Source organism: Streptomyces echinatus (genome assembly GCF_014203595.1).
GTDB lineage: Bacteria > Actinomycetota > Actinomycetes > Streptomycetales > Streptomycetaceae > Streptomyces > Streptomyces echinatus.
Window position 1 is genome coordinate 1 of sequence record NZ_JACHJK010000004.1, and the last position, 112,543, is coordinate 112,543.

Below are 112,543 nucleotides of genomic sequence, written 5' to 3' on the forward strand. Positions count from 1 at the left end.
CATAGTGTTTCGGTGGTCATAGCGTGAGGGAAACGCCCGGTTACATTCCGAACCCGGAAGCTAAGCCTCACAGCGCCGATGGTACTGCAGGGGGGGCCCTGTGGGAGAGTAGGACGCCGCCGAACAATCTTTGAGAAAACCCCCGCACCTCAGGTGCGGGGGTTTTCTGCGTTTAGGGTGTGTCCATGCGCTATGACCTCGTCATCTTCGACAACGACGGCGTCCTCGTGGACAGTGAGCCCATATCGAACCGGCTCCTGGCCGCCTATCTGACCGAGCTGGGACACCCGACGTCGTACGAGGACTCCATCCGCGACTACATGGGCTCCGCCATGCACCGGATCCACGACCTGATCCTGGAGCGGACCGGACAACGGCTGCCCGAGGACTTCGACGACGTCTTCCACGCGCGCGTCTTCGCCGCGTTCGAGCGGGAGTTGCGGCCCGTGACCGGCGTGACCGGCGTACTGGAGAAGCTGGCCGCCGACGGGCTGCCGTACTGCGTGGCCTCCTCCGGAAGCCACGCCCGGATCCGGGTGGGGCACCGGACGACCGGGCTCGACCGCTGGTTCGCCGAGGAGCGCATCTTCAGCTCGGAGGACGTCGGCCGGGGGAAGCCGGCCCCGGATCTGTTCCTGCACGCCGCCGAACGGATGGGGGTGGCCCCCGAGCGGTGCGTGGTAGTGGAGGACTCCCCGCTGGGCGTACAGGCGGCCGTGGCGGCCGGCATGGACGTGTACGGATTCACCGCGATGACACCGGCGGCCAGGCTCGCGGGTGCCGGCGAACTCTTCTCCGACATGGGCGAGTTGGCCGACCTGCTGATATGACCCGAGGCCCCGGACCGGCCTGACATTTGTCATGCGGAGCTCCGGACGATCGCTTCTACTGCCGGACCCCCTGCGACCGCGAAGCTGGGGGCATGACGACGAACACGGGGTCCCAGGTCCGCAAGCCGAACATGCTGGACACCTTCAAGCCGCTGCTCATCGATGGGGCGGTGCCGCTCGGCTCGTACTACGTCTTCAAGGACGCCCTCGGCATGAGCACCTTCGCGGCGCTCGCCTGGAGCAGCGTGGTGCCCGCGGTGCGCACCGTGTGGAGTCTGGTCACGGAGCGGAAGACCAACGGGCTGGCCGGGCTCATCCTCGTCGTGAACGTCATCTCGCTGCTGCTGAGCCTGGTCTCGGGCGACCCGCGGCTGATGCTGGCCAAGGACAGCGGGGTCAGCAGCACGGTGGCCATCGGCATCCTGGTGTCCGTCTGGCTCGGCAAGCCGATGATGACCGCCGGCATGAAGCCCTTCCTCATCAAGGGCGACGCGGCCAAGGAAGCCGCCTGGCAGCGGCTGGCGTCCGGAGCGGCGGCCGGCTCCGCGGCCTTCCGGCGCAAGGAGAACGCGTTCTCGCTCGTCTGGGGCGTGGTGCTGTTCGCCGAGTGCGTCGCCCGGTTCGTGGGCGCCTACACCATCCCGGTGGACACCATGGTGTGGCTCGGCAGTGTCTTCATGGTCGGCGCCATGGTGATCGGCTTCGTGGTCAGCGGTGGGCTGGCGGTCGAGCCGATGGAGCGGATGCTGAAGGCCGAGGTGGAGGCCGGCCGGGTCGACCAGCAGGCCGTGGCCGTCGCCGCCTGACCGAGGATCCCGCCGGGTGAAGCGGATCCCGCCGGATACCGCCAGGCAAAGCTGAGGGAAATTCATCTTTGGCTGGATCTACCCACAGGTAGCCCGGGGCCCTACTCTCGCCGCCATGACTGATGTGCTGCGGCGCGGTAGGGCCTCGCTGGCGTTCGGCTTCTTCGCCCAGGGCGTCGCCTTCGCTCTGCTGGTGACCCGTATCCCGGCCATCCAGGACCGGTACGGCGTCTCCGACGCGTTGCTGCCGGCCTTCCTGGCCGCGGTGCCGATCCTCGCCGGCGTCGGCAGCGTGACCACCGAGCAGTTGGTGAAGCGGGTGCGGCCCAGCCGGCTGCTGCGCTGGTCCCAGCCGGTGGTGCTGCTGGGGCTGCTCGGGGTCGGGGCGGGCGGACACGGGCAGGTGGCCGCGCTGGCGGTGGCGCTGGGCGTCTTCGGCCTGGCGGTGGGGGCGCTGGACGCGTCCATGAACATGCTCGGCGTCAGCCTTCAGCGCTCGTACGGGCGGAGCATCATGCTCAGCTTCCACGCCGTCTACAGCCTGGGCGGGATCCTGGGGGCCTCGCTGGCCTGGGCCGGGGCGCACTGGCACCTCGCGCTGTGGGTGTCGTACCTGCCGGTGGTGGCCGTGCTGCTGCCGGCGACGCTGGTGGGGAGCCGGTGGTACGTCGACGGGGAGCCGGGGCCCGTGGCGGAGGGCCAGGCGCACGGCGGGGGCGTGGTCTTCAAGCTGCTGCTGCCGCTGTGCCTGGTGATGACCTTCGCCTACATCGGGGACTCGACGGTCTCCAACTGGAGCGCGAAGTATCTGAAGGACGTGCTGGGCAGCTCGGAGCAGCTGGCGACCGTGCCGTACAACGTCTACATGGTGACCACGCTGGTCGGGCGGACCATCGGGGACCTCGGGGTGCGGAGGTTCGGGGCGGCGGCGGTCGTACGGCTGGGGGCGCTGGTGGCGGCCGGCGGGTTCGCGGTGGTGGCCGTGGCGCCCGGGGCGTGGGTCGGGATGCTCGGGTTCACCCTGCTGGGGCTGGGGCTGTGTGTGCTGGTGCCGCAGACCTTCGCGGCGGCGGGGCGGCTGTTCCCGGGGGCCTCCGACGCGGCGATCGCGCGGCTGAACATCTTCAACTACGTGGGCTTCCTGATCGGCTCGCCGTTGGTGGGTGCGCTGGGGGATGCCTGGAGCTATCGGGGGGCCATGCTCGTGCCGATGGTGTTGGTGCTGGTGACACTGGGGTACGCCAGGTCGTTCGCGGCTCAACCGGACCGATACGGTGGCGGGCATGAGCGGCCGCGCACAGCTGATGTGGGACGAGGCAGTAACGGGCTATGACTTCGGTCCGAACCATCCGATGGATCCGGTCCGGCTGGACCTGACCCGTCGGCTGGTGGGCGCCTTCGGGCTCGACCGGGAGCTGGAGGTCGTCGCGGCGAAGCCGGCCGGCGAGTCGACGCTCCGGCTCGTCCACCGGGAGGACTACATCGACGCCGTGAAGGTCGCGTCGGCGGATCCGGCGGGGGCTCGCGGGGAGTACGGGCTCGGCACGATCGACGACCCCGCGTTCGCGGGCATGCATGAGGTGTCCGCGCTGATCGCGGGGCAGTCGGTGGGGGCGGCCGAGGCGGTGTGGCGCGGGGACGCCGAGCACGCCGTGAACTTCGCGGGCGGGCTGCACCACGCGATGCCGGGCGGGGCGTCGGGCTTCTGCATCTACAACGACGCCGCGCTCGCGATCGCGCGGCTGCTGGAGCTGGGGGCCGAGCGGGTCGCCTACGTGGACGTCGACGTGCACCACGGGGACGGGGTGCAGGCGGCGTTCTGGGAGGACCCGCGGGTGCTGACGATCTCGCTGCACGAGCATCCCAGTACGTTGTTCCCGCAGACCGGGTGGCCGCAGGAGACCGGGGCGGGCGCGGGGGAGGGCTCCGCGGTGAACGTGGCGCTGCCGGCCGGGACGGGGGACGCGGGGTGGGTACGGGCGTTCCACGCCATGGTGCCGGAGCTGCTCGCCGACTTCCGGCCGCAGGTGCTCGTGTCCCAGCACGGAGCCGACACGCACTTCGAGGACCCGCTCGCGCACCTGGCCGTCTCGCTGGACGCGCAGCGGGCGGTGCAGGTGGCGTGTCACGAGCTGGCGCACGAGTACGCGGGCGGGAAGTGGGTCGCGCTGGGCGGGGGCGGGTATGCGGTGGTGGACGTCGTACCGCGGTCCTGGACGCATCTGGTGGGGATCGTGGCGGGGAAGCCGGTGGCTCCGGAAGCGGTGATTCCGGAGGAGTGGCGACAGCAGGTGTTCGCTCGGACGCGGCAGTTGGGGCCGCAGCGGATGACGGACGGGCGGTGGCCGGTGGCGTACGGGGAGTGGGAGGCCGGGTACGACCCCGCGGACCGGATCGACCAGGCGGTGCTGGCCAGTCGGCGGGCCGTGTTCCCGCTGCGCGGGCTGCTGCCGTAGCGGGGCCGCCGCCTCGGCTCGGCCCGCTGTCGCCGGCGTGGGGGGATTCGCTTGCCCGCGCCTGCGGGGTGCCGCCGCGCCCACCCGTGCCGCCCCAGCGGCACGACTGCCCGCGGCTACGGAGGTCTCCGCCAGGCCGGCCGTGCGTCAGTGGTGTGACTCTTGGGTCTGCATGGGTGTTCATTAGGCCAACCGTGCGGTGTTGCCCTGTTTTCGTCTCGTCCCGTGCCTCCCATGGGCCACCATCGCATCCGTGTTGACCCCCGATCGTCTCCGCGCGCATCTGGTGGCCGTACGGCTGGCCGGAGTGGTGGCGACCACGCGGGAGGAGAGTCTGCGGAGCTATCGGCTGTTCGCCGCCCGGGATCCGCGCGCGCTCATTGGCATCGATCCGGAAGGTGCCTGGGGACCGCGGGAACTGCTGGGGCTGATGGCGCAGAGGTGCGGGGTTTCGGCCGATCCCCGGTACACATCGGGGCCGGATGCGATCGATCCGGAGCGGACGCTGGCGGCGCTGGACGCCTTCGCCGGGCGGATCGGGGAGGCGGCCCGGCGCGGCGCGCCCGTGCTGTTCGGCACCGGGCACCCGCAGCGGCTGCTCGGCTTCTACGCCGGGTTGGCGGACGCGCTGTCGGCGGCGGGATGTGAGGTACTCACCCCGGCGCAGGGTCGCTGTGTCGACATATTGACCCGGTTCGGTCTACGTACCCATCGCCTCGACTACGTACGAGGGGTTGCCCTGGTGCGGGAACCGGCGAGCGAGCGCCCTGGTTGTGAGCCGGGTGCCCACAGCCACTCGCCGCTGCCGGTTCGGGTCGCGCTGGACGCCGCCGCGGCGGCCGGCGGGCCGCTGCCCGAGCTGGTCGTCGGTGATCACGGTTGGGTCTGCGGTGCTGGTCAGCTGGGGTTCGAGGCCATCGGTCTGGCCGACACCGACGATCCCGCGCTGTTCGTGGGTGAGGCCGAGGGGCGGGTGTCCGTCGTCGTTCCGGTTGATGACGCAGTGCGGTCTAGTTACTACCTGCCGTTGATCCGCTACGTACTCAATCGAGCGTGTCTGTCACAGTAGGCCGCCGATGGGTGCACCTCTTCCCCACTCGCATCACCCGCCCCTAGTCTGGGGAGTGAGCACGCAACGACGAAGAGTCACCGGAAGGGGAAGCCGGTGGCCGTCGAGTGCGGAAGGTTCAGGTGTGTCATGGCTGCAGCTGGCGAGAGGCCTCTGAACGAGGTTCAGTTCCTTACCGTGGCGGAGGTCGCCTCGGTGATGCGAGTGTCGAAGATGACCGTGTACCGCCTGGTGCACAGCGGTCATCTGCCCGCGATCCGGGTGGGACGGTCGTTCCGCGTCCCGGAACAAGCGGTACACGAGTACCTCCGCGACAGCTATGTGGGGGTGGAGACGGCCTGACAGTGGCCCCCGGGTGACCCGGGGGCGCCCCCTCGATTACGACCTCAGCGCTCGGTTGGGTAGGCTAGCCCCTCGTAGGTCGTGTGGGCCCATGGCGCCCAAACAACCGAGACATGAGAAGTGAGCGAGGGTAGTCGTGGGCTCTGTTATCAAGAAGCGGCGCAAGCGGATGGCCAAGAAGAAGCACCGCAAGCTGCTCAAGCGCACGCGCGTTCAGCGCCGCAACAAGAAGTAATTCGGTCCCCGCGTCAGCGGGGTACCGGAGCGAGCGGCGCCGCGAAAGCGTGGCCCTGTGGCCCCCCACCGACACTGGTGGGGGGCCACAGGCATATTCCGGCGAAGTCCGGCATGTTCCGATGGGGGAAATTCCGTCACCTCGTGCATCGAGGGTCATCACAGCGCAACATCGACCGGCTAGGTTGGCCGCAGACGGGGAACGCGGGATACCGGTTACGCGGGAAGGAAGGCGCTGATCTTGGGAAAGGTCGTGCTCGTCACCGGAGTGGCCCGGCAGCTGGGCGGCCGGTTCGTGCGGCGGATCCAGCGGGACCCGGAGGTCGACCGTGTGATCGCCGTGGACGCGGTGCCGCCGGGGCACCATCTGGGCGGAGCCGACTTCATCCAGGCCGACATCCGGCAGCCGACGATCGCCCGGGTCCTCGCCGAGACGGGCGCCGACACGGTCGTCCACATGGATGTGACGGGCACGGCGCTGGGCGGCGGCAGCCGGGCCACGGTCAAGGAGACCAACGTCATCGGCACCATGCAGTTGCTCGGCGCCTGCCAGAAGTCGCCGGCGGTGCGACGGCTGGTGGTGAAGTCCAGTACGAACGTCTACGGCTCCGCGCCGCGTGATCCGGCCGTCTTCACCGAGACGACCCCGCCCAAGTCGCTGCCCAGCGGCGGCTTCGCGAAGGACGCGGTCGAGGTCGAGGGGTATGTGCGCGGGTTCGCACGGCGGCGGCCGGACGTCGCCGTGTGCGTGCTGCGCTTCGCCAACATCCTCGGGCCGGCCGCGGACACCCCGCTCGCCTCGTATTTCGCGCTGCCCGTCCTGCCGACCGTGTTCGGCTACGACCCGCGGCTGCAGTTCGTGCACGAGGACGATGTGATCGAGGTGCTGCGGATTGCCTCGCACGAGCCGCGCCGGGGCACCCTCAACAGCGGCACGTTCAACATCGCCGGGGACGGCGTGCTGCCGCTCTCGCAGTGCTCCCGGCGGCTCGGAAGGCCCACCGTGCCGCTGCTGCTGCCCGCGGTCACCTGGGCCGGGTCCCTGGTCCGCACGCTCGGTATGACGGACTTCTCGCCGGAGCAGATCCGGCTGCTCACCCACGGGCGTGTGGTGGACACCGTCCAGATGCGCGAGACGCTGGGCTTCACGCCCCGGTACACGACGGCCGAGACCTTCGCGGACTTCGCGCGCGGCCAGGCCCCCGGTCTGCTGCCGCCGGAGGCCCTCGCGGGGGCCGTGGACCGGATCGCCGGGCTCACCGCGAGGGCAGGCGGCCACCCCCAGACGCACAGCGCCAATTGAGGAGAGCGGCAACGATGGCGGACGCCAAGGTCATTCCGTTCGACGACGACCGGTCCCGCGGGAGCGCCGGACAGCGCCAGGCGCGGCGCCGCGGCGGGGGGAGCCGGCGAGGTGCGCTCGGGGAGCCGGGCGAGATCGGTGCGGTCCAGCCCCTGCCGGGCCGGGAGCGGGCGCAGGAGGATGAGCCTGTGAGCCGCGAGGAGGAGCAGCCGGTGCGGCCGCCGGAGGCCGACGGGCGGGACGGCGGCCTGGAGCGGCGGGTGGCGGCCGGGCTGGCCTTCCTGCGGCGCCGGCTCACCGGGGAGTACGAGGTCGACGACTTCGGTTACGACGAGGAGCTGACCGACCAGGTCCTGATGTCGCTGCTGCGGCCGGTGTGCGACAAGTACTTCCGGGTCGAGGTGAAGGGCATCGAGAACATCCCGGCCGAGGGCGGGGCGCTGATCGTCGCCAACCACTCCGGGACGCTGCCGCTGGACGGCCTGATGATGCAGGTGGCGGTGCACGACCACCACCCGGCCGATCGCCATCTGCGGCTGCTCGCCGCCGACCTGGTCTTCGTGCTGCCGGTGGTGAACGAGCTGGCCCGCAAGCTGGGGCACACGCTGGCCTGTGCGGAGGACGCGGAACGGCTGCTGGCCCAGGGCGAGCTGGTCGGGGTGATGCCGGAGGGCTTCAAGGGCATCGGGAAACCTTTCAGCGAGCGCTACAAGCTCCAGCGGTTCGGCCGTGGGGGGTTCGTCTCGACCGCGCTGCGTCAGGGCGCGCCGATCATCCCGTGCTCGATCGTCGGGGCCGAGGAGATCTACCCGATGATCGGCAACGCGAAGACGCTGGCCCGGCTGCTGGGCTTCCCGTACTTCCCGTTGACGCCGACCTTCCCGTGGCTGGGACCGCTGGGCGCGATCCCGCTGCCGACGAAGTGGACGATCCAGTTCGGTGAGCCGATCCCGACGGACGGCTATCCGCCGGAGGCGGCGGAGGACCCGATGCTGATGTTCAACCTGACCGACCAGGTCCGGGAACAGATCCAGCACACGCTGTACAAGCTGCTGGTGCAGCGGAGGTCGGTGTTCTTCTGAGCCGGGCCCTTCCGGGCCGGGCTGTTCCGCATCGGGCTACTCGCGTTATTCGGGTCGGGCTTTTCGGCGTACGGCGGTGGGGCGCCCCTGCTCGGAAAGGGGCGCCCCACCGCCGTGGCCGTGTCCGGGTTAGTCCGCGTCCTCGCTGTCGATGCCCAGGCCGGGGAGCAGGTCGGGCAGGAGCGGCGGGATGGTGACGTCCGGCTGGCCCGTCGGCGACTTGCCGGCGGACGGGGAGCTGTCGTCGGTGCCGGTCTTCGGCGGTTCGAGCAGGCCGCCCGTGTCGCCGCCGATGAGGCCCTCGCCGCTGGTGCCGGTGGCCGAGCCGCTCGGTGTGCCGGTGCCGGTGTGCTGGCCGGCGGACGGGGTGCTGCCGGCGGAGCTGGGAGCCGTCGACCGGTGACTGCTCGAGGCGCCGGTGGACGGCGAGGCGGACCCGCCCTGGCGGCTGCCGGTGCCGGACTGGGCCGGTGGCTGCGGGAGCAGGGACTGCAGCGGGGCGACCTCTTGGTCTATGGCGTCGAAGACCGAGGACACCTGCTGTTTCACGTCGCCCAGCTGTACGGGCAGTCTGTCGCTGAGCGCGCTCCACACCTCCCGGTGGGATCTCGAGAAGCTGGACAGCGCCTGGATGGGGCCGAGGGAGTCCGGGTCGGCCGCATAGGCCGCGTGGAGCAGCCGGTGGCCCTCGGCGACGTCGCGCTGCATCCCGGACAGGGTGCGGCGGATCTCGCCGATGGACTCGTGGTCCAGGTGGCCGCCCCGGCCGCGCTCCAGCAGTCGGCGGGCCTCGCTGAGCCGGGTGGAGGCCTGGTCCAGGTAGGTCTGGCCGCGCTGGTCGTCGCCGTCGGCCAGGTAGTTGAGCTTGAAGTCCTCGATGCCGCGCTTCAGGCCGTAGAGCGAGTCGCCGGGCAGCGCGTCGGAGCTGGCGGCGGCGACCCCGCCGAAGGCTCCGGCGGCCACGCCCACGCTGAGCCCGCCGGCCGCGAGCCCCTTGGTCAGCCTGGTGCGCGGGCGGAACTTGCCCAGTGGGCTCGCCCGGTGCGCGCCCCGGTTCCGGTGCGAACGCGGTTCCGGTACCGACGCTTCCGCCGCCCCCGTGCCCTCCTGGAGCATGGCCTCCATCGCGGCCACCAGCTGGGCCCGCTGGACGACCTTGACCTCCGGGTCGAGCTGCGGCTTGGGCAGGGCGCCGAGACCCGCCGCCAGGGCCAACAGCTCGCCCGGCGAGGTCTGTTCCTCGGCGGGCGGCGGTGGTCCCGCCGGTGCTGCGGACTGCTCGGCCGCCGTGTCCCGGTCGGACTGCTCATCCAGGGCCTGGGCGAAGGCGTTCGCCCGCCGGTGTGCCGATACGTTCGCGATCACTGGCGGCACCTCCTCTCGTCATGACGGTCGACTCCCCAGGGGGTCCTGAGGGTGCACGCCCACGACCACTTCCCCACGATCGAGTGATCGGGGTCGGCCGGGACGTGACCACAGGGAGCCTGTATCCCGCACAACGACTGGCGCGGCACTTGGGTTACGGATGGCGGATGGTCGGATCAGAAAGACAACGGACTCTCACGGAGCGTGAGTTGGGCGTCGCCCACCGTTGCCCGCCCGGCGTGCCCCGCGTCGCCCGGCCCGCCGGCGCCTCGTTCAGCGGGCGTCGTCCGGCAGCAGTCGGGCGAGCGTGCGTACGGCTCGGTACTGGAGGGTCTTGATGGCGCCCTCGTTCTTGCCCATGACCCGGGCGGTCTCGGCGACCGAGAGGCCCTGCAGGAAGCGGAGCGTCACGCACTCCTGCTGCTGCGGGTTGAGCCGCCGTACGGCGTCGAGCAGGGCGGCGTTCGACAGGGACTCCAGGACGGAGTCCTCCGGGGAGCGCTCGACCTCGTTGGCGTCGAGCATCTCGCCGGTGGTGACCTCCAGCCGGAAGCGGCTGGACTTGAAGTGGTCGGCGACCAGGTTCCGGGCGATGGTGACCAGCCAGGCCCCGAAGTCGCGGCCCTGCCAGGTGAAGGTGCCGATCCTTCTGAGGGCCCGCAGAAAGGTCTCGCTGGTGAGGTCCTCGGCGGTGGCCCGGCCGCCCACGCGGTAGTAGATGTACCGGTAGACGGTGTCGCTGTACTGGTCGTAGAGCCGCCCGAAGGCCTCGGCCTCCCCCGCCTGGGCGCGTTCGACGAGGTCCATCATCCGGGCGCTGTCGCTGTCGGCGGCCGGGCGGCGGGCGGTGGCCGCGCCGGTGGCGCGTCCACGTCTGCCGACGGCGGCGCTGCCGTCGGCCAGTGCGTAGCACGGGCCGACGGGCGCGACGGCGGCGAAGGCGGGGACGGCGTACGCGGTGGGGACGAGGCCGCGCAGCGTCTCTTTGACCGTTGCGACTGTTGCGCGCAGCGTAGCCAGGCCCGAGGCGTCAACCCCGACGTGTGGGTACACGGGACTCCCAGAGGCAGAGCTTCCATCACGTGCAGTGCGGGACCGTTCACCCCTCGTGGCGACGGGTGGGTACCGGTTTGCGTCTGAGGAGAATAACGCTTCGTGCAGGCTCTGCTACACCGAGTTGCTCAAATCATCGATTGCGTCGCATCTGTAACCGTTTAATGGCGGATTGCGTTTCGCAGGATGATCGTTGAGTGACCGGAAAAGGGCGAGTTTCGGTGAAGTGGGGGGCGTGTTGAAGAACGTGATGTACACGCATCCGCTCAAAGGGCACGCCGACGGCGCCCCGAGGAGCGCGGTGAACTGCGCGGGAAGCCCGCAGGGGCCCGCGGCCGGCCGTGGTCCGTGCCGCCGCGGTGCTGATCCGTGTCAGCCGACCCGGTGTTATCGGCGCCGTCGGCTCAAGGCGATCGCGGCCGCGGTGCCGCCGGCGACCGCGCCCACCCCGGCCGCCGCCGGGATGCCGACCTTGGCGGCCTTGCGGCCCGTGCGGTAGTCCCGCAGGCGCCAGTCCTTCTCGCGGGCGTGCCGGCGGAGCTTGGCGTCCGGGTTGATGGCGTAGGGGTGGCCGACCAGGGACAGCATCGGGATGTCGTTGTGGCTGTCGCTGTAGGCGGCGCAGCGGGAGAGGTCCAGCCCCTCGGCCGCGGCCAGGGCGCGGACCGCCTCCGCCTTGGCGGGCCCGTGCAGCGGCTCGCCGACCAGCTTGCCGGTGTAGACGCCGTCGACCGACTCGGCCACCGTGCCGAGGGCGCCGGTCAGGCCCAGGCGGCGGGCGATGACCTGGGCGATCTCGACGGGGGCCGCGGTGACCAGCCAGACCTTCTGGCCCGCGTCCAGGTGCGCCTGGGCGAGCGCGCGGGTGCCGGGCCAGATGCGGTCGGCCATGTACTCGTCGTAGATCTCCTCGCCGATGGACTCCAGCTCGGCGACCCGGTGGCCCTTGACGATCGACAGCGCCGAGTCGCGGGCGTCCTGCATGTGCTCGGGGTCCTCCACGCCGGCCAGCCGGAACCACGCCTGCTGCCAGGCGAACCGGGCGAGGTCGCGGGTCTCGAAGAACTTCCGCTTGTACAGGCCCCGGCCGAAGTGGAACAGCGCGGCGCCCTGCATCACCGTGTTGTCGAGGTCGAAGAAGGCGGCGGCCCGGTCGTCGCCGATCACCGGGAACTCCGGCTCCTCCGGCGTGGTGGGCGGGGCCTCCTGCGAGGACTTGCGGGCGGCCTCCGCCGAGGCCTCGCCTGCCAACACGCTCCGCGCCGTGGCGGAGCGCCTACGGGGAGTGAGCCATCCGAGAGCGGCCATGACGCGAGCATAGCCAGTCTGTTCGGTGGTTCCGGAGTCGAGAGGTTGGCAAGGTGTGAACTCTGCACGACACCGCCGTTAAAGAAGCGATCCGGAATGGGTGCGGAGCGCGCGAGAATGGCCCGTATGAGTCCCCTCTTCCGACGCAGGGCCGAGCCGCGCGAGCGGCTGGTCACGCTGATCCGCAAGCCCGGCTGTCATCTGTGCGACGACGCGCAGCTGGTGATCGAGAAGGTGTGCGGCGACCTCGGTGTGCCGTGGGAGCCGAAGGACATCACCGAGGACCAGGACCTGCACGACCGCTACTGGGAGCAGATCCCGGTCGTACTCGTCGACGGAGAACAGCACACCTTCTGGCGCGTGAACGAGGAACGGCTGCGCCGGGCACTGACCGACTAGTCCAAACCGGCCGGAAAGTCGCTTAGGATCGACGGCGTTCTGGTCTCGGGGGCGGGATTCGTGAGGAGTGTGTGCGGTTTTGCCCCCAGTAATGAAGGAGCACCGGTGCGTGTGCGCCGGTTCCCGCCAAGGGCGCGAAACCGGCGTGACCCCGGTCACTTCTGCCGGGCAAATCGGACACCATCTTTGTGCACGCGTTCACAAAGACATAGCCTGCTGTCGACGGGGCGGTCTGGGGACGTATGACCGCCTGCAGCCCCGCTCTACCCGCAGGAGCACCGTGGCAACTGGCCGAACACACCGACCGGCGACCCGTAGCCGAGGAATTCCCGAGGCCACCGTCGCCAGGCTTCCGCTGTACCTCCGAGCCCTCACCGCACTGTCGGAGCGCTCGGTCCCCACGGTCTCCTCCGAGGAGCTGGCCGCGGCGGCGGGAGTCAACTCCGCCAAGCTGCGCAAGGACTTCTCGTACCTGGGTTCGTACGGAACGCGCGGTGTCGGCTACGACGTGGAGTATCTCGTCTACCAGATCTCCCGCGAGCTCGGCCTCACCCAGGACTGGCCGGTCGTGATCGTCGGTATCGGTAACCTCGGCGCCGCCCTGGCCAATTACGGCGGCTTCGCCTCCCGCGGCTTCCGGGTCGCCGCGCTGATCGACGCCGACCCGGCGATGGCCGGCAAGCCGGTCGCGGGCATCCCGGTGCAGCACACCGACGAGCTCGAGAAGATCATCAAGGACAACGGCGTCTCCATCGGCGTCATCGCCACCCCGGCCGGTGCCGCCCAGCAGGTCTGCGACCGGCTCGTGGCCGCCGGCGTGACCTCCATCCTGAACTTCGCGCCGACCGTGCTGACCGTCCCGGACGGCGTCGACGTGCGCAAGGTCGACCTCTCCATCGAGCTGCAGATCCTCGCGTTCCACGAGCAGCGCAAGGCCGGCGAAGAGACCGCCGCCGGCGACGGGGCCCTGCCCGCCGCCACCCGCGACACGTCCACCGACCAGGGACCCGACGGGGACGTGCCCGCCGTGATGCCGGCATGAGCCTCCTCGTCGTCGGACTGAGCCACCGCAGCGCCCCGGTCAGCGTGCTGGAGCGGGCCGCGCTGAGCGCGGACGCCCAGATCAAGCTGCTCCAGGACACGGTCGCCGCCGAGCCCGCCACCGAGGCCGCGGTGCTCGCCACCTGCAACCGCATCGAGCTGTACGCCGACGTGGACAAGTTCCACGCCGGTGTCGCCGAGCTGTCCACGCTGCTCGCCCAGCACAGCGGCGTCGGCCTGGGCGAGCTGACCCCGTACCTCTACGTGCACTACGAGGACCGGGCCGTCCACCACCTGTTCTCGGTGGCCTGCGGGCTGGACTCCATGGTCGTCGGCGAGGGACAGATCCTCGGCCAGATCAAGGACTCCCTGGCCCGCGCCCAGGACCTGCACACCGCGGGCAAGCTGCTGAACGACCTGTTCCAGCAGGCCCTGCGGGTCGGCAAGCGCGCCCACTCCGAGACCGGCATCGACCGCGCCGGCCAGTCCCTGGTCACCTTCGGCCTGGAGCAGCTGGCCGCGGGCGGCGACGTCCGGGCCTGGGCCGCGGGGCGCACGGCGCTGGTCATCGGCGCCGGTTCGATGTCGTCCCTGGCCGCCGCCACGCTCGCGCGCGCCGGGGTCGCCGAGATAGTCGTCGCCAACCGCACCTTCGAGCGTGCCGAGCGGCTCGCGGAGATCCTCGGCGAGGGCGACGACACGGGCACGGTGACCGCCCGCGCGGTGCGCATGGACGCGGTGGCCGACGAGCTGACACGTGCCGACGTCGTCGTCTCCTGTACCGGGGCGACGGGTCTGGTGCTCACGGCGGAAGCGGTCGCGCAGGCGGTCGAGGGCCGCACCGGCGCCCCCGCCGCCGAGATCACCGACGCCCCCCGTACGACCGCGCACGCCAAGGCGTCACAGCCGTCCGCCGGCCCGGGCGGCGACGAGAACTGCCCGCTGGACCTGGCCGCCGTACAGCCCGGCTTCTCCCTCATGGGCGAGGCCGCCGTGGCCGGCATGGACGCGGCCACCCTGGAGCAGCACGCGGCCTGGGTGGCCGGCGGGACCATCGACCGCCCGGGCCGCCGCACGCCCGAGACGGACGCCGAGCTGATCACCGCGCTCGCCGCGACCGCCGCGACGGTGGGCCGCATCCCCGAGCGGCGCACCCCGGAGCCGGTGGCCGAGCGCCCCGCGCCCCTCGTCTTCCTCCTCGACCTGGCCATGCCCCGCGACATCGACGCGGCCGTGCACCGGCTGGCCGGGGTGCGGCTGGTCGACATCGAGTCGCTGGCGGAGGCCTCCGCCGACGCGCCGATGGCGGCCGACGTGGACCAGGTCCGGCGTATCGTCTCCGACGAGGTCGCGGCCTTCGGCGCGGCGCAGCGGGCGGCGCACATCACGCCGACCGTGGTCGCGCTGCGCACCATGGCCGCCGACGTCGTCGCCGGCGAGATCGCGCGGCTCGACGGCCGCCTGCCCGACCTGGACGAACGCCAGCGCGGCGAGATCCGGCAGGCCGTGCACCGGGTCGTCGACAAGCTGCTGCACGCGCCGACCGTGAGGGTCAAGCAGCTCGCGGCCGAGCCCGGCGGCGCCGGGTACGCGGACGCGCTGCGCACCCTGTTCGACCTCGACCCCGAGACGGTCGCCGCCGTCTCCCGGGCCGGGGACAGCACAGAGGAGAAGGACCGACCGGCATGAGTGAGAAGGCACTGCGGCTGGGGACCAGGCGGAGCAAGCTCGCCATGGCCCAGTCCGGGCAGGTGGCGGAGGCCGTCCGCCGGGTGACCGGCCGGCCCGTCGAGCTGGTCGAGATCACCACCTACGGCGATGTCTCCCGCGAGGCGCTGGCGCAGATCGGCGGCACCGGCGTCTTCGTGACGGCGCTGCGCGACGCGCTGGTGCGGGGCGAGGTCGACTTCGCGGTTCATTCGCTCAAGGACCTCCCGACCACGCAGCCCGAGGAGCTGGTCCTGGCCGCCGTACCGGTGCGCGAGGACCCGCGGGACGTGATCGTCGCCCGGGACGCGCTCAAGTTCACCGACCTGCCGCGGGGCGCCCGCATCGGTACCGGTTCGCCGCGTCGCATGGCGCAGCTGAACGCGTACGCGCGTGCCCACGGCCTGGACATCGAGACGGTCCCGATCCGCGGCAACGTGGACACCCGCATCCGGTACGTCCACGACGGCGAGCTGGACGCGGTCGTGCTGGCCGCCGCCGGACTCAACCGGATCGGCCGGTCCGACGAGGTGACCGACTTCCTGTCGGTCGACACGGTTTTGCCCGCCCCCGGCCAGGGGGCCCTGGCGATCGAGTGTGCCGCGGACAACGCGGACCTGATCGCGGCACTCGGCGAGCTCGACGACCCGTTCACGCGGGCCGCCGTGACCGCCGAACGGTCACTGCTCGCCGCCCTGGAGGCCGGTTGCAGCGCCCCCGTGGGCGCGCTGGCCGACCTTCTGGCCGACGGGCAGTTTGTCAAGGAAATGCGCCTGCGCGGCGTCGTCGGCACGACCGACGGCACTCGCATGGTGCAGCTGTCCACCACCGGTCCCGTGCCCCAGACGCACGAGCAGGCGACGGCACTCGGGCGTGAACTCGCCAGCGAGATGCTCGCCCAGGGCGCGGCCGGTCTGATGGGGGAGCGAGCACATTGAGCCCCACCGCCCTTCCTGCCGCCGGTCCTGAACACGGGCACGTCACCTTCCTGGGTGCCGGACCCGGAGATCCGGGACTGCTCACTCTGCGCGCCGTGGAGGCGCTGTCGAGCGCGGACGTCCTGGTCGCCGAGCACGAGGTGCTCGACGTGATCCGGACGCACGCCCGACAGGGCGTCTCCGTCGTGCAGACGGACGCCGATCCCTCTTCGGTCTCGCCGCCGGGCACGGGCACGCCCCAGCTGACGGTCGTTGACGGCACGTCAACACCCGCCGCGGTCCCGGCTGCTGCCCGGGATGCCGCTCATCTTGTCATGGAGGCCGCGCGGGGCGGCAGGCGGGTCGTCCGTGCGGTGTCCGGGGACCCGGGACTTGATACGTACGCGGCCGAGGAAATGCTCGCCTGCGCCGCCGCCGGTGTGCCCTTCGAGGTCGTGCCCGGTGTCGCGGCGGCGGTCGGCGTGCCCGCGTACGCCGGTGTGCCGCTGCGGGGCGCCGATGGCGCGGACGTCCGGTTCGTGGACGCCCGTACCGCCTCCGAGCGCTGCTGGACGGAGGTGGGCGCCTCGGACGGCACGGTGGTCGTGTCGACGACGCTGGACTCCGTCGCCGCCGCGGCGGGCGAGCTGGTCTCGGCGGGCCGCAAGCCGGACACCCCTCTGTCGGTCACCATCGCCGGTACGACGACCCGCCAGCGCACCTGGACGGCGACGCTCGGCACGATCGCGCAGACGCTGAAGCAGGCGAAGGTGCTGCCGTCGCCGGACGGCGGCCGGCCGGTGATAGCCGTGGTCGGCGAGCGTTCCTCCGCCGCCCGGCGCGACCAGCTGTCGTGGTTCGAGTCCAAGCCGCTGTTCGGCTGGAAGGTGCTCGTGCCGCGGACGAAGGAGCAGGCGGCGTCGCTCTCCGACCAGCTGCGGTCCTACGGCGCGGTGCCGCACGAGGTTCCGACGATCGCGGTGGAGCCCCCGCGCACCCCGCAGCAGATGGAACGGGCGGTCAAGGGTCTCGTCACCGGCCGCTACGAGTGGATCGCCTTCACGTCGGTCAACGCGGTGAAGGCCGTCCGCGAGAAGTTCGAGGAGTACGGCCTCGACGCCCGTGCCTTCGCGGGCATCAAGGTGGCCGCGGTGGGCGAGCAGACCGCCAAGGCGCTGGTCGCCTTCGGCGTGAAGCCGGACCTGGTGCCGAGCGGTGAGCAGTCCGCGGCCGGCCTCCTGGAGGACTGGCCGCCCTACGACCCGGTGTTCGACCCGATCGACCGCGTCTTCCTGCCGCGGGCCGACATCGCCACGGAGACCCTGGTGGCCGGCCTGATCGAGCTGGGCTGGGAGGTCGACGACGTGACCGCCTACCGGACGGTCCGCGCGTCGCCGCCCCCGGCGGACACCCGCGAGGCGATCAAGGGCGGCGGCTTCGACGCGGTGCTCTTCACGTCCTCGTCGACGGTCCGGAACCTGGTCGGTATCGCGGGCAAGCCGCACAACGTGACGGTCATCGCGTGCATCGGTCCGGCGACGGCCAAGACCGCCGAGGAGCACGGGCTCCGGGTCGACGTGATGGCTCCCGAGCCGTCGGTGCACAAGCTGGCCGAGGCCCTGGCCGACTTCGGCATGAAGCGGCGCGCCGCGGCGGTGGAGGCCGGCGACCCGGTGACCCGGCCGAGCGAACGGCGCCCGGGCGCGCGGAGGCGTCGCTCGACGACCTGAGGTGTGGCACGTACCGGCTCAGGAGTGCTCCTCTTCCCGGGGGCGCCCCTGGGCCGGTTCCGTTTCCGCCGCGACCGCGCCTCCGCCCCAGGCGCGAGCAGGCCCGCTCGGGACGGCTTCCGGGCCGACACGGCGTCGGCAAAGGTGCGGGGCGGGCGGGCGTAGCGTAGGTGGCATGACGAAGTACGGATCGTTTCCCGGTGCGCGTCCCCGGCGGCTGCGGACCTCGCCCGTCATGCGGCGGATGGTCGCCGAGACCCGGCTGCATCCCGCCGACTTCATCCTCCCGGCGTTCGTCCGGGAGGGCGTGAGCGAGCCGGTGCCGATCGCCGCCATGCCCGGTGTCGTGCAGCACACCCGCGACAGCCTGAAGAAGGCCGCGCTGGAGGCGGTGGAGGCCGGGGTCTCCGGGATCATGCTGTTCGGCGTGCCGGAGGAGTCCAAGAAGGACGCCCAGGGCACGGTCGGCACCGACCCGGACGGGATCCTCCAGGTCGCCCTGCGGGACGTCCGCGCCGAGGTCGGCGACGATCTGCTCGTCATGTCCGACCTGTGCCTGGACGAGTTCACCGACCACGGGCACTGCGGCGTGCTGGACGCCGAGGGCCGCGTCGACAACGACGCCACCCTGGAGCGGTACGCCGAGATGGCCCAGGTGCAGGCCGACGCCGGCGCCCATGTCGTCGGCCCCAGCGGGATGATGGACGGCCAGATCGGCGTCATCCGCGACGCGCTCGACCAGATCGGGCGCGAGGACGTCGCCGTCCTCGCCTACACCGCCAAGTACTCCTCGGCCTTCTACGGCCCGTTCCGCGAGGCCGTCGGCTCCTCGCTGCAGGGCGACCGCAAGACCTACCAGCAGGATCCGGCCAACTGGCGCGAGTCGTTGCGGGAGTTGGAGCTGGACCTGGTCGAGGGCGCCGACATGGTGATGGTCAAGCCCGCCGGTCCGTACCTCGACATCCTCGCCCGGGTCGCGGACGCCGTGGACGTGCCCGTCGCCGCCTACCAGATCTCCGGTGAGTACGCGATGATCGAGGCCGCCGCCGAGAAGGGCTGGATCGACCGGGACCGGGCCATCGTCGAGACCCTGACCGGCATCAAGCGGGCCGGCGCGCGGAACATCCTCACCTACTGGGCCACCGAGGTGGCCCGGCAACTGCGCTAGGACCGTTCACCAGCCGTTGATGAGCTCCAGGTCCTGCTCCCAGTACGTCACCTTCAGCGCGCTGTCGTAGTAGACGCCCTTGGCGGGCAGGGCCGGGATCGCGGACGGGCCGCCGCTGCTGTTCGGGGTGTAGCCCTGGAAGGCCAGGGTCAGCTTGTGGGCGGTCTGGCCGCCGGTGCCGCTGCCGTCGGCGGCCGACAGCAGCACGCCCGCGTACCCCGACTCGCCCGGCGCCAGGGAGACCACGGCCTGCGGCTGGGTCTCCTTGTCGGGCTGCGGTACCCACTGCATCTGGTCGAAGCGCAGGACCGGGTAGTACGGCAGATCGCAGGACTTGCTGCCGGTGTTCCGCACCGTCAGCAGCATGTGGTTGAGAGGCCGGTTGAGCAGCTGGGCGGTGACCTTGGTGTTCGTGCCGTTGCACAGCACCGCGGAGCCGCCCCCGCTGCCGCCCGTGCCCTGGCCGCCCTGGCCGGCGGAGGTGCCGGACCCGCCGCCGGGCTTGTGGGTACCGGTCACGGTCTTGCCGTCCGCCGTACCGCCGACGGCGCCGGCCGTGCCGCCCGGGCTGCCGGTGCCGCCGCCCGTGGTGCCGCCGGCGGTGTCCTCGGCCGTCCGTGGCGCGTCCGTCTCCACCGCCGTCGACTGGGAGGAGCCCTCGTCCTCGGTGCCCGTCCCGTTGCCGCACGCCGTGAGTGCGAGGGCGGCGACGGCGGTGCCGGTGGCGGCGAGCAGACGAACATGGCGCATACGCATGGCAAGTCCTCTTTCGGGCTGGGCCGGTTGTCGTGCTTGGATGACCAACAGCCTGTGGGCGGGTTCGTCCCAAGGGCCAGCAACTGCCGCCCATTTGGGACGCTGGAACGCCCACACGGCCTTGACCTGGGGAAATGAGCCTGCCCTGGAACGCCTGGGCGGGACGAGGGGGACGGAGGAACGGTGGACGAGGGCACGTCCGAGAGCGCTTTCGCCGCGCTGCTGCGGGAGCTGAAGGACCGCTCCGGGCTCAGCTACGGCACGCTCGCCAAACGGCTCCACATGAGCACGTCGACGCTGCACCGCTACTGCAACGGGGACGCCGTACCGACGGACTACGCCCCCGTGGAGCGGCTCGCCCGGCTGTGCAGGGCCACGCCCGAGGAGCTGGTGGAGCTGCACCGGCGGTGGGTGCTGGCCGACGCGGGACGGGGACGGAAGGGGCAGGAGCCGGCGCGGGCCGTCCGGGAGCCGGCGGTGGAGGCGGGGGTTCCTGAACCGGCCGCCGGTCAGGAGACCGGTCCGGTCAGCGCGGCGGTGCCGGCGGCCGCGCCGGAGCCCGAGCCACAGCCTGAGCCGGAGGCCGGGCCGAAGCCTCAGCAGGAGCAGGAGCAGGAGCAGGAGCAGGAGCACGAGCAGGCGGCGGCATCGGAGCCGGCGTCGGCGTCAGTGCGGGACAAGGCGGCCGGGCCGTGGCGGCGGCGCCGGACCGTGTTGCTCGCCGCCCTCGCCGTCACCGCGCTGCTCGGCGGGGTGACGGCCGCCCTGAGCCTGCCTTCCTCCGGCGACGGGACGCAGGACGTCGGCGCCAAGGGCGGCACGGCCTCCGCCGGGACCGCCGCCCGCGGCGGCGCTCCGGTGACGCCGACGGCCGGCAGCCCGACGCCACGCCGCTCCGCCACCCGCTCGGCCTCGGCCTCACCCACCGCCGAGCCCTCCGCCTCCGCCGCCGGCAGCGGGGCGCCCGCGGCCACGCCGTCGCGTGCCCCGGCCGGCGGGGCGACGTCCGCGGCCCCGCCCCTCACGGTCAACACCCACCCCTACTCCTGGGAGGACCCCTGCTCCCAGCACTATCTGATCGACCGGCCGCCGGCCGAGGTCTCCCCGCCGCCGCTGGAACAGGACGCGCCCGCCTGGGTGGACGTGCACCGGGCGGTGTCGGCGGGGGATCAGTTCGTCACCTTCACCGTGCAGGGCACGGGTCCCGAGACCGTCGTGCTGGAGGGGCTGTCCGTGCGCATGGCGGGCAAGCGGTCCCCGCTCCAGTGGAACGACTACGCCATGGGCTACCCGGGCGTCGGCTGCGGCGGCGGTGTACCGACCCACTCCTTCTCGGTCGCCCTGGACGCGATGCGGCCCGCGCCCGTCCCCGCGGCCGGGAGCCGCAACTTCCCGTTCAAGGTGAGCCAGTCCGAGCCCGAGGTCTTCCACATCACGGCCGACGCGTCGGCGTACGACGTCAGCTGGAACCTGGAGCTCCAGTGGTCCAGCGGGACGCGCCACGGCACGTTGCTGATCGACGACGCCGGCCGCCCCTTCCGCACCAGCGGCAACAACGGACGGCCCGCCTACGCCTTCCCGCTGGGTGGCGAGAAGTGGCAGCCGGCGTCCGACACGAACTGACCCGCCCGCCCAGCCGCCAGAAGGCCCGGACCCCCAACCGCCCGGACCCCCTACCGCCCAGCCGGCCGGCCGCCCAGCCGGCGGGCCGTCCGGATCACGGAATGACCGGTGTAGACGGCACGTACTTCTCTAGCCTGACGGCTCCGAGAGCAGCCTGATCGGATCCTGAGCCGAAGGAGAGCCGTGCCATGACCGCAGTCGAGCCCGCCCCGACCCTCGTCACGCCCGCCGCCGAGCAGGCCGCGAGCCGCGCCCCCGTCCCGCAGCTCGCCGCCCCCGTCCCGCCGCTCGCCGCGCGCGCCCGCAGTGTGGGCGGTTCGCCCGTGCGGGACATCCTCGCGGTCACCGCACGTCCCGAGGTGATCAACTTCGCGGGCGGCCTGCCGGCACCGGAACTCTTCGACCGGGACGGCATAGCGGCGGCGTTCGAGCACGTCCTGGCGCACTCCCCGGCACAGGCGCTGCAGTACTCCACGACGGAGGGCGAACCCACGCTCCGGGCCGGCCTCGCGGCCCGCGTCACCGACCGGGGCCTGCCCACCGCCCCCGGCGACCTGCTCATCACGACCGGCTCCCAGCAGGCGCTGTCCCTGCTGGCGACGGCCCTGATCGAGCCGGGCGACACGGTCCTGGTGGAAAACCCCTGCTACCTGGCGGCACTTCAGGTCTTCGGGCTCGCGGGAGCGCGCGTCGTGGCCGTGCCGGGTGACGCGGACGGAGTCGACCCGGCCGCCCTGGAGGAGGCGATCCGCCGCGAACACCCCAAGCTGCTGTACCTGGTCCCCACCTTCCAGAACCCCACCGGCCGTACGATGCCCGCGCCGCGGCGCGCGGCGATCGCCGAGGTGGCCGCCCGCCGGGGCCTGTGGATCGTCGAGGACGACCCGTACGGCGAACTCCGCTACGACGGTGAGCACCTCCCCTGGATCGCCTCCCTCCCCGGCGCCGAGGACCGCACCGTCCTGCTCGGCTCCTTCTCCAAGGTGATGGCTCCCGGCCTGCGCCTCGGCTGGCTGCGCGGGCCCGGAGAGCTGCGCCGGGCGTGCGCGGTGGCCAAGCAGGCGGCGGACCTGCACACCCCGACGCTCAACCAGCTCGCCGCCGCCCGCTATCTGGACGTGCTGGACGCCCATGTGAAGCGGGTGCGGTCCGTCTACTGCGCACGTCGTGACGCCATGCTGGCGGGCCTGCCCGCCGCCCTGCCGGCCGGCTCCCGGTGGAGCCGGCCGGCAGGTGGCATGTTCCTCTGGGTGCGCCTGCCGGAGTCGTACGACACCCTCGCCCTGCTTCCGCGGGTGGTCGAGCAGAACGTCGCCTACGTGCCCGGCGCGCCCTTCCACGTCGGCGAACCCGGCCGCTCCACCCTGCGCCTGTGCTTCGTCACCCAGACCCCGGACGAGATCGGGGAGGGGCTGCGCCGGCTGGCCCGGGGGCTCGCCGGCTGAGGGCGGCGGCGGGTCAGTCCCACCAGAAGGTCCAGGTGTCCTCGCCCAACAGGGTCTTCGCGTAGCCGCGCAGGGTGTCCTCCTCGCCCTGGAGGATGCTGTCCGGGCAGAACGCGAAGTGCTCCGCCGCCACCGCCTCGGCGTCCTCCTGGGTGGCCGGCGGGGCCGCCACGGACAGGACGAGGGTGTCCGGGCCCAGGGCCACCACCCGTATGCCGAAGCGGTCCTCCCAGGACCGCAGGACCGCGCTCACGCGGGCCACGTCGGGCTCGTAGTTCACCGGGCCGGCCCAGCCGATCGCGGCCGGTATGTCGGCCGACCGGCGCGCCGGGACCAGGGCGAGGTGGGCCCGCTCGATGCCCGACTCCGGATCGCCGCACAGCGCGTCGGCGACCTGGGCCGCGCGGGTGTCCGGGGCGACGGAGAGGGCGGCGGGGGCGGGGGCCAGTCCGGGCCACTCGTCCCCGAACGGCTCGATCTCCTCGGCCGCGCCGCCGTCCTCCGTCTCCTCCTCCCAGTACTCCGCGAGGACGTCCTCGGCGTCGTGATCGCCCGGGTAGGACGTCTCACCGGGCAGCAGCGCCCAGTCCTCCAGGCCGACCGCGGTATCCACGAGCACCGGCAGCAGACCCGCGCGGGCCGCCGGCGCGCCCAGCGCCTTCCAGGTGCCCGGCGCGGCCGGCTTCTCCGCGTGCCACAGCAGGGGTTCGTGCCAGGGGCCGTCGTCCGTCGTGTCGATCAGCCGGCCGGGAGGCAGCCGGAGCCCCAGGGAACGGCCGCTGGGATCGGTGGCCAGTCGGGGCAGCGGGTTGGGAAGAGTCGCCATGCCCGTGACTGTAAGCCCCGCCACTGACAACGCCGTTGACCCCCTCCCCCTCCTTTGCCGACGGCTGGGATTGGCGGATCCGTGCCATCGCCCCCGGGATCTCATCCCGCTGACCTGCGCCTTTCTCACGCCTCCCCGGAACGGATCTGCCAATCCACCCCGGAAGGGGGAGGGGAGGGGGAGGGGGCAAGGGTCAGAGCAGGGTGGTGATGCAGAAGGGGTGGCCTGCGGGGTCCAGGAGGACTCGCCAGCGGTCTTCGCCGGGCTGGTGCTCGGGGGTGGTGGCGCCCAGGGTGTGCAGGTGTTTCTCGGCGGTGTCCAGGTCGTCCACGCCCAGTTCGATGTGCGCCTGCTTCTCCTGGGCCGGGTCCGGCCAGGTCGGCGGGCGGTAGTCGGCCAGGCGGTTGAAGCCGAGACCGGTCGACCCCTCCTTGCCGAGCAGTACGAAGTCGTCCGTGGAGTAGAGGGCCGACATGTCCAGCAACTCCGCGTAGAAGCGGGACAGTTCGGCGGGGTCGGCGCAGTCGAAGGTGACGGCGGCGTAGCGGAACGCGGGTGTGGAAGTGGTCTTGGTGGTCATGGGGACGACCGTAGGACGTGACCCGGACAGTTCCGGTCCTGGTCATGACCGCGTGTGGAAAACTTCCCGCTGTGCTCAGCTCGTCCGCCCGCCTGCTACGGCTGCTGTCCCTGCTGTCGGCCCGCCCGTCCTGGACGTGCGCCGAGCTGGCCGAGCGCATGGAGGTCACGGACCGTACGGTCCGCCGGGACGTGGCACGGCTGCGGGACCTCGGCTACTCCGTCGACTCCGAGGCCGGGCCCTGGGGCGGCTACCGCCTGCGCGCCGGGTCCCGGGTGCCGCCGCTGATCCTCGACGACGAGGAGGCGCTCGCCGTGGCGGTCGGACTGCGCGAGGCCGCGCTGAGCGACGCGCTCGGCGGCGACCAGGCCGCGCTGTCGGCCCTGCTGAAGCTGCGCCAGGTACTGCCCCGCCGGATCGCGGACCGCCTCGGCGAACTGGACGACGCCTTCGTCCGCCTCCCCGGGACCGACGGCCCGCAGATCAGGCCGGGTCTGCTGCTGGAGCTGGCCGTCGCCTGCCGGCAGGGGGAGCGGGCCCGGCTGTCGTACACCGACGGAGAGGGACGGGGCACGGTCCGGGACGTCGACCCGTACCGGCTCGTCCACACCGGGCGGCGCTGGTACTTCGTCGCGCGGGACGTGTCCCGGGCGCAGTGGCGGACGTTCCGGGCCGACCGGGTCGACCGCATCCAGCCCACCGGACACCCGGCGGACCTCACCGACCCGCCCGACCCGGCCCGGCTCGTCTCCCGCAACACCGCGAACGGCCCCTACCCGCTGTCGGCCACCGTCCGCCTGCCCGTCCCCATGGACGAGGCGCTGCGGATCGTCCCGCCGACGGTCGGCACCCATCGCCCCGACGGGCCCGACGCCACCCTCGTCGACATCGGCGGCCCGAACCCGGACGGCCTCGCCCGCTATCTCCTCGGCCTCGGAACACCGCTGCGCGTCATCGAACCGGACCCGGTCCGGCAGGCCCTGGCACGCCGGGCGCGGGAGCTCGCCGGGGAGAACGCCTGACGCGGGGGCCGCGATCCGGCGTGATGCGTGCAAAGGCAGTGGGGACGCTCCCGTGTGCACGGGAGCGTCCCCACAGGTGCCGAGGGCCGCGTGTCAGAGCTTCTCGGGGGTCCTGATGCCCAGCAGGGCCATGCCCTGGTGCAGGGTGCGGGCGGTGAGGTCGACCAGGAAGAGGCGGTTCTCCACCTGCTCCGCGGTGTCGGCCTTCAGGACCGGGCACTGGTCGTAGAAGGTCGTGAGCAGCGACGCCAGCTGGTACAGGTACGCGGCCAGCTTGTGCGGCTCGTAGTCCGCCGCGACCTCCAGGACCGTCTCCGCGAACTGGTCCAGGTGCAGGCCGAGAGCCCGCTCCGCGGGGGCCAGTTCCAGCTCCGGGTGGGCGGCCGGGCGTGCCTCGCCCGCCTTGCGCAGGATGGACTGGACCCGGGCGTACGCGTACTGGAGGTAGACGGAGGTGTCGCCGTTCAGCGAGACCATCTGGTCCAGGTCGAACTTGTAGTCCCGGACCGCGGAGGTCGACAGGTCCGCGTACTTCACCGCGCCGATACCGACGTAGCGGCCGTTCTCGGTGATCTCCTGCTCCGTCAGGCCGACCTTCTCGGCCTTCTCGCGGACGACGGCGGTGGCCCGCTCGACGGCCTCGTCCAGGAGGTCCTGGAGCTTGACCGTCTCACCCGCACGGGTCTTGAACGGCTTGCCGTCCTTGCCGAGGACCGTGCCGAAGGCCAGCTGGTGCGCCTTGACGTCGTCGTTCAGCCAGCCGGCCCGGCGGGCGGTCTCGAAGACCATCTTGAAGTGCAGGGCCTGCCGGGCGTCCACCACGTACAGCAGGGTGCTCGCCTTCAGGTTGAAGACGCGGTCGCGGATCGCGGACAGGTCGGTGGCCGCGTAGCCGTAGCCGCCGTCCGACTTCTGCACGATCAGCGGGACCGGCTTGCCGTCGGGGCCCTTGACGTCCTCGAAGAACACGCACAGCGCGCCCTCGGAGCGGACGGCGACACCCGACTCCTCCAGCATCCGGCAGGTGTCGGCCAGCATGTCGTTGTACCCGGACTCGCCGACGATGTCGGGGTCCTGGATCTCCATGTCCAGCTTCTCGAAGACGGAGAAGAAGTAGATCTTCGACTCGTCCACGAACTTCTGCCACATGGCGAGCGTCTGCGGGTCGCCGGCCTGGAGGTCCACCACCCGGCGGCGGGCCCGCGTCTTGAACTCCTCGTCGGAGTCGAACTTCCCGCGCGCGGCCTTGTAGAGGCGGTCGAGGTTCGACATCGCCTCCTCGCCGGTCACCTGGGCGTCCTTGTGGTCCAGCTCGTGCGGGTGCTCGTCCAGGTACTGGATGAGCATGCCGAACTGGGTGCCCCAGTCGCCGATGTGGTGACGGCGCACCACGTTCTCGCCGGTGAACTCCAGGAGCTGGACCACCGCGTCGCCGATCACCGCGGAGCGCAGGTGGCCGACGTGCATCTCCTTGGCCACGTTCGGCTGCGCGTAGTCGATCACCGTCGTGCCGGGGTGCGCGGCGTACGGCACGCCGAGGCGGCCCGTCTCGTCCGCGTACCGCGCGGCGAGGTTCTCGGTGATCGCCCTGTCCGCGATCGTGATGTTGAGGAAGCCGGGGCCGGAGACCTCGACGTCCTTGATCACGTCACCCGCCGCCACCTGGGCGACGACCTGGGTCGCCAGTTCCCGGGGGTTCGCCTTCGCCTTCTTGGCCAGGGCCAGAATGCCGTTGGCCTGGAAGTCGGCCCGGTCGCTTCGTCGCAGCAGCGGGTCCGCGCCGGCGGCCTCCGGCAGGGTGGCCGAGAGGGCGGACGCGAGGTGCTGCTGGACGCTGTCGCTGAGGGACGTGACCGAGGCCATAGGAATGGGTGCCGTTCTCCTCGTGGGGCGGATGGTCCCGGCCAGTATCCCACGGGGGGTAAAGCCGTTTTCCCGGCCGCCGTACGGTCTGTGAGAATGGAGTGTCACCCCGTTCAGAAAGAAGGACGTGCCGATCGTGGCTCAGAGCACCGAGACCACCGACTGGGTCTCCCGTTTCGCGGATGAGGTCATCGAGGAATCGGAGCGCCAGGCCCCGGGCAAACCGGTCGTCGTCGCGTCCGGCCTCTCCCCCTCCGGCCCGATCCACCTCGGCAACCTCCGCGAGGTCATGACCCCGCATCTCGTCGCCGACGAGATCCGCCGCCGCGGCCACCAGGTCCGGCACCTGATCTCCTGGGACGACTACGACCGGTACCGGAAGGTGCCGGCGGGCGTCGCCGGTGTCGACGAGTCGTGGGCCGAGCACATCGGCAAGCCGCTCACCTCGGTGCCGGCGCCGAAGGGCTCCGCGCACCCGAACTGGGCCGAGCACTTCAAGGCCGCGATGATCGAGTCGCTCGCCGAGCTGGGCGTCGAGTTCGACGGGATCAGCCAGACCGCGCAGTACACCTCCGGTGTCTACCGCGAGCAGATCCTGCACGCCATGCGGCACCGCGGGGACATCGACGCGATCCTCGCCCAGTACCGCACGAAGAAGGCGCCGAAGAAGCAGCAGCAGAAGGCCGTCGACGAGGCCGAGCTGGAGGCCGAGGAGGGCTCGGGAGCCGCGGCCGAGGACGACGGCAGCTCCGGCTCCGCCGGGTACTTCCCGTACAAGCCGTACTGCGGCAACTGCGAGAAGGACCTGACGACCGTCACCTCCTACGACGACGACAGCACCGAGCTGGCGTACACGTGCACCGCGTGCGGCTTCACCGAGACCGTCCGGCTGAGCGAGTTCAACCGCGGCAAGCTGGTCTGGAAGGTCGACTGGCCGATGCGCTGGGCGTACGAGGGCGTGATCTTCGAGCCGAGCGGTGTCGACCACTCCTCGCCGGGTTCGTCGTTCCAGGTGGGCGGACAGATCGTCGGCATCTTCGGCGGCAAGCGGCCCATCGGTCCCATGTACGCCTTCGTCGGCATCAGCGGCATGGCGAAGATGTCCTCCTCGCGCGGCGGCGTGCCCACCCCGGCCGACGCCCTGCAGATCATGGAGCCGCAGCTCCTGCGCTGGCTGTACGCGCGCCGCAGGCCCAACCAGTCCTTCAAGATCGCCTTCGACCAGGAGATCCAGCGGCTCTACGACGAGTGGGACAAGCTCGCGGCCAAGGTCGCCGACGGTTCCGCCCTGCCGGGTGACGTGGCCGCGTACACCCGCGCCGTCGGCACCGCCGCCGGTGAGCTGCCGAAGACGTCGCGTCCGCTGCCGTACCGCACGCTCGCCTCCGTGGCCGACATCACCGCCGGACACGAGGACCAGGCGCTGCGCATCCTCTCCGAGCTGGACCCGGAGCAGCCGCTGGCCTCCCTGGACGAGGTCCGCCCGCGGTACGACAAGGCCGAGGCGTGGATCAACACCCACGTGCCCGCCGACCAGCGGACCATCGTGCGCGACGAGCCCGACACCGAGCTGCTGAAGTCCCTCGACGAGGCGTCCGGGCAGTCGGTGCGGCTGCTGCTCGACGGGCTCGCCGAGCACTGGTCGCTCGACGGGCTGACCCACCTCGTGTACGGCGTGCCGAAGGTACAGGCCGGCTTCTCCGCCGACGCCACCCCCAAGGAGCTGCCGGCCGAGATCAAGACCGCGCAGCGGACCTTCTTCGCCCTGCTCTACCACCTGCTCGTGGGCCGCGACACCGGCCCGCGGCTGCCCACCCTGCTGCTCGCGGTCGGGCAGGACCGGGTGCGGAAGCTGCTCGGCGAGTAGGCGGCACCGGGAAGCGCATGGAAGAGGGGCCCTCCTTCGGGAGGGCCCCTTCTCCATGCCGTCGGATGTGCCGGCTATGCGATGTGCTCGTCCTGGAGTTCCCGGGAGTGCCGCTCGGCGAACACCTTGACCAGGCGTTCGGCCTCACGTGCCGGGACCCGCACGCCGAAGGTCGCCTCGACGTCCTCCCTGAGCTGTGCCCCGGTGGGGTAGCTGCCGTCGATCGACTTGCGGAAGACCTGGTAGAAGTCCTCCTCGGTCGGCTCCGGAACCGCCACGCCCCCGCCGTCGCCCAGCTCCCGGGTACGGGTCGCGTTCACCGGGATGGGGAAACTTCCCGTCTCCTCCGGGGAGGGCTGCTGGAACTGCTCCGCGGGCTGCTCCCCGTACCAGTCCTCGTACTGCTCCTCGGGCTCGTACTGGGGCTCCGGAGGCGGCTCGTACGCCGGGTCGTAGCCCCCGTGGTACTCGATCTCCCGCTGAGCCTGGAACCAGGGGCTCTCCTCGTCCTCGGGAGGCTCCGGCGGGAACTGCCCGCCGCGCGGTGCCGCCTGGGCGGGGACGGACGCCGCAGCCGCGGCACGACCGCCCGCGACGGCCGCCGGACCGGCCGCCGCCAACCGCGGCTGCGAGGGCGCCGGAGGCAGCAGCACCGGATCGATGCCCGCCGCCGCCAGGCCGGCCGGCGCCGTCTCCATCAGCGGAACGCCGTACTTCGCCAGCCTGAGCGGCATCAGGGACTCCACCGGAGCCTTCCTGCGCCACCCCCGGCCGAACCGGGAACGCAGCCGGGCCTGGTAGACGAGACGTTCCTGCTCCAGCTTGATCACCTGGTCGTAGGAACGCAGCTCCCACAGCTTCATGCGACGCCACAGGAGGAACGTCGGAACCGGGGACAGGAGCCAGCGGGTGAGGCGCACACCCTCCATGTGCTTGTCGGCCGTGATGTCGGCGATACGGCCGATCGCGTGCCGGGCCGCCTCCACCGCCACGACGAACAGCACCGGAATCACCGCGTGCATGCCCACGCCCAGCGGATCCGGCCAGGCGGCGGCACCGTTGAAGGCGATCGTCGCCGCCGTCAGGAGCCACGCCGTCTGACGCAGAAGCGGGAAGGGGATACGGATCCAGGTCAGCAGCAGGTCAAGGGCCAGAAGAACACAGATGCCTGCGTCGATACCCACCGGGAACACATACGAGAAGTTCCCGAAGCCCTTCTTGATGGCCAGCTCGCGCACGGCCGCGTACGAACCGGCGAAGCCGATTCCGGCGATGATCAAAGCACCGGAGACGACGACGCCGATGAGTATGCGATGCATCCGAGTCAGCTGCGGCGCGGCCACTCGTACTCCCCTCCCCTTGCGAGATGTTGCGCGCAACAGGGTGGCACACGTGTGCGGCGAACGTGGCGCCGGTCAGCTGCTGGGACCCCGGGTCAGCTCTTCCGCACGGCCGACTTGGACGGAGATGCACTGGAGGAGGACGACTTGGACGGAGCCTTGGAGGCCGACTTCGACGGAGACTTCGACGCCGGATCCGAGGGCGACGCGGAACCCGTCGATCCGGAACCCGTCGAACCCGAACCCGCCCCGGCGCTGCCGCCGTTCGCCGACGAGACGGCCGCCACGACCTCCTTGAGCGCCTTCTGGGCGTCCTTCGCCAGGTCGTCGGCGTCGGGAGTCTTCTCGCCCGCGAGACCGGCGCCGTTGTAGTCGAGGCTGACCACGACGTTCTCCACCCGGGCGACGACCGTCTGCTGCTTGAAGAGGCCTTCCTTCTTCTTCAGGTCGTAACGCACCGTCGACGCCTCCGCGCCCGTCCCGGACAGCGGCACGACCTTCACGTTCTTCGCGCCGTCCACCGACTGGGCGTCCTTGACCTGCTGCGTGTAGTACGTGTGGGCCTGCTCGTCACCGGCGCCCCGGGCGGTGTCCGAGTCGAAGCGCAGCAGGGAGACGTTCAGCCAGCGGAACTGCGAGCCCTTCACGCCGTTGTTGTCCAGGCTGTTCCAGGAGCAGGACGAACGCGAGGACGGATCGTCCGAGCTGCCCTTCTTGCCGGACTTCGCACCCTCCGGAACCAGGTCCTCCAGCGTCTTCTTCGACACCGTCGAGCACGGGTCGGGAAGCTTCTGGTAAGCGGCCGCCCGCACCGTCGGGGAGGCGCTGGCCGACGGCTGCGAACCGCCGTCCGCCGACTGCGTGGTCTCCTCACCGGGCTTGGCCTTGGAGTCGCCGGAGTCCGAAGAGCACGCGGCGGTGATCAGGACCGCGGGAACGGCTGCCGCGCAGACAAGGGCGTGGCGGAGGCGCTTGGCTCGCTGATCCTGCTGGGCACGGTCGTCTCGCTGGGCTGCTCGCTGCATGGTTCCTTCACTCGTGACGCTCGGTGTTCGTGCGGGTTCCTGCGGGGCCACGGTACGCGGTGAAGGAGCCGTGCGGTTTCCGTTCGGACGCTTTGCGGGCGGAGACCGCCGCGCCCGGCACGCGCCTCAGCCGCCCAGGGTGTCGGCCAGTTGAGAGGCCAGATTGAGGGCCCTGTCCTGCATTTCCTTGCTGTCCGGGACCGTGCCCGTGGCCATCGGCTGCTCCTCGTACTGGAGCGTGACGACCACGTTCGACGTGCGGAACACCACAGTCACCGTCCGCTGTTCGGCCGTCGAGCCCGCCGCGTTCAGTTCGTCGTCCAGATACGCCTCGTCGCCGAGATCGGTCAGCGCACGGGGCTGGAGCTCGGCGGGCATCGCACCGGGGTCGGCGCTCGAGGACCCCGACGCCCCCGACGGCGCGGAGGACACCGAGGACCCGGAGGGAGACCCCGAAGGCTCCGAGGTCGCCGACGACTTCGGCGAAGAACCCGACGCCGGCGACGAGGCGGCCCCGCTCGGCGAACCGGAGCCCTTCGAGGACCCCGTGGGCGTAGGGGACGCGGGCGGCGCCGACGAACCGCTCACCACCGGGAGATCGGCCGCCGTCTGCTTCTCCAGGAACAGGTTCTGCGCCTGGTCGTCGTCGCTGACCGTGTTGTCGTACGACACCACACGCTCGAAGTCGACGGAGAGACGGTCCGTGGCGTCGGGCGACTCGACCTTCCAGTGGCAGCCGACCCTGCGATCGGTGTCGTAGGTCAGCGTGGCCTCGCCCTGGTACGCCTGGTCCCGCCGGACGGGGTCGGTGATCTGCTGGATGCCGGGCAGCAACGAGTCCAGGGCGTCGTGACCCACCGCCCCGCACGGCTCGGGGAGCGTCCGGTACTTGCCGGGCTGCGCCGCGACCGTGGACGTCCCGGTGTCGCCCGGCTTGGCGTTGTCCGTGGTGCCGTCGTCCCCGGACCCGCTCGTGCAGCCGGCCAGCAGCGCCGCGAGGAGGGCGGCGGTGCCGGTTACGTATGCCTTCCGCTGCACGGTCGGGTTCCTCTCGACGGTGTGTGCTCGCTCGGTGCTCCAGTGTCGCCGCCGGTTATTCGCTTGCTGCGGCGGGGCGGCCCCTGCAGACAATGTGTATCGCACGCACTGCCGTGGACGCCGGTCCCTTGTCCCTTTTCATCGACCTTGGCGCCGCTTTTGCGTTTTGCTGCTTTTAAGCCTTTTGTTGTTGATTTCGGGGGAACGAGGAAGATATGTCGTACGTGGAGATGCCGGGCGCCAAGGTCCCGATCAGGATGTGGACGGACCCGGCGACGGTCGAGGACGTGGCCCTGCGCCAGCTGCAGAACGTGGCGACCCTGCCCTGGATCAAGGGCCTGGCCGTGATGCCGGACGTGCACTACGGCAAGGGCGCGACGGTCGGCTCGGTCATCGCGATGCAGGGTGCGGTGTGCCCGGCGGCGGTGGGTGTGGACATCGGCTGCGGAATGTCGGCGGTGAAGACGTCACTGACCGCGAACGACCTCCCCGGAGACCTGTCCCGCCTCCGCTCGAAGATCGAGCAGGCGATTCCGGTGGGGCGGGGAGCCCATGACGATCCCGTCGAGCCCGCCTCCTTCCACGGGCTGCCCACCGCGGGGTGGGACGACTTCTGGAAGCGGTTCGACTCAGTGGCGGACGCGGTCAAGTTCCGGCGGGAGCGCGCGGTCACGCAGATGGGAACCCTCGGCGGGGGGAACCACTTCATCGAGCTCTGTGTGGACACGTCCGGTTGCGTGTGGCTCATGCTGCACTCCGGCTCGCGCAACATCGGCAAGGAACTCGCCGACCACCACATCGGGGTGGCCCAGAAGCTCCCGCACAACCAGGGGCTGGTCGACCGCGACCTCGCCGTCTTCGTCTCGGACACCCCGCAGATGGCGGCCTACCGCAACGACCTGTTCTGGGCGCAGGAGTACGCCAAGTACAACCGCGCGCTGATGATGGCGCTCCTGAAGGACGTGGTCCGCAAGGAGTTCAAGAAGGCGAAGCCGACCTTCGAGCAGGAGATCTCCTGCCACCACAACTACGTGGCGGAGGAGCGGTACGAGGGCATGGACCTGCTCGTGACCCGCAAGGGCGCGATCCGGGCCGGGTCCGGTGAGTACGGGATCATCCCGGGCTCGATGGGCACGGGCTCGTACATCGTGAAGGGGCTCGGCAACGACCTGTCCTTCAACTCGGCCTCGCACGGCGCGGGCCGCCGGATGAGCCGGAACGCCGCCAAGCGGCGCTTCACCACGCAGGACCTGGAGGACCAGACGCGGGGCGTGGAGTGCCGCAAGGACTCCGGTGTCGTGGACGAGATCCCGGGCGCCTACAAGTCGATCGACCAGGTCATCGACCAGCAGCGGGACCTGGTCCAGGTGGTGGCGAAGCTGAAGCAGTTCGTCTGCGTCAAGGGCTGACGGGCGCGCGTGGGCGTGGCGGACGGCCGTCACGCCCGGCCGGGTGTGCGGTCCGGGGGCGGGCGGCCGGTCACAGCGAGTCCAGCCACCTCAGCAGGCGGTTGCCCTCGCGGGTCATGACGTCCGGGTCGCGCAGGGCGTTGGCCAGAAGGGACATGCCCTGGTAGGCGGAGACCAGGGTGAGGGCGTGGTCGTCGGGGTCGGGGACGCCCCAGGTGCGGAACTGGGCCGCCGTCCAGTCCAGCAGGCGGCGGATCACCGCGCCGGCCTCCGCGTCGAGCGTGCCGTCGGCGCGCTTGTCGAGTTCGACCGCGAGGGTGCCGGTGGGGCAGCCGTGACGGGCGGCGGTCTCGCGCTGGTCCATCCATGCCGAGACGAGCCCTTTGAGCCGGTCGCGCGGGTCCGCCGACCGGTCCAGTTCCGCGGTGAGCTCGTCCAGGTGGGCGCTGTGCTCCGCCAGCGCGGCCTGGACCAGTTCGTCCTTGGTCTTGAAGTAGTAGTAGACGTTCCCGACCGGGACGTCGGCCTCGCGTGCGATGTCGGCGAGGGTGGTGCGTTCGACCCCCTGCTCGTGCAGCACGCGGGCCGCCGCCGCCGTGAGCCGTCGGCGCTTCTGTGACGCCCGTACCCGCCGATCCACTGAGTTTGTCACCTGACTGACTATAGACACGCCTCTGTAGGGGTGTGCTAAGTTGCAAATCAGTTAGTCAACTAACTCAGAATTGGGGGATCCAGTGATCACTGTGACCGGGGCCACCGGCAATGTCGGGCGGGTACTGGTGGAGCTGCTGGCCGGGGCGGGGGAGGAGGTCGTGGCGGTGTCGCGGCGGCCCGGGCCGGCGGATCCGCCGGCCGGTGTCCGGTGGGTGCCGGGCGGGGCCGGGGACGCCGCGGGTCTGCGGCCGGCCCTCGACGGTGCCCGTGCCGTGTTCCTCGTACTGGGCGGCGAGCAGAACTTCCGGGGCGAGCGGCCCGAGCTCCTGACGAAGGCGGTCGCCGACGCCGGTGCCGAGCGGATCGTCCTGGTGTCGTCGCAGGTCAGCGCCACCCGGCCGGAGGCGCCCTCGCACGCCCGGCTGCGGGAGCTCGAAGCCGCGGTGCGCGCGTCCGGGCGGGAGTTCACCATCCTGCGGCCCGGCGGGTTCGCCTCCAACGCCTTCGCCTGGGCCGAGTCGGTCCGTACGCGCCGCACCGTCTTCGCACCCTTCGGGGACGTGGCGCTGCCCGTCGTCGACCCGGCGGACATCGCCGCCGTCGCCGCGGCCGCGCTGCGTGAGGACGGGCACGCGGGCCGGGTGTACGAGCTGACCGGCCCCGAGCCGATCAGTCCGCGGGGGCAGGCCGCGGTCCTCTCCACGGTCCTGGGGGAGGAGGTGGCCTTCGTGGAGCTGTCCCGCGAGGAGGCGCGGGCGGGGATGACGCGGTTCATGCCGGAGCAGGTCGTCGCCGGGACGCTGGACGTCCTCGGCGATCCGCTGCCGGCCGAGCGGAGGGCCGGCCGCGACGTGGAGGCCGTGCTGGGCCGTCCGGCCGCGCCCTTCGCCGAGTGGGCCGCGCGCAATCTGCGGGCGTTCGCCTAGGCCCTCGTCCAGGCCCTGGTCCGGAACGGACCGGGCTCGCCGGCCCGGGCCCAGCGAGTCTCGCCGCGTCGCCGCCGGCCGCATGCCGGCGGGGGTCGCCATCGTGCCGGTGCCGGTGCCGGTGCCGCCGGAGGCTACTTCGCGTGCCGTACCGCGTAGATCATGACGAACGCGAGGAAGTGGATGCCGAAGAGGAAGTAGGCGAGGAAGTACCAGACCTGGCGTTCGTTCTTCGTCTCCTGGGCCAGCCGGCGCTTCTCGAGGGACTCGTCGCCGGTCACGACTCGCGGTGCACCTTGGTGTTGGAGGCCTGGGCGCGCGGGCGCAGGACCAGCAGGTCGACGTTGACGTGGCTGGGGCGGGTCACGGCCCAGGTGATGGTCTCGGCGACGTCGTCCGCGGTGAGCGGCTCCGCGACACCCTGGTAGACCTTCTCGGCCTTCTGGGTGTCGCCGCCGAAGCGGGTCAGCGCGAACTCCTCCGTCTTGACCATGCCGGGGGCGATCTCGACGACGCGGACCGGCTTGCCGACGATCTCCAGGCGGAGGGTCTCGGCGAGGACGTGGGAGCCGTGCTTGGCGGCCACGTAGCCGCCGCCGCCCTCGTAGGTGCCGTGGCCCGCGGTGGAGGAGACGACCACGACGACGCCGTCGCCGCTCTCGATCAGCTTCGGCAGCAGGGCCTGGGTGAGGTTCAGGGTGCCGATGACGTTCGTCTCGTACATCGTGCGCCAGTCCGCGGGGTCGCCGGTGGCCACCGGGTCGGCGCCGAGGGCGCCGCCCGCGTTGTTGACGAGGACGCCGATCGTCTTGAAGGCGCCGGCGAACTCGTCGACGGCCGCGCGGTCCGTCACGTCCAGCTGGTAGGCGAGCGCCGAGTGTCCGGCCTTGGTGAGTTCCTCGGCCAGGGCTTCGATGCGGTCTTTGCGGCGGGCGGTCAGCACGACGCGGTAACCGGCTTCGGCGAGCTGCCGGGCCGTGGCGGCGCCGATGCCGCTGCTCGCGCCGGTGACGACGGCGATCCTGGAGGCGGCGGACGGGGCGGCGGTGGCCATGGGCTGCTCCTGTGACTGCGTCTGGGCGTTCACTCCAGACTAAGTGAGCATCAGCTGCCGTTCCTCGGTGCCCACATGATCACGGCCATCCCGGCGAGGCAGATCAGCGCGCCGGTGATGTCCCAGCGGTCGGGACGGTAGCCGTCGGCGACGACGCCCCACAGGATCGAGCCGGCGACGAAGATGCCGCCGTAGGCGGCGAGGATGCGGCCGAAGTGGGCGTCCGGCTGGAAGGTGGCGACGAAGCCGTACGCGCCGAGGGCGAGGACGCCGCCGGTGATCCACAGCCAGCCCCGGTGTTCCCGTACGCCCTGCCAGATCAGCCAGGCGCCGCCGATTTCGAACAGCGCGGCGACGAGGAACAGGGCGGCGGAGCGGAGGATCGGCATGGTGGCAGCTTGGCACGCGGCGGCCGGGCCGTCGGGCGGTGGTGCCGTCCGGGGCTTGTCACCTGTTGGAGGGCGCCTGGCGGGCGGCCCGCGTGGCATACATCCGTACGGCAGTGGCAGCGCGAGCGGGAAGTGGTGAGGGCCGTGCGGATGCGGGCGTGGGTGTTGTCCGGGGTGTGTGCCGGTGCCGTGCTGGTGCCGGGGGTGGCGGTGGCCGCCCCGGCCCCGGAGGCGGATGTGGCTCTGCACGGGAGCGCGGTGCTGGAAGGGGACCGGGTGGAGGTGCGGCTGACCCCGCGCAACGCCGGGCCCGCCGCTGTCTCGGACGCCACGGTCCGGCTGCGCTGGTCGGCGGCGCTGGCCGACGACCAGGAGCTGCCCGCCCGGTGTGTCCGGGAGGACGAGCGGACGGTGCTGTGCGGGACCGGGGTGCTGGCGGTGGACGTGGCCGGGGAGCAGCTGCGGTTGCCGGTGCGGCTGCGGGAGCGGGCGACGGAGGTGACCTTGGAGATCGAGACGGCGTGGAACTCGGGCGCGGTGGACAAGGACCGGTCGAACGACCGGATGGCGGTGCTCGTTCTGGCGACGGGGGACTCGTACGCCTTCTGAGCCGGGGACCCGCACGGCGTTCTGAGCCGGAGACCCGCACGGCGCCCGCGAGGCGGTGACCTGTCAGGCGGGCACGCCGGTGTCGGTGTCGGTGTCGGTGTCGACGTCGGTGTCGTAGCGTTCGCGGGCCGCGCGGACCTCGTCGAAGTGGGTCTCCGCCCAGTCCTTCACGGCGGTGAGCAGGCAGGCGAGGCTGGTGCCGAGAGGGGTCAGCTCGTAGTCGACGCGGACCGGGACGGACGGGGTGACCGTGCGGCTGACGATGCCGTCCCGTTCCAGGCCGCGCAGGGTCTGGGTGAGCATCTTGGGGCTGACTCCGGCGATCTTGCGGCCGAGGTCGCTGTAGCGCCGGGGGCCGGTGGCCAGGGCGGCGACGACGAGGCCGACCCACTTGTCGCTGAGGCGGCCGAGGAGCTGGTTGGTGGGGCAGGCGCGCAGGAAGGCGTCGTAGTCGGCGCGGGCCTGTTCACGGCGCTGGGCCGCGGTCGTGGTCGCCATGGGCTCTTCCCTTCGGGATTGCTACGCACTCTCAGGTAACTACTTACGAATGGATAGTACCTCTCCTACGGTTGGTGTCGCGGCCGGAAACGGGCCGCGGTGACCGACAAGTGCTTCGTGCTCAGGGAGAGTTGACATGCGTGCTGCTGTGGTGAAGACGTTCGGCGGTCCGGAAGCGGTGGAGATCGCGGAGGTGGCGCTGCCGGAGCCGGGGGCCGGCCAGGTGCGGATCAAGGTGGCGGCCGGTGCGCTGAACCCGGTGGACCTCTACGTCCGGTCGGGCGCCTTCGGCGGGGCCGGCAAGACGATCGGACTCGGCTGGGACGTCGCCGGGACGGTGGACGCGGTGGGGGTGGCCGCCGCCTGGCAGGTGGGCGACCCGGTGGTGGCGCTCGTGCCCGGCGTGGCCGAGCCGCTGGCCGCGCACGCCGAGTACGTCGTCGTGGACGCGGACGCGGTGGCCGCGGCGCCGGCCTCGGTGGACGCCGTGCACGCGGGCAGCCTGCCGCTCAACGGACTGACCGCGCTCCAGGCGCTGGATCTGCTGGACCTCGAACCGGGCGCGTCGGTGCTGGTGACCGGTGCGGCGGGCGCGGTCGGCGGGTTCGCGGTGCAGCTGGCCGCGCACCGGGGGATCGAGGTGACCGGGCACGCCCGGGCCGGCGACGAGGAGCTGGTGCGGTCGCTGGGGGCCGCGCACTTCACCACCGGGGAGGTGCCGGCGGGGAGCGTGGACGCGGTGCTGGACGCGGCGATGCTCGGCGCGCCGGCGCTGGAGTGGGTGCGGGACGGCGGCTCCTTCGTCAGCGCCCAGCCCGGCCGGCAGCCCGAGTCCGAGCGTGAGGTGCGCGTCACGGCCGTGGAGGTGCGCGCCGACGGGGCGCAGCTGGCGGAGCTGGTCCGGCTGGTGGACGCGGGGGCGCTGACGCCGCGGGTGGCCGAGACCTTCGCGCTGGAGGAGGCCGCGAAGGCGCACGCCCGGCTGGCGGAGGGCGGGCTGCGGGGGCGGCTGGTGCTGGTGCCGTAAGGGGGCGGCCGGGGGGTGGAATAGCTGGACCGGGGTGACCGTTGCAGAGGTATAGTTGAACGGTCAACAACCTGGAGGGTGAGCGACCATGCAGTTCGGGATCTTCACGGTCGGCGACGTCACGCCGGACCCCACCACGGGGCGGACCCCGACCGAGCGCGAGCGGATCAAGGCCATGGTCGCCATCGCGCAGAAGGCCGAGGAGGTCGGCCTGGACGTCTTCGCGACCGGCGAGCACCACAACCCGCCGTTCGTGCCGTCGTCCCCGACCACCATGCTCGGCTACATAGCGGCCCGCACGGAGCGGCTGATCCTGTCCACGTCCACCACCCTGATCACCACCAACGACCCGGTGAAGATCGCGGAGGACTTCGCGATGCTCCAGCACCTGGCCGACGGGCGCGTCGACCTGATGATGGGCCGCGGCAACACCGGGCCGGTGTATCCGTGGTTCGGCCAGGACATCCGGCAGGGCATCAACCTCGCGGTCGAGAACTACGCCCTGCTGCACCGGCTGTGGCGCGAGGACGTCGTCGACTGGGAGGGCAAGTTCCGCTCGCCGCTGCAGGGCTTCACCTCCACGCCGCGCCCGCTGGACGACGTACCGCCGTTCGTCTGGCACGGCTCCATCCGTTCGCCGGAGATCGCCGAGCAGGCCGCGTACTACGGCGACGGCTTCTTCCACAACAACATCTTCTGGCCCGCCGACCACACCAAGCGGATGGTCGAGCTGTACCGGAACCGGTACGCCCACTACGGGCACGGCACCCCGGAGCAGGCGATCGTCGGCCTCGGCGGCCAGGTGTTCATGCGGAAGAACTCGCAGGACGCGGTGCGGGAGTTCCGCCCGTACTTCGACAACGCGCCGGTCTACGGCCACGGGCCCTCGCTGGAGGACTTCACCGAGCAGACCCCGCTGACCGTGGGCTCCCCGCAGCAGGTGATCGAGAAGACGCTGGGCTTCCGCGAGTACGCCGGCGACTACCAGCGCCAGCTGTTCCTGATGGACCACGCCGGGCTGCCGCTGAAGACCGTGCTGGAGCAGCTCGACCTGCTCGGCGAGGAGGTCGTGCCGGTGCTGCGCGAGGAGTTCGCCAAGGGACGCCCGGCGAACGTGCCGGACGCGCCCACCCACCAGTCCCTGCTCACCGCCACCCGGAAGGAGGCCGTCGCATGAAGCTCGTCGTCGTATCGGCGGGACTGAGCGTCCCGTCCTCCACGCGGCTGCTGGCCGACCGGCTGGCCGCCGCGGTGGACCGGCACACGCCGGTGGACGTCCAGGTGATCGAACTGCGCGAGCTCGCCGTCGAGATCGCGCACACCTTCACCAACGGGTTCGCCGGAAAGGCCCTGGCCGCCGCGCAGGACGCGGTGGCGGGGGCCGACGGGCTGATCGTCGTCACCCCGGTGTTCAGCGCGTCCTACAGCGGGCTTTTCAAGTCGTTCTTCGACGTGCTCGACAAGGACGCGCTGGCCGGGAAGCCGGTGCTGATCGCCGCGACCGGCGGTACGGCACGGCACTCGCTGGTGCTGGAGCACGCGCTGCGGCCGTTGTTCGCGTACCTGCGGGCCGTGGTGGTGCCCACGGGCGTGTACGCCGCGTCCGAGGACTGGGGCGCGGAGGGCCTGCCGGCCCGGATCGAACGGGCGACGGGGGAGCTGGCCGCGCTGATGCCGTTGGCCGTGCGGGCCGGTGAGCCCGACGTCGTGCCCTTCGCCGAGCAGCTGGCGGCGCTCCAGCGCTGACCCTGCCCACCCCCGCCCGTCTCGGCCGCCTGAAAGGTGCCCGCTTCGGGTGGGGGTGGCTCGGGCGGGCAGGGGGCTGGTGTTCCTGGGAGGTGGGGGACGGTTAGAGGGCGGTAAAAAGGGTGATCGTAGGGCCATCGTGTCCGGTCGGACCGCCGGTGGCCTTGGCAGACTGGGGAGGTGCCCCAGACTGTGCTGCTCGCCGAAGACGACCGTGCCATCCGCCATGCCCTGGAGCGTGCCCTGTCGCTGGAGGGCTACGAGGTGACGGCGGTCGCCGACGGCGTGGAAGCCCTGGCGCAGGCCCACCGCAACCCGCCGGACGTCCTCGTCCTCGACGTGATGATGCCGGGCATCGACGGCCTCCAGGTCTGCCGCGTGCTGCGCGCCGAGGGCGACCGCACCCCGATCCTCATGCTCACCGCCCTGGTGGAGACCGCCGACCGCATCGCGGGCCTGGACGCCGGCGCCGACGACTACGTGGTCAAGCCGTTCGACGTGGAGGAGGTCTTCGCCCGGCTGCGCGCGCTGCTGCGCCGCACCAGCCCCGCGCCCGTCGCCGGCGGCACCCCCGAAGCCCCCGTGAGCAAGACGCAGGTGGTCTCCGACCGGCAGCTGGAGGCCGCCGGCATCCGCATGGACCTCCAGGCCCGCCGCGCCTGGCGCCGCCGCCGCGAGCTGGAACTGACCCGCACCGAGTTCGAGCTGCTGGAACTGCTGGTACGCAACGCGGGCATCGTCCTCGACCACTCCACCATCTACGACCGCATCTGGGGCTACGACTTCGGCCCCGGCTCCAAGAACCTCGCCGTCTACGTCGGCTACCTGCGCCGCAAACTGGACGAGCCCGGCGCCGCACCGCTGATCCACACCGTGCGGGGCGTGGGTTACGTGCTGCGGGAGGGCTGAATGGGCCGCCGCCGGTGGCTGCCCGACCGGCCCCGGCCGAAGCTGGTCTCCCTGCGCACCACCTTCGCGGTCTCCTTCGCGGCCGTCACCGCGGCCGTCACGATCCTCGTCGGCATCCTGTCGTACAGCTCCGCCGCGCGGCTCGTCCGCGTCGACCAGCAGTCGGTGTTCACCCAGGTCGTGCAGGACGTGCGGGACGAGGTGCGGCAGCACGCGATGGGCCCGGAGGACTTCTCCTCCTCCCGCCCCGGGCACGACCTCGTCCGCCCCGCCCGCACCGACGTCCAAGTGCTCGGCGCGCTGGGGCAGATCGTGGACCACGGCAGCCCGGTGCTCCCCGTCACCTCCCGGGACCGGGCGGTGGCGGTCGCGCGCCCCGCCGGGCAGGTCGTCCAGCACAAGGACGTACGGGTGGACGAGGACCTGTTCCGCATCGCCACCGTCTCGCTCGGCGACGGGCGGGGCGCCGTACAGGTCGCGCAGGAGTTCAGCGACACCGAGGACCTGCTGCGGGCACTGCAGCAGCGGACGCTGATCCTGATGGCCGCGGTCGTGGTGGCGGCCGGGCTGTTCGGCTGGTGGCTGGCCCGGCGGATCACCCGGCGCCTGGTGGTCCTCACCTCCGCCGCCGAGGACGTCGCCCGCACCCGGCGGCTGGGCATCCAGGTGCCGGTGGCCGGCCTGGACGAGGTGGGACGGCTGGGGCGCGCCTTCGACCGGATGCTGGGGCGGCTCGCGCAGTCCGAGGAGGACCAGCGCCGGCTGGTGCAGGACGCGGGCCACGAACTGCGCACGCCGCTCACCTCCCTGCGCACCAACATCTCCCTGCTGCGCCGGATCGACGAGCTGCCGCCCGCCAGCCGGGAGGAACTGGTCGCCGACCTCTCCCAGGAGGCGCGGGAACTGACCGACCTGGTCAACGAGCTGGTCGACCTCGCCGCCGGGCAGTCCGACGCCGAGCCGCCGCAGCGGGTGGACCTCTCCGACCTCGCCGAGGACGTCGTCGGGCTGGCCCGGCGCCGTACCGGCCGGGACGTCGTGCTGCACACCAGCGGCGACACCACGACCGACGGGCGGCCCGGAATGCTCCAGCGGGCCATCTCCAACCTGGTGGAGAACGCGGCCAAGTTCGACCCGGACGGCAAGGCGCCGATCCAGGTCGGCGTCACCGGGCCGGCCCGCCCCGGCACGGTACGGGTGGAGGTGCTGGACCGGGGGCCCGGCATCGCCGACGGCGACCTCGTCCGCATCTTCGACCGCTTCTACCGGGCCGCCGACGCGCGCTCACAGCCCGGCTCGGGCCTCGGCCTGTCCATCGTGCGCGAGGTCGCGATGGCCCATGGCGGCGCGCCGTTCGCCTACCGGCGCGAGGGCGGCGGGGCGGTCATCGGGTTCACGGTCGGGGGCGGTCTCACCGGGAGCGAGAGCGGCTCCGGCTGAGGGGGCGGAGCCGGGCGGCTTCCGCAGCCCCGGCTCCGCCGCCCGCTCCCGGTCCCAGGGGCCTATGAGCGGCCCGGCAGGGTGAGGAAGCCCTCCGCGCGGGCGCTCGCCAGACCGATCCGCGGGATGTCGCTGCTCTTGGCGAACAGGAGGAAGCGGGGCTCCCACACCGGGCGGTACTTGGCGTTGGCCCGGTAGAGGGACTCGATCTGCCACCAGCGGGAGAAGAAGGTGAGGGTCGAGCGCCACAGCCGCAGGACGGGCCCCGCGCCGAGCCGGGCGCCGCGTTCGAAGACCGAGCGGAACATCGCGAAGTTGAGGGAGACCCGCTCGATCCCCAGCTCCCCGGCCCGCAGCAGGAGTTCGACCACCATGTACTCCATCAGGCCGTTCTCGCAGGCGCGGTCGCGGCGCATCAGGTCCAGGGAGAGGCCGTGCTCGCCCCAGGGGACGAAGCTGAGCAGCGCGCGCGGTTCGCCGTCGGCGTCCCGGCACTCCAGCATCACGCAGCGGCCGTCGGCAGGGTCGCCGAGGCGGCCGAGGGCCATGGAGAAGCCGCGCTCGGTGGTGCCGTCGCGCCAGTGGTCGGCGCGGTCGACGAGGAGGGCCATCTCCTCGGCGGGGATGTCCTCGTGACGGCGGATGCGGACGGTGTAGCCGGCCCGCCTGACCCGGTTGTGGGCCTGGCGGACGACACGCATGGCGCGGCCGTCGAGAGTGAAGTCGGCGAGGTCCACGATCGCCTCGTCGCCGAGTTCCAGGGCGTCCAGGCCGTGCCGGGCGTAGATCGTGCCGGCCTCCTCGCTCGCGCCCATCACCGCGGGGGTCCAGGCGTGGCGGCGGGCCTCGGCGAGCCAGGCGTCGATGGCTCCGGGCCACGCCTCGGGGTCGCCGATCGGGTCGCCGGAGGCGAGGCTGACGCCGCCGACGACGCGGTAGGCGACGGCGGCCTTGCCGCTGGGGGAGAAGATGGCGGACTTGTCGCGGCGCAGGGCGAAGTAGCCGAGGGAGTCGCGGTCGCCGTGGCGGTCCAGCAGGGTCCGCAGCCGGCTCTCGTCCTCCGGAGCCAGCAGGCGGGCGCCGCGGGGGGCGCGGAAGCAGGCGTAGAGGACCAGCAGGAACGTGGCGGCCATCAGGACGTTGATGGCCATGTCCGTCCAGCGGGGGGCCTGCACGGCGGCGACACGGTCGGCGAGCGGGCCGACACTGATGCCGCGCAGCAGGGTGTACGCGATCTCGTCCCGCAGGCCGGCGCCGGACACCTTGTTCGTCGCGTGCGCCAGGAGGGTGCCGAGGACCCCGCTGACGAGGGTGCCGCCCACGCCGACGGCGAGGGCCAGGCGCGGGTTGGAGCGGTCGCCGATGGCGTCGAACTCGCGCCGGCCGATCAGCAGGGCGGCGACGAACAGGCCGGTGAGGGCGGTGGAGACCCAGTTGAAGGGGTGCTCGCGGTAGGCCGCGTGGGTCAGGGCGACGGCGTACAGGCCGAGCAGGGAGCCCGCGAGGAGGAGGTTGAAGAGCCAGGCGGCTCGTTTGCGGCGGCGCATCACCACCGCGAGGAACAGGGAGAGGGCCGCCGAGCCGAGGCCGGCGGTGGCCAGGTACGGGGTGAAGTACTCGCCCGCGTTGTGCTCCAGCACCTCCTCACGGAAGGGGAGGGAGAGGACCGCCACGATGTTCAGCACGGCCAGCAGACGCAGGTACCAGACGGTCGCCGTGGCGGCGCGGGCGCGCAGCCGGTCGTCGCCGGGGGAGGTGCGGAAGGGGGCCGGGAGGAGGCGGACGGTGCGGCCGGGGCCGCGGGGCGCGGGGGCCCGTGGCGGGGTCAGGGTCGTCTGTGGTGCGGGCATGAGGAGAGGTCACCCTTGGGGACGGGGACGGGCAGCCGGACCCTACGGCTTGTAGGGGAGCGGGCCGTGCTGGTGTGCGGACATACGGCCGTGCGGTGATCCACACAGCCGGCGCACAGCCTCTCATTCCCGCCGGCTGGTGCCGCGCAGGGCCTCTGGCAGGCGCCGCCGCCTTTGCCTTTTGCCTCTGCCCTTTCCTTTGTCTTTGCCTGCCGCTGACCGCTGCCGTGCCTGGCCGCCGACTGCTGCCGTGCCTGGCCGCCGTCAGCCGCCGTCAGCCGCCGTCAGCCGCCGTCAGCCGCCGTCAGCCGCCGTTGCCGCGCCGGGCCGTCGCCAGGTGCCAGGCCAGGTTGCCCACCGCCGCTCCCGCGGCCACCGTGGCGACGATCACCCCGCCGGTCGCGAGGCCGTCGCTGAACAGGTGCGGGCGGCGGTCCAGGCTGTGCAGGCCGAAACCGCACAGCTCGTACACGCCGACGGCGGCGATGGCCAGGCTGACGACCAGCACGGTCAGCGTCGGCGCGAGACTGCTCGCACAGACCGGCGTGCCAGGCTCCGTCTCCGTGGTGTCCTGCATACGTCCCCCGTTGAACAGGCGTGTGAACAGCCCGGTAGGGGCTGGCGGTTGGGAACCTACAATACGTAGGGTCGCCCGGTGCCGACGTCGTGCGGGCCGCGGCCGGCGTTCCGGACGACGGCGTCCGGGGCCGGTGCGCGGGCCTGCCCCGGCGGTGTCCTCGGGGTGCCGTCGTGGCCCTCACGGGTGACGCGATGGCGTGCGCGGAGCTGACGGAGTGGGTGCACCGGTCGTCGCACCGGACCGTACGAGAGGCGTGTCCGCTCCCTGGGGCCCGGCCTCTGATCCGTGGCTCGGGTCGGGCGGTGTGCCGAAGGGGGCCGCCCCCGGTCTTCCGCCCGGGCCGGGGTGTCCGGATGGATGGCCCCTGCTCGGTGCGGGGCTACTCCGGTGTGTCCCGTTGGGTGCGGCGGGCGTAGGCGCGGGCCGCGCGGGCGCGGTCGCCGCAGCGGGTGGAGCACCAGTGCCGGCGGCCGTGGCGGAGCAGGTAGCGGTTGCAGGGCGGGGAGCCGCACGCGGTGAGGCGCTCGGCGTCCGGCCCGGTCAGCAGGTCGGCGGCGTCGGCGGCGAGCGCCGCCAGCGCGTGCTCGACGACCTGCGTGGTGGGGTGGGCGGCGGCCCGGTACAGGCCCCGGTCCGGGGACCAGTGCAGCAGCGAGGCGGCCGGGGCGAGGGTGAGCGCGCCGTTGAGGGCGGCGAGCGCCTCGGCCGGGGCCGGGCGGCCGTCGGCCCGGGCGGCGAGCAGCGCGCGGACCTGCTCGCGCAGGGCGCGCAGCCGGCTCGCGCAGGTCTCCCGCAGGTCCGCGGCGGCCGGGGCGAGACCGCGGTCCACCAGCCAGTGCCGGGCGGCGGAGGGGGTGCCCAGCAGGTCCGCCGACTGGCCGCCCGGAAGGGCGATCGCGGTGTTGGCGAGGTCGAGGGCGGGATGCTGTTCGGCACCGGGAGCGGGGGGCAGCGGCTGCTCGGCGCGCCGTCCGGCGAGTCGTCCCTCGGGCCGGTGCGGGAGCCGCTCCCCGGATGTCTCCGCGTGTGCCGTGTCGCTCTCTCTCACGCGTCTCATGTTAGGCCTTGCGCCCATCCGTGAGAAGGACTAGCGTCATCTCACGGATGAAGTCCTGTCTATCCATGAGGTGAGCCGGAATGCAGATACCCGTCCAGGTCCTCGGCGGCCCCACCGTCCTCATCGAGTACGGCGGCCTCCGCTTCCTCACCGACCCGACCTTCGACGACCCCGGCGACTACCCGGCGCCCAGCGGCCGGGTCCTCACCAAGACCGCGCCGCCCCGCACACCGCTCGCCGGACTCGGCCCCGTCGACGTCGTCCTGCTCTCCCACGACCAGCACGCCGACAACCTCGACCACTCCGGCCGCGCCCTGCTCGCCGACGTCCCGCGCACCTTCACCACCCCCGCGGCGGCCGGCCGGCTCGGCGGCACCACCGAGCCCCTCACCCCCTGGCAGTCCGTGGACCTGCCCCGCCCCGACGGCGGCACGGTCACCGTGACCGCGGCCCCCGCCCTGCACGGCCCCGAGGGCTCCGAGCCGATCGTCGGCGAGGTCACCGGCTTCCTGCTGACCTCCGCCGACCTGCCCAGCGTCTACGTCAGCGGCGACAACGCCTCCCTGGACCTGGTCAAGGAGATCGCCGACCGGTACGCCCCCGTCGACACCGCCGTCCTCTTCGCCGGCGCTCCCCGCCTGCCGCTCCTCGACGACGCCCTCCTCGTCCTCGACGGCACCGGCGCGGCGAGCGCCGCCCGGCTCCTCGGGGCCCGCCGGGTGGTCTTGGCCCACTGCGACAGCTGGGCGCACTTCACCGAGACCCGGCAGGACGTGGTGCGCGCCTTCGAGGAGGCGGGACTGGCGGACCGCCTGCAGCCGGCCTGAGCTCCGGGCCGGCCTTCCGGCTCCGGGACCGGCATTCACGGGCGCGCCGGACGGCGTGCCCGACGGCTCACCGCGCCCTCGCCCGCAGGAACACCCCGCCGGCCAGGGTGCCGAGGAGCGCGAGGGCCGCGTTCAGCGCGATCGCGGTCTTCAGGCCGCCGAGGACGGCCAGGGCGCCCGTACCGCTCATGGCGGCGGTGGCGACGGCGCTCATCACCGGCGTGCCCATGGTGATGCCGATCTGCTGGGTCATCGTCGCGAGCCCGGTGGCCAGGCCCTGTTCGTGGTCGGCGAGGCCGGACGTGGCCGTCACCATGAAGCCGACGATGACCAGCATGTTGCCCACACCGCCCGCGAAGGTCGCGGCCAGCAGCAGCCAGAGCGAGGAACGGCCGTCGCCGAGGCCGAGCAGGGCCGCCGTGGACAGGGCCTGGACGAGACCGCCGGCCCACAGCACCCGGCCGACGCCGAGCCCGCCGATCAGCCGCGGGGCGAGAGCGCCGCCGACGACGGTCCCCGCACCCAGCACACCGAACGACAGCCCGGCGGCCAGCGGGGAGAAGCCGAGCACCTCCTGCAGATAGAGGGTCAGCAGGAACACCAGGGACGTCTCGGTGAAGAACGCCACCAGACCGGTGACATTGCCCCAGGCCACCGACCGCCTGCCGAGCACGCCCAGCGGCACCAGCGGGGCGGACACCCGGCGTTCGACGGCCACGAACACCAGCAGCAGCACCGCACCGGCCGCCAGCGGCAGCAGCGTGGCCGGCGCGCCCCAGCCGTGCTCACCGGCCCCGGTCAGGCCGAGGACGACGGCCAGCAGCCCGAGCGTGACCGTGACGGCCCCCGGCACGTCCAGCCCCGGGCGCTCGGCGGGCCGGGACTCGGCGATGACCGCGGGCGCGACGAGGAGCACGGCGAGTGCCACCGGGACGTTGACGAAGAAGGCCCAGCGCCAGGACAGCAGGTCGGTCAGCAGGCCGCCGAGGATCGCGCCCGTGGTGAAACCGGCCGACATCAGCGCCCCGTTGAGGCCGAGCGCCCTCTCCCGCAGCGGGCCCTCCGGGAAGGACGTCGTCAGCAGCGAGAGCCCGGCCGGGGTCACCGCCGCCGTGGCCAGCCCCTGGAACACCCGGGCCGCGACGAGCACCTCCGGGCCCGTCGCCAGCCCGCCCGCCAGCGAGGCCGCGCCGAGGACGACGAGCCCGCCGAGGAACACCCGGCGGCGGCCGAAGAGATCGGCGACCCGCCCGAACAGCAGGGTGAACCCGGCGGCGCACAGGGCGAACGCCGTGCCGATCCACTGCAGACGGTCGAGCGGGAAGCCCAGGCCGGCACCGATCACCGGCAGGGCCACGTTCAGGATGGAGAAGTCCACGGCCAGCATGAACTGGGCCGCGAGCAGCAGCACCAGCACCAGGCGGAGCCGCGGGGTCAGGGCGGCGGGTGCGCCGGCCGGCCGGGTCGCTACGACGGACATGACGAGGGTCCCCTCTGGATGACGGAGGATGAGCGGCGAAGTCGCCGGACCAGAGACTCGTCCCGTCCCGCCGCCGCAACCAGCACCCCCGTGCGACCGGCCGGCGCGAGGGTGGTCATCGCATGACCACCCTCAGGCATCCCCTTTCCGCGGCCCGCGGGGCAGGATGGACGTCGACCGTCCCTCGTCTGGAGGCACACATGGGCGCCCCGTCCGAGCTGGGAGACTTCCTCAAGTCCCGTCGTGCCGCGGTGCGGCCGCAGGACGTCGGCCTCGCGACCGCGCCGGAGCGCCGCCGGGTCGCCGGGCTGCGCCGCGAGGAACTGGCCCTGCTCGCGGGCGTCAGCATCACCCACTACACCCGCCTCGAACAGGGCCGGGCGGCCGGTGTCTCCGACTCCGTCCTGGACGCGATCGCCCGCACCCTGCGGCTCACCGAGGACGAGACCGCCCACCTCAGGGACCTGGCCCGGCCCGCCGTACGGCGCCGCCCGGCCGCGCCCCGCGCCGAGCACGCGAGCCCGTCGGCCCGTCAGCTGCTGGCGGCCATGACGGACGTGCCCGCGCTCGTCCTGGACCGGCGGGGCGACGTCCTGGCCTGGAACCGGCTCGGCCACGCCCTGCTCGCCGGGCACCTGCCCCGGGAGGCCGCCGGGACGCCCGCGGACCGGCCGAACCTGGTCCGGATGCTGTTCCTGGACGAGCGGTACCGGGAGCGGTACGCCGACTGGAAGGAGGAGGCGCACCTCGCGGTCGCCTCCCTGCGCCTGGTCGCCGGCCGGCACCCCGACGACCGGGCGCTGGCCGAACTGATCGGCCGGCTGTCCATCCAGAGCGACGAATTCACCGCGCTGTGGGCCCGGCACCCGGTCCGCACCTGCGTCTCGGGGCGCAAGTCGCTGCGCCATCCGGCGGTCGGCGCGCTGGAGCTGAGCTTCGAGAGCCTGGACCTTCCCGGCTCCGAGGGGCAGCGCCTCATCGCCTACACGGCCGAGCCCGGCACCCCGTCCGACGCGGCCCTGCGCCTGCTGGCCGCCACGGCCGCCGCCCCCGCCGCCGAACCCGCCCCCTTCCCGCTCGGCTGACGGCACCGGCCTCCTCGTCCACCCCGTCCGACACGGCCACCCCGAACCACACCGCCCGCCCCGAACCCCCTAGGCCCGCGGCCGCACCCCGAGGACGTCGAGCATGGCCCGGGTGGCCGGGCTGGGGTTGAAGCGGCTCCACGCCAGGTATTCGACGCGGTGCGGCCCGTCGACCACCGGGACCAGCGCCAGCCCGGGATCCTCGGCGGCCAGCGGCCGGATGAACGCCGAGGGCAACAGCGCGATGCCGAGCCCGCCCGCGATCAGCCGGGTGATCAGCTCGACCACACCGGCCTCGTACGCGACATCGCGGACCAGACCCGCCGCGGCGAACGCCCGGTCCGACTGGGCCCGGCCGGGCGTGCCGGCCACGAAGTCCACGAACGTCTCCCCGGCGATCTCCCGCAGGGTCACCCGGGAAGCCCCCGCCAGCCGGTGCCCGGCCGCCACCGCCAGCACATGCTCGTCGTGATCGAGCACGACGCTCTCCACCCCCGAGGGCCGCTCGCCCTCCGGCAGCCCGAGGAAGGCGATGTCCAGGTCACCGCTGCGGATCGCCGCCGCCAGTTCGTCACTGCGCCCGGACCGCAGCATCACCCGGACCTCCGGATGCTGAGCGCGGTACCGCTGCAGCAACTCCGGTACGTCCACGGCGGCGGCGGTCACGATCACGCCCACGGCGAGCCGGCCGCGCACCACGCCGGCCGCCGCGGACGCGTCGGCCACCGCGCGGTCGGCGGCGGCCAGGCACTCCCGCGCGGCCGCCACGAACGCCGCCCCGGCACTGGTCAGTTCGACGCGCCGGCTGGACCGCGCGAACAGCCGCACACCCAACTCCCGCTCCAGGGCGGCGATCCGGTGACTGAGCGAGGACTGCACCACGGCGCAGCGTTCGGCGGCGCGGGTGAAGTTACGGGTCTCGGCGACGGCGACCACGTACCGCATCTGCTGAAGATCCACGGCAGCCATGGTCCTCGTTCATGGCTGTGATGACAATCATGCTTTGGTTTCATGGCTGTTCGGGCCGAGACTTCCACACATGCCCCTCACGCCGACCCGCCACCCACCGGCCCCGCCCCGGACGCCGTCCGCGCACCGGGCGGCCGTCGTCGCCCTGACCGCGCTCGCCCCCGCCGCGTGGGGCACGACCTACGCCGTCACCACCGAGCTCCTCCCGCCCGGACACCCGCTGTTCGCCGGGCTCATGCGCGCCCTGCCCGCCGGACTGCTCGGCCTGGCCCTCACCCGCGTACTCCCGCGCGGGGACTGGTGGTGGAAGACCGCCGTCCTGGGCGCGCTCAACATCGGCGCCCTGTTCCCGCTGCTGTTCCTGGCGGCCGAGCGCCTCCCCGGCGGCGTCGCCGCCACCCTGTCCGCCACGCAGCCGCTGCTGGTCGCCGCCCTGGCCATCCCGGTGCTCCGCGACCGGCCGAGTGTCTGGCGCTGGACCTGGGGCGTGCTCGGCGTGGCCGGCGTCGGACTCGTCGTACTCGGCCCGCAGGCCCGCCTGGACGCCGTCGGCGTGCTCGCCGGCCTCGGCGGTACGGCGGCCATGGCCGCGGGCGTCGTCCTCACCAAGCGCTGGGGCCGCCCGGCGGGCGCGGGTCCCCTCACCCTGGCCGCCTGGCAGCTCACGGCCGGCGGACTGCTGCTGCTCCCGACGGCCCTGGCGGTCGAGGGGCTGCCGCACCGGATCGACGCGGGCGCCGCCGGCGGCTACCTGTGGCTCGGCAGCATGGGCGGTCTGATCGCCTACACGCTCTGGTTCCGTGGCATAGCCGAGCTCCCGGTCGGCGCCTCGGCCCCCCTCGTCCTCCTCTCCCCGCTGGTGGCCACGGTCGTCGGCACGGCCATGGGCGAAGCCCTGAGCCTGGCGCAGACGCTCGGCTTCGTCCTGGCGCTGGCGGCGATGCTGGCGGCCCAGCTGAATCCACCGAAGACCGCGACGAAGGAACCGATCCGATGAAGGCGGACATGAAGCGAGACACGAAGGCCGACACCAGGGCGGACATGAAGGCAGACGCGGAGACCGTGGAGGCAGGCGTGGAGACGGGTGTGACGGCAGGCGTGGAGACGGGTGTGACGGCAGGCATGACGATCGCGGTGCTCGGTGCCACCGGGATGGTGGGCGGCCGGGTGATCGCCGAGGCCACCGCACGCGGGCACCGGGTCCTGGCCCTGTCCCGCAAGCCGGTGGAGGAGACCCCCGGCGTGACCCCGGTCCCGCTGGACGCGAACGACCCGGAGGCCGTGCGCGAGGCGCTGTCGGACTCCGGGGCGGAGGCGGTCGTCCTGGCCGTCCGCACCCACCCGGTGGACGAGGACTTCCTGCTGGGCGTCACCCGGACCGTGCTGGACACCGCCGCGCACCTCGGCATCCGCGTCCTGGTGGTGGGCGGAGCCGGCGCCCTGCGCAGCCCCGGCACGCCCGGCCTCCTGGTGGCCGACGACCCCGCCTACGTGCCACCGGAGTGGCGGCCGGTCGCCGCGGCGGGCGTGGCGCAGCTGAGCGCCTGCCGGAGCCACCCGCACACCGACTGGGTCTACCTGAGCCCCCCGGCCCACCTCGAACCCGGTCCCCGCACCGCCCGCTACCACCGCGGCACGGACACCCTCCTGACGGCGACCGACGGCCGCTCGTGGATCAGCGCCGAGGACCTGTCCGTGGCCGTCCTGGACGAACTGGAGACCCCCGGCCAGGACCACCACATCACGGCCGTCCACGCCCACGAGCACTGACCCGCGCCGGGAATCGGGGGGTCGATCGGGGAGTGCGTCCGTGCCACCCCGCGGCGAGGTCGACCGGGTGGCCGGCCGAGCCACCCGGCGACGCGGGCGATCGGGTGGCCGGCCGGGTCACCCCGCGGCGCCGGCGCTTGGGCCCCGCCGGGCGGCGCGCCGGGACCCGGACGGCGTGGAGGGCGCCACGCCGCGCCACCGGCGCAGTGCGCGACGTGCGAGATCCGGCCGGCCGTCCGAGCCCCGGGGACGGGGGGTCCGGGGCTCAGACGGCGGTGGAGAGCGCCACGTGGCGCCACTGGTCGAGTTCGCGCCGTACCAGATCCAGCTTCGCCTCGACGCGCTCGACCGCGTCCGTGCCCAGCTGCAGGCGCAGCGGGGGCTCCGCGGCCTCGGTGACGTCGACGACCGCCTTGGCCGCCTTGGCCGGATCGCCCGGCTGGCGGCCGTCGTTGGCGGCCATCGCCTCGCGCACCGGTCCCGCGCCGGCGTCGTAATCCGCGAGGGAGGCCGGCTCGACCCGGAGGCTCGAACCGCTAAGGAAGTCGGTGCGGAACCCGCCCGGCTCCACGATCGTGACACGGACGCCGAGCGGTGCCAGTTCGCCGTGCAGTGCCTCGGAGACGCCCTCGAGCGCGAACTTCGACGCGCCGTACAGGCCCACGGCCGGAGCGGTGGCGAAGCCGCCCACGGAGCTGATGTTCAGGACGTGTCCGGACCGCTGGGCACGCAACGTCGGCAGCGTCGCCCGCAAGGTGTTGAGCACGCCGAACACGTTGACGTCGAACAGGTCCCGGGCGGCCTTGTCGGAGACCTCCTCGATCGCGCCCACGAGACCGTAACCGGCGTTGTTGACCACGACGTCGATCCGGCCGAACTCCGCCAGGCCGGCCTCCACCGCGGCCGCCAGTTGCGCCGGCTCGGTCACGTCCGCGGTCACCGCCAGCAGTCCGTCCGGCTTTTCCGGGTACGCCCGGAGCACCGCCGACGCGTCCCTCGCCGTGGCGATCACACTGTGACCCCGCTCCAGCGCCTCACGGGTGATCTCCGCACCGAGTCCGCGCGACGCACCGGTGACAAACCAAACGCTCATGTTCCCTGCACTCCGATCGCCCGACTGGCCAACGGCTCGACGCTAGAAGCTAGAGTCATGTCTAGATCAATGGCTGTGTGACGGGGGTCACTCATGGACCTGAGTATCGGTGAGGTGGCGGAGCGCAGCGGGCTGAGCGTTCACGCACTGCGGTTCTACGAGCGGGAGGGCCTGTTCGCCAACCCGGTGCGCCGCCTGTCCAACGGCCGCCGGGTCTACCACGAGGAAGACCTGGAGTGGCTGGCGATCTGCACGAAGCTGCGCTCCTCCGGCATGTCGCTGGCACTGATCCGGCAGTACATCGAGCTGGTCCGGCAGGGCCCCGGCAACGAACAGGAGCGGCTGGAACTGCTGCGCCGGCACGAGAACCATGTCCGGGCGCAGATCGCGGAGTTGCAGGAGACGCTGAACGTGATGCGGAACAAGGTGCGGATCTACGAGGACCACGTCGCCCGCGGCGAGGCCGACCGCCTCTGGAACCCGACCCACCGCCCCACCACCGAGCCCGCCCCCGACCAGGAGTGCCCCCGGTCAGAGGGCGCCTGATCCCCCGCTCGGCACCGCCGCCCGAGCCCCCTGGCGACCTCGGCTCAGGGCCACACCAGGCAATAAGGCTGATGTCCCGCCTCGTGCAGCCGATGGCTGAAGTCCTGCCACTCGTGCAGCGATTGGTGGCGGGATGGCGCTGGCCTGGCGTTTCGCAAGGAAATGTGCGTTGACCTGGGAAAACTCCTCTCGGTAGTTCTCACGGGTCAACGCCGTTTCCCAGGCGCATGTGCCCTGGATGTGCCCCCGGCGGTGATCGGCTGGCTAGGCGGGCAGGGTGCCGCGGTGTGGCTCGCGACGATGCAGTTCACGGCCGTCAGTAGCCGTTCGAGCGCTGGGGCGACGCTATGCACCCCGGGGCAAGCGGCCTGACGCCGACGGCACAGGCTACAGCGGAGGGGCCCTGCGGTTCGTAGGTAGGTGGAGAGCAAGTTGAGGAGACCAGACCGTGCATCATCTGTACCAAGTGACCATGGACGCGTCATAATGGCGCGATGGGGCTTTCGTTACCTGACCCGAAGGGTCACCAGCGGGACGTCGTCTTCCTGAACGAACGCGGTCACTGCGTCGTTCTGGGCACGGCGGGCAGCGGCAAGACGACGATGGCGGTCCATCGGGCTCATTATCTGGCCACGGCCCCGGGTATCGGAGGCCGCACGCTGTTGGTCACCTTTAACAAGGCTCTCGTTACCTATCTCAGGGGTATGAGCACCGCGTCTCCGAACCTGCAGATCGAGACCTACCACACCTTCGCGCGCGGCTATCTCGCGCATCGCACTAAGGCGCCGGTGCGCATATGCAAGTCCAAGAAGCAAATGGTTGAGCGGGCGCTGGGGGAGGCTCGTGAGCGCCACCCCTCCCGGGCCGTTCTTCACCGCCCGCTCGATTTCTTCTTAGATGAGCTGCATTGGATGGTCGGGCACGGCATAGTCGACCAGCAGACGTATGTGGAAGGCCGCGCCCGTCGGGTTGGCCGGGGCAGGCCCCTTCAGCAGCTCGATCGCGAAGTCGTCTTCGAAATCTGCCAACGGTACGTGCAGTTGCGTACCGAAGCCGGGTACGAGTACGACTTCGACAACATGGCGTCAACCGTCCTGGCCGCCCTGAAGGTTGATCCCACCAACCGGCTTTACCGGCATGTCGTCGTCGATGAGGGCCAGGATTTTACACCTGAGATGATTCGAAGCCTGGCGGCGGCCATTCCCGGCGACGGATCACTGACTTTCTTTGGAGATTACGCGCAGCAGATCTACGGAAGCCGGATGTCCTGGCGCTCCCTGGGCCTTCATGTGTCAAATGTCGTGGAGTTCGCCCACAACTATCGCAACAGCCGTCAGGTCGCCCAACTCGCCCAGTCACTGTCGGATATGCCGCATTTCAAGGACGACGTCGATCTGGTCCAGCCGACCGGTGCGGCGGCCGACGGCCCGAAACCCACCATCCTGGAGACTGCAGGCAAGGAAGAACAGCTCGTTCAGGCGGCGAGCAACGCCCTGGCGCTGGGCGCGGACCGTCAGGTCGCCATTCTTATGCGCACCCGAGACCACGAGGACAAACTCAGGTCGCTCCTCGACGGAGGTCGTGTCCCGGTTCACCGCCTGCACCGTGAGCTTGCGCGGTGGACGGACGAGCCGGGGGTGTTTTACGGGACTTACTCTGCGGCGAAGGGCTTCGAATTCGACTCGGTGATCCTCCCATTCTGTGATGCGGACGAGCTGCCGAAAGCAAGTGAGGTGGAGGCGCATGGCCTCGACGAGGCCAAGGCACGCGAGGCCCGGCAGTTGTACGTGGCCATCACCCGGGCTCGTACAGACCTCATCATGCTGCACTCAAGCAAGCTGACCGATCTGCTGCCGCAGGAGATGTCTGACTTGTACGTGCGGGTGAGCTTGTGAGTGACGTCCGTGAGCAGGCCCGGGCCCGCGGTATCACCCGTCTGTGCCATCTCACCAAGTCGGCCAACCTGTCCCACATCCTCGACACCCGGCAGATACGTCCCGTGGCCACCCTGCAGACGGCTGCCGACGCCTTCCGGCCTGCCGATACTCAGCGTCTGGACGGCGCACTGGAGTTCACCTTCCTGAGCGTGGAGTATCCGAACACCTGGTACCTGGCTCAGGCAGCGAGCAGGGACCGCCATTTTCAGGATTGGGTGGTTCTCACGCTGGACGTCGACCTGCTCGCCACTTCCGGCGCCCGGTTCTGTCCCTACAACTCCGCACGAGACAGGAGCGCCGGCGCCCGGCTGGGTGCTGACGGCTTCAACGCCATGTTCGCGCCCACGGTGACCGGCAAGGTGACTTTGCGGCGAGAACATGGGCACCCGTCCTGGTGGCCCACGGACGACCAGGCGGAGATACAGATACCCGGAACCATCCCACTGTCCGCCGTACACTCTGTCATCGTCCGGGACGAGAAGCAGGCGGAGCTGGAGTACTTCAGACATGCCCAGTACGGCATGGCGGTTTTGCTGCCACCTCTGGTTGTCGCTCCTGTGCTCTTCGACAAGTACGCCCTGAGCCGCTCGGTGCGCTCCGGCAATCGGCCACCGGAGAGCCCGTACATCCCCCGAACAACTCTGGCAGAGTGAACACGTGAACGCTGAGCTTCACCCATGGACCGACAGAGCCTGCGGCATGCTCCTAGGAGCAGCCGTCGGGGATGCCATGGGCTGGCCCTACGAGCGGCGGGACCGGACGCGCTCACTTCCGCCACTCAGCCAGGTCTCGGGTCGATTCTTCGCCTGGCAGCGGATGGCCAGCAGCCGATTCCGCCCGATCCTCGAGGACATCGGACCAGGCGAGTACAGCGACGACACCCAGATGCTCATCGCCGTGGCCCGCGCTCGCCTCACAGCGGGAGACGACTGGCTCACCTGGCTGCAACGAGTTGAGTGGCCTTTCCTCCTCGACTACGAACGTGGCGCCGGGGCCAGCGTCAAACGCGCCTGCCGTGCCTGGGAGAAGCATGAATCGGCCTGGGGTAAGAGGGCCGATGACCAGGAGAAGTACTTTAGCGCCGGGGCCAACGGCGCGGCCATGCGCATTGCGCCGCACGTCATCGTTCACCACGAGGGTTCCTTTGGCGACCTAGCAGCCGACGTGATCCGCGACGCGGTGACGACACACGGACACCCGCGTGCTCTCCTGGGCGCCCTGGTGCATGCGTACGCTCTATGGATCAGTTTGCGACAACCCGCACCGCTGGCCTACGGCTGGCTCATCGAGGCCGCGCTGGACGGTCTGAAAGACTGGCGGGAACCGGTGTGGCAGAGCCTGGACCGACACTGGCTCGATGCCGCAGCCAAGGCGTTGCCCGGCGGCTATGAGCAGGCCTGGGACGACACCGTGCAGGAGGTGGAGGATCTTCTCACCAGCGCACGGTCCTCACTGGACAGTGGCGCGCTAAGTGCTCCCTCCGCCTTTCTGGAGGAACATGGCCTCACCCGGACGAAGACGCGTGGTTCGGGAACCCTGTGCGCGGTGGCCGCCATCTACCTCGCGGCCCGGTCCGCCGCCGGCCCTGAGCGTGGCATCGGTATCCCAGCCCGCCAGGAAGGCGCGGACACGGACACCTTGGCGTCCATGACCGCCAGTCTGCTCGGCGCAGGTCTGGGCCAGGAATGGCTCGGCTCATTCGGCCGGACCGTTCAGGACAGTGCCCTGATCATCAGGCTGGCCGAGAACCTGCTCTGTCCCGTCTCCACGACACTCGTCCTGCCCTCCCGCGACGAGGCTGACCAAGCTCGCTCGCGGTTCCTAGAGGAGCTCGACAGGGCCGACACCCGAGCCAGTCTCCTGCTCCCAGACCGCCGCCAGGCCCGCATCGTCGCCCGAGGCCCCATGACGTCCGGCAACTGGACGGCGCAACGCACCCATCTGGCCACCGCGGACGGCCAGAACCTCTTCCTCATCCGCAAGGTCCAGCGGGCGGAAGCGGAAAGCGTCCACGAAGTTCCTCGCAGTGAGGCAGCACCGACCGCCGGGCAACGAGCGAGCCGCCTTCCGACCGAGGCCCGGCTCCAGGGCGCCTACCTGCCCGTCACGGACATCAGCCGCGTGACCGAAGCGCTCACGGCTCTGGGGTTGAGTGCACCCCGCCGCGGCAGCGACTGGGTCTCCTACGAGAATCTCGTCATTAGACAAGCGCATACCAGGGAACGGGCCACGGGCGTTCCGCGTGTCCAACTTCGTGTAGCCATCGCCGACGTGCAAGTGGCCTGGGAGCGTCTGCGCGGAATGGCGTTCGATGGCGCAGTCCAACGGGACGGGGGCGCCTTCTGGGTGCAAATCGATCCGTATCTGATCGTTGCCGTCAACAATGCCGAGCCGCCTGTCGGGTGATTTGCGGCGAACTCAAGAGCCGGTGCCCCCGTGGGACCAACGGACGGAGATAGCTGCCAACGCTCTGACACACGGACTTTCTACCAAGCCGCAGTCTTGCGAACTCATGCATCACTACGAGTTCGCCGATAGTTCGGACGGTCTGGTGAGATCGGAGATGATGCTGGCCCAGGCGCGCAGGCGGGCGATGCAGCCGCAGAACACTGAGAGGGAAAAAGTCGGACGGTGTTGACATGCACCGGATGCGGCTCCGCATTCTCCTCCCACCGGCTCAGCTCGTGAGGTGCGGTTAGCTTGTGGAACGTGGTTCGGACCCGGCTATGTGCAGCGCGTCACGTGGGCTGAAGGAATCGCTAGTTCGCGCCCGATCGCGCAATCCACCGTGCGACACCCTCGAAGGCGTTCAGTGCTCGTACGTCGTAGGGGCCGAAGAAGTCTTGGCAGTCATGGCCGAGTCGGTCGTAGAGGGCTGCTGCTCCTCTTGCGTCACCTGACTGGCCTGTGAGTTCGGCGTGTTCTTCCCGTGCCTCAATCACCGATTGGTCGCTCGGTCCGAACCGGAGCTCCAGATCGAAGATGCGGTGGTCCAGTCCTCGGATGCGTCCAGAGAGACCGGCATTGCTTCCGTGAGACTCGGGCAAGTCGGCTTGTCCGACGACGTCGTCCAAGTCCAATGCGTCCAGGACGATTTGGGTCTTGCTCACCGCCTGTGCAACCGCTTGGGCGCTCTTCGGTCGCTGCGCTGGATCCTTGGCCAGGAGCCTCTGGACAATGGAGTCGAGCTGAGCGGGAACGCCAGGGCGGTGGGCACTCGGGGGTGCTGGCGTATCGTCCTGATGCATTCTGCCCACAGTCATGGGGTCGTCCTGTGGGCTGCCAAACGGTGGGCGCCCTGTCAGCATCTCGTAGAGGACACAGCCTACGGAGTACAGGTCGCTGCGCTGGCTACCTTGCTCGTCGTTCCATCGCTCCGGTGCCTTGTACAGCGGAGTACCCGCACTTGTGTGGGACTGAGTGACGTCGGCGAGAAAAGCCAACCCAAAGTCCACGATCTTCACGTCACCTTTGTGCGTGATCATGATGTTGCCAGGCTTGATGTCGCGGTGGATCACCTCAGCAGCGTGCGCGGCGCCTAGGCCCTCGCAGATCTGGCGCGTCCATCGCACGGTTCGCTCAAGCGTGAGAGTCGGCCCTGTCTTCAGATGCTCGGCGAGGGACCTACCCTCTACGTACTCCATGACGATGTAGAACTCGCCGTCGTGTTCGCCGGTGTCGTAGATGTGTGCGACGTTGGGGTGGTTGACCCGCGCCATGGCCAAGCCTTCACGTTCGAACATTCTCACTGTCCACTCGGTGAACTCTGTGAGGGCTCCCTGCTGGGTAAGACGTCGCCGTGCGAGGAACTTCAGGGCCACGGTGCGGCCCAGCTTCGTGTCCTCGGCTGTCCACACATCGCCCATGGCGCCGCTGTCGCGGCGTTCCCTCGGCTTGAAACGGCCGCCGATCAGCTTGGAGGTGTCCACCCGTTTCCTTTTCTGCTTTCTCGTCGGATCACGTCACCCAGTGGTCAGTTCTCGTTGCGGTGCCCTCCCCATAGGGTGAGAGCTGTCAGTTGTTTCATTGCCTCGTGCCATTCCTCGAAGAAGTCCTCGCGCTGGTCCAGCGCCTTCGCCAGCGTAGCGACGGACTCGTTCCGCAATCGGTCTCCCTGTTCGTTCACATGCTTCTTGCGTAGTGGAACGCTCCAAATCTCCCATATCACCCACGAGACCATGCCGAGGGTGAGTAGGAGGAAGAGCCCCTGCCATGCCCCGTCGACGAACGGCACTACGAGTGACCCACTGAAGCCCCCTATCACCAAGGCGCAGCAGACGCGTGGCCATCTGCGTACCACAGCGTCTGACTGGGCCTGGGTCTGTTGCTTGATGTGCGAGGTGAGGTCATTGACGAGCGGGCCCGGCTCCACCAGAAGTTGCGGATCCGTCGGAACGGTGGAGGACCAGCCCGCGACGCTCAGGGTGATGTGATGTGGAAGGTGATGCCGGGAGTCTGTGACGACTCGGTTGGCGGCGTGCTCCAAGCTCGGCCAGATGGCGCGAAGGGCCATGCGGCGAGCCGGCGGCCCGAGTTGTGCTTCGTCCGGCTCGAAGACGGCTTGGTCGAGCAGTTCCATGAAGGTCACTGGTTGCGTGTCGGGGCCGAATGACGACTCATGTGCCCGCGTGGCTGCCTCAAGGTCTCCTCCGTGTTCGATGACACGCTCAAGCCGCCGCATCTTCTCGCGTATGTCTGCTTCGTCGGGTTCGAGCTGGTTGATCAGGCGCTCCAGGGCACTTTCGACGTGGTTGCCGTCGCTGACGGGCCAGTCCACTCCGTCGGGACCGTCTGGGAACATGCGTCTGAGATAGGCCAGGGTTCTGTCGGGCACGGTCGCGAGTTCCCAGCCGTGGCGGAGTGTGTCCCACTGCTCTCCGGAGGTCTTGCGCAGTGCCGGGTACTGGTTCTTGGTCATGCGCCGGCGCAGGCTCTGCAGCCGAGCCTCCCACTGCTCACCACCGTTCATGTCAGCTGTTGCGTAGGTGTCGCTCGAAATGCGAATGCTGCTCCGGTTCCATCGCGCCATGGCCTGCTGGGTGTAGCTGAGCGCCTTGTCCCCCAGTTCCTTGCTCGCGATGGCGTCTAGGACGACGAAGAAGTCCTGTCCGAGTTCCCCAGGGTCGAGCGACTGCAGATAGAGGTCCATCCATGCGGCCGCTTCAGTCTCGTCTCCGAGGCGGGAACAGGTCAGCGAGAAGAAGAGGTTGGCTTTGGCGGCGTCCAGCATGCATGCATGTGCGCGGGCGCGCTCGCCCCGCTCGTCCTCGTTGCGGAACTTGGCCGCGACCGCCATCGCGGCCGGAGCCAGCCAATATGTCGGTTCGAGGAGCATCCGCTCTTCGGTGCAGGCTCGCACGGTAGCCGTGTTGACCACATTTCTGTAGACAGCCTGTGCGGTAAGGGTGTGGACCAACCCGCGAGCTAGAGCGCGGGTGTGCTTGCGTTGTGCGAAGTCCGCGTGCCACTCGGTTGTCAGGCGGGACAGTTCGGCCTGGGCTTTGGCCACCTCTCGATCGCGGCCATACTGTTCGATGAAGGTGTCGAGGACTTGGCGTGTGTCGGTGATCGCGCTCTCTAGACCTGCGACCTCCTGGCGCACTTCGGTGACCTCGCCGCTGAGCCTGACGACGTCCGCTCGCACGTCGTGCAGTGTGTCCTCGTGGCGGGCTTGTCCTTTCCCTATGCCCTCCACCCGTTCGCTGAGTTGATGCAGTGCTGAGTCCGTCTCAAGCCGGTCTTCCATGACGTCCCCCGAGGTCATCGCGGCGTACGGTGTGTGCCTGCTCATTATCGAGTCCGAGAGCATGATCTGGGCTCAACTGGCCTAATTCGCTGCATGGTTGCGCTGCACCGGTCGGTGTCAGCGGGGGATGGCAGTATGAGCGGGCACGTGGCCAGTACACCGGATGGGGGCGTCCCTTGCGTGAGATCGTCTACTTGTCGGAAAGTAAACTGCGGCAGTTCGTGCCTGAGCCGCGACGTGTCCCGCGCACGGGCGCACTTCGTGTGACCACGCCGCTCGGCGGTATCGACATGGACGCGCCGGTCGCGGACGGGGAGCAAGGCCAGCTGCGGCACCTGCGTGAGGTGCACAAGCATCTGGAGCTTGTTGCGGATTGGTACACCGAGCCCGACTTGCGTCCCGGCCAGTGGATGCAGTTCGAGGTCTCGCTTCGGTGCGTGACACTCAGCGGTGCCCATCAGGATCTCGTGCTGTTCGTGGACTCGGTGCGTGGAGAAGGCACAGGCGATACAGAAAGAAGCTGCCGTTTGCTGATGCATGGGTCGGTCCGGCATCTGAGAGGCTGGACTCCGGTGTCGGTGGATGGTCCTGTGCTGGAGGTGGTTAACTCCGGGTCCAGTCTGGGGTCCTCTTTCGTCACCCGGGCCGGGCAGGTCGTCGAGGCACTCGCTAGGCACCGCGACCCGCTGCCCGTGGATCAGACTCCAACTCGCACAGCCGTGGACCTGCACGGCCGCGGAGTGCAGGAGCTGTTGCGCGCCCTGGATGGTGAGGACGTCAGCATTGACACGTCCGCGTTGATGACCGGATACGCGCGTGTAACCGGGCTTCTTCCGAGCACCGGGACTGATTCTCGATGCGTGGTAGCGAGCCCGCTCTTCGTGGAGTACGCGACGGTGCTCTCTGAGTAGAGTCTTGTGTGACTGAGGCCGTTAGCCTCTGCTGGACGGTGCCCGCTCAGACTGGCGGTCACACCATCCGGTCTTACCTGAAGGCGAGCTCCCGGAAGCCGTTGCGGATGTCGGTCAGCGGTGCGCGGTCGCGGGTGTAGTAAAGCTTGTTGGTAAGGAGCACCGCCCAGCGGTCCTTGGTGGGGGAGATCCACATGCCCGTGCCGGTGAAGCCGTAGTGGACCCAGACGTCCTCCTCGGTGGTAGTGCCGGGAGAGGGATGCCAGAACAGGCCACGAGTCGGCCGGAGTTCACCTGTCTGGATGGTCAGGGAGCGGGTGATCCACTCGCTGCCGAAGCCAGCCCGGCGCTGAGACGTTGCAGGGGCGAGCATGTACCGGAGGAAGGCTGCGAGGTCGTCGAGGACGGTGAAGGCGCCGGCGATGCCGCAGATGCCGCCCAGGAGGCGGGCTGAGAAGTCGTGGGCGACTCCCTTGAGGTGGGTGTCGGTGTCCTGGTCGAGTTCGGTCGGGGCGCAGCGGGCGGCGATTTCGGCGGGCAGGGGGCCGAAGAGGGTGTCGGTCATGCCCAGGGGGTGCCAGGTGAGGGCGGTGGCCAGTTGGTCCAAGGGCTGGCCGGAGAGGTGTTCGGCGAGGTAGCCGAGGATGAGGGCGGCCCGGTCGGTGTACTCGACGGCTTCGCCGGGTGATCGGTGGAGTGGCTCGTGCAGTACGCCACGGCGGATGTCGTCCGGGTTGGTGCCGTAGAGGTTCTTCAGCTGGGCTCGCAGTGGGACGCCGGCGGTGTGCGTCAGCAGCTGCCGGGCGGTGACGGATCCGAGTGCGTGTCCGGTGACCTCCTGCCAGAAGCTGCCAAGCGGCTGGTCGAGGTCGAGGGTGCCGTGCTCCCACAAGGCGCCGATGGAGGACCAGACGGCCAGGATTTTCGTGAGGCTGGCGGCGTCGAAGACGGTGTCGGTGCGCATCGGCACGTCCGGCTCGTCGGGGTCGAGGACGCCGGTGGTGCCCTGGGCGAGGGTGCCGGTGGCGTCGCCGAGGGCCCACACGGCGCCCGGGTACACCTTGTCGCGGACTCCTTCGTCGAGCAGGGCTTCGATGCGGTCGCGGTCGTACGTCATGGTCTCCCTCTTCGCCGGGGTGTCCCGTCGGTCAGCGTAGTGACGTTCGCGGAGCGGTTCGGGTAGTGACGTGTCGGGTCGTCTGGCGGTCGGTTCACGTGAGCTGTCGGCCGAGGTCGGTCAGGGATCGTGCGGTCGCCGAGAGGGGATGGCGTGCTGCGTTTGCATAGCCGGCCTGTCGCAGGGCGGTCAGCAGCCCGGGTGTCTTTCTCAGCCGATCGAGGTCCCGCGTGAATGCGGCGGAGTGGGGAAGCTGACGACATGCACCGCCGCACCTTCCTCGCCGCGAGCATCGCAGCGCTCGCGGCCCCGGCCGGCTCTTCGGCCTCGCACACCGCCCTCGTCCAGGCCCTCCTGCCCGGTCCCGGCCCTGCGGGCACCGGTGGCCCCCAGGACACGGCCGTCCTGTATGAACGCGTCGGATCAGCACTCAGGCTTTTCCACACCTGCCACTACACAGAGCTGGAGCGCACCCTCCCGAGCCTGATCGCCGACCTGCGACTGGCGGCCGGTGATGCGACGGACAGGGACCTCGTCTCCCGGCTCCTGGCCACGGCGTATCAGACGACGACGAGCCTGTTGCTCAAGCAGCATGACCAGGGCAACGCATGGCTCGCCGTCGGCCGGGCGATGGCCGAGGCCGAACGCTCGGGGGATCCGGTGGTCCTCGCCTCCAGCGTCCGCGTCCAGGCCCACGTGCTGGTCCGCGAGAAGCACGCCACTGAGGCCGTCACCCTGGTCCGGCACACCGCGGACCAGCTCACCGGCTCCTACGACCGGCGCTCTCCGAAGTACCTCGCCGCTGTCGGACTGCTGCTCCTGCGCGGAGTGACTGCGGCCAGCAGCCGCGGTGATCGCGCGGCCACAAAGGAATTCCTCGCCGAGGCCAAGGAAGTCTCGCGGTATGTCACTCTCGACCGGCCCGACGCCTGGGCCACCTTCAGCCCGACCAATGTCGCCTTGCATGAGCTGAGCGCTTTGGTGGCCTTTGGCGACGCCGGCCTCGCCCTTCAGGCGGCCCGGCCCCTCATGCGCCGGCACATCCCGGTGCCCGAACGCCGCGCCGCACTGTGGGTGGAGGCGGCCCGCGCCTATAGCCAGCAGGGCCGCCTGGCCGACGGCTACCAGGCCCTACGTATCGCCGAGACCTGCGCCGCCCAGGACATCCGCCGCCCCGACGTCCGCAACCTGGTCGCCGACATGGCCGCCCGCGACCGCCGACGTACTCTGCCGGAACTGCACCACTTCAGTCGCCAACTGGGAGTCCCCGCGTGACCGAACCGACCGCCCCGGACAAGAAGCCCTTCCTGTACGTCGTTGTGTGCGCGGCAGGCGTGGCCCGTGACGTCGGCAAGCTGATCACAGCCGCCCAGGAGGCGAACTGGGATGTCGGCGTCATCGCCACACCGCAGGGATTTGGCTTCATCGACGCCACGGCGATCGAGGCACAGACCGGTTACCCGATCCGCTCCGCCTGGCGTTCACCGGGAGACCCGCGCCCCCTGCCCCCGGCGGACGCGATCGCCGTGGCTCCCGCCACCTTCAACACGATCAACAAGTGGGCCGCCGGGATCTCCGACACCCTCGCCTTGGGCATCCTGTGCGAGGCGTACGGCATGGGTATCCCGACCGTGGCACTGCCCTACCTGAACTCCGCCCAGGCCGCCCACCCCGCCTACCAGCAGAGCCTGGACCGGCTGCGGGCGATGGGTGTCTTGATCGGTTCCTGCGAACCGCACCGGCCGAGGGCCGGCGGCGCGGCGGAGCGCTTCAGCTGGGAGGAAGCACTGGACTTGCTGGAGCCTCTGGTCAGCACGGCGCGGTGACTCCGTCCGTCACTTGGCAAGAAGGTGTATCCCGATGGCTGACGGCCTCGAGACGCGAGGCCGTCAGTGCCGGAGTTACCGGTGTCGCGTGGGGGCCGCAGGCCCCGGCTGTGACGGGCTCGGCCGCGTCTGGCCGGAGTGTGCCGGTCGTGGTGTCACCCACGTACGAGCTTGGGCGGCTCGTGCTCGATCGCTGGGGGCCTGCCGGGCAGCGAGGCGTTGGATGCGCCAGGTGAGGGTTCTGACGGTGGAGCGGGAGTCGTCCAGGGTGCGCTGCCGTGCGGCGTGCTGGAGGAGCTGTTCGGGGTCGTGGCCGGTGGTATCGGCTTCGGAAAGGGCGGCGGCCAGTGCGGGCCAGGCAGAGTCGTCGAGGACCTGTTGGGCGTGGTCGGGCAGAATCGCGATGATGCGCTGGGCGTGGCGTTCCCTAGTGCGAACGGGTGGCTGGCGCTGGGCCAGAGCGGCCAGCGGCTCGGCAGCAGCCTGTTGGTAGGCGGCCTGGCACCGCGCCCGATTGGCCGCCTTGGACGATCCTGGTCGGCAGCAGTGGCTCACGCTCCCGACGCACCTTCCACATGGGCGCCCGACGCTGATCAGCCAGGCGCGGCTCGTTGATCCCTGCCGCTCGCGCCGGACGGTCGAACTGCTCGTCCGCCAGTATGTACGCCTGTAGCCGAGCACTGGGGTGCCGTGCGTGACGTCTTGGACGCGGCCCTGGACACACTCGACACCTCAGAATGCGTGGCAGGCGTCGGATCAGTGCCCCAGCGAAACCGATGTGCCCTCAATGTGCCCGGGCCGCCTGACGGCCCCTCCCAGGCACTAGCGAGAGCGGGACCCGAAAGTCCCGCCCAAACCTCGCAGAACCCCAGATCAGGGCCACACCAGGCAATAAGGCTGATGCCCCGCCTCGTGCAGCCGGTGTGAGAAGTCCTGCCACTCGTGCAGCAGCTGGTACACGTTGAACGCGTCGCGCGGGCCGCCCCGGTCCGGGACCGTCGACCAGATGAAGGCCGCCGCGCCGACCGCCTCCTCGCCGATGCCGCGCAGGGGGTCGACCACCGTCATGGGGAGCTTGACGACCGCGTAGTCGGGGTGCAGGACGACCAGCTCCAGGGGCGGCACCTTGTGCAGGGGGACGCCCTCGATGCCGGTCAGCACCATCGCGGCCATCGTCTCCGGCTTGATCTTGGTGAACATGCCGTTCATGCCCAGCTCGTCGCCGCCGAGTTCCTCAGGACGCATCGAGATGGGGACACGGGCCGCGGTCGCGCCGTCCGGCGCGCCGAAGTATTTGTACGTCACCCCCACCCGACCACCATTCCTGCTCCCCGCCCGGAGGCGGTCGGCGCGTAGCCCCTGTGTCTCACGGGCGTCGGCCTGATGCGTGTCTTTCTGACGTGCTTCGGTCGCTTCCTCCGCTTCGCGCCGGTGCCTTCCCCGCCGGGCACGTCGAGGACCCAGGTCATCAGTCCCCTCGCCCAGTCCGCCACCGCGATGCATATCTCCACCCGACTGCTTTTCTAGGACGCGTGGCCCCCGCCGCGCAACCCGATCATCGTGTCAGTGACCTCCCCCACGGCCGCCCGCCGAAACGTGCGGTGGAACAACAGTCCACGAGGAACTTCAGGCCCCTGATCATCCGGCTCTGTTGATTACGTGCGGATGAGCTTTGTGTATCAGGTCTCAGTCTCGCAGATGCCCGCCGCATGGCGGCGCTTTGATCTTGAGGTCGTCCACGGTCCGGCCGGGGCGCGGCCTACCCTGAGGAGGTCACCCCGCAACCGGAGTCCGAGAAGCCGGAGAAGCCGCACGTCATGAGTGCCATGAGCGAAACGCCCTATCCCTACGACGCGCCAGCCTCACAGGCGCTCTTCGACCGCGCCTCCGTCGTCACCCCGGGTGGAGTGAACTCCCCGGTGCGCGCCTTCCGCGCCGTCGGCGGTACCCCCCGCTTCATGGTGTCGGGCCAGGGGCCCTACCTCACCGACGCCGACGGGCGCGAGTACGTCGACCTCGTGTGCTCCTGGGGTCCCATGATCCTCGGGCACTCGCACCCCGAGGTCATCGCCGCCGTCCGGGAGGCCGTCGCCCGCGGTACGTCCTTCGGCACGCCCGGCCAGGGCGAGGTGGAGCTGGCCGAGGAGATCGTCGCCCGCGTCGAGCCCGTGGAGCAGGTGCGGCTCGTCAGCAGCGGCACCGAGGCGACCATGTCCGCCATCCGGCTCGCCCGCGGGTTCACCCGGCGGTCCAAGGTGATCAAGTTCGCCGGGTGCTACCACGGGCACGTCGACTCGCTGCTCGCCGCGGCCGGGTCCGGCGTCGCCACGTTCGCGCTGCCCGACACCCCCGGTGTCACCGGTGCCCAGGCGGGCGACACGATCGTGCTGCCGTACAACGACCTGGAGGCCGTCCAGGAGGCCTTCCACCGGCACCCCGGCGAGATCGCCTGCGTGATCACCGAGGCCTCGCCCGGCAACATGGGCGTCGTGCCGCCGGACCCCGGGTTCAACCAGGGACTGAAGGACGCCTGCGGCAAGAACGGCGCCCTCTTCATCTCCGACGAGGTCATGACCGGGTTCCGTACCAGCCGGGCCGGCTGGTACGGCGTGGAGGGCGTCAAGCCTGACCTCCTGACCTTCGGCAAGGTCATGGGCGGCGGCTTCCCCGCCGCGGCCTTCGGCGGCCGCGCCGACGTGATGGCCCACCTCGCGCCCGCCGGGCCCGTGTACCAGGCCGGCACCCTCTCCGGTAACCCCGTCGCCACCGCCGCCGGTCTCGCCCAGCTGCGCCTGCTCGACGACGCCGCCTACGTCAAGGTCGACGCCGTCTCCGAGCAGATCCGGACGCTGGTGAGCGAGGCGCTGTCCAAGGAGGGCGTCGCGCACCGGGTGCAGACCGCCTCCAACATGTTCTCCGTGTTCTTCACGGACCGGCAGGTGCGCACCTACGAGGACGCCAAGCGCCAGGAGTCGTACCGCTTCACCGCGTTCTTCCACTCGCTGCTGGCGAACGGCGTCTATCTGCCGCCCTCGTCCTTCGAGTCCTGGTTCGTGTCCACGGCCCACGACGAGCGGGCCATCCAGAAGATCGCCGACGCCCTTCCGGCGGCGGCCCGGGCGGCTGCGGAGGCCACGGCGGAATGAGCGACAGCAGCAAGGACATCACCGTCGTCCACCTCATGCGGCACGGCGAGGTCGAGAACCCGGACGGGATCCTCTACGGCCGGCTGCCCGGCTACCACCTCTCCGAGCTGGGCCGGCAGATGGCCGACCGGGTCGCCGAGCACCTCGCCTCCCGGGACGTGACCTATGTCTGTGCCTCCCCGCTGGAGCGGGCGCAGGAGACCGCCACCCCGATCGCCAAGGCGCAGGGGCTGGACCTCGACACCGACGAGCGGCTGATCGAGGCCGACAACGTCTTCCAGGGCAAGACCTTCGGCGTCGGGGACGGCGCGCTGCGCAAGCCGGACAACTGGAAGCACCTCGTCAACCCGTTCCGGCCGTCCTGGGGCGAGCCGTACGTGGACCAGGTCGTGCGGATGACGGGCGCGCTGAACGCGGCCAGGGACCAGGCGCGCGGGCACGAGGCGGTGCTGGTCAGCCATCAGCTGCCGATCTGGATCGTGCGGTCGTACATCGAGCGGCGCCGGCTGTGGCACGACCCGCGCAAGCGGCAGTGCACCCTCGCCTCCCTGACGACTTTCACATATCAGGGTGACAAGATCGTGTCGGTGGGCTACAGCGAGCCCGCCATCGATCTCGTCCCGGTCCACCTGCGCGCCGGCGTCAAGCCCCAGAAGGGCAAGGGCACGGCCCAGGGGAAGGCCTTCGGGGCCTGACCGGTCGTCACCGGCGGCCCTGACCGGCCGTTACGGGCAGTCCGTTTACGGTGGCTTGGCGCGCCTTCGTGGCGTTCATTACGAAAAGCACACAATTTTACGGAACCTCCCCGATCGTCCCGCCCTCTGTCTGGGTGACCAGCAGGCAGCGACGATCGGGGATTTCCATGCGCACCTACTCCCGGACCCTCTCCCGGAGGGGAGTACTCGGCCTCGGCGCGGGCGCGGCCGCCGCCGCGTCGCTCACCGGCTGCGGGAGCCTCACGTCCTCGGACGGCAAGGGGCACGCGAACGGTTCCGGCAAGGACGGTTCGGGGAAGAAGGACGGGAGCGGCGAGCGCCCGGCGCGGCCCATCGGTGACGGCTCCACCTCCTTCACCGGCAAGCAGCCGCACCAGCCGGCCAGGCCCGAGCCGCTGGAGCCGGGGCAGACCCCGCCGCAGTTCGTGATCTTCTCCTGGGACGGCGCCGGCGAGGTCGGCAACGGACTCTTCCCGCGCTTCCTGGACCTGGCCAAGGAGCACGGCGCGAGCATGACCTTCTTCCTCTCGGGGCTGTATCTGCTGCCCGAGTCGAAGAAGCGGCTGTACGAGCCCCCGAACAACCCGCGCGGCGCCTCCGACATCGGCTACCTCAGCGACCCGCACATCAAGGCCACGCTGAAGAACGTGCGCCGGGCCTGGCTGGAGGGCCACGAGATCGGCACCCACTTCAACGGGCACTTCTGCGCCGGCTCCGGGACGGTCGGCAACTGGACCCCGCAGCAGTGGGACAGCGAGATCCGGCAGGCCAAGGCGTTCGTGAAGGAATGGCGCACCAACTCCGGCTGGACCGATCTGCCGTCGCTGCCGTTCGACTACGACAAGGAGCTCGTCGGCGGCCGTACGCCGTGTCTGCTCGGCCAGGACAGGCTGCTGCCCACCGCCAAGAAGCTGGGCTGGCGCTACGACGCCTCCTCGCCGGGCGGCCGTCAGATCTGGCCGGAGAAGAAGCTGGGGATATGGGACCTGCCCCTGCAGCAGATACCTTTCCCCGGACGTTCTTTCGAGGTCCTGTCCATGGACTACAACATGCTCGCCAACCAGTCCCTGAACTCGACCAAGGCGCCCGCCTACAACTACCCGGGCTGGCGCAAGCAGTCCGCGCAGGCGTACATCCAGGGATTCCAGCGGGCATACGAGTCGAACCGGGCACCGTTCTTCGTCGGCAACCACTTCGAGCAGTGGAACGGCGGCATCTACATGGACGCCGTCGAGGAGGCCTTCAAGCACATCGCGCGCGAGAAGGAGAAGGGTGCCGACGTGCGGCTGGTCTCCTTCCGGCAGTTCGTGGACTGGATGGACGTCCAGAAGCCCGAGGTGCTCGCCAAGCTGCGGACACTGCAGGTCGGGCAGCAGCCCACGGGCGGCTGGAAGGAGTTCCTGCGGGGCACCGGGTCGGCCTCCTCCGACGCCGCCTGAGCGGAGCGGATGACCGGAATGTCCCGTGTAAATACGCCCTGAAATGGGGTTTTCCGCCCGGCAGGGGGGCGCGCGAGATCGCGGACACGGACATGCGAAACTTTTCACATGAGTACCCGCAGCCGCGCCGTCCTGCTCACCGCTGTGGCCGCCGTCGCGGCCGTGGCCCTGTCCGCATGCGGCAAGGGCGGCATCTCCGGTGGCGGCGGCGACACCCACTTCGTCACCGGCGACAACGGCATCGACACCGTCCCGGCGGGCGAGCGCGCCGCGGCCCCGGACCTGTCCGGCAAGACCATCGACGGCAAGTCCCTCGACGTCGCCGACTACAAGGGCAAGGTCGTCGTCATCAACGTCTGGGGCTCGTGGTGCGGCCCGTGCCGCAGCGAGGCCCAGTACTTCGCCAAGGTCTCCAAGCAGTACGAGGGCAAGGGCGTCCAGTTCGTCGGCATCAACACCCGGGACTCCAGCACCACCCCCGCGGTCGCCTTCGAGAAGGACCACGGCGTCGAGTACCCGAGCCTGTACGACCCCACCGGCAAGCTGATGCTCCGCTTCGAGAAGGGCACGCTCAACCCGCAGCTCGTCCCCTCCACGCTCGTCATCGACCGGCACGGCAAGGTCGCCTCGCGGGCCCTGGAGGCGCTCGACGACACGGGCCTGGAGGACATGATCAAGCCTGTCCTCGCGGAGAAGTGACGTGAGCGCACTGCTGACGCTGGCCGCGGAGGCGGGGCCGGGACGGAACCAGACCGTCCTGCACGGCGCCCTGCTGGTCGCCCTGCCGATCTCGCTGCTCGCCGGGCTGATCTCCTTCTTCTCGCCCTGCGTGCTGCCGCTGGTCCCCGGCTACCTGTCCTATGTGACGGGCGTCGCGGGCACCGACCTGGCCGAGGCCAAGAGGGGCCGGATGGTGGCCGGCGCCTCGCTGTTCGTGCTCGGCTTCAGCGCCGTGTTCGTCTCCACCGGCGCGCTGTTCGGCTACTTCGGCTCCAACCTGCTCGAGTACCAGGAGACCCTCTCCCGGGTGCTCGGCCTCCTCATGATCGTCATGGGTGTGTTCTTCATGGGGCTGCTGCCCTGGTTCACCATGCGCGAGTTCCGCTTCCACAAGCGGCCGACGGGCGGCCTGCTGGGCGCGCCCGTCCTCGGCGCCCTCTTCGGCGTCGGCTGGACGCCCTGCATGGGCCCGACGCTCTCCTCGGTGAACGTCCTCTCCTTCCAGGAGTCCAGCGCCGCCCGCGGTTCGCTGCTGATGGTCGTCTACTGCCTGGGTCTCGGTGTGCCCTTCGTCATCACCGCGATCGCCTTCCGCAAGGCCCTGGGCGCCTTCGCCTGGGTCAAGCGCCACTATGTGTGGGTGATGCGCATCGGCGGCTCGATGATGATCGTGACCGGTGTGCTGCTGCTGACCGGTGCCTGGAGCGGCCTGATCCAGCAGATGCAGACCTGGTCCGACGGCTTCAATGTGGGGATCTGACCGATGAGCAAGACCGACACCGACAACAGCCGGGAGCAGGAGGACCTGGGTGCCGCCGGTTCCCAGCTGTCCACCGCCCCGCAGGAGGAACCGGCGGGCCTGCCGGGCCTCGGTGTCATCGGCTGGGTGCGCTGGTTCTGGCGGCAGCTGACCTCCATGCGGGTCGCGCTGCTGCTGCTCCTGCTGCTCTCGCTCGGCGCGATCCCCGGCTCGCTGATCCCGCAGGCCGGCGCGGACGCGAGCAAGGTCGAGGACTTCCGCGCCGCCCACACGACGCTGGCGCCGGTCTACGACAGGCTCGGCCTGTTCCACGTGTACAGCTCGGTGTGGTTCTCCGCGATCTACATCCTGCTGTTCGTCTCCCTCATCGGCTGCATCGTGCCGCGCACCTGGCAGTTCGTCGGCCAGCTGCGCGGCCGTCCGCCGGCCGCGCCCAAGCGGCTGACCCGGCTGCCCGCGTACACGACCTGGCGCACGGAGGCCGATCCGGAGCAGGTCCGCGAGGCCGCGCTCGCGCTGCTGAAGAAGCGCCGCTTCCGCGCCCATGTCGCCGGTGACGCCGTCGCCGCCGAGAAGGGCTACCTGCGCGAGCTGGGCAACCTGATCTTCCACGTCGCCCTGATCGTGCTCCTGGTCGCCTTCGCCTCCGGCCAGCTGTACAAGTCGGACGGCACCAAGCTGATGGTGGAGGGCGACGGCTTCGCCAACGCGCTGCCGATGTACGACGACTTCAAGTCCGGCAGCCTGTTCCGGACCGACGACCTGGTCCCGTTCAGCTTCGACCTGAAGGACTTCAGGGGCACCTACGAGGTGAGCGGCCCGAACAAGGGCACCCCGCGCACCTACGAGGCGAAGATCAGGTACAGCGAGGGCGCGTACGGCGGGGAGAAGCCGACCACCGTCAAGGTCAACGAGCCGCTGAAGATCGGCGACTCCAAGGTCTATCTGGTCAGCCACGGCTACGCGCCCGTCATCACGGTCCGGGACGGCAAGGGCAGGGTCGTGTACCACGACGCCGTGCCGCTGCTGCCGCTCGACGGCAACGTCAGCTCGCAGGGCGTCGTCAAGGTCATGGACGGCTACCGCGACGCCGGGGGGAAGAAGGAGCAGCTCGGCTTCCAGGCGTTCTTCGTGCCGACCTTCGACGGCCGGAGCGGCACGATGCTCTCGCAGTTCCCGGCGCTGCTGAACCCGCTGCTCGCGGTGAACGCCTACCACGGCGACCTGGGCGTGGACGCGGGCAACCCGCAGAGCGTGTACCAGCTCGACAAGTCCCACATGAAGGAGTTCAAGGACTCCCGGGGCAACCTGCTGAAGAAGCTGCTGAAGCCGGGCGACACGCTCACACTGCCGAACGGCGCCGGGTCCATCACCTTCGACAAGGACATCAAGGAGTGGGCCGGCTTCGAGATCGTCCAGGAGCCGGGTGGCGGCTGGGCGCTCGCCGGCGCCGTCGCCGCGATCTTCGGCCTCGCCGGGTCCCTGTTCATCCAGCGCCGCCGTGTGTGGGTGCGCGCGGTGCGCGGTGCCGACGGCGTCACGGTCGTCGAGATGGCCGGGCTCGGCCGCAGCGAGAGCGCGAAGGTGCCCGAGGAACTGGGCGACCTCGCCGGACGCCTCTACGACCGGGCGCCGGGCGCCCCCGACACCGGGGCCGGCTCCGACGCCGGCCCCGCAGAATCCCCCGACCCCCAAGCCGTACCTGCCGAAGGGGCTGAGAAGTGACTCTCGCCGCCGCCACCAACGAACATCTCGCGAGTCTCAGCAACACGCTGATCTACTCGTCGATGGCCGTCTACACCCTGGCCTTCTTCGCCCACATCGCCGAGTGGCTGTTCGGCAGCCGCAGCAAGGTCGCCCGTACGGCCGCCGCGCTCACCGCCGACCGGGCACGGACGGCGAGCGCCCCCGCCGTCACGGTGAAGCGGGCGGGGGGCACCGCCGTGCTGGAGCGGCCCGAGGTGGTCGTCCGCTCGGCGTCCGGCGCCCGGGACGTGCCGGACGGCCCCGGCGCGCACGGCGGTGACGAGCAGGGCGACCTCTACGGGCGGATCGCCGTCTCCCTCACCGTGCTCGCGTTCCTGGTGGAGCTGGCCGGTGTCGTCACCCGCGCGGCCTCCGTGGAGCGGGCGCCGTGGGGCAACATGTACGAGTTCAACATCACCTTCTCCACGGTCGCCGTCGGCGTGTACCTGGGGCTGCTGGCCCTGAAGAAGAACGTGCGCTGGCTCGGCCTGTTCCTGGTCACCACGGTCCTGCTCGACCTGGGTCTCGCGGTCACCGTCCTGTACACGGCCAGCGACCAGCTGGTGCCGGCCCTGCACTCGTACTGGCTGTACATCCACGTCTCCACCGCGATCTTCTGCGGCGCGGTGTTCTACGTCGGCGCGGTCACCACGATCCTGTACCTGTTCAAGGACTCGTACGAGAACAAGCTCCAGACCGGCGGCAAGCCCGGCCGGTTCGCGTCCTCGGTGCTGGAGCGGCTGCCCGCCTCCGCGTCCCTCGACAAGTTCGCCTACCGGGTCAACGCGGCCGTCTTCCCGCTGTGGACGTTCACGATCATCGCGGGCGCGATCTGGGCGGGCGACGCCTGGGGCCGGTACTGGAACTGGGACCCGAAGGAGACCTGGTCCTTCATCACCTGGATCGCCTACGCCTGCTACCTGCACGCCCGTGCCACGGCCGGCTGGAAGGGCCGCAAGGCCGCCTACCTGGCGATGATCGCCTTCGGCTGCTGGCTGTTCAACTACTACGGCGTCAACATCTTCGTCAGCGGCAAGCACTCCTACGCGGGCGTGTGACAGCCGGGTCGGTGACACTGGTGTCATGAGCGGTTCCATCGAACAAGGCACCAGCCAGACTCACGGGAACACGCACATACTCCACTTCCTGGTGCGCGTCCCGCGGTCCATGGAGGACGTCTGGTCGGCGGTGGCCACCCCCGAGGGACTCGGGGGCTGGTGCACCGCCGCCGACGTTCTGGAGCCCCGGCTCGACGGCGCCGTCACCCTGCGCGGCCTGGGCAGCGGTCATGTCACGGCGTGGGACGTGGACCGGATGGCCGAGTACACCCTCGGCGCGGGCGGGCGGCTCCGGTTCCACCTGGAGCGGGACGGCGACCGGGGATGCGCGCTGCGCTTCACCCACGAGTTCCAGGGCGACGAGGAGGGCGACGCGGAGTCGGAGCGGAGCTGGCGCCCCCGCTTCGAACGCCTGATCGAGCTGCTCGGGGCCTCCCAGGGCCGCCCGGGACCGGAGCCCGAGCCGCCCGCGGACCCCCTCCCCGGACAGTTCACCTAGGGGGCTTCGTTTGGATCAGCCCGGGTCCGCGACGCCCGGCACGGCACCTCGCCGCGTTGTCGGACCACCCGAGTACGCCCAGTACGCGGATGGTCCTCCGCCTTGCGATGCACCGCACCGGACGCCGCGGCCTGATCCGACCTGATCCAAACGAAACCCCCTAGGACGGCGGCAGGCACTCCCTGCCCGGCGGTTTCCCCTCCGGCCAGGCGATCCGCACGAAGCGGGAGCCGCCCTCGGGAGTCAGCTCCACGATCGGCACCGCCTTGTCGTACGGGTTGCCGTGCACGTCCAGGCAGATCCAGCCGCTCGCCCCGTTCACCCGCAGCGAGCCCTTGACCTGCGGCCACTGCAGGCCGACGTCCGTGAGCGCCGGGACGGTCCGGCCGGCCGGCACCGCCTCCCGTATGCCGTGCACCGCCAGCCGCACGGCGTCGTAGCCGATGATCAGCTGCCCGTCGTCCAGGGCGGCCCGGCCGATCGGGCCCGTCGGCTCCCGGGTCGCGTCCGTCAGCAGCTGCCGCAGCACCGCGAAGTCGGCCGCCGAGCCGCCCGTCGGCCGCGGATCCTTCGTCCAGGCGTCCGGATGGGCGAGCGAGGTGTAGCGGACGGAGAGGTTGTGCCGCAGCGCGCCGCGGTCCAGTTCCTTCTCGTGGGTCAGGTACGACGCCTCGTCCCCGGTCAGCAGCGTGAACCTCCGGTCCTGGCAGCCCCGGCCGCCCAGGGCGTTGATGAACTGGCGCAGCTGGGTGTGCCGGCCCGCGAACAGGATCGTGTCCGTCTCCCGGGAGGTGTCGCACACCAGGTGCGTGATCTGCCGGAAGGTGTTCGCGGTCGTGCCCTCCTCACTGCGGTCGTCGGGCGGCGTGAACGGCTGCGGCTCGTACGGCGAGCCCTTGATCAGCGCCGCGAACGACTGCTGCAGCGTCCGCGTGTACGGGTCGCCGGGCCTGTCGTACACCAGCAGCGCCTTGCCCGCGCCGACCTTGGCGAAGGAGGCCAGCGCGCGGGCCTCGTCGGTGTTGGTCGGCGCCACCCGGGCGAGCCCCGGGTAGGGGTCCTTGCCGCCCTGCCCGTTGGCGAGGTCGTCGGCGGTGATGGAGGAGCCGATCACCGGGATGCCCTGCCGGGTCAGCTCCCTGACGGCCTGCTTGTTGGCGTAGGTGCTCTGCCCGATGCCCACGACCGCCCGCAGCCGGTCCGCGCCCGCCGTCATCGCGGTCAGCTGCCCGGCCGTCCCCCGCCAGTGCGCGCCGGTCGCCCCCGGGTTGGCGAGCAGCAGCCGGATCTGCGGGCGCTCCCCGTTGGAGCCGTGGTTGGCCTGGTACTGGGCCAGATAGGCGCCCTGGAGCTGATGGCGGATGTCGTTCAGGCTGGTCGCCGACGTGGAGGTATACGGCAGCATCACCGCCACCGTCACATAACTCCCCGGTGCCAGCCGGTCGTTCTCCCGGCCGATCGCCCGGACGACGTCCCGCAGCTGGGACTGCCCGAAGTCGTACGGCCCGGTCGCCACGCCCACGCACTCGTCGCTGCCCTCCGGCCGGGCCACCCCGGGCCCGCACGACCGGTCCACGTGCAGCAGCACCCGCACCCCGAGCACCAGGCCGGCCACCAGGGCCGCCGCCACCAGCAGGGCCGTGTAGCGGCGCAGCGGGATCTCCCACACACCCTCGCGTATCCACGTGCCCACACCCCTGCGTGCCATCACGCCTCCCCGCTCCGGTCGTCCGGGCCGTGGTCCGCGTCGGTCGCGGAGCCGGGGCCGTCCATCGGGCGCCCGGCCAGCGCCGCCGCCGGCCAGTCCCGGGAGGCCCGCCACAGCAGTGCGTTGCCCGCGGGCCGCAGGTTGGACAGCTGCTCCAGCTCGAACCGGAGCCGGTCGCACACCTGCGGGTCGGGCAGTACCAGCGGGTCCGCCAGCAGCCACACCGCGTGCAGCAGCCGCCGGATCCGCAGGTGCAGTACGGCGTCCACGCCCTCCGGCACGGCCTGCTCGGCGTCCGTACCGCCGAGCGCCACCGCGGCCCGCCGGTCGCCGCGGCCGGTGAAGTCGCGGCCCTCGGCGTCGTGCGCGTGGAAGTAGGGCGCGGACGCGACGAAGCGCAGGGTGCGCAGCCAGGCCAGGGGGTCCGCGGTGGGGAAGGTGTCACGGAGGTGACCGACGGCCGCCTCCGTCTCCCCGAGCGCGAGTTCGTGATGCAGCCGGTACCGGGCGTGCTCCTCGCCGGGGTAGTGGGCGATCAGTGTCTCGTGCGCGGTGCGCCAGGACCCGTGGTCGGCGTCCCGCAGATGCAGCCGGAGCAGCAGCAGGGTGCGCACGAACGGGTCACCGACGAACCGGCCCGGCACGGCGGGCAGACCCTCCTCGGCGAGCAGCGTCTGCAGCGCCCGGACGCTCGCCGGGCCGAAGGTGTCCGGCAGCAGCGCCGCGGCCAGCGCGCAGGCCGAGCCGTGGTCGTGGGCGGCGGCCAGCACCGTCAGCTCGTCCAGGTGCTCGGCCGGCGCCAGCCGGTCCAGCAGCGCCTCGTAGGCGGGCACGGCGGGCCCGTCCTCGGCGGCCCGTAACGGCGCCGTCAGGAGTTCGCCCAGCGCGGCCGGCCCCGGCAGGGCCTGCGCCGCCGACTCGGCGAGCAGCACGATGCCCAGCGGGTTCCCGCCGGTCAACCGGTGCACGGCATGGGACAGTTGCGGCGGGACGGCCGTGTCCCGGCAGACCGCGCCGACGATGTGCAGGGTGTCGTCCGGGCTCAGCGGCGGCAGCGCCAGCAGCAGCGCCCGCGAGGAGGGGGCCGTGTCCGGCGCCCAGTCGCAGCGCCGGGCCACCTCCGGCAGCTCCCGCCGCACCGCGCCCGGCAGCTCCTCGCGGCCCTCCCCGCGCCGGGCCGCGACGAACGCCACCCGGTCCGCGATGCCCTCGGCGCGGTCCCGCAGCACGGCCGCCACCAGACCCGGGCCCGGCGCCGACTGCGCGTTGTCCAGCAGCACCAGCGGCCTGCCCAGCCGCTGCATCCGCGGCAGCACCCCCGCGTAGGCCTCCGTCAGGTCGGCCAGCAGCGCCCGGACCAGATACCGCTCGGCGTGCTCGCGGGAGCCGCCGCCGTCCCGGAAGTGCTGGGACAGCAGGATCAGCCCGCGCTGGGCGTTGCCGCCCGCGTTCGGATAGGTCCGGTACCACACGGACGCCTTCTGGTGCCGGCGGCTGGTGAAGCCCTCGGCGACGGACTCCAGGGTCGCCTCGATCGCGCCCGACACCAGCGGCCCGGTGCCGGTGGCGGCCGCGACCACCTTGGCCGCCACCTTCCCCGCCCAGCGCCCGGCCACCCCCCTGACCCACGAGCCGCCCTCGTTCAGCAGCAGGATCCGCTCGACCTCCCGGCGGATCCGCTCCGAATCGGCGTCGCCCCAGCCGCCGGCGGCCACCGCGACCAGGCCCGACATCAGCCGCGGGAAGGTGATCCGCCCGGCGCCCGTCACCGGCTCGGCGAGCTGTTCGGCGATCACCAGCAGCGCCTGTCCGAGCGGCGACCAGGAGGCGGCGGGCCGGTCCGCGGGCGGCGCCCGGAACTGCTCCTCCGCGCAGTCGGCCAGCGCGACCGGTGTATGTCCCCGGTAGGCCTCCCGCAGCTCGGCGAGGACCGCACCCTTACCGAGCCCGCGCGCCCCGGTGAGCATGACGAACGGAGGTTCGTCCGGATGCTCGTACGGATGTGCGCGGTGCTGGTGCGGGCGCAGGCCCACGAGCCGCGGCGCGAGCCCGGCCGGATCGACGTCTAACAGTGCTCCCCGCCCGTGCAACCGTCTGTGCACCGCATCTCCCCCTCAACAGCAGTGTAGAAAGGGGGAGTTGCTTCAGACCAGGGTCCGTGGTGACCGTTGTGTCACGAAACCGCGGGGAGACTCCCGTGGGCCACCGAGGCGATCCGGCCCCGCAGCCGCTCGACGTACAGCCAGCCCGTCCTCCCGGACGCACCGGGCCGTCCTGATGTGCGACTCCAGGGTGCGGGCGGGCGGCCGGGAGCCGTCCGGCAGCGCCGCCGCGGCCGCGACGGTCGCCGGGCTCAGCAGGGGAGGTCAGTCGACGGCGATCGAGTCGAGCTTCGCGCGCAGGTACACGTGCGAGTCGACGGGCGGGTACGCCACCCGGCCCACCGGCGCCGGCACGGACTCCACCAGCGTGCCCGGGGTGCACTCGCCGAAGTAGACGAGGGACATCAGCTCCTCGGCGGGCGCGTCGACGGGCGGCGGCAGCACCCGGTGCCGGCCCGACCGCCACCGGTCCCCGGTCCAGCGGGCCAGCAGATCACCGATGTTCACGGTGAACGCGTCCGGATCGTACGGCGCGTCCGCCCAGCCGCCCTCGTCGGTGTACACCTGCAGGCCGCCCCGGCCGGCCTGCCGGTCCAGGATGGTGACGGTCCCGAAGTCGGTGTGCGGCCCGATCCGGAACTGGCCCGGCCGCGGCTCCCCGACGACCTCCGCCCCCGGGTACCAGTTGATGTTGAAGCCGTACGTCGGACGGTCCATGTGCCGGGAGAAGAAGCCGGTGCCCATGCCGAGCGCGCACCCCAGCAGGGACAGCAGCTCCTTCTCCAGAGCGGCCATCCGGCCCAGGTACTCCTCGCACGGCCCGCGCAGCTCCGGGACCTCCGCGGGCCAGACGTTGGGCGCGTACCACTCGGCGTTGACGACCGGGTCCTCGAACGGTTCGTCGGTCGCGAAGGTGAGCGACTCCTTCAGGTCCGGCGGGGTCTCGGTGCCCTCCGCGTACGCGTTGGCCTCGGCACCCGGCCCGAGCCAGCCGCGTCCGCCGACCCTCGCCGCGTACCGCTGCTTGACCTCGGCGGGCAGCAGGAAGAACGCACGCGCCGCCGACCGGAGCCGGGCCCGCAGCCCCGGCTCCACGCCGTGCCCGGTGATCAGCAGGAAGCCGGCGTTCTGCAGGGCCCGGTCGACGGTGACGGCGAGAGCGGCGCGCAGCTCCGCATCGCCGGAGAGCCAGGGGCGCAGGTCGACGGTGGGGATGGGGGAGTCACTCACCGATGTCCTCGTTCCACAGAGCCGGGTCGTTCTCGATGAAGGAGCGCATCAGTTCCACGCACTCGGGGTCCTCCAGCAGCACGATCTCCACGCCGTGCCCGGCGAGCCAGTCGTGGCCGCCGCGGAAGGTGACGGCCTCGCCGATCACCACCCGGGAGATGCCGAACTGGCGCACCAGGCCACTGCAGTACCAGCAGGGGGACAGCGTGGTCACCATGGTCGTGCCGCGGTACGAGCGCTGCCGCCCCGCCGCCCGGAAGGCGGCCGTCTCCGCGTGCGCCGAGGGGTCGTCGTCCTGGACGCGGCGGTTGCGGCCCCGGCCGAGCAGGCCCCCGTCGGGGCCGTAGAGGGCCGCACCGATCGGGATGCCGCCCTCGGCGTGCCCCGCGCGCGCCTCGGCGACGGCGGTGGCGAGCCAGGCGCGGGCCTGTTCCTGATCCATGCGTTCAGTGTTCCCGGCACGGCCACCCGGGCAACGCGCGGACACCGGTACGGCCCCACCCGCCCAGCGCCCCGAGAGCCCGCCCGGCCCCCAGGGCGCCACAAGGCAGGGGTGGGCGCGTGGACAAAGCGGTACGTCGGCGATACTTGGCCCCATGGCTTACGACGATCTTCGCTCCCTGCTGCGGTCGCTGGAGCGCGAGGGAGACCTCAAGCGCATCAAGGCCGAGGTCGACCCTTACCTGGAGGTCGGGGAGATCGTCGACCGGGTGCAGAAGTCCGGTGGCCCGGCGCTGCTCTTCGAGAACGTGCGCGGCTCGGACATGCCCCTCGCCATGAACGTGTACGGCACCGACCGCCGCCTGCTCAAGGCGCTGGGCCTGAAGTCGTACGGCGACATCTCCGAGAAGATCGGCGGCCTGCTGCGGCCCGAGCTGCCGCACGGCTTCGTCGGTGTGCGCGAGGCCTTCGGGAAGCTGGGCGCGATGACCCACGTCCCGCCGAAGAAGGTGAAGTCCGACAACGCGCCGGTGCAGGAGGTCGTCCTGCACGGCGACGACGTCGACCTCGACCGGCTCCCGGCGCTCTTCACCTGGCCCGAGGACGGCGGCTCCTTCTTCAACCTCGGCCTGACCCACACCAAGGACCCCGAGACCGGCATCCGGAACCTCGGCCTGTACCGCCTGCAGCGCCACGACAAGCGCACGATCGGCATGCACTGGCAGATCCACAAGGACAGCCGGAACCACTACCAGGTCGCGGCACGACGGGGCGAGCGCCTCCCGGTCGCCATCGCCTTCGGCTGCCCGCCCGCCGTGACGTACGCCTCGACGGCCCCGCTCCCCGGCGACATCGACGAGTACCTGTTCGCCGGGTTCATCGCGGGCAAGCGGATCGAGATGGTCGACTGCAAGACCGTCCCGCTCCAGGTGCCCGCGAACGCGGAGGTCGTCCTGGAGGGCTGGCTGGAGCCGGGCGAGATGCTGCCCGAGGGGCCCTTCGGCGACCACACCGGCTTCTACACCCCGCAGGAGCCCTTCCCGGCCCTGAAGATCGACTGCGTGACGATGCGGAAGCGCCCGCTGCTCCAGTCGATCGTCGTCGGCCGCCCGCCGACGGAGGACGGCCCGCTCGGCCGCGCCACGGAACGCTTCTTCCTCCCCCTGCTGAAGATCATCGTCCCGGACATCGTGGACTACCACCTGCCCGAGGCCGGCGGCTTCCACAACTGCGCGATCGTCTCGATCGACAAGAAGTACCCGAAGCACGCGCAGAAGGTGATGCACGCCGTCTGGGGGGCCCACATGATGTCCCTCACCAAGCTGATCGTGGTGGTGGACGCCGACTGTGACGTCCACGACCTGCACGAGGTCGCCTGGCGGGCCCTCGGCAACACCGACTACGCCCGCGACCTCACGGTCGTGGAGGGCCCCGTCGACCACCTCGACCACGCCTCCTACCAGCAGTTCTGGGGCGGCAAGGCGGGCATCGACGCCACGCGGAAGTGGCCGGAGGAGGGGTACACGCGGGACGGAGGGTGGCCGGAGATGGTCCTGTCGGACCCGGATACGGCGGCCCTGGTGGACCGCCGCTGGAAGGAGTACGGACTGTGAGCAGCGCCTCCGCGGCACTCCCGCGGCCGGGTCGCACCAAGGCGTTCCTGCGCCTGGTGATGATCGAGCACTCGGTCTTCGCGCTCCCGTTCGCCTACATCGCCTCCCTCACGGCGATGTACGAGTGGGACAAGAACATCCACTGGGGCCGCCTGCTCCTGGTCACGGTCTGCATGGTCGGGCTGCGCACGTTCGCCATGGCGGTCAACCGGATCATCGACCGCGAGATCGACGCCCGTAACCCGCGTACGGCCCACCGCGAGCTGGTGACCGGCGCGATGTCGGTGAAGCACGCCTGGACGGGCGCCCTGATCGCCCTGGTGGTCTTCCTCGGCGCCGCGGCCCTGCTCAACCCGCTCTGCCTGGCCCTCGCCCCGGTCGCCGTGATCCCGATGGTGGTCTATCCCTACGGGAAGCGGTTCACCAACTTCCCGCAGGCCATCCTGGGCCTCGCCCAGGCCATGGGGCCGATCGGCGGCTGGCTGGCGATCAGCGGCGAGTGGTCCTGGACGGCCGTCGTCCTCGGGCTGGCCGTCGGCGTCTGGATCGGCGGCTTCGACCTGATCTACGCCTGCCAGGACGTCGAGACCGACCGCGAGACCGGCGTCATGTCGGTCCCGGCCCGCTTCGGCATCCCGGCCGCGATCTGGGGCGCGCGCGCCTGCCACACGGTCACCACGGCCTTGCTCGTCTGGTACGCCCTGGCCACCCACGCAGGCGCGTTCTTCTGGCTGGGCCTGCTGATCGTCGCGGGCGCCTTCGTCTACGAGCACCGCATCGTCCGCCCCCATGACCTCTCCCGCCTCAACAGGGCGTTCTTCTCGGTCAACGGCTTCATCGGCATTGCCCTGTTCGTGTGCGCGCTGCTCGATCTCCTCGTGCGCGGTCTGACCGTCTGACGGGCCGGACACCACCCGGCCTGAGCAGAACCGAACCCGCCGGTACGCTCAAGGTGTGAACGCAGGAGAAACGCAGCGCGTGCCTTGGATCGTGGGGGTGTCCGGAGCTTCCGGGACGCCATACGCCGCTGCCGTGCTGCGGGCGTTGCTGGAGGCGGGGGAAGCGGTGGACCTGGTGGTCAGCCGGGCCTCGCGGCTGACGCTGCTGGACGAGACGGGCATCTCGTTCCGGGACGCCCACTGGCAGGACGACCTGCGGGAATGGCTGGCCCGTGGCGCCGACGGCAAGCCCGGGACCTTCGACGTGGACGTCAGCGGGGTGCGGTACTGGAACGCGGGCGACCTCGCGGCCGGCCCGTCCTCGGGGTCGTACCCGGCCAAGGGGATGCTCATCGTGCCCGCCTCCACCGCCTGCGTGGCCGGTGTGGCGCTCGGGCTGTCCAAGGACCTGCTCCAGCGCGCGGCGAGCGTCACGCTGAAGGAGCGCCGGACGCTGGCCGTGGCCGTACGGGAGACCCCCTTGAACGGCCAGACCCTGCGGCACCTCGTCGCGCTGGACGACGCGGGCGCCACGGTCGTGCCGGCGTCCCCGGCCTTCTACGCGGGAGCCACCCACATCCAGGATCTGGTGGACTTCGTCGCCGGGCGGGTGCTGGACGCGGCGGGCGTCGGGCACGGCCTGTACCGGCGGTGGAAGGGCGAGCTGGGCGGCGGCTCGGAGGCCGGCCGGCCCGGCAAGTAGCAGTACCTCGCAGTACCTCTCATCACTTCAGGAACTTTCACCGGAAGGCTTCGATCGCATGGACGCGGTGGACAGGCAGCTCATCCAGGCCCTGAGGGAGAACGGCCGGGCCTCGTACGCGGAGCTGGGACGCCTTGTCGGCCTGTCGGGCCCGAGCGTCACCGACCGCATCAACCGGCTGGAGGCGGCCGGGGTCATCACCGGCTACCGGGCCACGGTGGACTCGGCCTCCCTCGGCCTGGGCGTGACGGCGCTGATCGGCATCTCCCTCTCCGACGCGGCCGACCACGAGGACGTCGCCCAGCGGCTGCGGGACCTGCCGGAGATCGAGGACTGCTGGTTCATCGCCGGCGACGACTCGTACATGCTCAAGGTGCGCTCGACGGACGTCGACGGCCTGGAGCGGACCATCCGGCGGCTGAGCGGGACCAAGGGCGTCTCCCGGACGCGTACCACGATCGTGCTGTCCACGAAGTGGGAGAACCGGGTCGGAGAGCTGCCCGAAGAGGTCTAGGGATACCGTTGGTCGGGCTGTCGTAGAAAGGTGTTGGCATGGACGTCGGGCTCAAGCGCGAGCTGGAGGAGAAGGTCCGCTCCGGTGAGCGGCTGACCCGCGAGGACGGCATCGCGCTGTACGAGTCGGACGACCTGGCCTGGCTCGGTGGCCTCGCGCACGAGGTGCGTACCCGCAAGAACGGTGACGTGGTCCACTTCAACGTCAACCGCCACCTCAACATGACGAATGTGTGCACGGCGTCCTGCGCCTACTGCTCGTTCCAGCGCAAGCCGGGCGAGAAGGACGCGTACACGATGCGCATCGAGGAGGCCGTGAAGCTGGCCAAGGCGATGGAGTCGGACAACCTCACGGAACTCCACATCGTCAACGGCCTGCACCCCAACCTGCCGTGGCGCTACTACCCCCGGTCCCTGCGGGAACTGAAGGCCGCCCTCCCGAACGTCTCCCTCAAGGCCTTCACGGCCACGGAGATCCACCACTTCGAGACGATCAGCGGTCTGTCGGCCTCGGAGATCCTGGACGAGCTGATCGACGCGGGCCTGGAGTCGCTCACCGGCGGCGGCGCGGAGATCTTCGACTGGGAGGTCCGGCAGCACATCGTGGACCACAGGACCCACTGGGAGGACTGGTCCCGCATCCACCGCCTGGCGCACGAGAAGGGTCTGAAGACCCCGTGCACCATGCTCTACGGCCACATCGAGGAACCCCGCCACCGCGTCGACCACGTGCTCCGTCTCCGCGAGCTCCAGGACGAGACGAACGGTTTCCAGGTCTTCATCCCGCTGCGCTACCAGCACGACTTCGTGGACATGAAGGACGGCAAGATCCGCAACCGCCTTCAGGCCCGCACCCAGATGGCGACCGGCGCCGAGGCCCTGAAGACCTTCGCCGTCTCCCGGCTCCTCTTCGACAACGTCCCGCACGTGAAGGTCTTCTGGGTGATGCACGGCGTGCAGACCGCCCAGCTGGCCCTTCAGCACGGCGCCGACGACATGGACGGCTCGGTCGTCGAGTACAAGATCACTCACGACGCGGACAACTACGGTACGCCGAACAAGCTGACCCGTGAGGACCTCCTGGAGCTGATCCGGGACGCGGGCTTCCGCCCCGTGGAGCGCAACACCCGCTACGAGATCATCCGCGAGTACGAGGGCCCCGACCCGACCCGCCGAGACTCCCCCCAGCCCATGCGCCTCTGACCCCCAGGGGCCCGCGCCCCCTTTTCGGCCGACGCGGAGTGGTCAACCCAGTGCTGTGCGGGGGCCGGCTGATCCGGCGGGCGGCGAGTGGTCCAGCCCAGGGGCGCGGGGCTGTGTCGGATATGCGGCTCCGCCGCGCGGGCGCGACCAGCCACGACGGTGCCCCGGCTGGGTGGCGCGGCGGGCGCGACCAGCCACGACGGGCCCGGGGCCGGACGACCGACCCGGCACCTTTGTTCGTCGGCGCACACCCAGGGGTACCCGTCCGCCATGTCCCCCAAGGCCCCCGAGGACCAGTACACGGCGGAGCCCTTCGTCCCCGACGGCGCCGACCTCCCGGCCCTGCGCCGCGCAGCGGCCGGCTGTCACGGCTGCCCCCTGCACCGCGAAGCCACCCAGACCGTCTTCGGCGCCGGAGACACCCACGCCCGGGTCATGCTCGTCGGTGAGCAACCCGGCGACCAGGAGGACCGCCAGGGCAGGCCCTTCGTCGGCCCGGCCGGCAAACTGCTCGACCGCGCGCTCGCGGAAGCCGGTATCGACCCCGCCCACGCCTATGTGACCAACGCGGTGAAGCACTTCAAGTTCACCCAGGCCGAACCCCGCAAACGCCGCATCCACAAGGCCCCGAGCCTCCGGGAGATGACGGCCTGCGGCCCCTGGCTCGCGGCCGAGCTGGCCCTGGTGGAGCCGGAGCTGATCGTGATCCTCGGCGCCACGGCCGGCAAGGCACTGCTGGGGTCCTCCTTCCGGGTGGGCCAGGTGCGCGGCACCGTCCTGGAGGAGGAGATCCACGGCCGGCCGGAACGCCTCGTACCGACCGTGCACCCGTCGGCCGTCCTGCGCGCGGACGACCGCGAACAGGCGTACCAGGGCCTGGTCGCCGACCTGAAAGTCGCCGCGCGAGCCCTCACCGGGAAGCCGGAGCGGAAGACGAACGCGTAGGAGCAGCCGCACGCGTAATGGATACACTGCGCCCGTGCCTCTTACCTTCACCCTGGATCCCGCCCTCACCCCCGCCCTGCGCGACGGCATCCTCGACCTGTGGACGGACGTCTCGAACGCCGGCGGTTCCGTCGGCTTCGTGGCCCCGGTGACCCGCGAGGACATACGGCCCGAGCTGGTGCGGCACCTCGTGCAGATGGCCGAGGGCCGCACCCGGCTGCTCGTCGGCCACGACGAGGACGGCCGGGTGGCCGCGACCGCCTTCCTCACCCACAACAGCCACCGGCTGATGACCCACTGGATCTGGCTGTACACCGTGATGGTCCACCCCCGGCACCAGGGCCGGGGCTACGGCCGCGACCTGCTGGCCGCCGCCGAGGACGCGGCCCGCGGGACCGAGGGCGTCGAGGCGATCCGGCTGACCTGCCGGGGCGGACACGGCCTGGAGCGGTTCTACGCCTCCTGCGGTTACAAGGAGGTCGGCCGCGTCCCGGACGCCATCCGGGTCGCACCCGGCGACGACCGCAACGAGGTCCTCATGCTGCTGCCGCTCGGCTGACCCCCCTGCATGATCGCCCCGGGGCCGTGCTTCACTGGACGATGACCCCTTTTGGAATCGGACGAGTGGATTGAGATGCTCCGCTACACGCTGATGCGCCTCGGTATCTTCGCGGGCTGCCTCGTGATCGTCTGGGGAGCCGTCTACTCGGGCATCTTCCCGCGCGGCTTCGGCGACTCCAACGCCCTCTGGGTCCTGCTGCTCTCCCTGGTCCTCTCGGCGCCGATCAGCTGGGTGGTGCTGCGCAAGGAGCGGGACCGTGCCTCCGTGCGGATCGTGGACAGGGTCGACCGGATGAAGGCCAACCTGGACGCCAACCGCAGCCAGGAGGATCTGGCCGACGACGCGTCGCGGACATCGGGCGGGGCCGCCGCGCCCAACTAGTCTTGCCCTCATGGGTGCCGTCAAGACCAAACGGATGCCGAGGGCGGTACGGGAGCAGCAGATGCTCGACGCCGCCGTACGGATCTTCGGACAGCGCGGGTACATGGCCGCGTCGATGGACGAGATCGCCGAACTCGCGGGCGTGTCCAAGCCGTTGGTCTATCTGTACCTGAACTCGAAGGAAGACCTCTTCACCGCCTGCATCCGCCGCGAGGCCACCGCGCTCACGGCGGCCGTCCGCGCGGGTGTCCGGCAGGAGCTGCCCGCCGACCGGCAACTCTGGGAAGGCCTGCGGGCGTTCTTCGCGCACACCGCCGAGCACCCCGACGGCTGGTCGGTCCTGCACCTGCAGGCCCGCACGCACGGAGAGACCTTCGCGGCCGAGGTCGCCGCGATGCGCGCGGAACTCGTCACGTTCGTGACCCGGCTGGTCGTGGTGGCGGCCCGGGAGGCACACCGGGACCCCGGCCTGCCCGAGCGCGAGGTGGCCGGGCTGGCCGAGGCGCTGGTCGGCGCCGCCGAGTCGCTCGCCGCCTGGGCCAACGCCACGCCCGGCGTCACCGCCCGGCAGGCCGCGGCCACGCTGATGAACTTCGCCTGGTCGGGCCTGGGCACCCTGATGTCCGGCCGCGTGTGGGCTCCGCCGGGCGAGGAGACGTAGGGCTGCGGGCGAGGAGACGTATAGCCCGTCAACTCCGCTCTGTGGAGGGCGAGTTGCGCCGGGGATCGGTCGCCTGCCCGGCCCCTCGGGGAACCCCGGCCGAACCCGGCCCGGTGCCGGACAGCGGTCGTACCTCACCGGACACGTGGAGCCTGCCGCCCGAGCCCCGCAGGGCGAAGCGCCCGTTGCCGTCCGCGCTGTAGGTCACCGTGCCCGGCAGCAGCACCGGCGCCTGGAACCGGGCCCGGACCTCGGTCGCGTCGGGCGTGCCGTGGGCGGCGAGACAGCGGGCCACCGTCCACATGCCGTGCGCGATGGCCCGGGGAAAGCCGAAGAGGCGGGCCGTGAGCGGGTGCAGATGAATGGGATTGCGATCCCCGGAAGCGGCCCCGTACCGCCGCCCCACGTCCCCACCGAGCCCCCACTCGACAACGACCCCCACCGCCCCCTCCCCACCCGCGCCATACTCCGCCCCGCCCTTCCCACCTGTGCCGCCCTCCGGGCCCCGGCCCCGTTCCGTGGCGGACGCGGTCGGCCCGTCCTTCCGGCGTGTGTCGTCCTCCGGGCCCCCGCCCCGCTCCGTGACGGACGCGGTCGGCTCGCCCTTCCGGCGTGTGTCGTCCTCCGGGCCCCCGCCCCGCTCCGTGACGGACGCGGTCGGCCCGTCCTTCCGGCGTGTGTCGTCCTCCGGGCCCCCGCCCCGTTCCGCGGCGGACGCGGCCCGCTCGGGCGGGGCGTCCTCCGGGGTCCGGGGCGGAGCCCCGTGAGGGTTCGGTTTGTGCCGACCGAGTCGGGTGGGCGGGTGGGCCGGGGCCGGGGCCGAAGCCGTCCCGTGTCGGGCCAGGTACGTGCTGCGGGACTCCCAGACCAGGTCGCCGCCCAGCCGAAGGCAGGTCCCCACCGTCGCCTCCGTCCCGCGCCGGTGCGCGGCCAGCCCCTCGACGAACACCGACAACTCGTACTCCGCGTCGGCCGGCAGCGCGGCCCGCCGGACGATCTCGATCGACGTGTGGACCAGGCCGAGCAACGGCAGCGGAAAGTCCCGGCCGCTCATCAGCCGCATGGCCAGCGGGAAGCCCAGGACGTGCGGATAGGTGACCGGAAGGTCCAGCTCGCCGGTCGGAAAGCCGCAGACCCGCTCGTAGGCGGCGAGCCTCGTCAGGTCGACACGCACACCGGACAGCACGAGCCGGGTGCGCGGGAACGCCGCGTCCGGTGCGGGCCGCTTGAAGGGGGAGCGCAGGGCGCCCCGGGCCAGCAGCGGGCCCAGCGCGGGCGCGGCGGTGAGGGTGACCGTGTCCATCAGGCCCCCAGCGCCCGCCGGCCGGTGGGCAGTTCGGGCGACCACCGGACCGGCTCGGCCGACTGGGGCGGGCCCAGGCGCCGGGTGAGGAAACGGCCGGGTGCCGTGCCGGTGAAGCTCAGGTAGCGGTCGGCCATGTACAACTCCCGCGCGACTCGGTTCCAAAGTGCTTACTCCAGAGTAAGGTTACCGGAGGTAAGTCCAGTGGGTACAAGGGGTGACGGCGATCCCGGTACACCCGACCCACCACGGCACAGGCAAAGCTGAACGCCCCTCACATACCCCCCGAGGCTGCACACCCCTGGCCCCGGACCATCCCCGAACCCGCACAACCCCCTCACAGCCGAGCCGTACGATCACCTGCCTGACCAGCGGTAACCCCTTTCCCCCAGGGCCCGCCGCCGGCGCACGCACGCCAGAGGAGCCGCCCGTGTCCACCCCGTACCCGACCGCCCCCCTCTCCTCCGGCGCCCCCGTCTCCGCCGTCGACTACGACGGCCGCCCCGTCCTCGTCGAACCCGAGACACGGCGGCTGGACGGAGCGGTGAGCGAGGCGTACGTGCCGCCGTTCGCGCCCCAGGTCAAGCACGGCTCCCTCGCCGACCTCCCGTACGAGAACGCGGAGGCGGCCCCCGACGCGATCGTGCTCAGCCGCAAGCTGTCCGGCGGCCGCTGGACGGACGTGACGGCCGCCCGGTTCGCCGCCGAAGTGCAGGCGGTGGCCAAGGGCCTGATAGCCGAGGGCCTGATGCCCGGCGACCGGATCGCCGTCATGGCCCGTACGACCTACGAGTGGACCCTCCTCGACTTCGCCGCCTGGGCGGCCGGCCTGGTCACGGTCCCCGTCTACCCCACCTCCTCCGTCTTCCAGACCCGCTGGATCCTGCACGACTCCGGCGCGGTCGCCCTCGTCACGGAGACCACCGCCCAGGCCGCCGCCATCGGCCCCGAACTCCCGCACCTGCCCGACCTGCGCCACGTGTGGGTGATGGAGAAGGGCCACGTGGCCCAGCTCGCCGACGCGGGCGCGCCGGTGCCGGACGGCGAGGTGGGCGTCCGCCGGGGCATGCTGGGCCCCGACACCCTCGCCACACTGATCTACACCTCCGGCACCACCGGCCGCCCCAAGGGCTGCGCCCTCTCCCACGGCAACTTCTTCGCCGAGGTCGACAACGCGATCGAACTGCTCCATCCGGTCTTCAAGGCGCAGGGCGAGGAGCCGTCGGTCCTGCTCTTCCTGCCCATGTCCCACGTCTTCGGCCGGATGGTGGCCATCGCCTGCGTCCGCGCCCGGGTCCGCCTCGGCCACGCCCCCAGCCTGGCCCCGGACGACCTCCTGCCGGACCTGGCCGCGTTCCGGCCGACCGCACTGCTGACCATCCCCTACATGCTGGAGAAGATCTACAACTCGTCCCGCGCCAAGGCGGAGGCGGGCGGCCGCGTGGCGGCCTTCGACCGGGCGGCGGCCGTCGCCCAGCGCTACGGCGAGGCGCTGGAGGCCTGGCAGACCGGCACCGGCAGCGGCCCGAGCCGCGCCCTGAAGACGCAGCGCACCTTCTACGACCCCCTCGTCTACCGCCGCCTGCGCACCGCCATGGGAGGCCGCGTCCGGTACGCGATCTGCGGCGGCTCTCCCCTCGGCCGGCGCCTCGCCGCGTTCTACGCGGGCGCGGGCATCGAGATCTTCGAGGGCTACGGCCTCACGGAGACCACCGGCGCGTCGACGGTCACCCCGCCCCTCAAGCCCCGTCTGGGCACGGTCGGCTGGCCGATACCCGGCACGCGGGTACGGATCGCGGCGGACGGCGAGATCCTGCTCGCCGGCGACCATGTGCTGCGCGGCTACTGGGACCCGCAGGCGGGCGGAGTCGTCCCCGCGACCCGCGACGGCTGGCTGGCCACCGGCGACCTCGGCGAGCTGGACGACGAGGGCTATCTGACCATCACCGGCCGCAAGAAGGAGCTGCTGATCACGGCGGGCGGCAAGTCGGTGGCCCCGGCCCCGCTGGAGAACTGGCTGCGCCAGCACCCGCTGATCTCCCAGGTGATGCTGGTGGGCGACGGCCGCCCGTACGTCTCGGCCCTCATCACGCTCGACCCCGACGGCATCACCCACTGGCGCCAGATGATCGGCAAGCATCCCGTGCCGCCCGAGTTCCTCGTCGACGACGCGGAGTTGGCGGCGGTCCTGCAGCGGGCACTGGACGAGGCGAACAAACTGGTCTCCCGCCCCGAGTCCATCCGCCGCTTCGCCGTCCTCCCGGTGGACTTCACGGAGGAGGCCGGCCACCTGACCCCTTCCATGAAGCTGCGCCGGGAACAGATCATGCGGGACTTCACGAAGGAAGTGGAGAGCATGTACGAACGCTGAGCCGCTCGGTGGGGTGGGGGGTGTGGGCCAGTTCCACGGGGTCCAGTGGTGGGGGTCCGGGTTCTTTTGCCGGGGCGCGACTGAGGCGTGTTGGGCCCCGAGGCCGCTGCCTTCGCGTCGTGGGGGAGGGGGCGCGGTCGCGTCTCGCATGGACGCCGGGTGGGTTCGGCGGCTTCCCGGCTCCCCGGCCTCCCGGCTTCCCGGCTTCCCGGCCTCCTTGGCCTCTGGGGTCGCAGGGGAGGGGAGATTGGCGGAACTGTGCCAGGCGCCCTGACGCTGACCAGCTGTTTTGTCGTCGATGTGCTCGGATTCGTGGCACGTATCTGCCAATCGCTCACGGCGAGAGGCTGAAAGGGTCGGCACCCGCTCCTCGTGGGTCCCACCTCGTCCGGACTCGGCGGGGCGGGGAGCGGGTTGCCGCCTGGGTCGGTTGCGGCCCGCATCCGATCCTCGTACGCCCCCACCATCCAGTCAATCCTTGGGTTTACTCACCAAACCCCAGTGATAACTTGGGTGTTGTGACGCTCGACGACCTCCGCGTGTACGTGGCCGTCTGCCGCGCGGGCAGCCTGAGTTCGGTCGCCCGTGACCTCGGCTGCACCCAGTCCGCCGTAAGCCAGCACGTCAAGCGGCTGGAACGGGAGACAGGCGTCGCCCTGCTGGAGCGTCGACCGCGCGGAGTCGTCCCCACCCAGGCCGGACGGATACTGGAGGCTGCCGCAGCCGAAGGCATCTCCGGCCTGGACCTGGCGGTACGGCAGCTCCGTGACCTGGTCGACGGCCACAGCGGCTACGTCCGCGTGGCCACCGGCGCGACGACCGTCCGGCACTTCATGTCCGACGCGGTCGTCACCTTCCGCCACCGCCACCCCAAGGTCAACCTGGAGTTCCACACCGTGAGTTCGGGCCGTGGCAGCTTCGACGCCCTCGCCGACGGCACCCTGGACCTGGCCTGGATCACCATCGGTCCCCCGGTCCGCGGCATCGAGCAGCGCACCGTCGTGGAGCTGCCGTGGCTCCTCGCCGTCCGCGCGGACGACCCGCTGGCCGGCCGCCCCCACCTGGACCCCGCGGAACTGGCCGACACCCGGATCATCCGGCTCCCGCCGAACTCCACGTCCGCCGCACACCTCGAAGCGGCCTGCGCGGAGCGGGGCGTGCGGTTCGCGCACGAGCCGAGCGTGGCCGACTGGGACACGGCGCTGCTGCTCGCCGAGCTGGGGATCGGGCGAGCGGTCGTACCCGCCGTGCCTCGCCTTCCGGCCCCCGGCGACAGCCCGTTGCGGCTGGTCCCGTTGCCCGGTCTGCGTCCCCTGCCCGTCGGCTGGGCCGTCCGCCGCTGGGACGCGCTCAGCCCGCCGGCCCGGGCCTTCGCGGACACGGTCGTGGAGTGCCGGGTCGCTGCCGCGGGCTGAGCGACAGCTCCACCCACACCGTCTTGCCGACGTCCCGCTCGGACACGCCCCACAGCGAGGCCAGCACCTGTACGACGACCAGCCCGCGCCCGTGTTCGTCCTCCGGCCGCCCGTCCAGGAACCGCAGCTTCCGGTCCCCTCGGGCATCGCTCACCTCGATACGCAAGGTGTTCTTCTCCCGCAGCAGGCCGAGCCGCAGCTCGAAGTCCCGCCCCGGGACGCGACCGTGTGTGACGGCGTTGGCGGCCAGTTCGGCGACGATCAGCTGCGCGGTGTGGCTCAGGTCGCCCTCGTGCGGATAACCCCAGGTCGCCAGCGCGGCACCGGTCAGCCGACGGGCCAGCCGGGCGCCCCGCGGGGTGGCGCTGAGCCGCTGGACGAGTTCGGTTGTGGGGGTGGAGATTTCTACGTTCACGTCACCGAGCGTGCTGCCTTCTCCCTACGCTGACCAGGGGAGACCCGGCGACTGTACGTAGTCGTACGGGCGCGGCTCGTGTGGAGTACGGCATGTCGGAGGGTGGCGTGACAGAGGAACGGCGACCGGAGACCCCGGCGGAGGTCAACGGGGCGGCGGCGGTCTTCGTCGTCCTGGGCAAACAGCTGAAGCTGCTGAGGGAGAAGGCGGGGCTGAACCAGCGGGAGTTCGGCGGTCTCGTGGGGTACGGCCCCGACCAGATCTCGGCGATGGAGCGAGGGGTACGGACGCCGAGGCCGGAGTTCCTGCAGAGGGCGGACGAAATCCTCAAAGCAGATGGGTTGTTCGCGGAGGTCATCCCCCAGGTTGAGGAGGCGATGAGCCGGGCGCGGACCAGGCATCCGGAGTGGTATCGCAGCTATGCCGCGATGGAGGCGGAGGCTGTGGAGCTGCATCACTACTCCAATCACGCCGTGCAGGGCTTGCTGCAGACCGAGGAGTACGCGCGGGCGGTGTTCGCCAAGCGGCGGCCGTTCCTCAGCGAGGAGACCATCGAGAAGCGGGTGGCCGACCGTCTGTCGCGTCAGCAAGTGTTCGAGCGCCTGCCGGCCCCAGTAGTCAGCTACGTCCTGGAAGAGGTCGTGCTCGACCGGCCGATCGGTGGACCACGCGTCCACGCCGGGCAGCTGCGCCGCTTGCTGGACGTAGGCACCATGAGAAACGTGGAGATTCAGGTGATGCCAACGCTCTTGCAGGAACACCCCAACATGGATGGCGCGTTCAACCTCCTCGTCCCCAGGGGCTACCCGCAGGTCGCGTACACGGAGATCCAGGGGTACCCGCGGCTGATCACCGACGCCGAAGAGGTCAGGAAGATCGCAGACCGCTATGGGATCATGCGAGCCATGGCACTTCCGCCCCTGGAAACCCGGGCGTTGATCGAAACGAAGCTGGAGACGCTATGAGCGGCGCGGAACTCAATTGGTTCAAATCCAGCCACAGCGGCGGTGAAGGCGGCGATTGCCTCGAACTCGCCTACCACTGGCGCAAGTCCACCCACAGCAGTGGCGAAGGCGGCGAGTGCGTAGAGGTCGCCCCCCACCCCGCCGCCATCCACATCCGCGACTCCAAGCGGCCCGGCGCCGGGCATCTCACCGTCGGCCCGGTTGCCTGGTCAGGCTTTCTTCTGGGCGAGAAGGAACGCCTGCGGGGTTGACTCGCCGTGGGCCTCGACGCGTTCGCGCACGGTGCTGGAGCGGAGGGCGAATCCCGCGTCCGACAGCAGCTCGGCCATCTGTTCGGGGCGGCGACGGTGGAAGTCCAGGATCACGTCCCGGCCCCAGGGGCGGTCGAGGCGGAGCGGCGCGTCGCCCACCTGGAAGGCGAGCAGGAGACGGCCGCCCGGAGCCAGTACGCGGTGGAACTCGGTCATCAGGGACGGGAGTTCGTCCGTCGGGGTGTGGATGCTGGAGTACCAGGAGACGATCCCGGCCAGGGAACCGTCGGTGAGGGGAAGCTCCAGCATCGAGCCCTGTTCGAACCGCAGCGCGGGATGTTCGCGGCGGGCGATGGCGACCATGGACTCGGAGAGGTCCAGGCCGTAGACGGACAGACCCAGGCCGGCCAGGTGGGCGGTGATCTCGCCGGGGCCGCAGCCGAGGTCGGCCACCGTGCCCTCGGGGCCGACCTGTTCGGCGTACGCGCCGAGCAGCGCCCGCTCCAGCGGCCTGGCGGCAAGGGGGTTGCGGAAGTGTCCGGCGTAGTCCTCGGCGACGGTGTCGTAGAAGGTGCGGGCGGCGGTCACGAAGTCTTCGGTGTCGGTCATGGGGAGGGACCGTAGCGGGCCGCACTGACACCCCCCTTAGGCTGCTGCCCTTGGCCAAAGCGTCACACCGGGGGTACCGGGCCGATGAACCACGTGACGCTGCAGGCGGACGACACGCCGGTGGTGGCGGGTTACCGGCTCGCCGCCCGGCTGGGCGCGGGAGGGGGCCGGGCGGCGCGGAGGCCCGGGGGCGTACACCGCGGAACTGATCGACGCCGACCCGGACGGCGCACTGCCCTGGCTGGCCACGCTGTACGTTTCCGGCCCGTCCCTGGCGCAGGCCGTGGCCCGGCGCGGGCGGCTTCCGGTGCAGGCCGTGCTGTGGCTGATGGCGGGGGTGGCCGAGGCGTTGCAGGCCATCCATGCCGAGGGTGCCGTACACCGGGATTTGAAGCCGTCGAACGTGCTGCTGGCCGCCGACGGGCCCCGGGTGATCGACTTCGGGATCGCGCTGGCCGCGGACGGGACGTCGTACACGGCGACCGGCAGCACGATCGGCACGCCCGCGTTCATGGCCCCGGTCATGGACGCGAAGGACCGGCCGGGTGGCCGGGACGCGGCGACGGGTTTCACGGCCTCCGGCGGAGGAGCGTCGGCCCGGTCGTCGGCGTCCGCGTCGGTGTCCGCGTCCGGTGCCTCGCCTGGGGGCGCGCGCCCGGAGGGGTTCCCCCAGGTGCGGCTGGACGGCGGCGGCCTAGGGGGTTTCGTTTGGATCAGGTCGGATCAGGCCGCGGCGTCCGGTGATGGGGGTACCTCCCACGCCGTTCAGGCAGTGGGGGAGCATCGCAAGGCGGAGGATCATCCGCGTACTGGGCGTACTCGGGTGGTCCGACAACGCGGCGTGGGGGTACCCCCGGCCGAAGGCTGGGGGAGTGCCGTGCCGGGCGTCGCGGACCCGGGCTGATCCAAACGAAACCCCCTAGCCCATCCCCGCCAGCCGCAGCAGCGCCGTCGTCGTCGCCGCGCCCAGGACGACGAGGGCGAAGGGCGCCCGGCGCCAGGCCAGGGCGGCGCCGGCCAGGACCCCGGCGGGGCGGGCCCAGCCCGCGAAGCCGCCGGCCTCGGTCAGGGCGCCCGTGGCCAGCAGGGCGACGAGCAGCACCACCGCGCCGGCCGAGGCCAGTTCCTGGACCCGGGGCGGGACGGTCACCCGGCCGTGCAGCACCGGGCCGACCAGCCGGAAGGCGTACGTGCCGACGGCCAGGGCGAGGATCACGGCGAGCGTCGGGTTCACGCGGCGGCTCCCGGCGCGGCGGCCGGGCGCCGGTGCAGGAGCAGCCCGGCGAGCGCGAGCAGCACCGGCACCCCGGCCGGGACGGCGGGCGTGGCCGCGAGTGCCAGGGCGGCGCCGAGCAGTGCGCAGCGTCGTACCGCCGCGTCGGCGCGCAGGATGGGCAGGACCAGGGCGACCAGGACGGCGGGGAAAGCCGCGTCCAGGCCGTAGCGGGCGGTGTCGCCGAGCGCGCTGCCCGCGAGGGCGCCGGCCAGGACGCCGGTGTTCCACACGGCGAACAGGCCGAGCCCGGATATCCAGAACGCCCGCCGCTGCCGTGCCGGGTCCGGCTGGGCCAGGGCGAAGGCGACCGTCTCGTCGGTGACCAGGTGGGCGCCGAGGAAGCGGCCGGCGCGGCCGGTGCCGAGGATCTCGGCCACGGCCAGACTGAAGGCGGCGGTCCGGGTGTTGAGGAGCAGCCCGGTGGCGACGGCGGCGGCCGGGCCGCCCCCGGCGAGCAGCACGCCCACCGCGCTGAACTGGGCCGATCCGGCGTACACCACCAGTGACATCAGCACCGGCACCCAGACCGGCAGCCCGCCGGCGACGGAGACGGCGCCGAAGGAGACGCCAACGACACCGCTGGCCAGCCAGACGAGCGAGCTGTCACGGACCAGGGAGCGGTCTCCGGCCGCACCTGTGGTTGTTCGCTGTACCGAACGCATGTTTCCTAGAATGAACAGCGAACGCCTCGTTCGTCAAGGCGAACGATCGTACCGATGGAGCGAACGGTCATGTCCGAGGTACCCGCCCGGCTCCCGCTGGAGTGGATCGCCGCCTCCCTGAAGCGGGAGCGCGGCCGTGCCGGTCTGTCCCTGTCCGAGCTGGCCAAGCGCGCCGGTGTCGCCAAGTCCACGCTGTCCCAGCTGGAGGCGGCGAGCGGGAACCCGAGCATGGAGACCATCTGGGCGCTCGCGGTGGCGCTCGGCGTGCCCTTCAGCGCACTGGTCGAGCCGCCCGCGCCGGCGATCCAGGTGATCCGGGCCGGGGAGGGGCCCACCGTCCGCTCCGAGCAGTCCAGCTACCTGGCCTCGCTGCTCTCCGCCTGCCCCCCGGGCGCGCGCAGGGACATCTATTACGTCTGGCTGGAACCCGGATCCGTACGGGATTCCGAGCCGCACATTCCCGGGACCACCGAGCACATCGTGGTCGGCGAGGGGAAGGTCAAGGCGGGGCCGCGCGGAGAAGCGGTCGAGCTGGGACCGGGGGATTACATGTCGTATCGCGGGGATGTGCCGCACGCGTACGAGGCGCTCGCGGACGGAACCAAGTTCGTCCTGATCATGCAGCACATGTGAACCGGAAATGAACCGGAAAAGGCAGGAGCCCCGTTGCCGGACGGCGCGGGGCTCCTTGGGTACTGCACTCAGGTTCTGCGATCAGGCAGTGATCAGACGGGGGTGACGTTCTCCGCCTGCGGGCCCTTCGGACCCTGGGTCACGTCGAAGCTCACCTGCTGGTTCTCCTCGAGGGAGCGGAAGCCGGAGGCGTTGATCGCGGAGTAGTGAACGAAGACGTCGGGGCCGCCGCCCTCCTGGGCGATGAAGCCAAAGCCCTTTTCGGCGTTGAACCACTTCACGGTTCCGGTAGCCATAAGCCCTCCTTGGGCTCAAAAGGGTTGCCCTGCTCCAGAACCTGCACGTGCGAAACGGTGCTGCACAACTGCATTCGTCTGAAAACGACGAGAGCCCGCGGTCACATGCTCCGCAGGCTCTGTACTGCAAGGGAAACCAAACTGCAACTTGCGGCGAGCCTAGCACGCGGGCAGCCGAAAGCAATAGGGATCAAGATCACGTCACTCGGATGTTTGAACCTTCGCTAGCCCGTTTGGGGGCGGGGTCGGTCCCAGCACCGTACAGCACGGGGTCTAGTCTCGCGATGTGGACAATTCTCGCACCCGGCCGCGCGTCGGCCACATCCAGTTCCTGAACTGCCTGCCCCTCTACTGGGGGCTCGCGAGAACCGGCACCCTCCTCGACTTCGAGCTGACCAAGGACACCCCGGAGAAGCTCAGCGAGCAGATCGTGCGCGGCGACCTGGACATGGGACCCGTCACCCTCGTCGAGTTCCTCCGCAACGCCGACGACCTCGTCGCCTTCCCGGACATCGCCGTCGGCTGCGACGGCCCGGTGATGTCCTGCGTGATCGTCTCCCAGGTCCCGCTGGAGCAGCTGGACGGCGCCCGGGTCGCCCTCGGCTCGACCTCCCGCACCTCGGTCCGGCTCGCCCAGCTGCTGCTCGCCGAGCGGTACGGCGTCCAGCCCGACTACTACACCTGCCCGCCCGACCTCAGCCTGATGATGCAGGACGCCCAGGCCGCCGTACTCATCGGCGACGCGGCCCTGCGCGCCAACCTCGTCGACGGCCCGCGCTACGGCCTTCAGGTCCACGACCTGGGCTCCCTGTGGAAGGAGTGGACCGGCCTGCCGTTCGTCTTCGCGGTCTGGGCGGCCCGCCGGGACTACGTGGAGCGCGAGCCGGTCATCACCCGCAAGGCCCACGAGTCCTTCCTCGCCTCCCGCAACCTCTCCCTGGAAGAGGTCGGCAAGGTCGCCGAACAGGCCGCCCGCTGGGAGGCGTTCGACGAGGCGACCCTGGCGCAGTACTTCACCACCCTCGACTTCAGCTTCGGCGGCCCGCAGTTGGAGGCCGTCGCCGAGTTCGCCCGCCGCATCGGCCCGACGACCGGTTTCCCGGCGGACGTGAAGGTGGAGCTGCTGGGGGCCTAGCCCTTCGTCCCGCCGTCACCTCCGCACCTGGTCCCCCCGCGTCGGTTCGGCGAGCGGTTTCCCGGCGGACGGGAGGGCCGGGCTGCTGCGGCTCCGGCCCCTCGTCACTACGCTGCTGTCCACCAGGCGTTGGGGGGAGAGTGCGCCATGCAGCCGCTGGAAGTCGACGAGCCGGCCACCGTCGGGCCGTACCGGCTGCTGGGCCGGCTCGGCTCCGGTGGCATGGGCCGGGTCTATCTCGGCCGCAGCGCGGGCGGCCGTACCGTCGCCGTGAAGATCGTGCACCCGCACTTCGCGCTGGACGAGGAGTTCCGCGCCCGCTTCCGGCGCGAGGTGGAGGCCGCCCGGCGGGTCGGCGGCGCCTGGACCGCGCCCGTCCTGGACGCGGACCCGGAGGCCGCGGTGCCCTGGGTCGCCACCGCCTACGCGGCCGGCCCCTCCCTCGCGGCGGCCGTCTCCGAGGGCGGCCCGCTGCCCGCGCACACCGTGCGGGCCCTGGGGGCGGGGCTCGCCGAGGCGCTGACGGCCGTACACGAACAGGGCCTCGTCCACCGCGACGTGAAGCCCTCCAACGTCCTGCTGACCCTGGACGGGCCGCTGCTGATCGACTTCGGCATCGCGCGCGCCATGGACGGCACGGCGTCCCTCACCTCCACCGGCGTCTCGATCGGCTCGCCCGGTTACGTGTCGCCCGAGCAGATCCTCGGCAAGGGCGTCACCGGCGCCGCGGACGTCTTCTCCCTCGGTGCCGTCCTCGCCTACGCGGCCACGGGGGAGCAGCCCTTCCGCGGTGACTCCTCGGCCGCGCTGCTGTACAAGGTCGTCCACGAGGAGCCCGAACTCGGCGGGCTCGACGGTGAGCTGCGCGAGCTGGCCGCGGCCTGCCTGACCAAGGACCCCGCCGCCCGGCCCGGCCCCGCCGAGGTCAGCCGGCGGCTCGCCCCGGAAGGTGCCGCCCGGCTGGTCGCGGGCGGCTGGCTGCCGGGCACCCTGGTGGAACAGGTCAGCCGCGGCGTGGTACGCCTGCTCAACCTGGACACACAGGAGACGGCACCCTCCGGGCCGGTCGGCTTCAGCACCCCCTCGGTACCGGGAGCCACGGGCTCCGGTTCGGTGGGGGGCGGGGCGGGGGGTTCGGGGGCTGGTGCGCTTGAGGGGCGGTCGGCGGGTCCGGGTTCCTCGGCGGCTGGTGCGCTTGCGGGTTGGGCGGGTCCCGGTTCCTCGGCGGCCGGTCCGGTGGTCCAGAGTGCTTCGGTGGGCGGGGCGGCGGTCCCGGGTGAGGGGACTTCGGGAGGCGGCGGGGGATTCGGGCCCGCGCCCGTGATGAACCCGGGGACGGGGGCGGACGCCGGCCCGACGGGCGGCTCCGGCGGCTCCGGTGACGGGAGCGCGGGGACTTTCGGTTCGGCCGGCGCGGCCGCGGGGCCCTTCGGCCCGACGACCGGCGTGGGCGGAGTGCCCGCCGGAGCGACCGTCGTGCCCGGGCCGCGTGACGTGCCGCCGCCCGGCCGGGTCACCGTCAGCGTCGCTGCGGACTCCGCACCGGGGGAGGGCGGCCGGGGCCGCCGGGTGAGCTGCACGGTCGTACTGGCGGTCGCCGGCGCGCTGGTCGTGGCGTCCGTGGGGCTCGGCGCCCTGGTGCGGCCCTGGTTCGAAGGAGGCGGCGCGGACACCGACGCGAGCAGCGGCACCGCCCGCTCCCCGGCGCCCGCCACGACCAGCGGCAGCCCGGCCACGGGCGATCTCCCCGCGGGCGGCGGCCCCACCACCCGAGGCCCCGGCCAGGGCGGCTCCCCCACCGGCAGCCCCTCCGCGGGCAGTGCCTCGGCGGGCGTCCCCACCCCCGGCCCCGGCGCGATCCCCGGCCGCTACCTCGGCAGCTGGGAGGGTCAGGCCACCGGCCTCGGCGGCAGCCTGCCCATGGGCACCTTCCGCGTCACCGTCCATCAGGCCGCCGTCGGCGAGGAGCTGGGACGGCTCCGGCAGACCGACCAGATCGGAGCCGTCTGCACCGACATCCTCACCCTGAAGAAGGTGACCGGGACACAGATCCTCGCGACCTCGGTGGGCGCCGCCGGCAACCACGCCGGCTGCGACCCCACCCCGCACCAGATCGAGTTGACGCCGGTCGGCGACGATCTGAGGTACACGTCGGACAGTTCGGAAGAAGGCAACCCGACTTCGCGGATGTCAAGGGTCGGTTAGCCCGCTCCACCCAGCCCCTGTCGCTCCGCCGCACCCCGCCGTCACTACTGTGTCCGCGTTGGCGAACGCCGGCCCACACGTATCGGCCACGCCGGGCGTACCACGCGACGGGGAAGGACGGGAAGATCCCGCCATGGAGACACTGCAGGCTGACGACCCGCGCGAGTTGGGCAGCTACCGGATGCTGGGCAGACTCGGAGCCGGCGGCATGGGCCGGGTCTATCTGGCCCGCTCGCCCGGCGGGCGGACCGTCGCCGTCAAGGTCGTACGTCCCGACCTCGCCGCCGACCCGGGCTTCCGCGAACGCTTCCGGCACGAGGCCGAGATAGCCCAGGCCGTCTCCGGCCAGTACACCGCCGCGGTCGTGGACGCCGACCCCGAGGCGCCGCTGCCCTGGCTGGCCACCTCGTACGTCCTCGGCCCGGACCTGACCGAGGTCGTCGCCACGCACGGTCCGCTGCCGGAGCACACCGTGCGCGCGCTCGGCGCCGGGCTCGCCGCCGCGCTCCAGGAGATCCACGCGGCCGGTCTCGTCCACCGCGACCTCAAACCGTCGAACGTGCTGCTCGCCGCGGACGGCCCGCGCGTCATCGACTTCGGCATCGCGCGCGCCGTGGACGGCACGCGGATGACCCAGACCGGGGTCGTGGTCGGCTCGCCCGGCTACATGCCCCCGGAGCAGGCCATGGGCAAGGACGTCGGCCCGGCCGGCGACGTCTTCTCCCTCGGCGCGGTCCTCGCCTTCGCGGCCGGCGGGCGCAGCGCCTTCGGCGACGGGGCCGCCTCGCACGCGGCGCTGCTCTATCAAGTGGTGCACGGGGACGCCGACCTGACGGGCGTACCGCGCTCGCTCCTCGGCCTGGTCCGTGCCTGTCTGCAGAAGGACCCGGCCGGCCGGCCCGCGCCGGCCGAGATCGTCGCCGCGCTGGCCCCGGGGGGCGTCGAGGGCGTCCTCCGCGACTGGCTGCCCTCGGCCGTCGCCTCCACGATCGCCACCCACGCGGCCGGGATCCTGGACCTGGAGGCACCGGAAGCGCAGCCGCCGGCGGCGGGCGGCGCGGGTGCCGCCGCCGGTGCCGCCGGTGCCGGGTTCGGCCCCGCGCCGACGATGCTGGCCGGTGCGGGGACGCCTCCCGGCGGGATCGGGCAGCCCGTGGGCGGGTACGGCGTGCCTTCCGGTGGGGGCGGGCAGCCCGTGGGCGGGTACGGCGTGCCTTCCGGTGGGGGCGGGCAGTCCGCGGCCGGGTACGGGTACCCGCCCGCGCAGGCCGCCGGCCACGGCACGCCTCCCGGCGGCACCCCGGGGCCCGCGCCCGGGTACGGCACGCCCGTGGACGGGACCGCCGTACCCGGCACCGTGCGGCTCGACGCTTCCGGCTCCTCCGCCGCGCGCCCCACCCGGCGCCGCGCCCTGTCCCTCGCCCTCGGCGGTGCCGCCGCCGTCGCGGCCGTCGGCGGGGGCGCCGCCTGGTGGTTCGGCCGGGACACCCAGGCCGACGTCACCGGATCCGGAGGCGGGCGCGGCGTCTCGGGCGAGCCCGCCGCCGAACACTTCACCACCCCGCCCCCCGGAGTCGCCCCGCAGCCGCTGTGGCACCGGGAACTCACCGACGACGGCGCCAGCGCCGTACCGCTGCTCGTCCACGACGGCCTGCTGCTGATCAGCGGCGACCCGCTGGTGGCGTACGACGTGAAGACCGGCAAGTCCCGCTGGTCCAAGCCGGACCTCGTGGTTCCCGGCTCCCAACTGCTCTACCACGACGGCCGGATGTATCTGCCGGACGGCGAGTACGACGGCGTCCTCATCGCCCGCGACGCGGCGACCGGCGAGGAGGTGTGGCGCAGCCGGCTCGGCAAGCGCATCGACATCGAGGACACCATCGCCATCGACGACCAGCACGTCTACGTCGCGGCGAGCGACTTCAGCGAGTCCAAGAGCGCCACCGACTACCGCACGGCGGTCGCGGCCGTCAGCCTCGCCACCCGCAGGACCGTGTGGATCCAGAAGCGCGACTGGGGCACCGACGACTACGACGTCGAGGGCTCCGTCTCCGGGAAGTACCTGGTCTACGCCGACTCCAAGTTCAACCTCACCGTCCGCGACACCGCCACCGGCGCCCAGCTGTGGACGAAGAAGCTCGGCGACGACTGGTCCTGGCGGCCCACCGCCTCCGACGGCCTGGTCTTCCTGCCCGGAGACGAACTGACCGCCGTCGACCTGAAGACCGGGGCGACCCGCTGGACCCTGTCCCCGAGCGGCCGCCGCGGTTTCTACCCGCCCACCGTCATCGACGGCGTCCTCTACGTCGGCGACCACGACCGCGGCATCTGGGCCGTCGACGTCCACACCGGCAAGCGGATCTGGCTGTGCGAGGACAACGACCGTGGCGCGCCGGAGGTGTTCGTGAAGTACGGCACCACCCTGTACTGCGGTGCCCAGGCCGTCGGCGGCGGTGTCGTGGCCCTGGACGCGAAGAGCGGCCGCAAGCGCTGGAGCTGGACCGACAACAAGGGCACCGGCGACCAGTGGCAGATCGCCCTGTCGGGCAGCCGGCTGCTGATGGCCAACGGCGACGACGTGTACGCGATGCCGGCCGTCTGAGCCGGGTAGGAACCAGGGCAGGCGCACGGGGTGACGGGGTGACGGGGTGGGAGGCGTGGGGGGCGTGGGAGACGTGGGCGACGTGACCACGGGGCTGCTGGTGCTCGTCGCCGCGGTGTGGGGCGCGTCGGCGGGCGCGCTGCTGCCCCGCGCCGCCTACCGGTTCAGCGTCCCTTCCGACGAGCCCTGGCGGGACCGGTGCCCCGACGGCCACCCACTCCGCGGCTGGCTGGGCGCGGCGCGATGCGGCACCTGCGCCCACGCCGGCTCACCCCCCACCACGGACCCGCGGCCCGACGCCTCCGTCTCCTCCCACGCCCCCGACACCCCCTCCGGTGTCCTCCTCGCCTCCCTCACCGCGCTCGTCTGTGCCGTCCTCGCCGTCGCCACCGGCACCCGGCCCGAGTTGGCGGTCTGGCTGCTGCTCGCGCCCGTCGGCGTGCTGCTCGCCGCCGTGGACTTCCGCGTGCGGCGGCTGCCCGACCCGCTGACCCTCCCGCTCGCCGCGACCGCCCTCGCCCTGCTCGGCCTCACCGCCCTGCTCCCCGAACACGCCGGCCACTGGCGTACCGCGCTCTACGGCGCCCTCGCGCTCGGCGCCGGCTACTACCTGCTCTACCGCATCAACCCGGGCGGCATGGGCTTCGGCGACGTGAAACTGGCCGTGGGGGCGGGCGCCGTACTCGGCTGGTACGGCTGGCCCACCGTGCTGCTCGGCACCTTCGCCGCGTTCCTGCTCGGCGCGCTCTACGGCGGCGCGCTCGTCCTGGCCCGGCGGGCGGACCGGAAGACGGCCGTGCCCTTCGGCCCGTTCCTGCTCACCGGCACCCTCATCGGGCTGCTGATCGGCGCGTACACGGCCTGAGGTCTTTGGCCCGAAACGGCTGGCGTAGGCTGGTTCGGTCTGCCCCCACCGCTTGACGAAAGGGACGCCCGGTGACCGAGAAGGCCGACCTCCAGTCCGTGCTCGACCGAGCCGCGGCGGGCGGACGCATCACGCCCGAGGAGGCGCTCGACCTCTACCGCGACGCGCCCCTGCACGCCCTGGGCGCCGCCGCCGACGCCGTACGCCGCCGCAAGTACGCGGGCACCGAGCACATCGCCACGTACATCATCGAGCGGAACATCAACTACACGAACGTGTGCGTCACGGCGTGCAAGTTCTGCGCCTTCTACGCGGCCCCCAAGGACACCGCGAAGGGCTGGACCCGCGACCTCGACGACATTCTGCGCCGCTGCGCGGAGACCGTCGAGCTGGGCGGCACCCAGATCATGTTCCAGGGCGGCCACCACCCCGACTACGGCGTCGAGTACTACGAGAAGCACTTCAAGGCCATCAAGGACGCCTTCCCGCAGCTCGTGATCCACTCGCTGGGCGCGTCCGAGGTCGAGCACATGGCCCGGATCAGCGGGGTCTCGGTCGAGGAGGCCATCACCCGCATCCACGAGGCCGGCCTGGACTCCTTCGCCGGCGCCGGCGCGGAACTCCTGCCCGAGCGCCCCCGCAAGGCCATCGCGCCCCTCAAGGAGAGCGGCGAGCGCTGGCTGGAGATCATGGAGACCGCGCACAGGCTGGGCGTGGAGTCCACCTCCACCATGCTCATGGGCACCGGCGAGACCAACGCCGAGCGCATCGAGCACCTGCGGATGATCCGGGACGTACAGGACCGCACGGGCGGCTTCCGCGCGTTCATCCCGTACACCTACCAGCCCGAGAACAACCACCTGAAGGGCCGCACGCAGGCGACCCTCTTCGAGTACCTGCGGATGATCGCCATCGGCCGTCTCTTCATGGACAACATCCAGCACATCCAGGGCTCGTGGCTCACCACCGGCAAGGAGGTCGGCCAGCTCTCGCTGCACTACGGCGCGGACGACCTCGGCTCGATCATGCTGGAGGAGAACGTGGTCTCCTCGGCCGGTGCCAAGCACCGCTCCAACCGCCAGGAGATCATCGACCTGATCCGCAAGGCGGGCCGGGTCCCGGCGCAGCGCGCGACGACGTACGAGCACCTCGTCGTCCACGACGACCCGGCGAACGACCCCGTCGACGACCGCGTGGCCTCCCACATCTCCTCCACCGCGATCGAGGGTGGCACCGCCCACCCCGAGCTGAAGCTTCTGGCGTCCAACTAGGGCCGGCCGGGCGTTCCGTGCTGACACTTCACGTTGCCGAACAGTCGCCCGAGACGGCGGTGCTGGTCGACGGGGCGTCCGTCGCCGCCGTCGGCCGGTACGAGGAACTGGCCGACGCCGACCCGCGGGCGCGGGTGCGGCGCTGGCCCGGCATCCTGACGCCGGGACTGCTGAACCCGTACGGTCCGGAGCTGCTGGAGGCCACGTACCATCCCGACCCGCGCGAGGCCGATGCCCTCGGTACCGAGCCCATCGGCGGGGAGCGTGCGCGGGCGATCTTCCGCGCCGATCCCGCCCGCCTCGGCGCGAGCGCGCGGCGGGGGGTGCAGCGGATGCTGGCGCACGGAACGGTGGCGGTGGCCGGAGAGCTGCGGTCGAGGGCCGTGGTCGACGCGGTGCGCAGGGCCGGACTGGCGATGGGTCAGCGGCCGGACCGCCTGCCGGGCCCGGCGGCGCTGTCCCCGACCCCACTGATCCTGCTGCCGAAGCTGGTGCCGGGCGGTCCCGCCCGCTTCGCCGTGTTCGACGTCGCCGACCGCGCCGAACTGGTCCGGCGCGGTGCCGGGACCTGCGTGGCGACCGTGATCGGCGGCCGGCTGGTGTACCGCGGCCGCTGATCACGGCCCGGGCCGGGGACGGTCCGCTCAGCCCGCGAACGCCTCCGCGAACGCCCCCGGGCTCTGCTCCACCCCGCTGCAGTCGGTCGCCGCGTCGTCCTGCCCGGACTCCCGGTCAGCGCACCGCCGACCGCGGAACGTGGCACACATGGACACCGGGGCGATCCGCTGACGCGCCGCGAACCTCCGTACCCGGGCGGCGTCGGAGAGGATGAGCGTCCTGGGCGAAGGCGTAATCCCGGATCGACTTCGCCCGGCCGGCCCGGTTCCGGCGCCTGGACCGCACGGCCACCGTGTTCCACGCGCGTGCGGTGACGGTCTACGTCTGGCACGAGATCGCGCTGACCCTCGTCGTCCCGCTGATCGACCGGTTCTGGGGCGTGCCGGCCTTCGAGAGATACCCGCCCCTGGACAGCCAGTGGTTCCTGTTCGCGTCGGCCGGGTCCTCCTCGCCGGCTCCGTGCTGACGTGCGGCTGGGTGGAGGACGTCGCGGCACGCAGGAAGCCGAGGCTCCTGCCCTGAGAGGGGGCTGCAAGAATGGGCGGGTGACCCGCGCTTCCCTGAACAAGCAGCCGCACGAAGTCGCCTCGATGTTCGACGACGTGGCGGAACGGTACGACCTGACGAACGACGTGCTGTCGCTCGGCCAGGACCGGCGCTGGCGCAAGGAGGTGGCGGACGCGGTCGACGCGCGCCCCGCGCAGAAGATCCTGGACCTCGCCGCCGGCACGGCCACCTCCTCGCTGCCCTTCGCGCGGACGGGCGCGTACGTCGTCCCCTGCGACTTCTCCCTGGGGATGCTCCAGGTCGGCAAGAAGAGGCACACCTGGCTGCCGTTCACCGCGGGCGACGCGACGAAGCTGCCCTTCAAGGACGACACCTTCGACGCCGTGACGATCTCCTTCGGGCTGCGCAACGTCCAGGACACGGACGCGGCCCTGCGGGAGATGTACCGGGTCACCCGGCCCGGCGGACGCGTGGTGATCTGCGAGTTCTCCCATCCGACCTGGGCGCCGTTCCGCACCGTCTACACCGAGTACCTGATGCGGGCGCTGCCGCCGGTCGCGCGCGCGGTGTCCTCGAACCCGGACGCGTACGTCTATCTCGCCGAGTCCATCCGGGCCTGGCCCGACCAGCCCGCGCTCGCCGGGCGGCTGCGCGAGGCCGGCTGGTCGAAGGTGGCGTGGCGCAACCTCACCGGCGGTGTGGTCGCGCTGCACCGCGGCTTCAAGGCGAGCTGAACCCGGCCACCGCGTACGGGTCGCCGGGCTGGTCCAGCTCCCGTTGCAGCCCCCCTCCGGGCGGTTTCGGGATGCGTGGTTCACGCACGCCCCCGCCGCCCTCGCCCTCCCCGAAGTCGAACCACACGTACACCATCGATTCCCGCGGCACCTCGGCACCGGGCTGCGGGTACTGGCGCACGACGTAGTCGACGACGGCGAGGTGGAAGTCCGGGCGGTCCGGCGCGTTGAGGAACAGGCCCCGCGCCCGGGCCGTTTCGCGCGCGTCGACCGCCATCAGACCGACCAGACGGGGCACGCACACTTCGGGTGTCTTGGGTGTTATACGCACAGATGTCACCCCCAGCGGTACTGGCAGGGTAACTCTCGCGCGGCCCGCCCGGAAGGCGCCGGTGTCTTTCCGTGACAGATGGCTACGGTGCGTCACCAATTCTGAGGCGGAAGCAGAGCGCCGACTCGTTCAGCGTCGGGTGCGCATAGCTCTCCGCCCGCTCCATGCCGAGCCGTCGCGTCACCGCGATCGACCGCTCATTGCCCGGCCACACCATGGCCACCACACCCGGCACCCCGGCCGCCCGCACCCGCCGGACCGTCTCCCGCGCCGCCGCGGTGGCGTACCCCTTGCCCCAGTGCGCCCGCCCGAGCCGCCAGCCGATCTCCGTCTCGCCGACCGGGCCCCAGTCCGGCCGCCACGGCTGCGCGCCGGTGAAGCCGATGACCTCACCGGACTCGTCCAGCAGGGTCCACAGACAGAAGCCGAGTTCCGCGTCGTGCCGTCGCTGGCGCGCGGTGAGCTCCTCGTAGACCGACAGCGCGGCGGGCTTGCCGCCGTGGAACTCCATGACCTCCGGGTCGGCGAAAACCCGGTGCCAGGCGAGCGCGTCCTCGTGGGTGGGAACGCGCAGCCGTACCGCGGGGAGAGGTCCGTTCACAAGGCAGCCCTTCAGCCGGGTGATCAATTCTGCTGAATAGACTGCCCATGTCCAGTGCCGGTCGGCACGCAGATTTCGAACCTTGGGGAGATCCCGCCGTGACCGAGCCCCTCTCCGACCACACCGCCGATGTGATCGTCGTCGGCGCGGGGCCAGCCGGCTCCACGACCGCGTACCACCTCGCCAAGGCCGGTCTCGACGTCCTGCTCCTGGAGAAGACCGAGTTCCCGCGCGAGAAGGTGTGCGGCGACGGCCTCACCCCGCGCGCGGTCAAGCAGCTCGTCTCCATGGGCATCGACATCTCCGAGGAGGCCGGCTGGCTGCGCAACAAGGGCCTGCGCATCATCGGCGGCGGCAGCCGCCTCCAGCTTGACTGGCCGGATCTCGCCTCCTTCCCGGACTACGGACTCGTCCGCAAGCGCGACGACTTCGACGAGCAGCTCGCCCGCAACGCCCAGAAGGCCGGCGCCCGCCTCCATGAGCGCTGCAACGTCTCCGGGCCCGTCGTCGACGACCGCACCGGACGCATCACCGGCGTCACCGCCAGGCTCGGCGAGGAGAAGCGCGAGGTCACCTTCCACGCGCCGCTCGTCGTCGCCGCCGACGGCAACTCCACCCGCCTGTCCCTCGCGATGGGCCTGCACCGCCGCGAGGACCGCCCGATGGGCGTCGCGGTGCGGACGTACTTCGAGAGCCCCCGCCACGACGACGACTACCTGGAGTCCTGGCTGGAACTGTGGGACCGCCGCGGCCCCCAGGACCGCCTGCTGCCCGGCTACGGCTGGATCTTCGGCATGGGCGACGGCACGTCCAACGTCGGCCTCGGCGTCCTGAACACCTCCGCCTCCTTCAAGGAGCTGGACTGGCGCGAGATCCTCAAGGCGTGGTGCGCCTCCATGCCGGCGGACTGGGGCTACACCCCGGAGAACATGACCGGCCCGATCCGCGGCGCCGCCCTGCCCATGGCCTTCAACCGCCAGCCGCACTACACGCGCGGCCTGCTGCTCGTCGGCGACGCCGGCGGCCTGGTGAACCCCTTCAACGGCGAGGGCATCGCCTACGCCATGGAGTCCGGCCAGATCGCCGCCGACGTCATCGTGCAGGCCCACGCGCGCGCGACGCCCGCCCAGCGCGAGATCGCCCTGCAGCGCTACCCGCGGGTCCTCAAGGACACCTACGGCGGCTACTACACGCTCGGCCGTGCCTTCGTGAAGCTCATCGGCAACCCGAAGGTCATGCAGATCGCCGCCCAGCGCGGTCTGACCCACCCGGTGCTGATGAAGTTCACCCTGAAGCTCCTCGCGAACCTCACCGACCCCACGGGCGGCGACGCGATGGACCGCATCATCAACGGTCTGAGCAAGGTGGCCCCGAAGGCCTGACCGGCGCCGAGGGCCTGACCGGCGCCGGCGGCCGTCCGGCTAGGAGCGGAACGCGGCTTCCCGGGCGGCCCGGCGGGCGTACACCTCGTCCCGCCGGTCCGCCATCTGCCGCAGCGCGTCCTTCTTGTCCCGCTTCGAGAGCCGGTCCAGATAGACGTGCCCGTCGGTGTGGTCGGTCTCGTGGGCGAGGCACCGCGCGAAGTACCCGGTGCCCTCGACGACGACGGCGTTGCCGTCCCTGTCCTGCCCGCGCACGACGGCCCGGTCCGGCCGCGGTACGGCCATCACGGCGCCGGGAACCGACAGGCAGCCCTCGCCCTCGTCCAGCAGCCGTCGCCCGCTCGTGGGTGTTTCGAGCACCGGATTGACGATGTGTCCGACATGCCGGACTCCGTCGTCATCGGGGCAGTCGTACACGAAAAGCCGCAGATCGACCCCGACCTGATTCGCCGCCAGTCCCGCCCCGTCGGCGATGTACATGGTGCGGAACATGTCGTCGATGAGCGCACCGAGGTCGGGCCCGAACTCCGTGACGTCCCGGCACGGCTTGTGCAGCACCTGCTCGCCGACCTCGGTGACGCGGCGCACGGCACCGCGCCCGGCCTCGGGGGAGTACCGGGGGAACCGGTCGACGGGGCTGCCCTGTACGAACACGCGTGGCATCGCGCTGTCTCCTTCGCTCGTCGGCGGACCGCCGTCCGGCGGCCCGGGCCGAGCATGTCAGGGACGACACCGCGCGCAGGGGCAATCAGGGGACAAGCAGGGGACGAGACGCCCGGCCCGCGCCGGAGGCCGGTGCGGGCCCCGGGAACGACGCAAGGGCCGCTGCCCCCGAGCGGCTGCGGCCCTTACGCGCGTGCGAGGTGCGGGATGCGCTCAGAGCACCCGCACGGCGCCGGTGGGCGGGTCGTACGACAGCGGACGCTCCACGACGCCGGTGGACGGGTTCTGCGCGCCCACGAACATGCCGTCGCCGACGTACACCGCGACGTGGTACGCGCTGCCCGCGCTGCCCCAGTACAGGACGTCGCCCGGCTGCAGGTTGCTCAGCGAGACCTGGGTGCCGGCGGTGGACTGGTCCTGGGAGACACGCGGCAGGCTGACGCCGACCTGCTTGAAGGCCGTCTGCACCAGGCCGGAGCAGTCGTAGGCCGAGGAGCCGGTGGCGCCGGAGATGTACGCCTTGCCGATCTGCGCCTTGACGAAGCTGACGACCGCGGCGGCCGAGCCGGTCGCCGTGGACGTGCCGGTGGACGTGGACGTGTCGGTGGACGTGCCGGTGGAGGTGGAGGTGGAGCCGCCGTCCGACGTGGTGGACAGCGTGGTCCGCTCCGCGCTCCGCGCCGCGCGGGCGGCGGCCTG

General features: G+C 71.5%; 107 protein-coding genes, 1 rRNA gene and 4 pseudogenes (1 of these 112 cut by a window edge). 71 read left to right on the top strand and 41 right to left on the bottom strand.

Translation table 11 applies throughout. From position 1 onward, the window contains the following. The first annotated feature begins 8 nt into the window (after nucleotides 1-8). From rrf to FHS34_RS12500, 10 genes are all read left to right on the top strand, one after another. Nucleotides 9-125 (top strand): 5S ribosomal RNA (rrf, locus tag FHS34_RS12455). 60 nt (nucleotides 126-185) lie between these two features. Then, nucleotides 186-830: an HAD family hydrolase gene (locus tag FHS34_RS12460; protein WP_184964369.1), complete on the top strand. Its 645-nt coding sequence runs from the start codon at nucleotides 186-188 to the stop codon at nucleotides 828-830. A gap of 92 nt (nucleotides 831-922) precedes the next feature. Then, nucleotides 923-1,636, top strand: a complete 714-nt coding sequence (locus FHS34_RS12465) for a VC0807 family protein (RefSeq protein ID WP_184964370.1) — start codon at nucleotides 923-925, stop codon at nucleotides 1,634-1,636. A 115-nt stretch (nucleotides 1,637-1,751) separates the two neighbouring features. Beyond that, nucleotides 1,752-2,969 carry an MFS transporter gene (locus FHS34_RS12470; protein WP_184964372.1) on the top strand — a complete coding sequence of 406 codons (1,218 nt, stop codon included), beginning with the start codon at nucleotides 1,752-1,754 and terminating at the stop codon, nucleotides 2,967-2,969. Next, nucleotides 2,920-4,092 (top strand): acetoin utilization protein AcuC, encoded by a 1,173-nt coding sequence (locus FHS34_RS12475; RefSeq protein ID WP_184964374.1) that lies wholly within the window; start codon nucleotides 2,920-2,922, stop codon nucleotides 4,090-4,092. The genes FHS34_RS12470 and FHS34_RS12475 overlap by 50 nt, the downstream gene beginning before the upstream one ends. 253 nt (nucleotides 4,093-4,345) lie before the next feature. After that, a complete protein-coding gene (locus FHS34_RS12480; protein WP_184964376.1) occupies nucleotides 4,346-5,161 on the top strand; it encodes a phosphatase in 816 nt (271 codons plus the stop codon). 129 nt (nucleotides 5,162-5,290) lie between these two features. Further along, nucleotides 5,291-5,503, top strand: a complete 213-nt coding sequence (locus FHS34_RS12485; RefSeq protein ID WP_121791081.1) for a helix-turn-helix domain-containing protein — start codon at nucleotides 5,291-5,293, stop codon at nucleotides 5,501-5,503. A 136-nt stretch (nucleotides 5,504-5,639) separates the two neighbouring features. Beyond that, nucleotides 5,640-5,738, top strand: a complete 99-nt coding sequence (locus FHS34_RS12490) for a 30S ribosomal protein bS22 (RefSeq protein WP_003948845.1) — start codon at nucleotides 5,640-5,642, stop codon at nucleotides 5,736-5,738. Nucleotides 5,739-5,978: 240 nt separating this feature from the next. Further along, complete coding sequence (locus tag FHS34_RS12495) at nucleotides 5,979-7,040, top strand: NAD-dependent epimerase/dehydratase family protein (RefSeq protein WP_184964378.1); 1,062 nt, start codon at nucleotides 5,979-5,981, stop codon at nucleotides 7,038-7,040. Nucleotides 7,041-7,054: 14 nt separating this feature from the next. Continuing rightward, nucleotides 7,055-8,122 carry a lysophospholipid acyltransferase family protein gene (locus FHS34_RS12500; RefSeq protein WP_184964380.1) on the top strand — a complete coding sequence of 356 codons (1,068 nt, stop codon included), beginning with the start codon at nucleotides 7,055-7,057 and terminating at the stop codon, nucleotides 8,120-8,122. Nucleotides 8,123-8,251: 129 nt separating this feature from the next. On the opposite strand, the gene FHS34_RS12505 is transcribed toward FHS34_RS12500, so the two are convergent. The 3 genes from FHS34_RS12505 to FHS34_RS12515 form a co-directional block, all read right to left on the bottom strand. Further along, nucleotides 8,252-9,487, bottom strand: a complete 1,236-nt coding sequence (locus FHS34_RS12505; RefSeq protein WP_184964382.1) for a DUF5667 domain-containing protein — start codon at nucleotides 9,485-9,487, stop codon at nucleotides 8,252-8,254. Between the two features lie 273 nt (nucleotides 9,488-9,760). Next, nucleotides 9,761-10,540 (bottom strand): ECF subfamily RNA polymerase sigma factor, BldN family, encoded by a 780-nt coding sequence (locus FHS34_RS12510; protein WP_184964384.1) that lies wholly within the window; start codon nucleotides 10,538-10,540, stop codon nucleotides 9,761-9,763. Nucleotides 10,541-10,927: 387 nt separating this feature from the next. Further along, nucleotides 10,928-11,848, bottom strand: a complete 921-nt coding sequence (locus FHS34_RS12515; protein ID WP_184964386.1) for an HAD family hydrolase — start codon at nucleotides 11,846-11,848, stop codon at nucleotides 10,928-10,930. A 126-nt stretch (nucleotides 11,849-11,974) separates the two neighbouring features. Here FHS34_RS12515 and FHS34_RS12520 point away from each other — a divergent pair, with 126 nt between their 5' ends. The 6 genes from FHS34_RS12520 to hemB all read left to right on the top strand — a co-directional run bounded on the left by FHS34_RS12520 (nucleotide 11,975) and on the right by hemB (nucleotide 18,810). Continuing rightward, nucleotides 11,975-12,247 (top strand): glutaredoxin family protein, encoded by a 273-nt coding sequence (locus FHS34_RS12520; protein WP_184964388.1) that lies wholly within the window; start codon nucleotides 11,975-11,977, stop codon nucleotides 12,245-12,247. A gap of 280 nt (nucleotides 12,248-12,527) precedes the next feature. Then, a complete protein-coding gene (locus FHS34_RS12525) occupies nucleotides 12,528-13,289 on the top strand; it encodes a redox-sensing transcriptional repressor Rex (RefSeq protein ID WP_184964390.1) in 762 nt (253 codons plus the stop codon). Continuing rightward, a complete protein-coding gene (locus tag FHS34_RS12530) occupies nucleotides 13,286-14,977 on the top strand; it encodes a glutamyl-tRNA reductase (RefSeq protein ID WP_184964392.1) in 1,692 nt (563 codons plus the stop codon). Before FHS34_RS12525 ends, FHS34_RS12530 begins: the two co-directional genes overlap by 4 nt. Next, nucleotides 14,974-15,933: a hydroxymethylbilane synthase gene (hemC, locus tag FHS34_RS12535; protein WP_184964394.1), complete on the top strand. Its 960-nt coding sequence runs from the start codon at nucleotides 14,974-14,976 to the stop codon at nucleotides 15,931-15,933. Before FHS34_RS12530 ends, hemC begins: the two co-directional genes overlap by 4 nt. After that, nucleotides 15,930-17,642 (top strand): bifunctional uroporphyrinogen-III C-methyltransferase/uroporphyrinogen-III synthase, encoded by a 1,713-nt coding sequence (locus FHS34_RS12540; RefSeq protein WP_184964396.1) that lies wholly within the window; start codon nucleotides 15,930-15,932, stop codon nucleotides 17,640-17,642. Before hemC ends, FHS34_RS12540 begins: the two co-directional genes overlap by 4 nt. A 175-nt stretch (nucleotides 17,643-17,817) precedes the next feature. After that, the gene (gene hemB, locus FHS34_RS12545; RefSeq protein WP_184964398.1) at nucleotides 17,818-18,810 is read left to right on the top strand and encodes a porphobilinogen synthase; all 993 of its coding nucleotides are present in this window, start codon (nucleotides 17,818-17,820) and stop codon (nucleotides 18,808-18,810) included. A gap of 6 nt (nucleotides 18,811-18,816) precedes the next feature. Here the strand turns inward: hemB and FHS34_RS12550 are convergent, their stop codons facing one another. Then, the gene (locus tag FHS34_RS12550) at nucleotides 18,817-19,566 is read right to left on the bottom strand and encodes a DUF4232 domain-containing protein (RefSeq protein ID WP_184964400.1); all 750 of its coding nucleotides are present in this window, start codon (nucleotides 19,564-19,566) and stop codon (nucleotides 18,817-18,819) included. A gap of 183 nt (nucleotides 19,567-19,749) precedes the next feature. On the opposite strand from FHS34_RS12550, the gene FHS34_RS12555 reads away from it, so the two are divergent. Beyond that, complete coding sequence (locus FHS34_RS12555) at nucleotides 19,750-21,189, top strand: helix-turn-helix domain-containing protein (RefSeq protein WP_184964402.1); 1,440 nt, start codon at nucleotides 19,750-19,752, stop codon at nucleotides 21,187-21,189. 188 nt (nucleotides 21,190-21,377) lie between these two features. Then, on the top strand, nucleotides 21,378-22,634 hold the full coding sequence (locus FHS34_RS12560) for an aminotransferase-like domain-containing protein (RefSeq protein WP_184964404.1): 1,257 nt from the start codon (nucleotides 21,378-21,380) through the stop codon (nucleotides 22,632-22,634). 13 nt (nucleotides 22,635-22,647) lie between these two features. Here FHS34_RS12560 and FHS34_RS12565 read toward each other — a convergent pair whose 3' ends face one another. After that, nucleotides 22,648-23,460 (bottom strand): DUF4253 domain-containing protein, encoded by an 813-nt coding sequence (locus tag FHS34_RS12565; protein WP_184964406.1) that lies wholly within the window; start codon nucleotides 23,458-23,460, stop codon nucleotides 22,648-22,650. Nucleotides 23,461-23,653: 193 nt separating this feature from the next. Further along, nucleotides 23,654-24,040 (bottom strand): VOC family protein, encoded by a 387-nt coding sequence (locus tag FHS34_RS12570; protein ID WP_184964408.1) that lies wholly within the window; start codon nucleotides 24,038-24,040, stop codon nucleotides 23,654-23,656. 71 nt (nucleotides 24,041-24,111) lie between these two features. Here FHS34_RS12570 and FHS34_RS12575 point away from each other — a divergent pair, with 71 nt between their 5' ends. After that, the gene (locus tag FHS34_RS12575; protein ID WP_184964410.1) at nucleotides 24,112-25,062 is read left to right on the top strand and encodes a helix-turn-helix transcriptional regulator; all 951 of its coding nucleotides are present in this window, start codon (nucleotides 24,112-24,114) and stop codon (nucleotides 25,060-25,062) included. 93 nt (nucleotides 25,063-25,155) lie between these two features. On the opposite strand, the gene argS is transcribed toward FHS34_RS12575, so the two are convergent. Continuing rightward, nucleotides 25,156-26,925 carry an arginine--tRNA ligase gene (argS, locus tag FHS34_RS12580; RefSeq protein ID WP_184964412.1) on the bottom strand — a complete coding sequence of 590 codons (1,770 nt, stop codon included), beginning with the start codon at nucleotides 26,923-26,925 and terminating at the stop codon, nucleotides 25,156-25,158. Between the two features lie 127 nt (nucleotides 26,926-27,052). Here argS and lysS point away from each other — a divergent pair, with 127 nt between their 5' ends. After that, nucleotides 27,053-28,792, top strand: coding sequence for a lysine--tRNA ligase (gene lysS, locus FHS34_RS12585; RefSeq protein WP_184964415.1), 1,740 nt, complete (start codon nucleotides 27,053-27,055; stop codon nucleotides 28,790-28,792). Between the two features lie 74 nt (nucleotides 28,793-28,866). On the opposite strand, the gene FHS34_RS12590 is transcribed toward lysS, so the two are convergent. The 3 genes from FHS34_RS12590 to FHS34_RS12600 form a co-directional block, all read right to left on the bottom strand. Then, a complete protein-coding gene (locus tag FHS34_RS12590; RefSeq protein WP_184964416.1) occupies nucleotides 28,867-30,111 on the bottom strand; it encodes a DUF2637 domain-containing protein in 1,245 nt (414 codons plus the stop codon). Nucleotides 30,112-30,227: 116 nt separating this feature from the next. Next, entirely contained in the window at nucleotides 30,228-31,157 is a 930-nt protein-coding gene (locus FHS34_RS12595) for a DUF3558 family protein (protein ID WP_184964418.1), read from the bottom strand. A 126-nt stretch (nucleotides 31,158-31,283) separates the two neighbouring features. Continuing rightward, entirely contained in the window at nucleotides 31,284-32,195 is a 912-nt protein-coding gene (locus tag FHS34_RS12600; RefSeq protein ID WP_184964420.1) for a DUF3558 domain-containing protein, read from the bottom strand. Between the two features lie 215 nt (nucleotides 32,196-32,410). Here FHS34_RS12600 and FHS34_RS12605 point away from each other — a divergent pair, with 215 nt between their 5' ends. Beyond that, a complete protein-coding gene (locus FHS34_RS12605; RefSeq protein ID WP_184964422.1) occupies nucleotides 32,411-33,604 on the top strand; it encodes an RtcB family protein in 1,194 nt (397 codons plus the stop codon). 70 nt (nucleotides 33,605-33,674) lie between these two features. Here the strand turns inward: FHS34_RS12605 and FHS34_RS12610 are convergent, their stop codons facing one another. Then, nucleotides 33,675-34,256 (bottom strand): TetR/AcrR family transcriptional regulator, encoded by a 582-nt coding sequence (locus FHS34_RS12610; RefSeq protein ID WP_184964424.1) that lies wholly within the window; start codon nucleotides 34,254-34,256, stop codon nucleotides 33,675-33,677. Nucleotides 34,257-34,338: 82 nt separating this feature from the next. Here FHS34_RS12610 and FHS34_RS12615 point away from each other — a divergent pair, with 82 nt between their 5' ends. Further along, the gene (locus FHS34_RS12615) at nucleotides 34,339-35,184 is read left to right on the top strand and encodes an SDR family oxidoreductase (protein WP_184964426.1); all 846 of its coding nucleotides are present in this window, start codon (nucleotides 34,339-34,341) and stop codon (nucleotides 35,182-35,184) included. Nucleotides 35,185-35,318: 134 nt separating this feature from the next. On the opposite strand, the gene FHS34_RS12620 is transcribed toward FHS34_RS12615, so the two are convergent. From FHS34_RS12620 to FHS34_RS12630, 3 genes are read right to left on the bottom strand one after another with little or no spacing between them, the layout of a single operon-like run. Then, entirely contained in the window at nucleotides 35,319-35,465 is a 147-nt protein-coding gene (locus FHS34_RS12620) for a hypothetical protein (protein ID WP_184964427.1), read from the bottom strand. After that, nucleotides 35,462-36,238, bottom strand: a complete 777-nt coding sequence (locus FHS34_RS12625; RefSeq protein ID WP_184964430.1) for an SDR family NAD(P)-dependent oxidoreductase — start codon at nucleotides 36,236-36,238, stop codon at nucleotides 35,462-35,464. The genes FHS34_RS12620 and FHS34_RS12625 overlap by 4 nt, the downstream gene beginning before the upstream one ends. Before the next feature lie 50 nt (nucleotides 36,239-36,288). Further along, nucleotides 36,289-36,627 carry a YnfA family protein gene (locus FHS34_RS12630; protein ID WP_184964432.1) on the bottom strand — a complete coding sequence of 113 codons (339 nt, stop codon included), beginning with the start codon at nucleotides 36,625-36,627 and terminating at the stop codon, nucleotides 36,289-36,291. Between the two features lie 237 nt (nucleotides 36,628-36,864). Between FHS34_RS12630 and FHS34_RS12635 the strand changes: the two genes are divergently transcribed. Next, on the top strand, nucleotides 36,865-37,236 hold the full coding sequence (locus tag FHS34_RS12635; protein WP_225817605.1) for a hypothetical protein: 372 nt from the start codon (nucleotides 36,865-36,867) through the stop codon (nucleotides 37,234-37,236). Between the two features lie 63 nt (nucleotides 37,237-37,299). Here the strand turns inward: FHS34_RS12635 and FHS34_RS12640 are convergent, their stop codons facing one another. Beyond that, entirely contained in the window at nucleotides 37,300-37,734 is a 435-nt protein-coding gene (locus tag FHS34_RS12640) for a winged helix-turn-helix transcriptional regulator (RefSeq protein WP_184964434.1), read from the bottom strand. Nucleotides 37,735-37,870: 136 nt separating this feature from the next. Between FHS34_RS12640 and FHS34_RS12645 the strand changes: the two genes are divergently transcribed. The 5 genes from FHS34_RS12645 to FHS34_RS12665 all read left to right on the top strand — a co-directional run bounded on the left by FHS34_RS12645 (nucleotide 37,871) and on the right by FHS34_RS12665 (nucleotide 42,856). After that, on the top strand, nucleotides 37,871-38,761 hold the full coding sequence (locus FHS34_RS12645) for an NADP-dependent oxidoreductase (protein ID WP_184964436.1): 891 nt from the start codon (nucleotides 37,871-37,873) through the stop codon (nucleotides 38,759-38,761). A gap of 88 nt (nucleotides 38,762-38,849) precedes the next feature. After that, on the top strand, nucleotides 38,850-39,938 hold the full coding sequence (locus tag FHS34_RS12650) for an LLM class flavin-dependent oxidoreductase (RefSeq protein ID WP_184964438.1): 1,089 nt from the start codon (nucleotides 38,850-38,852) through the stop codon (nucleotides 39,936-39,938). Beyond that, on the top strand, nucleotides 39,935-40,507 hold the full coding sequence (locus FHS34_RS12655; RefSeq protein WP_184964440.1) for an FMN reductase: 573 nt from the start codon (nucleotides 39,935-39,937) through the stop codon (nucleotides 40,505-40,507). Before FHS34_RS12650 ends, FHS34_RS12655 begins: the two co-directional genes overlap by 4 nt. A 180-nt stretch (nucleotides 40,508-40,687) precedes the next feature. Further along, entirely contained in the window at nucleotides 40,688-41,416 is a 729-nt protein-coding gene (locus tag FHS34_RS12660) for a response regulator transcription factor (protein ID WP_184964442.1), read from the top strand. Next, nucleotides 41,417-42,856, top strand: a complete 1,440-nt coding sequence (locus FHS34_RS12665; protein WP_184964444.1) for a sensor histidine kinase — start codon at nucleotides 41,417-41,419, stop codon at nucleotides 42,854-42,856. Between the two features lie 62 nt (nucleotides 42,857-42,918). On the opposite strand, the gene FHS34_RS12670 is transcribed toward FHS34_RS12665, so the two are convergent. The 3 genes from FHS34_RS12670 to FHS34_RS12680 form a co-directional block, all read right to left on the bottom strand. Beyond that, a complete protein-coding gene (locus tag FHS34_RS12670; protein ID WP_184964446.1) occupies nucleotides 42,919-44,706 on the bottom strand; it encodes a phosphatidylglycerol lysyltransferase domain-containing protein in 1,788 nt (595 codons plus the stop codon). Between the two features lie 304 nt (nucleotides 44,707-45,010). After that, entirely contained in the window at nucleotides 45,011-45,283 is a 273-nt protein-coding gene (locus FHS34_RS12675) for a hypothetical protein (protein ID WP_184964448.1), read from the bottom strand. 382 nt (nucleotides 45,284-45,665) lie between these two features. Further along, complete coding sequence (locus FHS34_RS12680; protein ID WP_225817608.1) at nucleotides 45,666-46,238, bottom strand: ABATE domain-containing protein; 573 nt, start codon at nucleotides 46,236-46,238, stop codon at nucleotides 45,666-45,668. 185 nt (nucleotides 46,239-46,423) lie between these two features. Here FHS34_RS12680 and FHS34_RS12685 point away from each other — a divergent pair, with 185 nt between their 5' ends. Continuing rightward, a complete protein-coding gene (locus tag FHS34_RS12685; protein WP_184964461.1) occupies nucleotides 46,424-47,170 on the top strand; it encodes an MBL fold metallo-hydrolase in 747 nt (248 codons plus the stop codon). Between the two features lie 67 nt (nucleotides 47,171-47,237). On the opposite strand, the gene FHS34_RS12690 is transcribed toward FHS34_RS12685, so the two are convergent. Further along, the gene (locus FHS34_RS12690) at nucleotides 47,238-48,650 is read right to left on the bottom strand and encodes an MFS transporter (RefSeq protein ID WP_184964463.1); all 1,413 of its coding nucleotides are present in this window, start codon (nucleotides 48,648-48,650) and stop codon (nucleotides 47,238-47,240) included. Nucleotides 48,651-48,850: 200 nt separating this feature from the next. Here FHS34_RS12690 and FHS34_RS12695 point away from each other — a divergent pair, with 200 nt between their 5' ends. Then, nucleotides 48,851-49,735 carry a helix-turn-helix domain-containing protein gene (locus FHS34_RS12695; RefSeq protein ID WP_184964465.1) on the top strand — a complete coding sequence of 295 codons (885 nt, stop codon included), beginning with the start codon at nucleotides 48,851-48,853 and terminating at the stop codon, nucleotides 49,733-49,735. Nucleotides 49,736-49,804: 69 nt separating this feature from the next. On the opposite strand, the gene FHS34_RS12700 is transcribed toward FHS34_RS12695, so the two are convergent. Next, complete coding sequence (locus tag FHS34_RS12700) at nucleotides 49,805-50,695, bottom strand: LysR family transcriptional regulator (RefSeq protein WP_184964467.1); 891 nt, start codon at nucleotides 50,693-50,695, stop codon at nucleotides 49,805-49,807. Between the two features lie 79 nt (nucleotides 50,696-50,774). Here FHS34_RS12700 and FHS34_RS12705 point away from each other — a divergent pair, with 79 nt between their 5' ends. Together FHS34_RS12705 and FHS34_RS12710 are read left to right on the top strand one after the other, a co-directional pair. Then, complete coding sequence (locus tag FHS34_RS12705) at nucleotides 50,775-51,701, top strand: EamA family transporter (RefSeq protein WP_184964469.1); 927 nt, start codon at nucleotides 50,775-50,777, stop codon at nucleotides 51,699-51,701. A 125-nt stretch (nucleotides 51,702-51,826) separates the two neighbouring features. Continuing rightward, complete coding sequence (locus FHS34_RS12710; protein WP_184965288.1) at nucleotides 51,827-52,474, top strand: NAD(P)-dependent oxidoreductase; 648 nt, start codon at nucleotides 51,827-51,829, stop codon at nucleotides 52,472-52,474. Between the two features lie 265 nt (nucleotides 52,475-52,739). Here the strand turns inward: FHS34_RS12710 and FHS34_RS12715 are convergent, their stop codons facing one another. Beyond that, entirely contained in the window at nucleotides 52,740-53,567 is an 828-nt protein-coding gene (locus FHS34_RS12715; RefSeq protein WP_184964471.1) for an oxidoreductase, read from the bottom strand. A gap of 93 nt (nucleotides 53,568-53,660) precedes the next feature. Here FHS34_RS12715 and FHS34_RS12720 point away from each other — a divergent pair, with 93 nt between their 5' ends. The 4 genes from FHS34_RS12720 to FHS34_RS12735 all read left to right on the top strand — a co-directional run bounded on the left by FHS34_RS12720 (nucleotide 53,661) and on the right by FHS34_RS12735 (nucleotide 58,456). Then, complete coding sequence (locus FHS34_RS12720) at nucleotides 53,661-54,113, top strand: MerR family transcriptional regulator (protein ID WP_184964473.1); 453 nt, start codon at nucleotides 53,661-53,663, stop codon at nucleotides 54,111-54,113. A gap of 494 nt (nucleotides 54,114-54,607) precedes the next feature. Continuing rightward, on the top strand, nucleotides 54,608-56,008 hold the full coding sequence (locus FHS34_RS12725) for a UvrD-helicase domain-containing protein (RefSeq protein WP_184964475.1): 1,401 nt from the start codon (nucleotides 54,608-54,610) through the stop codon (nucleotides 56,006-56,008). Next, a complete protein-coding gene (locus tag FHS34_RS12730) occupies nucleotides 56,005-56,703 on the top strand; it encodes a DarT ssDNA thymidine ADP-ribosyltransferase family protein (protein ID WP_184964477.1) in 699 nt (232 codons plus the stop codon). Before FHS34_RS12725 ends, FHS34_RS12730 begins: the two co-directional genes overlap by 4 nt. Before the next feature lie 4 nt (nucleotides 56,704-56,707). After that, nucleotides 56,708-58,456, top strand: a complete 1,749-nt coding sequence (locus FHS34_RS12735; protein WP_505383591.1) for an ADP-ribosylglycohydrolase family protein — start codon at nucleotides 56,708-56,710, stop codon at nucleotides 58,454-58,456. 353 nt (nucleotides 58,457-58,809) lie between these two features. On the opposite strand, the gene FHS34_RS12740 is transcribed toward FHS34_RS12735, so the two are convergent. Then, nucleotides 58,810-59,979: a serine/threonine-protein kinase gene (locus tag FHS34_RS12740; RefSeq protein ID WP_184964481.1), complete on the bottom strand. Its 1,170-nt coding sequence runs from the start codon at nucleotides 59,977-59,979 to the stop codon at nucleotides 58,810-58,812. A gap of 44 nt (nucleotides 59,980-60,023) precedes the next feature. After that, nucleotides 60,024-61,814, bottom strand: a complete 1,791-nt coding sequence (locus tag FHS34_RS12745) for a hypothetical protein (RefSeq protein WP_184964483.1) — start codon at nucleotides 61,812-61,814, stop codon at nucleotides 60,024-60,026. 158 nt (nucleotides 61,815-61,972) lie between these two features. Here FHS34_RS12745 and FHS34_RS12750 point away from each other — a divergent pair, with 158 nt between their 5' ends. Further along, nucleotides 61,973-62,707, top strand: coding sequence for an SAVMC3_10250 family protein (locus tag FHS34_RS12750; RefSeq protein WP_030823093.1), 735 nt, complete (start codon nucleotides 61,973-61,975; stop codon nucleotides 62,705-62,707). Nucleotides 62,708-62,780: 73 nt separating this feature from the next. Here FHS34_RS12750 and FHS34_RS12755 read toward each other — a convergent pair whose 3' ends face one another. Both FHS34_RS12755 and FHS34_RS42520 read right to left on the bottom strand, forming a co-directional pair. Then, nucleotides 62,781-63,824 (bottom strand): serine hydrolase domain-containing protein, encoded by a 1,044-nt coding sequence (locus tag FHS34_RS12755; protein ID WP_184964485.1) that lies wholly within the window; start codon nucleotides 63,822-63,824, stop codon nucleotides 62,781-62,783. A gap of 94 nt (nucleotides 63,825-63,918) precedes the next feature. Next, a pseudogene (locus FHS34_RS42520) lies at nucleotides 63,919-64,065 on the bottom strand (glycosyltransferase); the annotation flags it as partial. 11 nt (nucleotides 64,066-64,076) lie between these two features. On the opposite strand from FHS34_RS42520, the pseudogene FHS34_RS12760 reads away from it, so the two are divergent. Further along, nucleotides 64,077-65,099 (top strand): annotated as a pseudogene (locus FHS34_RS12760) (helix-turn-helix domain-containing protein); the annotation flags it as partial. After that, nucleotides 65,096-65,650 (top strand): flavoprotein, encoded by a 555-nt coding sequence (locus FHS34_RS12765; protein WP_184964489.1) that lies wholly within the window; start codon nucleotides 65,096-65,098, stop codon nucleotides 65,648-65,650. The pseudogene FHS34_RS12760 and the gene FHS34_RS12765, both read left to right, overlap by 4 nt. A gap of 873 nt (nucleotides 65,651-66,523) precedes the next feature. On the opposite strand, the gene FHS34_RS12770 is transcribed toward FHS34_RS12765, so the two are convergent. Next, complete coding sequence (locus FHS34_RS12770; protein WP_003974483.1) at nucleotides 66,524-66,961, bottom strand: hypothetical protein; 438 nt, start codon at nucleotides 66,959-66,961, stop codon at nucleotides 66,524-66,526. Nucleotides 66,962-67,476: 515 nt separating this feature from the next. Here FHS34_RS12770 and hemL point away from each other — a divergent pair. The 8 genes from hemL to FHS34_RS12810 all read left to right on the top strand — a co-directional run bounded on the left by hemL (nucleotide 67,477) and on the right by FHS34_RS12810 (nucleotide 75,734). Continuing rightward, nucleotides 67,477-68,796 (top strand): glutamate-1-semialdehyde 2,1-aminomutase, encoded by a 1,320-nt coding sequence (gene hemL / locus FHS34_RS12775; protein ID WP_184964491.1) that lies wholly within the window; start codon nucleotides 67,477-67,479, stop codon nucleotides 68,794-68,796. After that, on the top strand, nucleotides 68,793-69,491 hold the full coding sequence (locus FHS34_RS12780; protein ID WP_184964493.1) for a histidine phosphatase family protein: 699 nt from the start codon (nucleotides 68,793-68,795) through the stop codon (nucleotides 69,489-69,491). Before hemL ends, FHS34_RS12780 begins: the two co-directional genes overlap by 4 nt. 167 nt (nucleotides 69,492-69,658) lie before the next feature. After that, entirely contained in the window at nucleotides 69,659-70,951 is a 1,293-nt protein-coding gene (locus FHS34_RS12785) for a polysaccharide deacetylase family protein (RefSeq protein WP_184964495.1), read from the top strand. Between the two features lie 108 nt (nucleotides 70,952-71,059). Further along, on the top strand, nucleotides 71,060-71,650 hold the full coding sequence (locus FHS34_RS12790) for a TlpA family protein disulfide reductase (protein WP_184964497.1): 591 nt from the start codon (nucleotides 71,060-71,062) through the stop codon (nucleotides 71,648-71,650). A gap of 1 nt (nucleotide 71,651) precedes the next feature. Continuing rightward, entirely contained in the window at nucleotides 71,652-72,431 is a 780-nt protein-coding gene (locus FHS34_RS12795; protein WP_184964499.1) for a cytochrome c biogenesis CcdA family protein, read from the top strand. Between the two features lie 3 nt (nucleotides 72,432-72,434). Next, nucleotides 72,435-74,156 (top strand): cytochrome c biogenesis protein ResB, encoded by a 1,722-nt coding sequence (gene resB / locus FHS34_RS12800; RefSeq protein ID WP_184964501.1) that lies wholly within the window; start codon nucleotides 72,435-72,437, stop codon nucleotides 74,154-74,156. Beyond that, on the top strand, nucleotides 74,153-75,235 hold the full coding sequence (ccsB, locus tag FHS34_RS12805; RefSeq protein ID WP_184964503.1) for a c-type cytochrome biogenesis protein CcsB: 1,083 nt from the start codon (nucleotides 74,153-74,155) through the stop codon (nucleotides 75,233-75,235). Before resB ends, ccsB begins: the two co-directional genes overlap by 4 nt. Nucleotides 75,236-75,260: 25 nt before the next feature. Beyond that, nucleotides 75,261-75,734, top strand: a complete 474-nt coding sequence (locus FHS34_RS12810) for an SRPBCC family protein (RefSeq protein ID WP_225817604.1) — start codon at nucleotides 75,261-75,263, stop codon at nucleotides 75,732-75,734. Between the two features lie 160 nt (nucleotides 75,735-75,894). Here FHS34_RS12810 and FHS34_RS12815 read toward each other — a convergent pair whose 3' ends face one another. The 4 genes from FHS34_RS12815 to FHS34_RS12830 all read right to left on the bottom strand — a co-directional run bounded on the left by FHS34_RS12815 (nucleotide 75,895) and on the right by FHS34_RS12830 (nucleotide 81,216). Continuing rightward, the gene (locus tag FHS34_RS12815) at nucleotides 75,895-77,442 is read right to left on the bottom strand and encodes an ABC transporter substrate-binding protein (protein ID WP_184964505.1); all 1,548 of its coding nucleotides are present in this window, start codon (nucleotides 77,440-77,442) and stop codon (nucleotides 75,895-75,897) included. Then, on the bottom strand, nucleotides 77,442-79,409 hold the full coding sequence (locus FHS34_RS12820) for a hypothetical protein (protein ID WP_225817603.1): 1,968 nt from the start codon (nucleotides 79,407-79,409) through the stop codon (nucleotides 77,442-77,444). The genes FHS34_RS12815 and FHS34_RS12820 overlap by 1 nt, the downstream gene beginning before the upstream one ends. 399 nt (nucleotides 79,410-79,808) lie before the next feature. Further along, nucleotides 79,809-80,774 carry an isopenicillin N synthase family dioxygenase gene (locus tag FHS34_RS12825; RefSeq protein WP_184964509.1) on the bottom strand — a complete coding sequence of 322 codons (966 nt, stop codon included), beginning with the start codon at nucleotides 80,772-80,774 and terminating at the stop codon, nucleotides 79,809-79,811. Then, entirely contained in the window at nucleotides 80,767-81,216 is a 450-nt protein-coding gene (locus tag FHS34_RS12830; protein WP_184964511.1) for a nucleoside deaminase, read from the bottom strand. Before FHS34_RS12830 ends, FHS34_RS12825 begins: the two co-directional genes overlap by 8 nt. Nucleotides 81,217-81,370: 154 nt before the next feature. On the opposite strand from FHS34_RS12830, the gene FHS34_RS12835 reads away from it, so the two are divergent. From FHS34_RS12835 to FHS34_RS12875, 9 genes are all read left to right on the top strand, one after another. Continuing rightward, complete coding sequence (locus FHS34_RS12835; RefSeq protein WP_184964513.1) at nucleotides 81,371-82,828, top strand: menaquinone biosynthesis decarboxylase; 1,458 nt, start codon at nucleotides 81,371-81,373, stop codon at nucleotides 82,826-82,828. Further along, entirely contained in the window at nucleotides 82,825-83,727 is a 903-nt protein-coding gene (gene mqnP / locus FHS34_RS12840) for a menaquinone biosynthesis prenyltransferase MqnP (protein ID WP_184964515.1), read from the top strand. The genes FHS34_RS12835 and mqnP overlap by 4 nt, the downstream gene beginning before the upstream one ends. A gap of 79 nt (nucleotides 83,728-83,806) precedes the next feature. Continuing rightward, nucleotides 83,807-84,469, top strand: a complete 663-nt coding sequence (locus FHS34_RS12845) for a UbiX family flavin prenyltransferase (RefSeq protein WP_184964517.1) — start codon at nucleotides 83,807-83,809, stop codon at nucleotides 84,467-84,469. 58 nt (nucleotides 84,470-84,527) lie between these two features. Further along, nucleotides 84,528-84,983, top strand: a complete 456-nt coding sequence (locus FHS34_RS12850) for an Lrp/AsnC family transcriptional regulator (RefSeq protein WP_184964519.1) — start codon at nucleotides 84,528-84,530, stop codon at nucleotides 84,981-84,983. Between the two features lie 38 nt (nucleotides 84,984-85,021). Further along, nucleotides 85,022-86,185: an aminofutalosine synthase MqnE gene (gene mqnE / locus FHS34_RS12855; protein ID WP_184964521.1), complete on the top strand. Its 1,164-nt coding sequence runs from the start codon at nucleotides 85,022-85,024 to the stop codon at nucleotides 86,183-86,185. 270 nt (nucleotides 86,186-86,455) lie between these two features. Then, entirely contained in the window at nucleotides 86,456-87,130 is a 675-nt protein-coding gene (locus tag FHS34_RS12860; protein ID WP_184964523.1) for a UdgX family uracil-DNA binding protein, read from the top strand. Nucleotides 87,131-87,164: 34 nt separating this feature from the next. Next, entirely contained in the window at nucleotides 87,165-87,689 is a 525-nt protein-coding gene (locus FHS34_RS12865) for a GNAT family N-acetyltransferase (RefSeq protein WP_184964525.1), read from the top strand. 75 nt (nucleotides 87,690-87,764) lie between these two features. Further along, nucleotides 87,765-88,073, top strand: coding sequence for a DUF4229 domain-containing protein (locus FHS34_RS12870; RefSeq protein WP_184964527.1), 309 nt, complete (start codon nucleotides 87,765-87,767; stop codon nucleotides 88,071-88,073). Nucleotides 88,074-88,083: 10 nt separating this feature from the next. Beyond that, nucleotides 88,084-88,734: a TetR/AcrR family transcriptional regulator gene (locus tag FHS34_RS12875; RefSeq protein ID WP_184964529.1), complete on the top strand. Its 651-nt coding sequence runs from the start codon at nucleotides 88,084-88,086 to the stop codon at nucleotides 88,732-88,734. Between the two features lie 28 nt (nucleotides 88,735-88,762). Here FHS34_RS12875 and FHS34_RS42530 read toward each other — a convergent pair whose 3' ends face one another. Together FHS34_RS42530 and FHS34_RS12890 are read right to left on the bottom strand one after the other, a co-directional pair. After that, nucleotides 88,763-90,037: a MaoC/PaaZ C-terminal domain-containing protein gene (locus FHS34_RS42530; RefSeq protein ID WP_225817602.1), complete on the bottom strand. Its 1,275-nt coding sequence runs from the start codon at nucleotides 90,035-90,037 to the stop codon at nucleotides 88,763-88,765. Further along, a complete protein-coding gene (locus FHS34_RS12890; RefSeq protein WP_225817601.1) occupies nucleotides 90,037-90,174 on the bottom strand; it encodes a hypothetical protein in 138 nt (45 codons plus the stop codon). The genes FHS34_RS42530 and FHS34_RS12890 overlap by 1 nt, the downstream gene beginning before the upstream one ends. A 293-nt stretch (nucleotides 90,175-90,467) precedes the next feature. On the opposite strand from FHS34_RS12890, the gene FHS34_RS12895 reads away from it, so the two are divergent. After that, nucleotides 90,468-92,408: an AMP-dependent synthetase/ligase gene (locus FHS34_RS12895; RefSeq protein ID WP_184964531.1), complete on the top strand. Its 1,941-nt coding sequence runs from the start codon at nucleotides 90,468-90,470 to the stop codon at nucleotides 92,406-92,408. Nucleotides 92,409-92,926: 518 nt separating this feature from the next. Further along, a complete protein-coding gene (locus FHS34_RS12900) occupies nucleotides 92,927-93,823 on the top strand; it encodes a LysR family transcriptional regulator (RefSeq protein WP_184964533.1) in 897 nt (298 codons plus the stop codon). Here FHS34_RS12900 and FHS34_RS12905 read toward each other — a convergent pair. Continuing rightward, nucleotides 93,759-94,238 (bottom strand): ATP-binding protein, encoded by a 480-nt coding sequence (locus FHS34_RS12905; protein WP_184964535.1) that lies wholly within the window; start codon nucleotides 94,236-94,238, stop codon nucleotides 93,759-93,761. The genes FHS34_RS12900 and FHS34_RS12905 overlap by 65 nt on opposite strands. 92 nt (nucleotides 94,239-94,330) lie before the next feature. On the opposite strand from FHS34_RS12905, the gene FHS34_RS12910 reads away from it, so the two are divergent. Beyond that, nucleotides 94,331-95,203: a helix-turn-helix domain-containing protein gene (locus tag FHS34_RS12910; RefSeq protein WP_184964537.1), complete on the top strand. Its 873-nt coding sequence runs from the start codon at nucleotides 94,331-94,333 to the stop codon at nucleotides 95,201-95,203. Continuing rightward, complete coding sequence (locus FHS34_RS12915; protein ID WP_184964539.1) at nucleotides 95,200-95,454, top strand: DUF397 domain-containing protein; 255 nt, start codon at nucleotides 95,200-95,202, stop codon at nucleotides 95,452-95,454. Before FHS34_RS12910 ends, FHS34_RS12915 begins: the two co-directional genes overlap by 4 nt. Here FHS34_RS12915 and FHS34_RS12920 read toward each other — a convergent pair. Continuing rightward, complete coding sequence (locus FHS34_RS12920; RefSeq protein WP_184964540.1) at nucleotides 95,413-96,063, bottom strand: class I SAM-dependent methyltransferase; 651 nt, start codon at nucleotides 96,061-96,063, stop codon at nucleotides 95,413-95,415. The genes FHS34_RS12915 and FHS34_RS12920 overlap by 42 nt on opposite strands. An 84-nt stretch (nucleotides 96,064-96,147) precedes the next feature. On the opposite strand from FHS34_RS12920, the pseudogene FHS34_RS12925 reads away from it, so the two are divergent. Then, nucleotides 96,148-96,583, top strand: a pseudogene (locus FHS34_RS12925) (protein kinase domain-containing protein); the annotation flags it as partial. Between the two features lie 399 nt (nucleotides 96,584-96,982). Here the strand turns inward: FHS34_RS12925 and FHS34_RS12930 are convergent. Further along, the gene (locus tag FHS34_RS12930) at nucleotides 96,983-97,297 is read right to left on the bottom strand and encodes a branched-chain amino acid transport AzlD family protein (RefSeq protein ID WP_184964542.1); all 315 of its coding nucleotides are present in this window, start codon (nucleotides 97,295-97,297) and stop codon (nucleotides 96,983-96,985) included. Further along, complete coding sequence (locus FHS34_RS12935; protein ID WP_184964544.1) at nucleotides 97,294-98,001, bottom strand: AzlC family ABC transporter permease; 708 nt, start codon at nucleotides 97,999-98,001, stop codon at nucleotides 97,294-97,296. Before FHS34_RS12935 ends, FHS34_RS12930 begins: the two co-directional genes overlap by 4 nt. A 69-nt stretch (nucleotides 98,002-98,070) precedes the next feature. Between FHS34_RS12935 and FHS34_RS12940 the strand changes: the two genes are divergently transcribed. Beyond that, nucleotides 98,071-98,634, top strand: a complete 564-nt coding sequence (locus FHS34_RS12940; protein WP_184964546.1) for a helix-turn-helix domain-containing protein — start codon at nucleotides 98,071-98,073, stop codon at nucleotides 98,632-98,634. A gap of 92 nt (nucleotides 98,635-98,726) precedes the next feature. On the opposite strand, the gene FHS34_RS12945 is transcribed toward FHS34_RS12940, so the two are convergent. Further along, nucleotides 98,727-98,930 carry a cold-shock protein gene (locus FHS34_RS12945; protein ID WP_003992177.1) on the bottom strand — a complete coding sequence of 68 codons (204 nt, stop codon included), beginning with the start codon at nucleotides 98,928-98,930 and terminating at the stop codon, nucleotides 98,727-98,729. A gap of 286 nt (nucleotides 98,931-99,216) precedes the next feature. Between FHS34_RS12945 and FHS34_RS12950 the strand changes: the two genes are divergently transcribed. The 8 genes and pseudogenes from FHS34_RS12950 (at nucleotide 99,217) to FHS34_RS12985 (ending at nucleotide 108,867) form a co-directional block, all read left to right on the top strand. Next, nucleotides 99,217-100,065 carry a menaquinone biosynthetic enzyme MqnA/MqnD family protein gene (locus tag FHS34_RS12950; protein ID WP_184964548.1) on the top strand — a complete coding sequence of 283 codons (849 nt, stop codon included), beginning with the start codon at nucleotides 99,217-99,219 and terminating at the stop codon, nucleotides 100,063-100,065. Nucleotides 100,066-100,212: 147 nt separating this feature from the next. Next, on the top strand, nucleotides 100,213-102,270 hold the full coding sequence (locus FHS34_RS12955) for a serine/threonine-protein kinase (protein WP_184964550.1): 2,058 nt from the start codon (nucleotides 100,213-100,215) through the stop codon (nucleotides 102,268-102,270). A 133-nt stretch (nucleotides 102,271-102,403) separates the two neighbouring features. Further along, nucleotides 102,404-104,872 (top strand): protein kinase domain-containing protein, encoded by a 2,469-nt coding sequence (locus FHS34_RS43435; RefSeq protein WP_184964552.1) that lies wholly within the window; start codon nucleotides 102,404-102,406, stop codon nucleotides 104,870-104,872. An 82-nt stretch (nucleotides 104,873-104,954) separates the two neighbouring features. Next, the gene (locus FHS34_RS12965; RefSeq protein ID WP_184965290.1) at nucleotides 104,955-105,737 is read left to right on the top strand and encodes a prepilin peptidase; all 783 of its coding nucleotides are present in this window, start codon (nucleotides 104,955-104,957) and stop codon (nucleotides 105,735-105,737) included. Between the two features lie 71 nt (nucleotides 105,738-105,808). Then, the gene (mqnC, locus tag FHS34_RS12970) at nucleotides 105,809-107,008 is read left to right on the top strand and encodes a cyclic dehypoxanthinyl futalosine synthase (protein WP_184964554.1); all 1,200 of its coding nucleotides are present in this window, start codon (nucleotides 105,809-105,811) and stop codon (nucleotides 107,006-107,008) included. A gap of 17 nt (nucleotides 107,009-107,025) precedes the next feature. Continuing rightward, entirely contained in the window at nucleotides 107,026-107,625 is a 600-nt protein-coding gene (locus tag FHS34_RS12975) for a hypothetical protein (protein ID WP_184964556.1), read from the top strand. A 242-nt stretch (nucleotides 107,626-107,867) separates the two neighbouring features. Beyond that, nucleotides 107,868-108,148 (top strand): annotated as a pseudogene (locus FHS34_RS12980) (acyltransferase family protein); the annotation flags it as partial. Nucleotides 108,149-108,171: 23 nt separating this feature from the next. Further along, nucleotides 108,172-108,867 (top strand): demethylmenaquinone methyltransferase, encoded by a 696-nt coding sequence (locus FHS34_RS12985; RefSeq protein ID WP_184964558.1) that lies wholly within the window; start codon nucleotides 108,172-108,174, stop codon nucleotides 108,865-108,867. Here FHS34_RS12985 and FHS34_RS12990 read toward each other — a convergent pair. Together FHS34_RS12990 and FHS34_RS12995 are read right to left on the bottom strand one after the other, a co-directional pair. Next, entirely contained in the window at nucleotides 108,854-109,171 is a 318-nt protein-coding gene (locus tag FHS34_RS12990; RefSeq protein WP_184965292.1) for a PASTA domain-containing protein, read from the bottom strand. The genes FHS34_RS12985 and FHS34_RS12990 overlap by 14 nt on opposite strands. Nucleotides 109,172-109,280: 109 nt before the next feature. Next, complete coding sequence (locus FHS34_RS12995; RefSeq protein WP_184964560.1) at nucleotides 109,281-109,799, bottom strand: GNAT family N-acetyltransferase; 519 nt, start codon at nucleotides 109,797-109,799, stop codon at nucleotides 109,281-109,283. 47 nt (nucleotides 109,800-109,846) lie between these two features. Between FHS34_RS12995 and FHS34_RS13000 the strand changes: the two genes are divergently transcribed. Beyond that, entirely contained in the window at nucleotides 109,847-111,181 is a 1,335-nt protein-coding gene (locus tag FHS34_RS13000; protein WP_184964562.1) for a geranylgeranyl reductase family protein, read from the top strand. 39 nt (nucleotides 111,182-111,220) lie between these two features. On the opposite strand, the gene def is transcribed toward FHS34_RS13000, so the two are convergent. Next, nucleotides 111,221-111,844: a peptide deformylase gene (gene def, locus FHS34_RS13005; protein WP_184964565.1), complete on the bottom strand. Its 624-nt coding sequence runs from the start codon at nucleotides 111,842-111,844 to the stop codon at nucleotides 111,221-111,223. A gap of 213 nt (nucleotides 111,845-112,057) precedes the next feature. Continuing rightward, nucleotides 112,058-112,543, bottom strand: the 3' portion of a protein-coding gene (locus FHS34_RS13010) for a C40 family peptidase (protein ID WP_184964567.1). 363 nt of this gene lie beyond the right edge of the window; 486 of the gene's 849 nt are visible here — the last part of the coding sequence; its start codon lies beyond the right edge, outside the window; the stop codon is at nucleotides 112,058-112,060.

Coding starts and splice junctions, on each gene's coding strand:
- FHS34_RS12785 (WP_184964495.1), top strand. CDS start 69,659: ATGCGCACCTACTCCCGGACCCTCTCCCGGAGGGGAGTACTCGGCCTC.
- FHS34_RS12685 (WP_184964461.1), top strand. CDS start 46,424: ATGCAGATACCCGTCCAGGTCCTCGGCGGCCCCACCGTCCTCATCGAG.
- FHS34_RS12755 (WP_184964485.1), bottom strand. CDS start 63,824: ATGACGTACGACCGCGACCGCATCGAAGCCCTGCTCGACGAAGGAGTC.
- FHS34_RS12745 (WP_184964483.1), bottom strand. CDS start 61,814: ATGACCTCGGGGGACGTCATGGAAGACCGGCTTGAGACGGACTCAGCA.
- FHS34_RS12625 (WP_184964430.1), bottom strand. CDS start 36,238: ATGGCCACCGCCGCCCCGTCCGCCGCCTCCAGGATCGCCGTCGTCACC.
- FHS34_RS12810 (WP_225817604.1), top strand. CDS start 75,261: ATGAGCGGTTCCATCGAACAAGGCACCAGCCAGACTCACGGGAACACG.
- def (WP_184964565.1), bottom strand. CDS start 111,844: ATGCCACGCGTGTTCGTACAGGGCAGCCCCGTCGACCGGTTCCCCCGG.
- FHS34_RS12645 (WP_184964436.1), top strand. CDS start 37,871: ATGCGTGCTGCTGTGGTGAAGACGTTCGGCGGTCCGGAAGCGGTGGAG.
- hemC (WP_184964394.1), top strand. CDS start 14,974: ATGAGTGAGAAGGCACTGCGGCTGGGGACCAGGCGGAGCAAGCTCGCC.
- FHS34_RS12670 (WP_184964446.1), bottom strand. CDS start 44,706: ATGCCCGCACCACAGACGACCCTGACCCCGCCACGGGCCCCCGCGCCC.
- FHS34_RS12550 (WP_184964400.1), bottom strand. CDS start 19,566: ATGCGTATGCGCCATGTTCGTCTGCTCGCCGCCACCGGCACCGCCGTC.
- FHS34_RS12940 (WP_184964546.1), top strand. CDS start 98,071: ATGTCCGAGGTACCCGCCCGGCTCCCGCTGGAGTGGATCGCCGCCTCC.
- FHS34_RS12500 (WP_184964380.1), top strand. CDS start 7,055: ATGGCGGACGCCAAGGTCATTCCGTTCGACGACGACCGGTCCCGCGGG.
- FHS34_RS12715 (WP_184964471.1), bottom strand. CDS start 53,567: ATGAGCGTTTGGTTTGTCACCGGTGCGTCGCGCGGACTCGGTGCGGAG.
- FHS34_RS12890 (WP_225817601.1), bottom strand. CDS start 90,174: ATGGCCGACCGCTACCTGAGCTTCACCGGCACGGCACCCGGCCGTTTC.
- FHS34_RS12710 (WP_184965288.1), top strand. CDS start 51,827: ATGACGATCGCGGTGCTCGGTGCCACCGGGATGGTGGGCGGCCGGGTG.
- FHS34_RS12655 (WP_184964440.1), top strand. CDS start 39,935: ATGAAGCTCGTCGTCGTATCGGCGGGACTGAGCGTCCCGTCCTCCACG.
- FHS34_RS12560 (WP_184964404.1), top strand. CDS start 21,378: ATGACCGCAGTCGAGCCCGCCCCGACCCTCGTCACGCCCGCCGCCGAG.
- FHS34_RS12920 (WP_184964540.1), bottom strand. CDS start 96,063: ATGACCGACACCGAAGACTTCGTGACCGCCGCCCGCACCTTCTACGAC.
- FHS34_RS12515 (WP_184964386.1), bottom strand. CDS start 11,848: ATGGCCGCTCTCGGATGGCTCACTCCCCGTAGGCGCTCCGCCACGGCG.
- FHS34_RS12815 (WP_184964505.1), bottom strand. CDS start 77,442: ATGGCACGCAGGGGTGTGGGCACGTGGATACGCGAGGGTGTGTGGGAG.
- FHS34_RS12910 (WP_184964537.1), top strand. CDS start 94,331: ATGTCGGAGGGTGGCGTGACAGAGGAACGGCGACCGGAGACCCCGGCG.
- FHS34_RS12850 (WP_184964519.1), top strand. CDS start 84,528: ATGGACGCGGTGGACAGGCAGCTCATCCAGGCCCTGAGGGAGAACGGC.
- resB (WP_184964501.1), top strand. CDS start 72,435: ATGAGCAAGACCGACACCGACAACAGCCGGGAGCAGGAGGACCTGGGT.
- FHS34_RS13000 (WP_184964562.1), top strand. CDS start 109,847: ATGTCCAGTGCCGGTCGGCACGCAGATTTCGAACCTTGGGGAGATCCC.
- FHS34_RS12630 (WP_184964432.1), bottom strand. CDS start 36,627: ATGCCGATCCTCCGCTCCGCCGCCCTGTTCCTCGTCGCCGCGCTGTTC.
- FHS34_RS12720 (WP_184964473.1), top strand. CDS start 53,661: ATGGACCTGAGTATCGGTGAGGTGGCGGAGCGCAGCGGGCTGAGCGTT.
- FHS34_RS12780 (WP_184964493.1), top strand. CDS start 68,793: ATGAGCGACAGCAGCAAGGACATCACCGTCGTCCACCTCATGCGGCAC.
- FHS34_RS12475 (WP_184964374.1), top strand. CDS start 2,920: ATGAGCGGCCGCGCACAGCTGATGTGGGACGAGGCAGTAACGGGCTAT.
- FHS34_RS12860 (WP_184964523.1), top strand. CDS start 86,456: ATGTCCCCCAAGGCCCCCGAGGACCAGTACACGGCGGAGCCCTTCGTC.
- argS (WP_184964412.1), bottom strand. CDS start 26,925: ATGGCCTCGGTCACGTCCCTCAGCGACAGCGTCCAGCAGCACCTCGCG.
- FHS34_RS43435 (WP_184964552.1), top strand. CDS start 102,404: ATGGAGACACTGCAGGCTGACGACCCGCGCGAGTTGGGCAGCTACCGG.
- FHS34_RS12485 (WP_121791081.1), top strand. CDS start 5,291: ATGGCTGCAGCTGGCGAGAGGCCTCTGAACGAGGTTCAGTTCCTTACC.
- FHS34_RS12725 (WP_184964475.1), top strand. CDS start 54,608: ATGGGGCTTTCGTTACCTGACCCGAAGGGTCACCAGCGGGACGTCGTC.
- FHS34_RS12935 (WP_184964544.1), bottom strand. CDS start 98,001: ATGCGTTCGGTACAGCGAACAACCACAGGTGCGGCCGGAGACCGCTCC.
- FHS34_RS12590 (WP_184964416.1), bottom strand. CDS start 30,111: ATGCATCGCATACTCATCGGCGTCGTCGTCTCCGGTGCTTTGATCATC.
- FHS34_RS12665 (WP_184964444.1), top strand. CDS start 41,417: ATGGGCCGCCGCCGGTGGCTGCCCGACCGGCCCCGGCCGAAGCTGGTC.
- FHS34_RS12870 (WP_184964527.1), top strand. CDS start 87,765: ATGCTCCGCTACACGCTGATGCGCCTCGGTATCTTCGCGGGCTGCCTC.
- FHS34_RS12690 (WP_184964463.1), bottom strand. CDS start 48,650: ATGTCCGTCGTAGCGACCCGGCCGGCCGGCGCACCCGCCGCCCTGACC.
- FHS34_RS12595 (WP_184964418.1), bottom strand. CDS start 31,157: ATGCAGCGAGCAGCCCAGCGAGACGACCGTGCCCAGCAGGATCAGCGA.
- FHS34_RS12915 (WP_184964539.1), top strand. CDS start 95,200: ATGAGCGGCGCGGAACTCAATTGGTTCAAATCCAGCCACAGCGGCGGT.
- FHS34_RS12570 (WP_184964408.1), bottom strand. CDS start 24,040: ATGACCACCAAGACCACTTCCACACCCGCGTTCCGCTACGCCGCCGTC.
- FHS34_RS12520 (WP_184964388.1), top strand. CDS start 11,975: ATGAGTCCCCTCTTCCGACGCAGGGCCGAGCCGCGCGAGCGGCTGGTC.
- FHS34_RS12605 (WP_184964422.1), top strand. CDS start 32,411: ATGTCGTACGTGGAGATGCCGGGCGCCAAGGTCCCGATCAGGATGTGG.
- FHS34_RS42530 (WP_225817602.1), bottom strand. CDS start 90,037: ATGGACACGGTCACCCTCACCGCCGCGCCCGCGCTGGGCCCGCTGCTG.
- FHS34_RS12460 (WP_184964369.1), top strand. CDS start 186: ATGCGCTATGACCTCGTCATCTTCGACAACGACGGCGTCCTCGTGGAC.
- FHS34_RS12875 (WP_184964529.1), top strand. CDS start 88,084: ATGGGTGCCGTCAAGACCAAACGGATGCCGAGGGCGGTACGGGAGCAG.
- hemL (WP_184964491.1), top strand. CDS start 67,477: ATGAGCGAAACGCCCTATCCCTACGACGCGCCAGCCTCACAGGCGCTC.
- FHS34_RS12565 (WP_184964406.1), bottom strand. CDS start 23,460: ATGGCGACTCTTCCCAACCCGCTGCCCCGACTGGCCACCGATCCCAGC.
- hemB (WP_184964398.1), top strand. CDS start 17,818: ATGACGAAGTACGGATCGTTTCCCGGTGCGCGTCCCCGGCGGCTGCGG.
- FHS34_RS12820 (WP_225817603.1), bottom strand. CDS start 79,409: ATGCTCACCGGGGCGCGCGGGCTCGGTAAGGGTGCGGTCCTCGCCGAG.
- FHS34_RS12530 (WP_184964392.1), top strand. CDS start 13,286: ATGAGCCTCCTCGTCGTCGGACTGAGCCACCGCAGCGCCCCGGTCAGC.
- FHS34_RS12830 (WP_184964511.1), bottom strand. CDS start 81,216: ATGGATCAGGAACAGGCCCGCGCCTGGCTCGCCACCGCCGTCGCCGAG.
- FHS34_RS12790 (WP_184964497.1), top strand. CDS start 71,060: ATGAGTACCCGCAGCCGCGCCGTCCTGCTCACCGCTGTGGCCGCCGTC.
- FHS34_RS12640 (WP_184964434.1), bottom strand. CDS start 37,734: ATGGCGACCACGACCGCGGCCCAGCGCCGTGAACAGGCCCGCGCCGAC.
- FHS34_RS12470 (WP_184964372.1), top strand. CDS start 1,752: ATGACTGATGTGCTGCGGCGCGGTAGGGCCTCGCTGGCGTTCGGCTTC.
- FHS34_RS12705 (WP_184964469.1), top strand. CDS start 50,775: ATGCCCCTCACGCCGACCCGCCACCCACCGGCCCCGCCCCGGACGCCG.
- FHS34_RS12675 (WP_184964448.1), bottom strand. CDS start 45,283: ATGCAGGACACCACGGAGACGGAGCCTGGCACGCCGGTCTGTGCGAGC.
- FHS34_RS12465 (WP_184964370.1), top strand. CDS start 923: ATGACGACGAACACGGGGTCCCAGGTCCGCAAGCCGAACATGCTGGAC.
- FHS34_RS12650 (WP_184964438.1), top strand. CDS start 38,850: ATGCAGTTCGGGATCTTCACGGTCGGCGACGTCACGCCGGACCCCACC.
- FHS34_RS12835 (WP_184964513.1), top strand. CDS start 81,371: ATGGCTTACGACGATCTTCGCTCCCTGCTGCGGTCGCTGGAGCGCGAG.
- mqnE (WP_184964521.1), top strand. CDS start 85,022: ATGGACGTCGGGCTCAAGCGCGAGCTGGAGGAGAAGGTCCGCTCCGGT.
- FHS34_RS12945 (WP_003992177.1), bottom strand. CDS start 98,930: ATGGCTACCGGAACCGTGAAGTGGTTCAACGCCGAAAAGGGCTTTGGC.
- FHS34_RS12955 (WP_184964550.1), top strand. CDS start 100,213: ATGCAGCCGCTGGAAGTCGACGAGCCGGCCACCGTCGGGCCGTACCGG.
- FHS34_RS12695 (WP_184964465.1), top strand. CDS start 48,851: ATGGGCGCCCCGTCCGAGCTGGGAGACTTCCTCAAGTCCCGTCGTGCC.